At 71.2% G+C, this 97,077-nt stretch carries 74 protein-coding genes, 1 tRNA gene and 1 pseudogene; 52 read left to right on the forward strand and 24 right to left on the reverse strand.

The features are described from left to right. Positions 1 to 152 precede the first annotated feature (152 nt). Together IE206_RS34605 and IE206_RS34610 are read left to right on the forward strand one after the other, a co-directional pair. Positions 153 to 830: a DegT/DnrJ/EryC1/StrS family aminotransferase gene (locus tag IE206_RS34605; protein WP_189969335.1), complete on the forward strand. Its 678-nt coding sequence runs from the start codon at positions 153 to 155 to the stop codon at positions 828 to 830. An 89-nt stretch (positions 831 to 919) separates the two neighbouring features. Further along, positions 920 to 992, forward strand: a tRNA-Thr gene (locus IE206_RS34610). A 56-nt stretch (positions 993 to 1,048) separates the two neighbouring features. Here the strand turns inward: IE206_RS34610 and IE206_RS34615 are convergent. Then, positions 1,049 to 3,751, reverse strand: coding sequence for a SpoIIE family protein phosphatase (locus IE206_RS34615; protein WP_189969337.1), 2,703 nt, complete (start codon positions 3,749 to 3,751; stop codon positions 1,049 to 1,051). Between the two features lie 305 nt (positions 3,752 to 4,056). Here IE206_RS34615 and IE206_RS34620 point away from each other — a divergent pair, with 305 nt between their 5' ends. The 10 genes from IE206_RS34620 (at position 4,057) to IE206_RS42775 (ending at position 18,749) form a co-directional block, all read left to right on the forward strand. Next, a complete protein-coding gene (locus tag IE206_RS34620) occupies positions 4,057 to 9,555 on the forward strand; it encodes a hybrid sensor histidine kinase/response regulator (RefSeq protein WP_373301031.1) in 5,499 nt (1,832 codons plus the stop codon). 244 nt (positions 9,556 to 9,799) lie between these two features. After that, the gene (locus tag IE206_RS34625) at positions 9,800 to 10,474 is read left to right on the forward strand and encodes a response regulator (protein ID WP_189969342.1); all 675 of its coding nucleotides are present in this window, start codon (positions 9,800 to 9,802) and stop codon (positions 10,472 to 10,474) included. Positions 10,475 to 10,599: 125 nt separating this feature from the next. Continuing rightward, positions 10,600 to 13,365, forward strand: coding sequence for a DNA translocase FtsK (locus tag IE206_RS34630; protein WP_189969344.1), 2,766 nt, complete (start codon positions 10,600 to 10,602; stop codon positions 13,363 to 13,365). Between the two features lie 289 nt (positions 13,366 to 13,654). Continuing rightward, on the forward strand, positions 13,655 to 14,485 hold the full coding sequence (locus IE206_RS34635; RefSeq protein ID WP_189969345.1) for a helix-turn-helix domain-containing protein: 831 nt from the start codon (positions 13,655 to 13,657) through the stop codon (positions 14,483 to 14,485). 60 nt (positions 14,486 to 14,545) lie between these two features. Next, entirely contained in the window at positions 14,546 to 16,015 is a 1,470-nt protein-coding gene (gene rimO / locus IE206_RS34640) for a 30S ribosomal protein S12 methylthiotransferase RimO (protein WP_189969347.1), read from the forward strand. After that, positions 16,012 to 16,680, forward strand: a complete 669-nt coding sequence (pgsA, locus tag IE206_RS34645; RefSeq protein WP_189969349.1) for a CDP-diacylglycerol--glycerol-3-phosphate 3-phosphatidyltransferase — start codon at positions 16,012 to 16,014, stop codon at positions 16,678 to 16,680. Before rimO ends, pgsA begins: the two co-directional genes overlap by 4 nt. Then, on the forward strand, positions 16,677 to 17,186 hold the full coding sequence (locus IE206_RS34650; protein WP_189969351.1) for a CinA family protein: 510 nt from the start codon (positions 16,677 to 16,679) through the stop codon (positions 17,184 to 17,186). The genes pgsA and IE206_RS34650 overlap by 4 nt, the downstream gene beginning before the upstream one ends. A gap of 109 nt (positions 17,187 to 17,295) precedes the next feature. Beyond that, positions 17,296 to 17,685 (forward strand): helix-turn-helix domain-containing protein, encoded by a 390-nt coding sequence (locus IE206_RS34655; RefSeq protein ID WP_053726410.1) that lies wholly within the window; start codon positions 17,296 to 17,298, stop codon positions 17,683 to 17,685. A gap of 196 nt (positions 17,686 to 17,881) precedes the next feature. Next, entirely contained in the window at positions 17,882 to 18,352 is a 471-nt protein-coding gene (locus tag IE206_RS34660) for a Dps family protein (protein ID WP_189969353.1), read from the forward strand. 160 nt (positions 18,353 to 18,512) lie between these two features. Next, positions 18,513 to 18,749, forward strand: coding sequence for a hypothetical protein (locus IE206_RS42775; RefSeq protein ID WP_373301032.1), 237 nt, complete (start codon positions 18,513 to 18,515; stop codon positions 18,747 to 18,749). Here the strand turns inward: IE206_RS42775 and IE206_RS34665 are convergent. The 3 genes from IE206_RS34665 to IE206_RS34675 form a co-directional block, all read right to left on the reverse strand. After that, complete coding sequence (locus tag IE206_RS34665) at positions 18,697 to 19,461, reverse strand: SDR family NAD(P)-dependent oxidoreductase (protein ID WP_189969355.1); 765 nt, start codon at positions 19,459 to 19,461, stop codon at positions 18,697 to 18,699. The two genes, IE206_RS42775 and IE206_RS34665, sit on opposite strands and share 53 nt — an antisense overlap. A gap of 63 nt (positions 19,462 to 19,524) precedes the next feature. Continuing rightward, a complete protein-coding gene (locus IE206_RS34670; protein WP_189969357.1) occupies positions 19,525 to 20,292 on the reverse strand; it encodes a DNA-formamidopyrimidine glycosylase family protein in 768 nt (255 codons plus the stop codon). 86 nt (positions 20,293 to 20,378) lie between these two features. Next, complete coding sequence (locus IE206_RS34675) at positions 20,379 to 25,004, reverse strand: ATP-dependent helicase (protein WP_189969360.1); 4,626 nt, start codon at positions 25,002 to 25,004, stop codon at positions 20,379 to 20,381. 56 nt (positions 25,005 to 25,060) lie between these two features. Between IE206_RS34675 and IE206_RS34680 the strand changes: the two genes are divergently transcribed. The 3 genes from IE206_RS34680 to IE206_RS34690 all read left to right on the forward strand — a co-directional run bounded on the left by IE206_RS34680 (position 25,061) and on the right by IE206_RS34690 (position 27,184). After that, entirely contained in the window at positions 25,061 to 25,888 is an 828-nt protein-coding gene (locus IE206_RS34680) for a helix-turn-helix transcriptional regulator (protein ID WP_189969362.1), read from the forward strand. 178 nt (positions 25,889 to 26,066) lie between these two features. After that, a complete protein-coding gene (locus tag IE206_RS34685; protein WP_189969364.1) occupies positions 26,067 to 26,879 on the forward strand; it encodes an AzlC family ABC transporter permease in 813 nt (270 codons plus the stop codon). Then, complete coding sequence (locus tag IE206_RS34690) at positions 26,876 to 27,184, forward strand: AzlD domain-containing protein (protein ID WP_189969366.1); 309 nt, start codon at positions 26,876 to 26,878, stop codon at positions 27,182 to 27,184. The genes IE206_RS34685 and IE206_RS34690 overlap by 4 nt, the downstream gene beginning before the upstream one ends. Positions 27,185 to 27,292: 108 nt before the next feature. On the opposite strand, the gene IE206_RS34695 is transcribed toward IE206_RS34690, so the two are convergent. After that, positions 27,293 to 28,225 (reverse strand): hypothetical protein, encoded by a 933-nt coding sequence (locus IE206_RS34695; protein ID WP_189969368.1) that lies wholly within the window; start codon positions 28,223 to 28,225, stop codon positions 27,293 to 27,295. A gap of 80 nt (positions 28,226 to 28,305) precedes the next feature. Between IE206_RS34695 and IE206_RS34700 the strand changes: the two genes are divergently transcribed. From IE206_RS34700 to recX, 4 genes and pseudogenes are all read left to right on the forward strand, one after another. Further along, positions 28,306 to 28,500, forward strand: a complete 195-nt coding sequence (locus tag IE206_RS34700) for a DUF3046 domain-containing protein (RefSeq protein WP_053726402.1) — start codon at positions 28,306 to 28,308, stop codon at positions 28,498 to 28,500. A gap of 284 nt (positions 28,501 to 28,784) precedes the next feature. Next, positions 28,785 to 29,885 (forward strand): AI-2E family transporter, encoded by a 1,101-nt coding sequence (locus IE206_RS34705; RefSeq protein ID WP_189969471.1) that lies wholly within the window; start codon positions 28,785 to 28,787, stop codon positions 29,883 to 29,885. A 246-nt stretch (positions 29,886 to 30,131) separates the two neighbouring features. Then, complete coding sequence (gene recA / locus IE206_RS34710; protein WP_189969370.1) at positions 30,132 to 31,253, forward strand: recombinase RecA; 1,122 nt, start codon at positions 30,132 to 30,134, stop codon at positions 31,251 to 31,253. Further along, a pseudogene (gene recX, locus IE206_RS34715) lies at positions 31,190 to 31,879 on the forward strand (recombination regulator RecX); the annotation flags it as partial. The gene recA and the pseudogene recX, both read left to right, overlap by 64 nt. An 8-nt stretch (positions 31,880 to 31,887) precedes the next feature. On the opposite strand, the gene IE206_RS34720 reads toward recX, so the two are convergent. From IE206_RS34720 to IE206_RS34750, 8 genes are all read right to left on the reverse strand, one after another. Continuing rightward, positions 31,888 to 32,295, reverse strand: a complete 408-nt coding sequence (locus tag IE206_RS34720) for a rhodanese-like domain-containing protein (protein WP_189969374.1) — start codon at positions 32,293 to 32,295, stop codon at positions 31,888 to 31,890. Beyond that, positions 32,292 to 32,855, reverse strand: a complete 564-nt coding sequence (locus IE206_RS34725; protein WP_189969376.1) for a cupin domain-containing protein — start codon at positions 32,853 to 32,855, stop codon at positions 32,292 to 32,294. The genes IE206_RS34720 and IE206_RS34725 overlap by 4 nt, the downstream gene beginning before the upstream one ends. Before the next feature lie 90 nt (positions 32,856 to 32,945). Continuing rightward, positions 32,946 to 33,032, reverse strand: a complete 87-nt coding sequence (locus tag IE206_RS43675; RefSeq protein WP_311605579.1) for a putative leader peptide — start codon at positions 33,030 to 33,032, stop codon at positions 32,946 to 32,948. Between the two features lie 232 nt (positions 33,033 to 33,264). Beyond that, on the reverse strand, positions 33,265 to 34,929 hold the full coding sequence (locus IE206_RS34730; protein ID WP_189969378.1) for an FAD-dependent monooxygenase: 1,665 nt from the start codon (positions 34,927 to 34,929) through the stop codon (positions 33,265 to 33,267). Between the two features lie 143 nt (positions 34,930 to 35,072). Continuing rightward, positions 35,073 to 35,987, reverse strand: coding sequence for an amino acid ABC transporter permease (locus tag IE206_RS34735; RefSeq protein WP_189969380.1), 915 nt, complete (start codon positions 35,985 to 35,987; stop codon positions 35,073 to 35,075). Continuing rightward, positions 35,984 to 36,631, reverse strand: coding sequence for an amino acid ABC transporter permease (locus IE206_RS34740; protein ID WP_053726397.1), 648 nt, complete (start codon positions 36,629 to 36,631; stop codon positions 35,984 to 35,986). The genes IE206_RS34735 and IE206_RS34740 overlap by 4 nt, the downstream gene beginning before the upstream one ends. A gap of 93 nt (positions 36,632 to 36,724) precedes the next feature. Beyond that, positions 36,725 to 37,645 (reverse strand): glutamate ABC transporter substrate-binding protein, encoded by a 921-nt coding sequence (locus IE206_RS34745; protein WP_189969382.1) that lies wholly within the window; start codon positions 37,643 to 37,645, stop codon positions 36,725 to 36,727. Between the two features lie 113 nt (positions 37,646 to 37,758). Next, positions 37,759 to 38,544 carry an amino acid ABC transporter ATP-binding protein gene (locus IE206_RS34750; protein WP_189969384.1) on the reverse strand — a complete coding sequence of 262 codons (786 nt, stop codon included), beginning with the start codon at positions 38,542 to 38,544 and terminating at the stop codon, positions 37,759 to 37,761. Between the two features lie 294 nt (positions 38,545 to 38,838). On the opposite strand from IE206_RS34750, the gene IE206_RS34755 reads away from it, so the two are divergent. After that, positions 38,839 to 39,540, forward strand: a complete 702-nt coding sequence (locus IE206_RS34755; RefSeq protein ID WP_189969386.1) for a response regulator transcription factor — start codon at positions 38,839 to 38,841, stop codon at positions 39,538 to 39,540. Between the two features lie 15 nt (positions 39,541 to 39,555). Further along, complete coding sequence (locus IE206_RS34760) at positions 39,556 to 40,953, forward strand: sensor histidine kinase (protein WP_189969388.1); 1,398 nt, start codon at positions 39,556 to 39,558, stop codon at positions 40,951 to 40,953. An 8-nt stretch (positions 40,954 to 40,961) separates the two neighbouring features. On the opposite strand, the gene IE206_RS34765 is transcribed toward IE206_RS34760, so the two are convergent. Then, a complete protein-coding gene (locus IE206_RS34765; protein ID WP_189969390.1) occupies positions 40,962 to 41,957 on the reverse strand; it encodes a TAXI family TRAP transporter solute-binding subunit in 996 nt (331 codons plus the stop codon). A gap of 69 nt (positions 41,958 to 42,026) precedes the next feature. On the opposite strand from IE206_RS34765, the gene miaB reads away from it, so the two are divergent. Together miaB and IE206_RS34775 are read left to right on the forward strand one after the other, a co-directional pair. Further along, positions 42,027 to 43,514, forward strand: coding sequence for a tRNA (N6-isopentenyl adenosine(37)-C2)-methylthiotransferase MiaB (gene miaB, locus IE206_RS34770; protein WP_189969392.1), 1,488 nt, complete (start codon positions 42,027 to 42,029; stop codon positions 43,512 to 43,514). Between the two features lie 71 nt (positions 43,515 to 43,585). Then, positions 43,586 to 44,287, forward strand: a complete 702-nt coding sequence (locus IE206_RS34775) for a class III extradiol dioxygenase subunit B-like domain-containing protein (RefSeq protein ID WP_189969395.1) — start codon at positions 43,586 to 43,588, stop codon at positions 44,285 to 44,287. Between the two features lie 142 nt (positions 44,288 to 44,429). Here IE206_RS34775 and IE206_RS34780 read toward each other — a convergent pair whose 3' ends face one another. Together IE206_RS34780 and IE206_RS34785 are read right to left on the reverse strand one after the other, a co-directional pair. After that, on the reverse strand, positions 44,430 to 44,672 hold the full coding sequence (locus tag IE206_RS34780) for an antitoxin (protein WP_189969398.1): 243 nt from the start codon (positions 44,670 to 44,672) through the stop codon (positions 44,430 to 44,432). A 21-nt stretch (positions 44,673 to 44,693) separates the two neighbouring features. After that, on the reverse strand, positions 44,694 to 44,978 hold the full coding sequence (locus IE206_RS34785) for a hypothetical protein (RefSeq protein ID WP_189969400.1): 285 nt from the start codon (positions 44,976 to 44,978) through the stop codon (positions 44,694 to 44,696). A gap of 182 nt (positions 44,979 to 45,160) precedes the next feature. Between IE206_RS34785 and miaA the strand changes: the two genes are divergently transcribed. The 6 genes from miaA to hflX all read left to right on the forward strand — a co-directional run bounded on the left by miaA (position 45,161) and on the right by hflX (position 53,280). Beyond that, on the forward strand, positions 45,161 to 46,099 hold the full coding sequence (miaA, locus tag IE206_RS34790; RefSeq protein WP_189969402.1) for a tRNA (adenosine(37)-N6)-dimethylallyltransferase MiaA: 939 nt from the start codon (positions 45,161 to 45,163) through the stop codon (positions 46,097 to 46,099). A gap of 107 nt (positions 46,100 to 46,206) precedes the next feature. Next, complete coding sequence (locus IE206_RS34795) at positions 46,207 to 46,785, forward strand: hypothetical protein (protein ID WP_373301033.1); 579 nt, start codon at positions 46,207 to 46,209, stop codon at positions 46,783 to 46,785. 77 nt (positions 46,786 to 46,862) lie between these two features. Next, a complete protein-coding gene (dapF, locus tag IE206_RS34800; RefSeq protein WP_189969405.1) occupies positions 46,863 to 47,726 on the forward strand; it encodes a diaminopimelate epimerase in 864 nt (287 codons plus the stop codon). 206 nt (positions 47,727 to 47,932) lie between these two features. Continuing rightward, a complete protein-coding gene (locus IE206_RS34805) occupies positions 47,933 to 50,017 on the forward strand; it encodes a RelA/SpoT family protein (RefSeq protein WP_189969407.1) in 2,085 nt (694 codons plus the stop codon). A 75-nt stretch (positions 50,018 to 50,092) separates the two neighbouring features. Continuing rightward, on the forward strand, positions 50,093 to 51,562 hold the full coding sequence (locus IE206_RS34810; protein ID WP_189969409.1) for a M1 family metallopeptidase: 1,470 nt from the start codon (positions 50,093 to 50,095) through the stop codon (positions 51,560 to 51,562). Positions 51,563 to 51,777: 215 nt separating this feature from the next. Then, positions 51,778 to 53,280, forward strand: a complete 1,503-nt coding sequence (gene hflX, locus IE206_RS34815; protein WP_189969411.1) for a GTPase HflX — start codon at positions 51,778 to 51,780, stop codon at positions 53,278 to 53,280. Positions 53,281 to 53,410: 130 nt separating this feature from the next. Here the strand turns inward: hflX and IE206_RS34820 are convergent, their stop codons facing one another. Both IE206_RS34820 and IE206_RS34825 read right to left on the reverse strand, forming a co-directional pair. Beyond that, positions 53,411 to 54,580 carry a trypsin-like serine peptidase gene (locus IE206_RS34820; RefSeq protein WP_189969414.1) on the reverse strand — a complete coding sequence of 390 codons (1,170 nt, stop codon included), beginning with the start codon at positions 54,578 to 54,580 and terminating at the stop codon, positions 53,411 to 53,413. 173 nt (positions 54,581 to 54,753) lie between these two features. Continuing rightward, positions 54,754 to 55,977 (reverse strand): trypsin-like serine peptidase, encoded by a 1,224-nt coding sequence (locus tag IE206_RS34825; RefSeq protein WP_189969416.1) that lies wholly within the window; start codon positions 55,975 to 55,977, stop codon positions 54,754 to 54,756. A 356-nt stretch (positions 55,978 to 56,333) separates the two neighbouring features. Here IE206_RS34825 and IE206_RS34830 point away from each other — a divergent pair, with 356 nt between their 5' ends. From IE206_RS34830 to IE206_RS34850, 5 genes are read left to right on the forward strand one after another with little or no spacing between them, the layout of a single operon-like run. Continuing rightward, positions 56,334 to 57,743, forward strand: coding sequence for a diaminobutyrate--2-oxoglutarate transaminase family protein (locus IE206_RS34830; RefSeq protein ID WP_189969418.1), 1,410 nt, complete (start codon positions 56,334 to 56,336; stop codon positions 57,741 to 57,743). Positions 57,744 to 57,780: 37 nt separating this feature from the next. Beyond that, positions 57,781 to 59,649, forward strand: coding sequence for an IucA/IucC family protein (locus IE206_RS34835; protein WP_189969420.1), 1,869 nt, complete (start codon positions 57,781 to 57,783; stop codon positions 59,647 to 59,649). A gap of 29 nt (positions 59,650 to 59,678) precedes the next feature. Continuing rightward, positions 59,679 to 60,584, forward strand: coding sequence for a GNAT family N-acetyltransferase (locus IE206_RS34840; protein ID WP_189969422.1), 906 nt, complete (start codon positions 59,679 to 59,681; stop codon positions 60,582 to 60,584). Positions 60,585 to 60,644: 60 nt separating this feature from the next. After that, entirely contained in the window at positions 60,645 to 62,570 is a 1,926-nt protein-coding gene (locus IE206_RS34845; protein WP_189969424.1) for an IucA/IucC family protein, read from the forward strand. Positions 62,571 to 62,607: 37 nt separating this feature from the next. Beyond that, positions 62,608 to 64,578 carry an ATP-dependent DNA helicase gene (locus IE206_RS34850; protein WP_189969426.1) on the forward strand — a complete coding sequence of 657 codons (1,971 nt, stop codon included), beginning with the start codon at positions 62,608 to 62,610 and terminating at the stop codon, positions 64,576 to 64,578. 141 nt (positions 64,579 to 64,719) lie between these two features. Here IE206_RS34850 and lexA read toward each other — a convergent pair whose 3' ends face one another. After that, the gene (gene lexA, locus IE206_RS34855; RefSeq protein WP_189969428.1) at positions 64,720 to 65,508 is read right to left on the reverse strand and encodes a transcriptional repressor LexA; all 789 of its coding nucleotides are present in this window, start codon (positions 65,506 to 65,508) and stop codon (positions 64,720 to 64,722) included. A 555-nt stretch (positions 65,509 to 66,063) separates the two neighbouring features. Between lexA and nrdR the strand changes: the two genes are divergently transcribed. Then, complete coding sequence (nrdR, locus tag IE206_RS34860; protein ID WP_189969430.1) at positions 66,064 to 66,585, forward strand: transcriptional regulator NrdR; 522 nt, start codon at positions 66,064 to 66,066, stop codon at positions 66,583 to 66,585. A gap of 156 nt (positions 66,586 to 66,741) precedes the next feature. Next, on the forward strand, positions 66,742 to 69,636 hold the full coding sequence (locus tag IE206_RS34865) for a vitamin B12-dependent ribonucleotide reductase (protein ID WP_189969432.1): 2,895 nt from the start codon (positions 66,742 to 66,744) through the stop codon (positions 69,634 to 69,636). A gap of 111 nt (positions 69,637 to 69,747) precedes the next feature. Here the strand turns inward: IE206_RS34865 and IE206_RS34870 are convergent, their stop codons facing one another. Continuing rightward, positions 69,748 to 70,272: a TerD family protein gene (locus IE206_RS34870; RefSeq protein WP_189969434.1), complete on the reverse strand. Its 525-nt coding sequence runs from the start codon at positions 70,270 to 70,272 to the stop codon at positions 69,748 to 69,750. A gap of 166 nt (positions 70,273 to 70,438) precedes the next feature. Between IE206_RS34870 and IE206_RS34875 the strand changes: the two genes are divergently transcribed. The 4 genes from IE206_RS34875 to IE206_RS34890 all read left to right on the forward strand — a co-directional run bounded on the left by IE206_RS34875 (position 70,439) and on the right by IE206_RS34890 (position 73,652). Then, positions 70,439 to 71,263, forward strand: coding sequence for an arylamine N-acetyltransferase family protein (locus IE206_RS34875; protein WP_189969436.1), 825 nt, complete (start codon positions 70,439 to 70,441; stop codon positions 71,261 to 71,263). 112 nt (positions 71,264 to 71,375) lie between these two features. Next, the gene (locus IE206_RS34880; RefSeq protein ID WP_189969438.1) at positions 71,376 to 71,981 is read left to right on the forward strand and encodes a YdbC family protein; all 606 of its coding nucleotides are present in this window, start codon (positions 71,376 to 71,378) and stop codon (positions 71,979 to 71,981) included. Positions 71,982 to 72,059: 78 nt separating this feature from the next. Continuing rightward, a complete protein-coding gene (locus IE206_RS34885) occupies positions 72,060 to 72,719 on the forward strand; it encodes a histidine phosphatase family protein (protein WP_189969439.1) in 660 nt (219 codons plus the stop codon). Positions 72,720 to 72,731: 12 nt separating this feature from the next. Beyond that, positions 72,732 to 73,652 (forward strand): ADP-ribosylglycohydrolase family protein, encoded by a 921-nt coding sequence (locus tag IE206_RS34890; protein WP_189969441.1) that lies wholly within the window; start codon positions 72,732 to 72,734, stop codon positions 73,650 to 73,652. Positions 73,653 to 73,713: 61 nt separating this feature from the next. Here IE206_RS34890 and IE206_RS34895 read toward each other — a convergent pair whose 3' ends face one another. Continuing rightward, positions 73,714 to 75,258, reverse strand: a complete 1,545-nt coding sequence (locus IE206_RS34895) for an MFS transporter (protein WP_189969473.1) — start codon at positions 75,256 to 75,258, stop codon at positions 73,714 to 73,716. 316 nt (positions 75,259 to 75,574) lie between these two features. Between IE206_RS34895 and IE206_RS34900 the strand changes: the two genes are divergently transcribed. The 3 genes from IE206_RS34900 to IE206_RS34910 all read left to right on the forward strand — a co-directional run bounded on the left by IE206_RS34900 (position 75,575) and on the right by IE206_RS34910 (position 77,821). Next, entirely contained in the window at positions 75,575 to 76,198 is a 624-nt protein-coding gene (locus tag IE206_RS34900; RefSeq protein ID WP_189969443.1) for a TetR/AcrR family transcriptional regulator, read from the forward strand. Positions 76,199 to 76,271: 73 nt separating this feature from the next. After that, positions 76,272 to 76,982, forward strand: coding sequence for a ribonuclease HII (gene rnhB, locus IE206_RS34905; RefSeq protein WP_189969445.1), 711 nt, complete (start codon positions 76,272 to 76,274; stop codon positions 76,980 to 76,982). Between the two features lie 221 nt (positions 76,983 to 77,203). Then, on the forward strand, positions 77,204 to 77,821 hold the full coding sequence (locus tag IE206_RS34910; RefSeq protein WP_189969447.1) for a hypothetical protein: 618 nt from the start codon (positions 77,204 to 77,206) through the stop codon (positions 77,819 to 77,821). Positions 77,822 to 78,016: 195 nt separating this feature from the next. Here IE206_RS34910 and IE206_RS34915 read toward each other — a convergent pair whose 3' ends face one another. After that, positions 78,017 to 78,658 (reverse strand): hypothetical protein, encoded by a 642-nt coding sequence (locus tag IE206_RS34915; RefSeq protein WP_189969449.1) that lies wholly within the window; start codon positions 78,656 to 78,658, stop codon positions 78,017 to 78,019. 217 nt (positions 78,659 to 78,875) lie between these two features. After that, a complete protein-coding gene (locus IE206_RS34920; RefSeq protein ID WP_189969451.1) occupies positions 78,876 to 81,047 on the reverse strand; it encodes a RecQ family ATP-dependent DNA helicase in 2,172 nt (723 codons plus the stop codon). Between the two features lie 241 nt (positions 81,048 to 81,288). Here IE206_RS34920 and IE206_RS34925 point away from each other — a divergent pair, with 241 nt between their 5' ends. The 5 genes from IE206_RS34925 to IE206_RS34945 all read left to right on the forward strand — a co-directional run bounded on the left by IE206_RS34925 (position 81,289) and on the right by IE206_RS34945 (position 91,279). Beyond that, on the forward strand, positions 81,289 to 83,205 hold the full coding sequence (locus tag IE206_RS34925) for an FAD-dependent monooxygenase (RefSeq protein ID WP_189969453.1): 1,917 nt from the start codon (positions 81,289 to 81,291) through the stop codon (positions 83,203 to 83,205). A 104-nt stretch (positions 83,206 to 83,309) separates the two neighbouring features. Further along, positions 83,310 to 88,574 (forward strand): type I polyketide synthase, encoded by a 5,265-nt coding sequence (locus tag IE206_RS34930; RefSeq protein WP_229853289.1) that lies wholly within the window; start codon positions 83,310 to 83,312, stop codon positions 88,572 to 88,574. Positions 88,575 to 88,659: 85 nt separating this feature from the next. Further along, positions 88,660 to 90,357, forward strand: a complete 1,698-nt coding sequence (locus IE206_RS34935) for a (2,3-dihydroxybenzoyl)adenylate synthase (RefSeq protein WP_189969456.1) — start codon at positions 88,660 to 88,662, stop codon at positions 90,355 to 90,357. Positions 90,358 to 90,410: 53 nt separating this feature from the next. Further along, on the forward strand, positions 90,411 to 91,040 hold the full coding sequence (locus IE206_RS34940) for a VOC family protein (protein ID WP_189969458.1): 630 nt from the start codon (positions 90,411 to 90,413) through the stop codon (positions 91,038 to 91,040). After that, a complete protein-coding gene (locus IE206_RS34945) occupies positions 91,037 to 91,279 on the forward strand; it encodes a hypothetical protein (protein ID WP_053726360.1) in 243 nt (80 codons plus the stop codon). The genes IE206_RS34940 and IE206_RS34945 overlap by 4 nt, the downstream gene beginning before the upstream one ends. Before the next feature lie 43 nt (positions 91,280 to 91,322). Here IE206_RS34945 and IE206_RS34950 read toward each other — a convergent pair whose 3' ends face one another. Next, entirely contained in the window at positions 91,323 to 92,222 is a 900-nt protein-coding gene (locus IE206_RS34950; RefSeq protein WP_189969460.1) for a LysR family transcriptional regulator, read from the reverse strand. Between the two features lie 160 nt (positions 92,223 to 92,382). Here IE206_RS34950 and IE206_RS34955 point away from each other — a divergent pair, with 160 nt between their 5' ends. The 4 genes from IE206_RS34955 (at position 92,383) to IE206_RS34970 (ending at position 96,868) form a co-directional block, all read left to right on the forward strand. Next, entirely contained in the window at positions 92,383 to 93,822 is a 1,440-nt protein-coding gene (locus IE206_RS34955) for an MFS transporter (RefSeq protein ID WP_189969463.1), read from the forward strand. Then, the gene (locus tag IE206_RS34960; protein WP_189969465.1) at positions 93,819 to 95,177 is read left to right on the forward strand and encodes a hypothetical protein; all 1,359 of its coding nucleotides are present in this window, start codon (positions 93,819 to 93,821) and stop codon (positions 95,175 to 95,177) included. Before IE206_RS34955 ends, IE206_RS34960 begins: the two co-directional genes overlap by 4 nt. Beyond that, positions 95,174 to 95,923 (forward strand): 4'-phosphopantetheinyl transferase family protein, encoded by a 750-nt coding sequence (locus tag IE206_RS34965; RefSeq protein WP_189969467.1) that lies wholly within the window; start codon positions 95,174 to 95,176, stop codon positions 95,921 to 95,923. The genes IE206_RS34960 and IE206_RS34965 overlap by 4 nt, the downstream gene beginning before the upstream one ends. 147 nt (positions 95,924 to 96,070) lie before the next feature. Further along, positions 96,071 to 96,868 carry an AfsR/SARP family transcriptional regulator gene (locus IE206_RS34970; protein ID WP_229853290.1) on the forward strand — a complete coding sequence of 266 codons (798 nt, stop codon included), beginning with the start codon at positions 96,071 to 96,073 and terminating at the stop codon, positions 96,866 to 96,868. Positions 96,869 to 97,077: the final 209 nt, after the last annotated feature.

Below are 97,077 nucleotides of genomic sequence, written 5' to 3' on the forward strand. Positions count from 1 at the left end.
AGCGCCGATGGTACTGCAGGGGGGACCCTGTGGGAGAGTAGGACGCCGCCGAACAAATCTTCAACGCTGGTCCCTGAACTTCGGTTCGGGGGCCAGCGTTTTTTTGTGCCCGCTTACCTGGCGTTCATGTGGCAAGAGGACGATCCGCTGTCATGAGGATGACAGGAGCGCTCGAGTCTGCCGGTGTCGCGACCGGTGACGAGGTGATCGTGCCGGCCTACGACACCGGCGAGCTGGCCAGGGCTGTCGTCGCCGCCGGGGCCGTGCCGGTGTTCGCCGACATCGATCCGCTGACCTACTGCCTGGCCCCGGACGCCGTCGGCCAGGTCGTCACGTCCAGGACTGCCGCTGTCATACTCGTACACCGCTTCGGGCATCCGGCCGATGTCCCGCGGTTTGCTCAACTGGCAGCCAGCCATGGGGTGTTGCTCCTTGAGGAGGAGGATCGCGAGGGTCTCGGTGGGGATGTCGCTCAACGGCGCGAGCGGGCCGGGTACTTGGGGCGGCGGCTTGCCGGCGTGGAGACGCCCACGCCGGCCGAAGGGCATCGCTATCAGCGGTACGTCGTGCGCGTGCCCGGCAATGGGCGGCCCGACCGGGATGCGTTCGCGCGGCTGCTGCGGCGGCGCGGGGTCGAGTGCGAGGTGCCCGTGCCCATTCCCGTACACCGGGTGCGGGAGTTCCGGCGGGACGGGTGGATGCTCGGTGAGACCGAGCGGGCTGCCGACGAGACGCTCGCGCTGCCCTCGCTCGACGGGCTTTCCGAGGCGGAATTGCGGCGGTTGGTGTCTGTCTGCAACGCGCTCGGCGGGCTGCTGCAACCCGCATAGCCGGAACCGGTGACCGTGGTTCGGAACACCGTCTGATTCGGGGTATGCTTTATCTCGTTGGTGAGGGGGAAACCCCGAAACAACAACCGGCCCCTATAGCTCAGTCGGTAGAGCGTCTCCATGGTAAGGAGAAGGTCTGCGGTTCGATTCCGCATGGGGGCTCAACAATCCGAAAGGCCCCGCCCAATGGGCGGGGCCTTTCGCGTACCCTCTCGCGGTTATCGCTTGGCCTGCTCCGGGATGCGCATGGTCAGGATCGCCATGTCGTCGGAGGCCGGTTCGGCGGCGAAGCGCTCGACCGCTCGGAGTACGCGGGCAGCGACCGCGCCCGCGGTCAGACCCGTACACGAGGCGAGGACGTCGGTGAGGCCGTCGTCGCCGAGCATGCGGGTGCCCTCGCGGCGCTCGGTGATGCCGTCGGTCACGCAGAGCAGGACGTCGCCCGGGTCGAGGGTGATCGTCTGCTCGTACAGCTCCAGGTCCTCCATCACGCCGAGCAGGGGCTGCGGGTCCGCGGCCGGTTCGACCGAGCCGTCCTGGCGCAGGCGCAGGGGGAGCGGGTGGCCGGCGCAGACGATCTTCAAGATGGCGCTGCCGTCCTCCTGGGGCCACAACTCCCCATAGAGGAGCGTCAGGAAGCGGCTGCGGGCTCCCTCGTCGAGGATCGCCGCGTTCAGGCGCTCCAGGACCGCGGGGCCGCCGAAGCCCTCGCGGGCGAGCAGGCGCAGGGCGTGCCGGGCGAGGCCGGTGACCGCGGCGGCCTCCGGGCCCGTCCCGCAGACGTCTCCGATGGCGAAGCCGTACGCGCCGTCCCGGATGGGGAAGAGGTCGTAGAAGTCGCCGCCGACCTCGTTGCCCTCGCCGGCCGCGCGGTAGATCACTTCGACCTCGACGCCCGGGATCTGCGGCAGGCCGGGCGGCAGCAGGGAGCGCTGGAGGGAGCGGCTGATGGCCATGCGCTCGGAGTACAGGCGCGCGTTGTCGAGGGCGAGCGCGGCCCGGCGCGAGAGGTCCTCGGCGAGTTCGAGGATCTCCTGGCGGAAGTGGTCGTCCGACGGTTTGCCGAGTGTCAGCATGCCGATGACGCGGTTGCGGGCCACGAGCGGCAGTACGACGGTCTCGCCGCCGACCGCGGCCGCCGTCGACAGGGTGGTGCCGAGGCCGCCGCCCGTGTGGGGGCTGCCGGAGCGGCCGAGATCGCGCATGGAGACGCGGAGGGCGGCATGGTGGGCGGCTTCCCCGGGGGCGGTCCAGACGCGGGCGCCGGGGGTGGGTACCGGCTCCGGCGGGTTGATCTTGGAGAGGAGGGCTTTGAGGCCGTCGATGCGCTCCTCGTCCTCGTGGAGCACGTAGGAGAGGTACGGGTCCGAGGCCTGGTCGGCGATCGTGTAGACGGCGCACCAGGTGGCCAGGGTGGGGACGGTCATCTGGGCCATGAGGGCCAGTGTCTGGTCGCGGTCCAGGGTGCCGGCCAGGAGGTCGGAGGCCTCGACGAGGAAGCTCAGCGAGCCTCTGCGCAGCCGTTCCAGCTCGCCCAGGCGGGCCGATTCGACGGCGAGCGCGATGCGGTCGGCGGCGAACTGGAGGCGCAGGGCCTCCTCGTTGGAGTAGCGGCCCGGGGATTCCGCGGCGACGCCGAGCGATCCGGTGAGGCGGCCCTCGACCTTGAGCGGGACGGTGACGACCGAGCGCATGCCGGTGCTTTCGAGCAGCGGAACGGCGCCGGGCACGGCCGCGAGGTCCTCGTGGACGGCGGGCATCCGGGCCGAGCCGTACCGTCCGGTGCCGGCCTCGACGGGGACCCGGGCGAAGCGCTGGCGGGCCGAGGGGAGGCCGGTGGTGGCCCGTACTTCCAGCTCGGTCTCGTCGTCGGTGGCGAGCAGCAGGAAGGCGGAATCGCCGTCGAGCATGTCGCGGGCGCGCTCCACGGTGCGCTGGAGCAGGCCGTCGAGGTCGTCGGGGGCGGGGGAGCCGATGAAGACCTCGAACGGGTCGACGTTGCGGCTCTCGCCCAGGGCGACCGGGTCGGTCGCGGGCTGGCGGACCGGGGACTGCAGGACCGCGCGCTCGTCGTCGCGCACGAGCAGGCAGACCGTGGACGGCTCGCCCTCGGTGTCTCGGACCCGCAGGTGCGAGGCGTAGACCGGGACGACGCGGCCGTCGGCGCCCCTTATCCCGTAGGTGCCTTCCCAGCGCGACAGTTGGAGGGCCTCGACGATGCCGGTCGAGGTGCCGGGGGTGTGCGGCCAGGCCGCGAAGTCGGTGAGCGCCTTGCCGGTGACCTGCTCGGCGGGGTAGCCGAAGAGTTCCTCGGCGTCTTCGTTCCAGGCGCGGACGGCGCCGGCGCGGTCGATCTGGACGACCGCGACGCGGACTCTGCCGTCGGTGACGGGGAGCAGCGCGGTCGGCAGGGCCGGTCCGGCGGAGCGGGTGCCCACGGGGCGGTTGGGAAGATCGAGTTGGAACCAGACATTTTTTCTGGTTGGCGTGTACTCGACACCCCAACGGGAGGCGAGGGCGGCGCAGAGCAGCAGGCCGCGGCCGTTCTCGCGGTCGGGTCCGGCGACGTCGGCGGGGGAGCCGAGGAGCGGAACCTCACGTTCGGGGTAGCGGTCGGCCACTTCGACGCGTACGCCGTCGTCGGAGCGCAGGCACAGGACGTCCGCCTTGGTGCCGGCGTGGACGACCGCGTTGGTGACGAGTTCGCTGGTCAGGACCACAGCGTCGTCCACGACGTCCGCATAGCCCCACCCCTGGAGGGTGTCCCGGACGAAGGCGCGGGCGGTCGCGACCGACCGCCCGACAGGGTCGAAGCTGGCTGCCGCCCGCGCGGTGATCACAGAACTCCTCGTACGCGTCTCGTCGCCCGGATTTCCTTGCCGGGGCTCCGGAACGTGCTCTCCGGGAATCAACAGTCCCATGTCGGCCCGCCCCCTCCGGTGTCCCGTGGTCGTCCTTTGTGCCGCCCTCCCCCAAGCTTTACCGAGCAGAAGGGTACGAACCGCCCCCATGCCGGGCGGACCGGGGCGGTTGGACAGCCGGAAGCCAGGTTACTTACCTTCGCTGTCCGAGCGGATGCCGGTCACCAGTGTTTCCGCCCTCCGTGGGCGGGGACGGATATGCGAAGCTGCCGAACTGTTATGGCCTGGTTCGGCCATGGTGAAACACTGGGCATGCTTCCGGAGACAGCCCGGGCAGTGCGGTCAACCCTTGCGGGAGGGACACGGTGGAGTCTGGCGCAGCAGCGCGGGGCGTAAGCACGCGCGCGAAAGACGATCAGTCCCGGACTCAACAGGCCCGGAGTCACAAGCGTGGGAGTAACGGTACGACCGAGGTGGACACGGCGGCGCTGCAGCGGCTGCTCGCGGCCCTCGCGTCGATGCGGGACGGGAACTTCCGCAAGCGCCTGACGGTGTCCGGCGACGGGGTGATGACAGAGATCGCGGCCGTCTTCAACGAGGTCGCGGACCGCAATCTGCATCTGACCGGCGAGATCGCCCGGGTGCGCAGGATGGTCGGGCGTGAGGGAAAGCTGACCGAGCGGCTCGAGAACGGGGCCTGTGAGGGCTCCTGGGCGGCCGCGATCGACGCTTCCAACGCGCTGGTGGACGATCTCGCGAGGCCGGTCTCGGAGGTGGGGAGGGTGCTCTCGGCGGTGGCCGAGGGTGATCTGGAACAGCGGATGGATCTGCGGTCGCACGGCAGTGACGGTGCGGAGCGGCCGCTGCGCGGAGAGTTCCTCAAGGTCGGGCGGACCGTCAACAACCTGGTCGACCAGCTGTCCGCCTTCACCGATGAGGTGACGCGGGTCGCCCTTGAGGTCGGCACGGAGGGCAAGCTCGGCGGCCAGGCCCAGGTGCGCGGTATGTCCGGTTCCTGGAAGGATCTGACGGATTCCGTCAACACGATGGCGTACCGGCTGACGGCACAGGTACGTGACATTGCTCTCGTCACCACCGCTGTCGCCAAGGGCGATCTGTCGCGCAAGGTCACGGTGCATGTGGCCGGCGAGATGCTCCAGCTGAAGAACACCGTCAACACGATGGTCGACCAGCTGTCCTCCTTCTCTTCGGAGGTGACCCGCGTCGCGCGCGAGGTGGGCACTGAGGGCGAGCTCGGCGGGCAGGCGCAGGTGCCGGGCGTGGCCGGGGTGTGGAAGGACCTCACCGACTCCGTCAACGTGATGGCGACGAACCTCACCGCCCAGGTGCGCGGCATCGCCCAGGTGACCACGGCCGTGGCGAGCGGTGACCTGTCGCAGAAGGTCACGGTCAACGCACGCGGCGAGGTCGCGCAGCTCGCCGAGACCATCAATCAGATGACCGAGACGCTGCGTACCTTCGCGGACGAGGTCACCCGCGTCGCCAACGAGGTCGGCGCCGAAGGACTCCTCGGCGGGCAGGCGCAGGTGCCCGGCGCCGCGGGGACGTGGAAGGACCTGACGGACTCGGTCAACACCGTGTTCCGCAACCTGACGACCCAGGTGCGGGACATCGCGCAGGTGACGACGGCGGTCGCCAGTGGTGACATGACCCAGAAGGTCACCGTCGATGTGGCCGGCGAGATGCTGGAGCTGAAGAACACCGTCAACACGATGGTGGACCAGCTCCAGTCGTTCGGCTCCGAAGTGACCCGCGTCGCCCGCGAGGTCGGCATCGAGGGCCGGCTCGGCGGTCAGGCGGAGGTGCCGGGTGCTGCCGGGACGTGGAAGGACCTGACGGACTCCGTCAACACCGCGTTCCGCAACCTCACCGGGCAGGTGCGGGACATCGCGCAGGTGACGACGGCGGTCGCCAACGGCGACCTGTCGCAGAAGGTCACCGTCGATGTCGCGGGCGAGATGCTGGAGCTGAAGAACACCGTCAACACGATGGTGGCGCAGCTGTCGTCGTTCGCCGACCAGGTCACGCGAATGGCACGGGACGTGGGCACCGAGGGCCGGCTCGGCGGCCAGGCGCGCGTCGACGGCGTTTCGGGCACCTGGAAGGAACTCACCGACTCCGTCAACTTCATGGCGGGAAACCTGACTTCACAGGTGCGTCAGATCGCCCAAGTGACCACGGCGGTCGCCCGGGGCGACCTGTCGCAGAAGATCGACGTGGACGCCCGCGGCGAGATGCTGGAGCTGAAGAACACCATCAACACGATGGTCGACCAGCTCTCCGCCTTCGCCGAGCAGGTCACCCGAGTCGCCCGCGAGGTCGGCACCGACGGCCGTCTCGGCGGCCAGGCCCAGGTGCCCGGCGTCGCCGGGGTGTGGCGCGACCTGACCGACTCCGTGAACGGCATGGCCGGCAACCTCACGGCCCAGGTGCGCAACATCGCCCAGGTCGCCACGGCGGTCGCCCGGGGCGACCTCTCCAAGAAGATCGACGTGGACGCCCGCGGCGAGATCCTGGAGCTGAAGAACACCCTCAACACGATGGTCGACCAGCTCTCCAACTTCGCCGAGCAGGTCACCCGGGTGGCCCGCGAGGTGGGCACCGAGGGCATTCTGGGCGGTCAGGCCGAGGTGCAGGGCGTGTCCGGCACCTGGAAGGACCTCACCCAGTCCGTCAACTTCATGGCCAACAACCTGACTTCACAGGTGCGCAACATCGCCGAGGTGACGACGGCGGTCGCCGAGGGCGACCTCTCCAAGAAGATCACCGTCGACTCCAAGGGCGAGATCCTGGAGCTGGTGACGACCGTCAACACGATGGTCGACCAGCTGTCCAACTTCGCCGACGAGGTCACCCGGGTGGCTCGTGAGGTGGGTACGGAGGGCATCCTGGGCGGTCAGGCCCGGGTGCGCGGGGTCACCGGCATCTGGAAGGACCTCAGCGACAACGTCAACCTGATGGCCGCGAACCTGACGACCCAGGTGCGCAACATCTCCCGGGTCTCGGCGGCGGTCGCCAACGGTGACCTCACCAAGAAGGTGACGGTCGAGGCGCGCGGCGAGGTCGCCGAACTCGCCGACACCGTCAACACGATGGTGACGACCCTGTCCTCGTTCGCCGAGCAGGTCACCAAGGTGGCCCGCGAGGTGGGCACGGACGGCATCCTGGGCGGCCAGGCCCGGGTGCCCGGCGTCTCCGGTACGTGGAAGGACCTCACCGAGTCGGTGAACTCCATGGCCGACAACCTGACCGGACAGGTGCGGCAGATCGCCACCGTCACCACCGCCATCGCCCAGGGCGATCTCACCAAGAAGATCGACATCGATGCGCGCGGCGAGATCCAGGAGCTGAAGAACACCATCAACACGATGGTCGACCAGCTGTCCTCGTTCGGCCAGGAGGTCACCCGGGTGGCCCGTGAGGTGGGCACCGAGGGTCAGCTGGGCGGTCACGCCCGGGTGCGCGACGTCGACGGGACCTGGCGCGATCTGACCGAATCGGTGAACGAGATGGCCGGGAACCTGACCCGGCAGGTCCGCGCGATCGCGGCCGTGGCGACCGCGGTGACCCGAGGCGACCTCAACCTGAAGATCGACGTGGACGCGGCGGGCGAGATCCAGGCCCTCCAGGACAACATCAACACCATGATCGCCAACCTGCGCGACACCACCGTCGCCAACAAGGAGCAGGACTGGCTCAAGGGCAACCTGGCCCGCATCTCCGGCCTGATGCAGGGCCGCCGCGACCTCGACGACGTCGCCTCGCTGATCATGACCGAGCTGACGCCGGTCGTCTCCGCGCAGCACGGCGCGTTCTTCCTGGCGATGCCCACGGGCAGCGCCTCGGACGTCAGCGCGGAGGGCGACGGCTCGTACGAGCTGCGGATGCGCGGGAGTTACGGGTACTCGGCCGGCTCCATGCCGACCTCCTTCCGGCCCGGTGAGACGCTGATCGGCACGGCTGCCGAGGAGAAGCGGACGATCCTGGTGGAGAACGTGCCGCCGGGCTACCTCAAGATCTCCTCCGGGCTCGGCGAGGCGCCGCCCGCGCATGTGATCGTGCTGCCGGTGCTGTTCGAGGGGAAGGTCCTCGGGGTGATCGAGCTGGCCTCGTTCCAGCCGTTCACACACATTCAGAAGGACTTCCTCAACCAGATCGCCGAGATGATCGCGACCAGCGTCAACACCATCTCGGTGAACTCCAAGACCGAGGTGCTGCTCAAGCAGTCGCAGGAGCTCACCGAGCAACTCCGAGAGCGGTCGGCCGAGTTGGAGAACCGGCAGCGGGCCCTTCAGGCCTCCAACGCCGAACTTGAGGAGAAGGCCGAGCTGCTCGCCCAGCAGAACCGCGACATCGAGGTGAAGAACACCGAGATCGAGGAGGCCCGGCAGGTCCTGGAGGAGCGCGCCGAACAGCTCGCCGTCTCCATGCGCTACAAGTCCGAGTTCCTCGCGAACATGTCGCACGAGCTGCGCACGCCGCTCAACTCGCTGCTCATCCTCGCCAAGTTGCTCGCGGACAACGCCGAGGGCAACCTCTCGCCCAAGCAGGTCGAGTTCGCCGAGACGATCCACGGGGCCGGCTCCGACCTGCTTCAGCTGATCAACGACATCCTCGACCTCTCCAAGGTCGAGGCGGGCAAGATGGACGTCTCGCCGACCCGGATCGCCCTTGTCCAGCTGGTCGACTACGTGGAGGCGACGTTCCGCCCGCTCACCGCGGAGAAGGGCCTCGACTTCTCGGTACGGGTCTCGCCCGAGCTGCCCGCGACGCTGCACACGGACGAGCAGCGGCTGCTGCAGGTGCTCCGCAACCTGCTGTCCAACGCGGTGAAGTTCACCGACAGCGGCGCCGTCGAGCTCGTCATCCGCCCGGCCGGCTCCGACGTACCGCACGCCATCCGGGAGCAGCTCCTGGAGGCGGGCTCGCTGCGCGACGCCGACTCCGACCTGATCGCGTTCTCGGTCACCGACACCGGCATCGGAATCGCGGCCGGCAAGATGCGGGTCATCTTCGAGGCGTTCAAGCAGGCGGACGGCACGACCAGCCGCAAGTACGGCGGCACCGGCCTCGGCCTCTCCATCAGCCGCGAGATCGCGCGGCTGCTCGGCGGCGAGATCCACGCGGCGAGCGAGCCGGGCCGCGGCTCCACCTTCACGCTCTATCTCCCGCTGCACCTGAGCGAGTTGCCCCCCCAGGGCTATCCGCAGCTCGCCCCCGGCGGCATGGAGGGCGCGGCCGGCCTCGCCATCGAGGCCGCCCGCCCCGAGCTCGCGCAGCACAACGGCGGGGCGCAGACCGGGCAGGGAGTCTCCCAGCCGGGCACGGCCGGCCTCTTCCGGCGGCGCCGCAAGGTGCTCGGCGCGGAGGGGCAGAAGGAGGCCGCGATGCCCGGGCAGTCCGTCGCCACCGGCGAGAGCTGGGAGGCGGCCGAGCCGGAGCGGGCCCCCGCGCGGACGTTCCAGTTCGCCGGCGAGAAGGTCCTGATCGTCGACGACGACGTACGCAATGTCTTCGCGCTGACCAGCGTCCTTGAGCAGCACGGGCTTTCGGTGCTGTACGCGGAGAACGGGCGGGAGGGCATCGAGGTCCTCGAACAGCACGAGGACACCGCGGTCGTCCTGATGGACATCATGATGCCCGAGATGGACGGCTATGCCACGACCTCGGCGATTCGCCGGATGCCGCAGTTCGCCGGTCTGCCGATCGTCGCGCTCACCGCGAAGGCGATGAAGGGGGACCGCGAGAAGGCCATCGAGTCCGGCGCCTCCGACTATGTGACGAAGCCGGTCGATCCGGACCATCTGCTTTCCGTCATGGAGCAGTGGATGCGAGGGAAGTGATCGTCTGCTGTACGAATGACTGGGCGTTGCTGACTGACTGTGGCCGAAGGCGTGTGAGGCGGCGGTATTCGGGGAACCTTCTGGTCTCCCACTGCGTTTCTGCTACGTGCACAGTGACATCGCGGTGACAGGGTGTGGCGACAGGCGGGGTGCGGCTACCATGACCGGCACAAGGACGGGCGACGCAAGGGAGTCGTCCCCTGGGGCGGCGCCCGGTGCACTGCCGGGGCGAGGAGGACGGGCCATGGTGCAGAAGGCCAAGATCCTCCTGGTCGATGACCGGCCGGAGAATCTGCTGGCGCTGGAGGCCATCCTCTCTGCGCTCGATCAGACACTGGTGCGGGCATCGTCAGGGGAGGAAGCGCTCAAAGCGCTGCTTACGGACGATTTCGCGGTCATTCTGCTGGACGTCCAAATGCCCGGAATGGACGGGTTCGAAACCGCCGCGCACATCAAGAGGCGTGAGCGGACGCGGGACATCCCGATCATCTTCCTCACGGCCATCAACCACGGCCCCCATCACACCTTCCGTGGCTACGCGGCGGGCGCGGTGGACTACATCTCGAAGCCGTTCGACCCCTGGGTGCTGCGCGCCAAGGTCTCGGTGTTCGTCGAGCTGTACATGAAGAACTGCCAGCTGCGCGAGCAGGCGGCCCTGCTGCGGCTCCAGTTGGAGGGTGGCGCCCACGGCGGCGCGGCCAAGGAGTCGGCGGGCCTGCTCGCCGAACTGTCCGCGCGGCTCGCGGCAGTTGAGGAGCAGGCCGAGGCGCTCTCCAAGCAGCTCGACGACGACTCCGCGGACGCCGCGGCGGTCGCCACGGCCGCCCACCTGGAACGCAAGCTCACCGGTCTGCGGCGGGCGTTGGACGCCCTTGAGCCCGGCACCGGCGGCGCGCCCACGCTCCCGTCGCAGAACTGACGGCCACGGAATCTGACGCCGCGTCCAACTGACGTGACGCCAGATTCCTTTGGGGCGTACGACACGGACGGGTGAAGCCGTAGGCACACGTGTCCACCGCCGCCGACCCAGGTAACCTCAAGCCCATGGCCTCACGTACGTCCGGCAAGGGTTCCCAGGGCACGGCGGGCACCGCGAAGCGCACCGGCCGTACCCCGGCGAAGAAGGCTGCGCCCGCGAAGAAAGCCGCGGCCCCCCAAGCGCCCGCGAAGAAGACCGCCGCCAAGAAGGCGCCCGCGAAGAAGGCGGCGGCGCCCAAGCCCGCCCCCAAAGCGGCGCCCTCCCCGACCGGCGGCGTGTACAGGCTCGTGCGCGCCGTCTGGCTCGGCGCGGCCCACGGCGTCGGCGCGATGTTCCGCGGAATAGGACGCGGCGCCAAGGGACTCGACCCGGCCCACCGCAAGGACGGCGTCGCGCTGCTGCTCCTCGGCCTCGCGCTGATCGTCGCCGCCGGCACCTGGTCGAACCTGCGCGGCCCGGTCGGCGACCTCGTGCAAATGCTGGTGACCGGCGCGTTCGGCCGGCTCGACGTCGTGGTGCCGCTGCTGCTCGGGGCCATCGCGATCCGGCTCATCCTCTACCCCGAGAAGCCCGAGGCCAACGGGCGCATCGTCATCGGCCTGTCCGCGCTCGTCCTCGGCGTCCTCGGCCAGGTCCACATCGCGTGCGGCTCGCCCGGCCGCAACGACGGCACCGACGCCATGCAGGACGCGGGCGGCCTGATCGGCTGGGCCTCGTCCAAGCCACTCGAATTCACGCTGGGCGACGTGCTCGCCGTGCCGATGCTCGTGCTGCTCACCGTCTTCGGGCTGCTCGTGGTCACCGCGACCCCGGTCAACGCCATCCCGCAGCGGCTGCGGCTTCTCGGCGTCAAGCTCGGCGTCATCGAGGCGCTCCCGGGCGAGGAGGGCGACGAGGAGCTGTACGACGACGAGTGGCGCGAGGCCGAGCCCGCGCCGCGCACCCGGCGACGCTCCGCCGCCCCCGTCGAGCAGGTCCCCGAGCGGGCCGAGGAGGAGGCGCTCTCGCGGCGCCGCAAGCCCCGGCGCGCCTCGGTGCAACCGGCGTTCGAGAACGGCGGCCTCGACCCGGTCGACGTGGCAGCCGCCGCGGCCGCTGCGCTGGACGGCGCCGTGCTGAACGGCCTTCCCCCCTCGCCCGTCGTCGCGGACCTCACGCAGGGCGTCTCCGTCGAGCGGGAGCGCGAACAGGCCACCTCGCTGCCGGTCGCCCGGCCGGCCGAGCCCGAAGCCCCGGCCGAGCCCAGGGCGCCGAAGGCCACGCCGGGCGCCCTTCCCGTCGTACCGGATCTCACGAAGTCCGCGCCCTCGGCCACCGAGCCGCTGCCGCCGCGCGCCGAGCAGCTCCAGCTCGCCGGGGACATCACCTACGCGCTGCCCTCCCTGGAGCTCCTGGAGAAGGGCGGGCCCGGCAAGACCCGCAGCGCCGCCAACGATGCCGTCGTCGCCTCGCTGCAGAACGTCTTCATGGAGTTCAAGGTCGACGCCACCGTCACCGGGTTCACCCGCGGCCCGACGGTCACGCGGTACGAGGTCGAGCTCGGGCCGGCCGTGAAGGTCGAGCGCATCACCGCCCTGGCCAAGAACATCGCGTACGCCGTCGCCAGCCCCGACGTGCGGATCATCTCGCCGATTCCGGGGAAATCGGCCGTCGGCATCGAAATCCCCAATACCGACCGCGAGATGGTCAACCTCGGCGATGTGCTGCGCCTCGCGGACGCGGCCGAGGACGACCATCCGATGCTGGTGGCGCTCGGCAAGGACGTCGAGGGCGGCTACGTCATGGCCAACCTCGCCAAGATGCCGCACGTCCTGGTCGCCGGAGCCACCGGTTCCGGAAAGTCCTCCTGCATCAACTGCCTCATCACCTCGGTGATGGTGCGGGCCACGCCCGAGGACGTGCGCATGGTGCTCGTCGACCCCAAGCGCGTGGAGCTGACGGCGTACGAGGGCATTCCGCACCTCATCACGCCGATCATCACCAACCCGAAGCGGGCCGCCGAGGCGCTCCAGTGGGTCGTGCGCGAGATGGACCTGCGCTACGACGACCTCGCGGCGTTCGGTTTCCGCCACATCGACGACTTCAACGAGGCGATCCGCAACGGCAAGGTGAAGCTGCCCGAGGGCAGCGAGCGCGAGCTGACGCCGTATCCGTACCTCCTGGTGATCGTCGACGAGCTCGCCGACCTGATGATGGTCGCGCCGCGCGACGTGGAGGACGCGATCGTCCGCATCACTCAGCTGGCCCGCGCCGCCGGCATCCACCTCGTGCTCGCCACCCAGCGTCCCTCGGTCGACGTCGTCACCGGCCTGATCAAGGCGAACGTGCCCTCGCGGCTCGCGTTCGCGACCTCCTCGCTCGCCGACAGCCGGGTCATCCTCGACCAGCCGGGCGCCGAGAAGCTGATCGGCAAGGGCGACGGTCTGTTCCTGCCGATGGGCGCGAACAAGCCGACCCGGCTGCAGGGCGCCTTCGTCACCGAGGACGAGATCGCGGCCGTCGTCCAGCACTGCAAGGACCAGATGGCCCCGGTCTTCCGGGACGATGTCACCGTCGGCACCAAGCAGAAGAAGGAGATCGACGAGGAGATCGGCGACGACCTGGACCTGCTCTGCCAGGCGGCCGAACTCGTGGTCTCCACCCAGTTCGGCTCGACGTCGATGCTCCAGCGCAAGCTCCGCGTCGGCTTCGCCAAGGCGGGCCGGCTGATGGACCTGATGGAGTCCCGCAACATCGTCGGGCCCAGCGAGGGCTCCAAGGCGCGGGATGTCCTGGTCAAGCCGGACGAACTCGACGGCGTGCTGGCGGTGATCCGGGGAGAGGCCCCCTGAGTTTGTCGGGGGGCGAATTGGGGTAGATAGATGGGCTATCAGCGGACACCACCTGTCGGCTGACAGCCGACCGGCCCAAACAGCACTCGTACGGGATGGCCGAGCAACCGTTTCCCTTGGCTGTACGTCAAGTTGAGGGGGACGGGAAAGCAAGTGTGGTCACTGTTCCGCAGTCAGGGGCGTGGCCATACCGATGGCGTACAAAGTCCGCTCTCCCGGTTGCCCCACTCTTTCGTACCCCCCCTAGACTGAACACCCAGCAGGTGGCTCACGCTCGAAAGGCGCCCCCGTGTCCATCGGCAACTCTCCCGAAGACGACCGGCCTCCGATCGAAGACGACGGGCCTTCGATCGGCCGCGCACTTCAGCAGGCCCGTATCGCCGCCGGACTGACGGTCGACGAGGTCAGTTCCACCACGCGGGTGCGCATCCCCATCGTGCACGCGATCGAGCAGGACGACTTCTCCCGGTGCGGCGGTGATGTGTACGCGCGCGGCCACATCCGCACGTTCGCCCAGGCCGTCCACCTCGACCCCGACCCGCTGGTCGCGCGGTACGACGCCGATCACGGCGGCCGTCCCGCGCCCACCCCCGCGGCCCCCCTGTTCGAGGCGGAGCGGATCCGGCCCGAGCCGCGCCGGCCCAACTGGACCGCCGCCATGGTCGCCGCGATCGTCGTGGTCGTCGGCTTCGTCGGATTCACCATGTTCAGCGGCGGCGACAAGGGCAAGGGCGGCACCTCCGTCGCCGAGGGCCCCGCGCAGCAGAAGCTGCCGTCGGCCAGCGCCCTCCCGCCCAAGCCCCCCGCCCCCAGGCCGACCCCCACCCCGTCCGACAGCGCCATCGCCGCGGTGCCGGGCGACAAGGTCACCGTCAAGGTCACCGCGACCAACGACAAGAGCTGGATCTCGGCCAAGGACCACAACGGCAAGATGCTCTTCGACGGCCTGCTCCAGAAGGGCGAGGCCCAGACGTTCCAGGACGGCCAGCAGGTCGACCTCGTCCTCGGCAACGCCGGGGCGATCGAGCTCTACGTCAACGGCAAGAAGATCGACAGCAAGTTCGAGGACGGCCAGGTCGAGCGCCTGAGCTACACCAAGGGCGACCCCCAGGCCGGCTGACTCCCGGGCCCACGACCCTCGCGGCGGGGGCGTGGGCCAGGACAAAGTAGTCTTGAGTCCATGCCCGAACGCCGCACCGTCGCCCTTGTCACTCTTGGCTGCGCCCGTAACGAGGTGGACTCGGAGGAGCTCGCAGGCCGCTTGGCAGCGGACGGCTGGGAGCTCGTCGAGGACGCATCGGACGCGGACGTCGCCGTCGTCAACACCTGCGGGTTCGTCGAAGCCGCCAAGAAGGACTCCGTCGACGCCCTCCTCGAAGCCAACGATCTCAAGGATCACGGCAAGACCCAGGCCGTCGTCGCCGTCGGCTGCATGGCCGAGCGGTACGGCAAGGACCTCGCCGAGGCGCTGCCCGAGGCCGACGGCGTGCTCGGCTTCGACGACTACGCCGACATCTCCGACCGCCTCCAGACCATCCTCAACGGCGGCATCCACGCCTCACACACCCCGCGCGACCGGCGCAAGCTGCTGCCGATCAGCCCCGCCGAGCGGCAGGCGGCGCCCGACGTGGCGCTGCCCGGGCACGCGCAGGACACCGCCCCCGAGGACCTCCCCGACGGTCTCGCGCCCGCCTCCGGGCCGCGCGCCCCGCTGCGCCGCCGCCTCGACACCAGCCCGGTCGCCTCCGTGAAGCTGGCCTCCGGCTGCGACCGGCGCTGCTCGTTCTGCGCCATCCCGTCCTTCCGCGGCTCGTTCATCTCCCGCCGCCCCAGCGACGTGCTCGGCGAGACCCGCTGGCTGGCCGAGCAGGGCGTCAAGGAGGTCATGCTGGTCTCCGAGAACAACACCTCGTACGGCAAGGACCTCGGCGACATCCGGCTGCTCGAAACGCTGCTCCCGGAGCTCGCCGCGGTCGACGGCATCGAGCGGGTACGGGTCAGCTACCTGCAGCCCGCCGAGATGCGGCCGGGCCTCATCGACGTACTGACGTCGACCGAGAACGTCGTGCCGTACTTCGACCTCTCCTTCCAGCACTCGGCGCCCGGCGTGCTGCGCGCGATGCGCCGCTTCGGCGACACCGAGCGGTTCCTCGAACTGCTCGACACGATCCGTGCCAAGGCGCCGACGGCCGGTGTGCGGTCCAACTTCATCGTCGGCTTCCCCGGTGAGACCGAGGAGGACTTCAAGGAGCTGGAACGCTTCCTCACGGCCGCCCGCCTCGACGCCATCGGCGTCTTCGGCTACTCCGACGAGGAGGGCACCGAAGCGGTCGGCTACGAGGGCAAGCTGGACGCGGACACCATCGCCGGGCGGCTCGCGCACCTGTCGAGGCTCGCCGAGGAGCTCACCGCGCAGCGTGCCGAGGAGCGCATCGGCGACACCGTGCGCGTCCTGGTCGAGACCGTCGACGACGAGGACGGCGCGGTCGGCCGCGCCGAGCACCAGGCGCCCGAGACCGACGGCCAGGTGATCTTCACCGAGAGCGCCGGTCTTGCGCCCGGCCGTATCGTCGAGGCCAAGGTGGTCGGTACCGAAGGTGTCGACCTGGTGGTCGAACTGCTTGACGGGGTTGAGGAGGCGGGCAGATGACCGGAGTCCCGGCATCGGCGGCGGGCGGAACCGGCCGGGCGCCGGCGCCCGGCGGCAAGCTGGGCGCTGCGGCCGTCAACCAGGCCAGCCTCTGGAACATCGCCAACATCCTCACGATGATCCGGCTGGTGCTCGTGCCGGGCTTCGTCGTGCTGCTGTTCGCGGACGGCGGGTACGACCCGGCGATGCGCGCGTGGGCCTGGGTGGCCTTCGCCGTCGCCATGATCACCGACATCTTCGACGGGCATCTGGCGCGCACGTACAACCTGGTCACCGACTTCGGGAAGATCGCCGACCCGATCGCCGACAAGGCGATCATGGGAGCCGGGCTGATCGGCCTCTCGCTGCTCGGCGATCTGCCGTGGTGGGTCACCTCGGTCATCCTGTTCCGGGAACTCGGGATCACGCTCATGCGTTTCTGGGTCATCAGGCACGGAGTGATTCCGGCCAGCCGCGGTGGAAAGCTCAAGACGCTCGCCCAGGGCACCGCGACCGGAATGTACGTGCTCGCGCTGACGGGTCCGCTGGCCACCCTGCGCTTCTGGGTGATGGCCGTCGCGGTGGTGCTCACGGTCGTCACGGGGCTCGACTACGTGCGTCAGGCGATTGTGCTGAGGCGCAAGGGACTTGCCGCGCAGCGCGCCGCCGGGGGATCCGCGTTGTGAGCGAAGCGGCCCGGGTTCTGCGTCTGCTTACGGATCGTGACCAGACGCTTGCGGTGGCGGAGTCCCTGACGGGCGGCCTGGTGGCGGCCGAGCTCACCTCGGTGCCCGGTGCCTCGCGCGTTTTCCGCGGTTCGGTGACGGCCTACGCGACCGAGCTGAAGCGGGACGTCCTGGGTGTGGACGGGACCCTTCTGGCCGAGCGCGGGGCGGTCGATCCCGACGTCGCGCTGCAGATGGCGGCGGGGGTGCGCGAGGTGCTCGGGTCGAGCTGGGGGATCGCGACCACGGGCGTCGCGGGCCCCGAACCACAGGACGGCCAACCGGTCGGGACGGTATACGTTTCGGCCGTTGGTCCGGCGGGAGCCAAGAAAACCGTCGCATTGCGGTTGAACGGCGACCGGGCGGAAATTCGTATGGAGAGTGTACGCAGCGTGCTCGAACTGCTCTCCAGTGAACTCCGCAAGGATGGGCGGGCACAGGATACGGAACAGAACGGGGGGATTTGATGTTTGCAGCCCTGAGTGAACACGACATCGCTCCCCGCACGGCCGCGGCGCGAGGCGGTACGGTGGGGCGTGAAGGATGCGGCTACGCGGTCCGAGGAGGGAGCCACCGATGATTCTGCTCCGTCGCCTGCTGGGTGACGTGCTGCGTCGGCAGCGCCAGCGCCAGGGCCGTACTCTGCGCGAAGTCTCCTCGTCCGCCCGAGTCTCACTCGGCTATCTCTCCGAGGTGGAGCGGGGGCAGAAGGAGGCTTCCTCCGAGCTGCTCTCCGCGATCTGCGACGCGCTTGACGTACGGATGTCCGAGCTCATGCGGGAAGTGAGCGACGAGCTGGCACTCGCCGAGCTCGCTGCCTCTGCGGCAGCGAGTGACCCGGTGCCGGTGCGTGCGCCGGTACGTCCGATGCTCAATTCGATCTCCGTGACGTCGGTGACTGGTGTGCCGACGGAGCGGGTGACGATCAAGGCGCCCGCGGAAGCGGTGGACGTCGTCGCGGCCTGATTGTCAGGCTCGCACCCAGGCTTGTACTGAGCCCCGGTTGGTCACCAGGTGACCAACCGGGGCTCAGCCCTTTCCGCTGTGACCGTTTTGGGGCTTCTGTGGCAGGGTGGTAGGAGATCGCGCAAACGTCCGCATAGTTCGTGCGAGCGTTCCCCTCGTGCGTGCGCGGACGTTCCGTCCGGAGTGGAGGAAATGCATGTCCTACATCAAGAGCCCGCTGTCCGACGCCGACCTCAAGGTGGTCGGCGACGCGCTGCAGGGTGCGCTTGTGGATCTCGTGGACCTCTCGCTGGTGTCCAAGCAGGTGCACTGGAACGTGGTCGGTCCGCGATTCCGGTCCGTGCACCTCCAGCTCGACGAGGTCGTCGACACCGCGCGGCTGCACTCGGACACGGTGGCCGAGCGGGCTTCCGCCGTCGGCGTCAGCCCGGACGGGCGCTCCGCCACGGTGGCGAAGTCGAGTGCGATCGACACCGTTCCGGACGGCTGGATCAAGGACGCAGAGGCCGTGAAGGTCCTGGTCGACGCGCTCGGCATCGTGATCGGCCGGATGCGCGAGCGCATCGAGGCGACCGCCGACCCCGACCCGATCAGCCAGGACATCCTCATCGGGCTCACGGCCGACCTCGAGAAGCACGCGTGGATGTTCCAGGCGGAGACCGTCTGAACCGCCGTACGCAACCATGCGCCGCCGCGCACGGATACACGATGAACGGACCCGGTCGTGCGCGGTGAACCGCGGGGGGCCGGGAGGGCGCCGGGCTTGCGCCCGTGCGCCCTCCCCGCGGGATTTCCGACGGTCTAGCGTCGGCCCGGGGAGGCGGCCCATGGCGGTGGCGGTGCGTTGGGTGCCCGCGCTGGTTGTTGCGGCGCTGTGGTGGTGGGCCGTGCTGCGCATGGCGCTGGTGCCCGGTCGGACGGGGTTCGTCGAGGGCGCGATGGTTGCGGGCGGCTGGGGGCTGAGCCTGCTGCCGGTCCATGTGACACCTGGGCCGAGCGCGCGGTCCGGCTCTACCAGGGCATCGAGACGCCGCCGTTGGGACGGAGGATCTGGCCCGTCGTGAACGCCGAGGCATCCGCGGCGAGATGCAGTACCGCGTGCGCGATGTCCTCGGGTTCGCCGAGCCGGGCGAGCGGGGAGAGCCGCAGCATCATGGACTCGATCTGCTCCTGCTGCTCGGCGGCGTGCCGGCCGGTCATGGGGGTGCGGACCCAGCCGGGGGCGATGGCGTTCACACGGATCCCGTGCGGGCCGAGCTCCGCGGCGAGCGTCCTGGTGAGCTGGACGACCGCGACCTTCGAGACGCTGTAGCAGAACAGGCCGGGCCGCGAGGAGTCCACGGCGCCCGAGGCCATGGTGACGATGGAGCCCCGGATGCCGCGCGCGATCATCGTGCGGGCCGCCTCCTGGCAGGCGTGGAGCACGCCCCGGAAGTTGACGGACAGCACCCGGTCGAGGTCGGCGTCCTCGGTCTCCAGGACCGAGCTGGTGTGCATGATGCCCGCGATCGCCACCACGATGTGGACGGGGCCCGCGGCTTCCAGGGCCGCCTTCACCTGCGCGCGGTCCGAGACGTCCAGCGGGTGGGCATGGGCGGTGCCGCCCGCCTTGGTGATCAGCGCCCGGGTCTCGGCCAGGCCCACCTCGTCGCGGTCCGCGCAGTGCACCGCGGCACCGGCCTCCGCGAGCATCAGGGCACTGGCGCGGCCGATCCCGCTCGCTGCGCCGGTGACGAAGGCCGTGCGGTCGCTGAGGTCGTACGCCGTGAGAGGCATGCCGGGACGGTACGACTGGATCTGACGGTCCGTCAATAAGTGGGAGTGATGTTCGGCGGGGCGTCAAAGGGTGGGCGCGGGCTGGCACTTGGGGCACCAGTAGGTGGGGCGCTCGCGGCCCGAGGGGTCGCGCTGGGTGGCGGTGCGGATGGGGGACCGGCAGCGCGGGCACGGACGGCCGGCCCGGCCGTAGACGTATGCCTGGCGGACCGGGCGGTCCTTGTTGGCCTCCAGGAGCTGCTTCGCGACGGCCACGAGGCGCTCGGGAGAGGGAAGTTCGCCGATCGGCAGCCAGGGGACGGCCCTGATCGCGAAGCAGATCTCCGACTTGTACACGTTGCCCACCCCGGCAAGGTTGCGCTGGTCGAGCAGGGCGTCGCCGATGGTGCGGGCCGGGTCCTGGAGGAGGTTGCGCAGGGCGGAATCGGCGTCCCAGCCGGGGCCGAGGAGATCGGGGCCCAGGTGGCCGACCGCCTTGGGCTCGTCCTGGGTGCGGAGCAGTTCCAGCACGGGCAGCCGGTAGCCGACGGCCGTGTGCCCGGCGTTCCCGAGGATCGCCCGGATCTGATGGGCGGGCCCGCCGCCCCAGCGCTCGCCGGGCCCGTAGATCCGCCAGGACCCGTCCATCCGCAGGTGGGAGTGCAGGGTGAGCCCGCCTTCGATCCGGGTCAGCAGATGCTTGCCGCGCGGGGTCACATCAAGGACGGCCCGCCCGGTGAGATCCGCCGTGGCGAACCGTGGCACCCGCAGATCGGACCGGGTCAGGACCTGCCCGGCCAGCGCCGCGTGCAGCCGCCGCGCGGCCTGGTAGACGGTGTCACCTTCGGGCATGAGTCCATTCTGCCGGGGGCGGGGACGGTTGGCCTCGCCCGGGCGGTGAGGGCAGGACGGCTGCCGTGTCTTAGCTCGGAGGCGCGTCAGGGTCTCAGGCGCAGCCCCCTCGGGGTCGGAACGAAGCCCGCCGTCTCCAGCGAGCGGGCCAGCGGGGACGTCAGGGCGGCGTCGCCATTGGCCCGCTCCACGGTGATCGTGCCGAGCCGGCCCGCCCGCGCCGCACCCGCCAGGGCCCCGCAGGCCGCGGTCAGCACTGGATCGTCCGGCTCGGTCGCCCAGGCGAGCAGGGACTTGCCGCCGCGCTCCAGATACAGCACGAGCTCGCCGTCGACCAGCACGACCATGGAGCCCGCCTTGCGGCCCGGTTTGTGGCCGGCCCCGCCCGGTGCCTCGGGCCACGGCAGTGCCGCACCGTACGCATTGGCCGGGTCGGCGGCCGCCAGGACGACCGCCTGCGGGGCGGTGTGCGCGTCGGCGCCCCGGTCCCGGGCGGTGGCGGCCGCCCGCAGCCGGTCCACCGCGCCGTCCATCGCGAACTGGGCCGCGCCGAGCCCCTCGACCACATAGCCGCGCCGGGCCTGCCCGCTGTCCTCGAACGCCGCCAGGATCCGGTACGTCGCCGAGAAGCCGCCCTCGACGCCCTCGGCCTGCACCGCGCCCCGGGTGACCACGCCGTGCCGGTCCAGGAGGGTGCGGGCCAGGGCGTGGGCGCGGTGGGTCGGGTCGGGCTCGCGGGGCGGGAGCAGGGACCAGCGGCCCGAGACCGTCGGCGGCCCGGTGCGCGAGGCCGGGCGGGCCGCGGCGGTCAGGGTGCCGTAGCGGCCGCGCGGGACGGGCCGCTTGGCGCGGTGGGCGGTGGAACCCGCGGTGCGCCCGGAGCCGAGCAGGGAGCGCAGCGGCGCCAGCGTGTCGTTGGTGAGCCGCCCGGACCAGGCCAAGTCCCACACGGCGTCGGCCAGTTGGGGGTCGGTTGCCTCCGGGTGGGTGGTGGCGCGGACCTGGTCGGCGAGCTGGCGGAAGAACAGGCCGTAGCCGGGGGCCAGCGCGGTGAGCACCGACTCGTGGAGCGCGGTCAGTTCGAGCGGGTGCGGGGGCGGCAGGAGCAGCGGGGCCGCGTCGGCCACGTACAGGGAGATCCAGCCGTCCTTGCCGGGCAGCGCGCCGGCCCCGGCCCAGACGACCTCGCCGGTCGTGGTGAGCTCGTCGAGGAGGCCCGTGCTGTAGTCGGCGACCCGGGACGGCAGGATCAGCTTCTCCAGGGCGGAGGCCGGGACGGCGGCGCCCTGCAACTGCTCCACGGCGCGGGCCAGCCCGTCGATGCCGCGCAGGCCGTTGCTGCCCAGATGCTGCCACTGGGGGAGGAAGGTGGCGAGCGCGGCGGGTGGCACCGGCTCCAGCTCCTGGCGCAGCGCGGCCAGGGAGCGGCGGCGCAGCCTGCGCAGGATCGTCGCGTCGCACCACTCCTGACCGATGCCTGCCGGATGGAACTCGCCCTGGACGACCCGGCCCGAGGTCGCGAGGCGTTGCAGCGCGCCGTCCGTGACCGCCGTGCCGAGGCCGAACCGGGCCGCGGCCGTGGCCGAGGTGAACGGGCCGTGGGTGCGCGCGTACCGGGACAGCAGGTCGCCGAGGGGGTCCTTCACCGGCTCGGTGAAGGCCTCGGGGACGCCGACCGGCAGCGCTGTGCCGAGCGCGTCGCGCAGCCGTCCCGCGTCCTCGATCGCCGCCCAGTGGTCGGTGCCGGAGATGCGGACCCGGATGGCCCGGCGCGCGGCGCCCAGCTCCGGGGCCCAGCCGGGCTCGGCGCCCCGGGCTGCCAGCTCGGCGTCGGTGAGCGGCCCGAGGACCCGCAGCAGGTCGGCGACGCCCTCGGCGTCCTTGATGCGGCGGTCCTCGGTGAGCCACTGGAGCTCCCGCTCCAGCTCGGTCAGGACCTCGGCGTCCAGCAGCTCGCGCAGCTCGGCCTGGCCGAGCAGCTCGGCGAGCAGGCGCGAGTCGAGGGAGAGCGCGGCGGCCCGCCGTTCGGCGAGCGGGGAGTCGCCCTCGTACAGGAACTGCGCGACATAGCCGAACAGGAGGGAGCGGGCGAACGGGGACGGCTCCGGTGTGGTGACCTCGACCAGACGCACCCTGCGGGCTTCGAGATCCCCCATCAGCTCGGTCAGGCCGGGGACGTCGAAAACGTCCTGGAGGCATTCGCGGACCGCTTCGAGGACGATCGGGAACGACCCGAACTCACTTGCCACCTGCAGCAGTTGAGCCGCCCGCTGGCGCTGCTGCCACAGCGGGGTGCGCTTGCCCGGGTTGCGCCGCGGCAACAGCAGGGCGCGGGCGGCGCACTCGCGGAAGCGGGAGGCGAACAGCGCGGAACTGCCGACCTGATCGGTGACGATCTGCTCGATCTCGCCCTTGTCGAACACCGTGTCCGCGGCCCCTACGGGGGCCTGTTCGCTGTCGTAGGTCGAGTCGAGGTGCGCCGGGTCCTGGTCGAGGAGATCCAGGCCCATCAGGTCGGCGTCGGGCAGCCGCAGCACGATGCCGTCGTCGGCGTGCATGACCTGGGCGTCCATGCCGTAGCGCTCGGCCAGGCGGGCGCCGAGCGCGAGCGCCCAGGGGGCGTGCACCTGGGCGCCGAAGGGGGAGTGGATGACCACGCGCCAGTCGCCGAGCTCGTCCCGGAAACGCTCGACCAGGATCGTCCGGTCGTCCGGGATGTGGCCGCAGGCGCGGCGCTGCTCGTCGAGATAGCCGATCACATTGTCCGCGGCCCAGGCGTCGAGACCCGCGCTCAGCAGGCGCAGCCGGGCGTCGTCGGGAGTGAGCGAGCCGACCTCGCGCAGGAACGCGCCGAGCGCGCGGCCCAGTTCGAGCGGACGGCCCAGCTGGTCGCCCTTCCAGAACGGCAGTCGGCCGGGCACCCCGGGCGCGGGCGAGACCAGGACCCGGTCGCGCGTGATGTCCTCGATCCGCCAGGAGGTGGTGCCCAGGGTGAACACATCGCCCACCCGTGACTCGTACACCATCTCCTCGTCGAGCTCGCCGACCCGGCCGCCGCCCTTCTTCGGGTCGGCCCCGGCCAGGAAGACGCCGAACAGGCCGCGGTCGGGGATGGTGCCGCCCGAGGTGACCGCGAGCCGCTGGGCGCCGGGGCGGCCGGTGACTGTGCCCGCCACCCGGTCCCACACCACGCGCGGCCGCAGCTCCGCGAAGGCGTCGGACGGATAGCGGCCCGCCAGCATGTCCAGGACCGCCGTGAACGCCGACTCGGGAAGCGCGGCAAACGGCGCGGCCCGGCGCACCAGCGCCATCAGGTCGTCCACCTGCCAGGTGTCGAGCGCGGTCATCGCGACCAACTGCTGGGCCAGCACATCCAGCGGATTGGACGGAATGCGCAGCGACTCGATCGCCCCGGTGCGCATCCGCTCGGTGACCACCGCCGACTGGACCAGGTCGCCGCGGTACTTGGGGAAGACCACCCCCGTGGAGACCGCGCCCACCTGGTGGCCCGCCCGGCCCACGCGCTGCAGCCCGGAGGCCACCGACGGCGGCGACTCGACCTGGACGACCAGATCCACCGCGCCCATGTCGATGCCCAGCTCAAGACTGGACGTGGCCACCACCGCCGGAAGGCGGCCCGCCTTCAGGTCCTCCTCCACGAGCGCCCGCTGCTCCTTGGAGACCGAACCGTGGTGCGCCTTGGCGAGCAGCGCGGGGGCGCCCGCGGCGGCGCCCGAACCGCCCATCAGATCCGCCGGGGAGTGCGCCTCGGGAAGCGGTGCGCCCATGGCGCGCTCGTACGCGATCTCGTTGAGCCGGTTGCACAACCGCTCCGCCAGGCGGCGGGAGTTGGCGAACACGATGGTCGAGCGGTGGGCCTGCACCAGGTCGACGATGCGCTCCTCGACATGGGGCCAGATCGACGGCTTCTCGGCCCCCTCCTGGGCATCGGCCGCCGGGGAGCCGGCCAGCTCGCCCAGGTCCTCCACCGGCACGACCACCGACAGGTCGAACTCCTTGGCGGAGGGCGGCTGGACGATCTCCACCTTGCGCTGCGGGGACAGATAGCGCGCCACCTCGTCCACCGGACGCACCGTCGCCGACAGACCGATCCGGCGGGCCGGCTTCGGGAGCAGCTCGTCCAACCGCTCCAGGGACAGCGCCAGATGGGCACCCCGCTTGGTGCCCGCGACCGCGTGCACCTCGTCCAGGATCACCGTCTCGATGCTCGCGAGCGCCTCGCGCGCGGCGGACGTGAGCATCAGGAACAGCGACTCCGGCGTGGTGATCAGGATGTCCGGAGGACGAGTGGTGAGAGCCCGGCGTTCGGCGGGCGGGGTGTCCCCGGACCGGATGCCGACCCGCACCTCCGGCTCGGGCAGCCCGAGCCGCACCGACTCCTGGCGGATGCCGGTCAGCGGCGAGCGCAGATTGCGCTCCACATCGACCGCGAGGGCCTTGAGGGGAGACACGTACAGCACCCGGCAGCGCTTCTTCGGCTCGGCGGGAGCGGGCGTGGCCGCCAGCCGGTCGAGGGCGGCGAGGAACGCGGCGAGGGTCTTGCCGGACCCGGTCGGGGCGACGACCAGGACGTCCGAACCCTCCGCGATCGCCCGCCAGGCGCCCTCCTGCGCCGCGGTGGGCGCGGTGAAGGCCCCCGTGAACCAGCCGCGCGTCGCGGGGGAGAAGGAGTCCAGCGCTGTCCTTGCCATGGTCCCCATCGTGCACCCACCCACTGACAACGGCCCGGACCTGCGAGAATGAACGTGTGGACGGGGTCGAGGAATGGGCGCGGCACTGGCAGTACTCCGAGCTGCCCGGCCTCGATCTGCTCCGGGCCCGCTATGTGAGCCACTCCTTCCCGCGCCACGCTCACGAGGGGTTCGTCTTCGGAGCGGTACGCAGCGGCATCGAGAACGTGATCATGCCCGGCGGGACGATCCCGGCCCGCCCCGGCACCGTCGTCATGATCAACCCCGAGGTCCCGCACGCCGCTCACGCCGGAGTCCCTGAAGGCTGGACGTACGCCACGCTCTACCCCTCGGCGCAGCTGGTCGCCGACATCGCCGCGGAAACCACCACCCTGCGCGGCACCGCCGGATTCGCCGAGACCATCGTCGAGGACCCGGACACCGCACTGCTCATCCAGGACGTGCACCGGGCGGCGGAGCAGGGCAACGCCCTCGCCGCCGACAGCGTGTTCCGCATCGCCGTCGCCCGGCTGCTGCGCCGCCACGGCCACGCTCTGCCCGAGCGGACTGCCCGTTCGGCGGGAGCGCGCGCCGCGGCTGCGGCGCGATTCCTCCTGGTGGAGCGGCTCGCCGCCCCACCGTCCCTGGAACAGCTGGCCAAGGAGCTCGACACCAGCCCGTTCGCGCTGCTGCGCGCCTTCAAGGCGGAGTACGGCCTGCCGCCCCACGCCTGGCTGACGGGCGAGCGCGTACGCCGGGCCGCCCGCCTCCTGGACGGCGGAACTCCGCCCGCCGAGGCCGCCGTCGCCGTGGGCTTCACCGACCAGCCGCACCTCAACCGCCACTTCACCCGGATCGTCGGCGTCACGCCAGGCGCATATCGCCGCGAGCGCGCCAGGACGTAGGCGCGGGCGTGCGTCGGGGCAGGCGTGAGCATGCGCGAAGAGGCGTGCGAGACCGTCGACGTGCAGGAACACCGGGCGTGCGAGACCGTCGGTGTGCAAGAACGCCAGGCGTGCGAGAACGCCAGGCGTGCAAGAACGTACAAGAACCGAAGCACCACTTTCTTCTAACGTCCACGGCGTGGCAGCAGAACAGACAGCATCCCCAGAGATACGCCCCGAGGCCGGGGGCAAACCCGATGCGGCCGTCGTCCGCGACGCCCTGGGCGTCGGCGTCGCCGTCGGGCTCTCCGGCTTCGCCTTCGGAGTGACCTCGGCCGGATCGGGACTCGGCCTCCTGCAGACATGCGCGCTCAGCCTGCTCGTCTTCACCGGAGCCTCTCAGTTCGCGCTCGTCGGCGCGCTCGCGGCCGGCGGAAACCCGTTCACCGCGGCGGCCGGCGCCTTCTTCCTCGGCACCCGTAACGCCTTCTACGGCTTGCGCCTTTCCCAACTGCTCGCGCTGCCAAGGGCATTGCGCCCTCTGGCCGCCCAGTGGGTGATCGACGAGACCACCGCGGTCACCCTCGCCCAGCCCACCCGGCGGGCCGCGCGGATCGGCTTCACCGTCACCGGCCTCACCCTCTACGTGCTGTGCAACCTGACCACGCTCGCCGGAGCGCTTGGCGCGCAGGCCCTGGGCGACACCGACGCCTGGGGGCTCGACGCCGCGAGCCCCGCCGTCTTCCTCGCGCTGCTCGCGCCGATGCTCAAGACCTCCACCGAGCGCATCACGGCCTCCCTCGCCGTCGTGCTCGTCCTGGCCATGCTGCCGGTGCTGCCCGCGGGCGCGCCCGTCCTGGTCGCAGCCCTCGCCGCGCCCGTCGTGCTCTTCCTGAAGGGGCGGAGCACGCCGGGGGAGACAGGGGCGGACGCGGGGGCTCGCACCCACGACGCCACCGCCCCGGGTCCGTCCGAAGGAATCGGGAACTCCCCGAAGGGACAAGCGCGTTGAACGTCTGGATCGCCATCGCCGCCACCGCCGTCGGCTGCTACCTCGTCAAGCTCCTCGGGCTGCTGGTCCCGGCGGGCGCCCTGGAGCGGCCGCTGGTCAAGCGGCTTGCCGCGCTGCTGCCGGTGGCACTGCTGGCCGCGCTCACCGCCCAGCAGACCTTCAGCACCGGCCACCAGGTGCTGCTCGACGCCCGGGCGGCCGGGCTCGCGGCGGCGGCCGTCGCGCTGGTGCTGCGCGCCCCGTTCCTGGTGATCGTCGGCGCCGCCGTCCTCGTCACGGCGGGCGTACGGGCCCTGGGCGGCTGAGCAGCAGGCGCCGGGGCGGACCGTACGCCGCCGCGCCCCGGCGACCGGCCTCGTCCGTCAGGTCGTCCCGGAGCCCACCCGGTCCGTCCGGACAGGCAGCCGCCAGGGTCACCCGATCGTGCGGCCGTGGGAGCGCAGTGTGCGCAGCGCCTCGATCGTCACCATGGGGCGGCACTCCAGGGCCGTGCCGGGCGCCCACGCACGCCAGTGGATCGGCCATCCGCCGTCCTCCTGCTGCTCCGCCTCCAGATGGTCGAGGGAGCGCTTCATCTCCTCGTCGGTGAACCACCGGCGGGCCAGCGATTCCGGCACGGCCGCGTAGTGGTGCGGGAAGTGCCGCTCGCCGGGGGCGTATCCCTCGGAGACCGGGTAGTCGGCGATCCGTGCCGGATCGAGCACCGCGAGGCCCTGCTCCCTGACGAGCCGGCCCAGCCGGTCCGCGGCCGCCTCGGCCCGGGAACGGTCGGGGGCGCCGTCCAGGAAGGCAACCGCCGCCTCGACCTCGTACGGATGCGACGTCTCCAGCGAGTCGACCGTGGCCCAGCAGAAGTCGGTCGCCCGGAAGAGCCACGCGTGCCACACCTGGTTGCGGTGCAGAAGCCCGACCACGGGGCCGGTGGTCAACAGGGCGCTGGGCGGATCGTCGACGATCGGGACGAACGGCGCCGCCGGATAGCCGCGCTGCGAGGGGTGCAGCGCGGGCAGGGCGCCGTCCTTGGTGGAGACGTCCGTCAGATAGCGGCACATCCGCTCCACGCGCTGACCGCCGAGCCGACCGACCGAGTCCAGGACCCGCAGCGCGTGCGCGGTGTGCAGGGGCTGGCTGACGGGCCCGCGCAGATCGGGTTCGAGTGCGTGGCCGTAGCCGCCGTCGTCACCCTGATAGGCGGAGAGTGCCGCCTCGACGGCATCGGCGTCCTTGCCGAGGAAGTGGTAGGCGAACCGGCGCTGTTCGAGCACCCTGGCCGTCAGCCAGATGAAGTGCGCGGCGCGCGCCAGTGGTGAGTCGGGGGAGTGGGGGGATGCTCCGGAACCAGCCATGTTTCAGACGGTAGGGCCCACAGAGCCGCGGGCAGGCCCGACCGCCGGGGCTGCACTCTCAGGGGCGGGATACTTGAGTCATGCGGTTGACGATTTTCTGGGAGCGGATGGCCGACCACTTCGGCGCCGGGTACGCGGACTCCTTCGCGCGTGACCATGTGATGACGGAACTGGGCGGGCGCACCGTGCACGAGGCCCTCGACGCGGGCTGGGAGGCGAAGGACGTCTGGCGGGCGGTCTGCGCCGCCATGGACGTGCCCGCGGACAGGCGGTGACGGCGGCCCCTTCGGGGGCGCACGGGTGGCCGCCTTCGGGTGAAGGGCGGGGTTCCGGGTGACGGGGCGGCCCGGCCAGGCAGCCGGAACAGATGTGGCGGCCCGCTGTCGGACACATGGGCGAGACTTGCTCCGTGGCACCGACTGATGAGATCAACACCGACGACAGCGCAGCCGACCGGGCGGGCGACCGCGAAGTCGGCCCCGCGGGCGCCCCGCGCGGCGAATCGCCCGCCTCCGGCGAAACCCCGGCGCGCCCCCTGGGGCTCGCCTCCGCCGCACGCATGCCCCGCTGGCTGCCGCGTGCCGTAGTGCTCGCGCTCGCCCTGTACGCCTGTTTCCAGCTGGGCAGCTGGGCCTTCCACCAGCTCATCGGTCTGCTGATCAACATCCTGATCGCGTTCTTCATCGCGCTCGCCATGGAGCCCGCCGTCGGCCGGATGGCGGCCCGCGGAATGCGCCGGGGCATGGCCACGTTCCTGGTGTTCCTCGCCCTGACGATCGCGACGGTCGGCTTCGTCGTGCTCCTCGGCTCGATGCTGGCGGGACAGATCGTCGACATGGTCGAGCAGTTCCCCAAGTACCTCGACTCGGTGATCAACTGGGTCAACCACACGTTCCACACGGAGCTCTCGCGGGTCGAGGTGCGCGACAGCCTGCTGCACTCCGACTGGCTGCAGAAGTACGTCCAGAACAGCGCGACCGGCGTGCTCGACGTCTCCGCGACCGTACTCGGCGGCCTCTTCCGGCTGCTGACGATCTTCCTGTTCTCGTTCTACTTCGCCGCCGACGGGCCCCGGCTGCGCCGGGCGATCTGCTCCGTGCTCCCGCCGGCCCGGCAGGCGGAGGTGCTGCGGGCCTGGGAGATCGCGGTCGACAAGACCGGCGGCTACCTCTACTCGCGCGGCCTCATGGCGCTCGTCTCCGGCATCGCGCACTACATCCTGCTCCAGATCCTCGGCGTTCCGTACGCCCCGGCGCTGGCGGTCTGGGTGGGCCTGGTCTCCCAGTTCATCCCCACCATCGGCACCTACCTGGCGGGCGCTCTCCCCATGCTGATCGCCTTCACCGTGGACCCCTGGTACGCGGTGTGGGTGCTCGGATTCGTCGTGATCTACCAGCAGTTCGAGAACTACATGCTGCAGCCCAAGCTCACCGCGAGGACCGTGGACATCCATCCCGCCGTCGCCTTCGGCTCGGTGATCGCCGGCACCGCCCTCATGGGCGCGGTCGGCGCACTCATCGCCATCCCGGCGGTCGCGACCCTGCAGGCGTTCCTCGGCGCCTACGTGAAGCGGTACGACGTGACGGACGACCCGCGCGTGCTCGGCAGGCACCAGCCGCGCGGCCAGGGCTCGGCAGTGGCGCCAGAGGCGACGCCGTAGGCTGGAATTTCCTATTTGTCGGGATTGGCGGGCGGGTGGGAACGAAGCGCTTCGCCGTGCGCGGTGCGCTTGACAGTAAAATCGAACATCCATTCTCATGGGAGTCCGGCCCTGTGTTTGCACGGGTTCCACCGCGTTTCCGGTGGAGTTATCCACAGGCTGGAAGGACGTCGGGGCCCATTGTCAGTGGCAGGGGTTAGCGTCTTTGACGTGAAGCGATCGACTCAAGCAAATCGGGTGGAACCCATGGCAGGAACTGACCGCGAGAAGGCGCTCGACGCCGCACTCGCACAGATTGAACGGCAATTCGGCAAGGGCGCGGTGATGCGCCTGGGCGAGCGGCCGAATGAGCCCATCGAGGTCATCCCCACCGGGTCGACCGCGCTCGACGTGGCGCTCGGCGTCGGCGGCCTGCCGCGCGGCCGTGTGGTGGAGGTGTACGGCCCGGAGTCCTCCGGCAAGACGACCCTGACGCTGCACGCGGTGGCCAACGCCCAGAAGGCCGGCGGCGCGGTGGCCTTCGTGGACGCCGAGCACGCCCTGGACCCCGAGTACGCGAAGAAGCTCGGCGTCGACATCGACAACCTGATCCTGTCGCAGCCGGACAACGGCGAGCAGGCTCTGGAGATCGTCGACATGCTGGTCCGCTCCGGCGCGCTCGACCTCATCGTCATCGACTCCGTGGCGGCCCTGGTGCCGCGCGCGGAAATCGAGGGCGAGATGGGCGACTCGCACGTGGGCCTGCAGGCCCGTCTGATGAGCCAGGCGCTCCGGAAGATCACCAGCGCGCTCAACCAGTCGAAGACCACCGCGATCTTCATCAACCAGCTCCGCGAGAAGATCGGCGTGATGTTCGGCTCGCCGGAGACCACGACCGGTGGCCGGGCGCTGAAGTTCTACGCCTCGGTACGTCTCGACATCCGCCGGATCGAGACGCTCAAGGACGGCACGGACGCGGTCGGCAACCGCACCCGCGTCAAGGTCGTCAAGAACAAGGTCGCGCCGCCCTTCAAGCAGGCCGAGTTCGACATCCTGTACGGCCAGGGCATCAGCCGCGAGGGCGGCCTGATCGACATGGGCGTCGAGCACGGCTTCGTCCGCAAGGCGGGCGCCTGGTACACGTACGAGGGCGACCAGCTCGGCCAGGGCAAGGAGAACGCCCGCAACTTCCTGAAGGACAACCCCGACCTCGCCAACGAGATCGAGAAGAAGATCAAGGAGAAGCTGGGCGTCGGTGTCCGTCCGGAGGAGCCGACGGCCGAGCCCGGCAAGGACGCCGCCGAGACCGCCCCGGCGGCTGACGCGGCCGCGGTTCCGGCCCCGGCCACCAAGGCCAAGACGGCCAAGGCCGCCGCTGCCAAGAGCTAGCGGTGACCCGCAGGACCGAATGGGCCGACCCCGCGGAGCCGGGCCCCGAGCGGGCCCGCTCCCGGCGGGGCGGCCCCAATGGAGCGGGCGACGGCACCGACTCGTCGAGGGCCGAGAAGGAGCCGCCGCCGCAGGACCCGGCTGAGCGGGCGCGGGCCATCTGCCTGCGCCTGCTCACCGGGACGCCCCGGACCCGCAGACAGCTCGCCGACGCCCTCAAGAAGCGGGAGATCCCCGACGAGGTCTCCGAAGAGGTCCTCTCCCGCTTCGAGGAAGTCGGACTGATCAACGACGCGGCGTTCGCCGACGCATGGGTGGAGTCCCGCCACCACGGGCGCGGGCTCGCCCGCCGCGCGCTGGCACGCGAACTGCGCACCAAGGGCGTGGACTCCACGGTCATCGACGAGGCCGTCGGCCAGCTCGACTCCGACCAGGAGGAGGAGACCGCGCGCGAACTCGTGGCGCGCAAACTCCGCTCCACCCGCGGCCTCGACCGCGACCGCCGGATCCGCCGCCTCGCCGGCATGCTCGCCCGCAAGGGCTACCCGGAGGGCATGGCTCTCAGAGTGGTCCGCCAGGCACTGGAGCAGGAGGGCGAAAACGCGGACGACCTGTACGAGATGTGAGCCGCCGGTCAGTCGGCGGGGGCCGTGACCGGCAGCCCCGCCGTGCGCCACGCCTGGAAGCCGCCGACCAGGTCGGTCGCCCGGTGGAGCCCCAACTGCCGCAGCGACACTGCCGCGAGGGACGAGGCGTACCCCTCGTTGCAGATCACCACCACCCGCAGATCGTGACCGGTCGCCTCGGCGGCGCGGTGGCTGCCCTGTGGATCGAGCCGCCACTCCAGCTCGTTGCGCTCGACGACCAGGGCGCCAGGAATCAGCCCGTCCCTGTCACGCAGCGCCGCATACCGGATGTCCACCAGAAGCGCCCCGTCGGCGGCCTCGGCGAAGGCCTCCTCGGCCGTCACTCGATCCAGACCGGCCCTGACCCGGTCGAGGAGCTCGTCGATCCCCACCGGTCGCGTACGTTCCGCGCTCACTGCCAGTCCTCCGGACGCTCGACCTGCTCGATACGGAGCACCGCGCCTGTCCGGCTGTAACGCCGGATCAGAGGCAGCGGCGGATAGTAGGCATGCACCGAGATCGCATGCTCGGCCCCGGACTCGTTCCGTACCTCATGCACATGGTGCGGCCCGAAGGCCCGGCCGCTTCCCGGCCCCAACTGCCTTGAACGGTCGATGCCTTCGGCGAGTTCCAGGGTCCTCCAGCCCTCGGTGGGCAGGCGGGCCGCCAGCGAGTCCTCACGCAGCGCGCCGGCCGCGGTGGCGAAGGCGCCGTGGGAGCCGCCGTGATCGTGCCAGCCCGTACCGGTGCCGGGCGGCCAGCCGATCAGCCAGGCCTCGCTGCCGCCCGGGCCGTCGAGCCGAATCCAGGTGCGCCCCTCGTCGTCGAGGGGCAGCGAGGCAACCAGCGCGGCGTCCGCGGCGGTACGGAGGGCGAAGTCGAGCAGGTCCGCCTCGGTCGGCGCGGAGCCGGATCCGGGCGCGGAGGCGGGAGCGGGCACGGAGGGAGTGACAGATGTGCTTACGGAGCGAGACACGGGGGACCGTCCTGAGAGAGTTCGCGAATGCGCGCGTACGGCAGATGGCGCCTCAAGGGCGCGGCGGTACGGCGCGAAGGGAAAGGCGAATCAGCAGGACGGACGACACACGCAGCCCGCATAGCGGACGAGGTCCATATGGACCCTCCGCCACAGGCGCACATCGGTGTCGGTCACGTTCCGGAGTAGACCATGTGCGCCTGCGTCGGTCAATCGGTGTTCGGATGGCGGATCACGGATGGCGGATCATGGCTGGCGGCCGGTAGGTCGCCGACAACGCGTGGACACCCGGTGTCAGCCATCGGTCGACGGATCACGGCTGACAGATATCAGCTGACGGATTCCAGACGGGCAACGCCAGACAACAACAGCCGACAGACATCACAGAGATCACAGACATCAGTTGATGTCAGCCGTCCGCCCCTCGGCCCCCCGCAACCCCCGCCCCCGCGACCCCCGCATCCGCTCCTCCGGCACCCGTACTCCCCGCCCCCACACCCGGCTCACTCCCGCCGGCCTCTCCCCGCACCGCCTCGGCCGCGGCGTACAACTGCGCGGGCTGCACCCCGTTGAACGCGGCGGCCAGGTGCCCGTCGGGGCGTACGAGGAGGACGGCGTGGGCGGGAGCGCCGGGGTAGTCCTCGGCGACCAGGAGTTCCGCGTCCAACGGCAGCGCCGACACCGCGGCGGCCAGGCGGGGCATGACCCCGGCCGTGAGCCAGTGGCGCCGGTCCCAGACGCCGGTGCCCGGGGCGACCAGGACGACCAGGAGCCTGCCCTTGCCGAGCCGGTCCCGCAGCGACGCGGTCGCGCCGTCGGGGGCTGTGACGCAGATGTCGGCGGCCGGTGCGCCCAGCCCCGTGCCCACCGGGATGTGCGACTCGGTGTACGGAGGCGTGAGGGGGGAGTGCGGGTACGCGGGGGGCGCGCCGAGCGGTCCGCGACCCAAGTGGCCGTCGGTCACCAGGGCGTCGTGGCCGCGCGCGGTCCCCGGGATCCAGCCGCGCGGCCCCGCACCGCCGCGCAGGACGGGCAACGACTGGTCGGCCGTGCGCAGCCGGGCCGCCACCGCCGACCGGCGTTCCGTCTGGTAGCTGTCCAGGAGCACCTCGGACGCCCCGTGGTGCCAGGCCTGGGCCAGCTTCCAGGCGAGGTTCTGTGCGTCCCGCAGACCCTCGTCCAGGGCCTGCGTGCCGAGCGCGCCCAGCAGATGCGCCGCGTCCCCCGCGAGGAACGCGCGGCGCACCCGCCAGCGCCGGGCCAGGCGGTGGTGCACGGTGTGGACGCCGGTGTCGAGGAGTTCGTACGGAGGAGTCGAACCGCACCAGCCCGCGAGGGTGTCCCGGATGCGGCCCAACAGGGCGTCGGGCGTGACCAGTTCGGCGCGCGGCGGAAGCAGCCAGTCGAGCCGCCAGACGCCGTCCTGGAGGGGACGGGCCATCGCCTCGTCGCCGCTGGCCCGCCAGGGCGGAAGCCGGTGCAGCAACGCCTCGCCCGGCCACGGGAGTTCGGTACGCAGGGCCACGACCGCCTGGCGCTCCACCGCCGTACGGCCGGCGAAACGGATGTCGAGCAGCTTGCGGACGGTGGAGCGGGCGCCGTCGCAGCCCACCGCGTAGCTGCCGCGCCACCAGGTCCCGCCGGGCCCCGAGGTGTGCACGGAGACACCCTCCGCGTCCTGCTCCAGCATGTCCAGGCGGCTGTCCGGGACCACCCGTACGAGACCGGACGCGGCAAGGGCGTCGCGCAGCCCTCGGGTCAGGGCGTGCTGCGGGATGTGCACCGGCGAGGGGACGTCCGCGGGCGACTCGCCGAACCCGACGCGGCTCACCAGCCGACCGCGCCTCATGGACCGCCAGGCCACCCAGCGCGCCCCCTCGTCGCGCACCGTCGTACAGCCGAGGCCCGTCACGAACGAGGCGATGTCCGGGCGCAGTACGGCCGTGCGGACCGGGCGGGGCTCGTCCTTGCCCGGGCCCTCGTCGAGGACGACGGACGGCACGCCCTGGGCTGCGAGCGAGAGGGCCAGCGCCAGTCCCACCGGACCGGCGCCGACGACGATCACCGGGTCCACGGCGCGGCTCCCGAGGCGGGTCGGGACGGCTTGCAGGTGGCGCGGGGAACCCGGTGCACGATCACAGAACGTATGCAACCCACTGCGCGTGCTTGCGTCAAGTGACGGAGGCAGCGACGCGAACGTCACCGCCTCCCGTGCCGTCAGTTCGTCGTAGCAGGCGCCACGTCGGAACCGTCGGTCCCTTCGGCAGCGAGCACGGCGCCCGGGCCGGCGGCCGTGACCGGGGCGGCGGCCGACCCCATGGTGATGCCGGTCTTCGCCCGGCGCCCGCGCTTCTCGATCCAGGTCGCGAGCGCCGAGAGCAGCAGACACATCGCCACATAGATGGAGCCGATGACCACAATGGTCGAGACGTACGGGTACTGGCCGTTGACCTGGGTGTTGCTCGCGATCAGACGTGCCGTCTGGAGCAGCTCCGGGTACAGGATGATGAAGCCGAGCGACGTGTCCTTGAGGGTGACGACGAGCTGGCTGATGATCGTCGGCAGCATCGCCCGGACGGCCTGCGGCATGAGCACGCTCATCATGACCTGCGACTTGCTCATGCCCAGCGCGTACGCCGCCTCGCGCTGTCCCTTGGGCACGGAGTTGACGCCCGCGCGGAGCACCTCCGCCTGCACACAGCCGTTGTAGATCGACAGGCCGAGGGCCAGCGCCCACATCGAGTAGTCGGCGAGGAAGCCGACCCAGACCGCGTAGATCGTGATGAGCAGCGGGATGGAACGGAAAACCTCGATGAAGGCGGTGGCCGCCCAGCGGACCGGCTTGTGGTCGGAGAGCCGGGCCACGGCCAGCAGCAGCCCGAGCACCAGCGAGCCGACGGCGGCGAGGCCGAACGCCTTGAGGGTGGCGAGCACCGCGTCGGCGATGTTCTGCCGGATGCCCGCGTAGTTGAAGATGTCCCACATCGCGTAGTCGAGGTTGCCCTTGTCCGCGAGGCGGACGATCGCGAGGGCGATCAGCGCGATCAGCGCGAGGGAACCGACGACGGCGTAGATCCGGTTGCGTACGACGGCCTTGGGGCCGGGGGCGTCGTAGAGAACGCTGGCACTCATCGGGCGACCTCCATGCGGCGCTCAAGAAGGCGGAAGAGACCGCTCATCGCGAAGGTGACGATCAGATAGCCGAGCGCGACCCAGATGAAGACGGGAACGATGTCGTAGCCGTCCTCGCTCAGCAGCTTCTGCCAGCCGAACAGTTCGGTGACGCTGAAGGCGCCGGCGATCGCCGAGTTCTTGGTGAGCGCGATGAAGATCGAGCTCAGCGGCGGGATGACCGTCCGGGTGGCCTGCGGCAGCACGATCAGGCGCAGCGTCTGCGTGAAGCTCATGCCGATCGAACGGGCCGCCTCGGCCTGCCCCAGCGGCACCGTGCTGATGCCGGACCTCACGGCCTCGCAGACGAACGACGCCGTGTAGAAGCCGAGCGCGAGCGAACCGAGCAGGAACGGGCTCATGCCGGGGAAGAAGATCTCCGGCACGACGAAGAAGAAGACCAGGAAGAGCAGCGTCAGCGGGGTGTTGCGCAGCAGCGTCACCCAGGCGGTGCCGAAGAAGCGCAGCGGCGGCACGGGGGAGACCCGGAAACCGGCGAGCAGCAGTCCGAGGACCAGGGCGATGACCGAACTGACGGCGGTGATCTCCACAGTGCCTATGAAGCCGTCGCGGAACTCCGCGAAATGGTCGAGCAGTACGTTCATGAGGTCTCCGCGTCGGCGGGCAGCGGCTGGGGGATCGGGCGGGGCGGGGCCGTGGCGCCCCGTACGAAGTACGGGGCGCGTCAGCGGCGTCGATCAGTAGCGGACGACGGCCGGCGGGGCCTGGTAGTTGGAGCCGGACAGGCCGAGCGTGGCGTCGTAGATCTTCTTGTAGGTGCCGTCCTGCTCGTGCTTCTCGATCGAGGCGTTGATGAAGTCGCGCAGCGCCTTGTCGTCCTTGTTCATGCCGATGCCGTACGGCTCCTCGGTGAACGGCTTGCCGACGACGCGGAGCTTGCCGGAGTTCTTGGCGGCGTAGCCCTTGAGGATCGCGTCATCGGTGGTGACGGCGTCGACCTGCTTGGACAGGAGCTGCTGCACGCAGTCCGAGTACTTCGACAGCTCGACGACGGACGCGCCGTACTCGGGCTTCTTGATCTCCTGGAGCGGCGTGGAGCCGACGATCGAGCAGACCTTCTTGCCCTTGACGGAGTCCTTGCCGTTGATCGAGGTGTCGTCCTTGCGGACGAGCAGGTCGGCGCCGGCCTTGTAGTACGGACCCGCGAAGCCGACCTGCTTCTTGCGCTTGTCGTTGATCGTGTAGGTGCCGACGTAGTAGTCGACCTGGCCCTTGGAGATCGCGGTCTCGCGGACACCGGAGTCGACGGTCTTCCACTCGATCTGGTCGGGCTTGAAGCCCAGGTCGGCGGCGAGCATCTTGGCGATCTCGACGTCGAAGCCGGAGCGCTCCTTGGTCGACTGGTCCTCGAAGCCGAGATAGGGCTGGTCGGCCTTGGAACCGATGATCAGCTTGCCGCGCGCCTTGGCCGCCTTGAAGGTCGGCGAGTCAAGGGTGACGTTCGAGGCGACGGTGTACGTCGGCAGCTGCGGCGCGCCGCTGGAGCCCGGCTGGGCGGACTGCTTGTCACCGGCGGAGCCGGACTTGCCGCCACAGGCGGTCGCGGTCAGGGCGAGCGCGGCGATCGCCGCGACGGCGGCGTACTTGCGGAGCATCATGGCGAACATTCCTTGCGTCGTTGGTCGTTGGTCGTCGTCGGTCGGCCGACAGGTGCCCCGCCCGATGCCAACCATCGGGCGGGGCAGGACAGTTGATTGTCGGCCGACTCTCGTCAGTGGTGCAGGATCTTCGACAGGAAGTCCTTGGCCCGGTCGCTGCGCGGGTTGCTGAAGAACTGGTCCGGCGTGGCCTCTTCGACGATCCTGCCGTCGGCCATGAAGACGACCCGGTTCGCGGCGGAGCGGGCGAAGCCCATCTCGTGGGTGACGACGACCATCGTCATCCCGTCCCGCGCCAGCTGCTGCATGACTTCGAGGACCTCGTTGATCATCTCCGGGTCGAGCGCCGACGTGGGCTCGTCGAAGAGCATCACCTTCGGGTCCATCGCCAACGCCCGTGCGATCGCGACGCGTTGCTGCTGACCGCCCGAGAGCTGCGCCGGGTACTTGTCGGCCTGGGTGCCCACGCCGACCCGGTCGAGCAGGGCGCGGGCCTTCTGCTCGGCGGCCTGCTTGTCGGCCTTGCGGACCTTCACCTGGCCCAGCATGACGTTCTCGAGCACCGTCTTGTGCGCGAAGAGGTTGAACGACTGGAAGACCATGCCGACATCGGCACGCAGCCGCGCCAGCTCCCTGCCCTCCTGGGGCAGCGGCCTGCCGTCGATCGAGATCGCCCCGGAGTCGATCGTCTCCAGGCGGTTGATGGTGCGGCACAGCGTGGACTTCCCGGACCCTGAGGGCCCGATGACGACGACGACCTCGCCACGGGCGATGGTCAGGTCGATGTCCTGGAGCACATGCAGCGCGCCGAAGTGCTTGTTGACGTTGCTCAGCACGACCAGGTCACCCGACGCGGGTACGGCGTCCTCGGTCCCCTTGGCCACTGATACTCCGCTCATCGGCTTCTTGCTCCGTCCTCCTCGGTTGGGGAGGACCGTAGTGGTGAGTTGTGACCAGCGTCATTACATCTGAGCGGAACTTGAGCATAACGATCCGGTTGCGTGGAAGCACTCTGGGTGAGCGCGCACCCCGGCCCAATACCGGCTCCGTAACGGATGGTGCGCAGGGGCGGGCGCCCCCTTGACCGGAGTGGCGACCATGGGCGTGGATTCGGGGGTACATGCCGTGATGCGGCCGATGAACATCGCGTGCCGACGGCTCGAAGGGGCCGGGCACATCCAGGGAGGGGGGCCATGAGACTGCTGCTCGTCGAGGACGACGACCACGTCGCCGCCGCCCTGTCCGCCGTGCTGTCCAAGCACGGTTTCGAGGTGAAGCACGCGCGCAACGGCGAAGAGGCGCTGCAGGCGCTTCTTCCTGACGACCGCTGTGCCAAACCACCCTTCGGAGTGGTCCTGCTCGACCTCGGGCTGCCCGACCAGGACGGCTACGAGGTCTGCGGCAAGATCCGCAAGCGCACCTCCATCCCGGTGATCATGGTGACGGCGCGCGCCGACGTGCGTTCGCGCATCCACGGGCTGAACCTGGGCGCCGACGACTACGTGGTCAAGCCGTACGACACCGGCGAACTCATCGCCCGTATCCACGCGGTCATCCGGCGCCCGCCGCCGGGCGCGCGGCCCGAATCGGCCGAGGCCGAACTGAGCCTCGGCCGCGTACAGATCGAGCTTCCCACCCGCCGGGTCAGCGTCGACGGCGAGAGCGTGCAGCTGACCCGCAAGGAGTTCGACCTGCTCGCACTCCTCGCCCAGCGCCCGGGCGTCGTCTTCCGCCGGGAACAGATCATCAGCGAGGTGTGGCGCACCAGTTGGGAAGGGACCGGCCGCACCCTCGAAGTGCACGTCGCCTCCCTGCGCTCCAAGCTGCGCATGCCGGCACTGATCGAGACCGTGCGCGGCGTCGGCTACCGGCTCGTCGCGCCGGCCGCCCTCTGAGACCCGAGAAGCCCGGTGCGCACCCGACTTCTCCCGCTGCTCATCTTCCTGCTCGCGCTCGTCCTGGTCGCGTTCGGCTTCCCGCTCGCGCTGAGCGTGGCCCGCGCCCAGCAGCAGCGGGTGGTCGTCGACCGCATCGACGACACCGCGCGCTTCGCGGCCCTTGCCCAGTTCGTCACGGCCACCGACGGCAACGACACCAACAGCGCGGAACGGCTGACCACCCTGGAGGAGGAACTCACCCGCTATTCGACCCTGTACGGGATCAAGGCGGGCGTCTTCTTCCGCAACGGCACCGCCATGGCCGGCGCCCCCACGGGCTGGACCGTGCCCGCCAAGGGCGAGGGGTACATGGCCTTCCACGAGGCCCTGGCAGGCCGCCGCAGCCACGATCCGGCCCAGGTGTGGCCGTGGCAGCGCGGCCGCCTGGTGGTGGCCTCACCGGTCGTGCGCGAGGGCGACGTGATCGCGGTCGTGGTCACCGACTCGCCCACCGGGAGCATGCGTTCGGGCACCCTGCACGGCTGGCTCCTCATCGCGGCCGGCGAACTGGCGGCCATGCTGCTCGCGGTCGGCGCCGCGTTCCGGCTGACCGGCTGGGTGCTCAGGCCCGTACGCGTCCTGGACGCCGTCACCCACGACATCGCGACCGGCCGCATGAACTCACGCGTCGCCGCCGCCGGCGGGCCCCCGGAACTCAGAAGGCTGGCCCACTCGTTCAACGAGATGGCCGACAACGTCGAAGAAGTGCTCGAGCAGCAGCGCGCCTTTGTCGCCGACGCCTCGCACCAGCTGCGCAACCCGCTGTCCGCCCTGCTGCTGCGCATCGAGCTCCTCGCGCTCGAACTCCCCGAGGGGAACGAGGAGATCGCCTCGGTACGCACCGAGGGCAAGCGCCTCGCCCAGGTGCTCGACGACCTCCTGGGCCTGGCGCTGGCCGAGCATGCCGCCGCCGACCTCCAGCTCACCGACGTGGGGGCGCTCGTGGCGGAGCGGGTCGCCGCGTGGCGGCCGCTCGCCGAGGACAAGGGCGTACGGCTGATCGCGGACGGCTCGACCGCCGCCACCGGCTGGGCGGACCCGGTGGCGCTGTCCAGCGCGCTGGATGCCGTGATCGACAACGCGCTGAAGTTCACCCCCGAAGGCGAGGAGGTGCGGGTCACCGTCGCCACCGACGGCCCCCGGGCCACCGTGACGGTGACCGACCGGGGCCCGGGCCTCACCGACGAGGAACTGAGCCGCATCGGCGACCGCTTCTGGCGCGCGGGCCGCCACCAGAACATCAAGGGCTCCGGCCTCGGCCTCTCCATCTCCCGCGCCCTGCTCGCGGCCGGCGGCGGAACCATCGCCTACGCCCACCACGCCCCGCACGGCCTGTGCGTCACTGTGACGGTGCCGCGCACGCAGCCTTGACCGACTCGTCAGGGTTTGACCGACCGGTAGTAGTCCCGTGCCCCGTCGTGCAACGGCAGCGGATCCGTGTAGATCGCCGTCCGCAGATCCACCAGCTGCGCCGCGTGCACCTCACGGCCGATGCGGTCGCGGCTGTTTATCACCGTGCGGGTGAAGCCCTCGGTCAGTGCCGCGTTCGTGCGGTCGGTGGTGACCAGCAGGTTCGCCACGGCGATCGTCGGCACCGGAACACCCCGCTGTGCCTTCGGATAGGCGTCGGCCGGCATGGTCGCCGCCCGGTAGTAGCCGGTGCTGCCGTCCGCCTTGTGCAGGGCCGACACCAGGTCGGCGAGCGGGACCAGGCGGATCGGGTACGCCTCGGACAGCTTCAGGACGGCGTTGGTCGGCAGCCCTCCGGACCAGAAGAACGCGTCGATCTGCTTGTTCCGCAGCAGGTCGGGCATGGTGTCGATGCCCGCGGGGATGGGCGTGATGTCCTTCTGCGGGTTCAGCCCGGCGGCCGGCAGGAGCCGGTCGGCGAGCAGCCGGACGCCGGAACCGTCCTGCCCGACGGCGACGCGCTTGCCGCGCAGATCCGCGACCGAGCGCACGGGCGAGTCCTGGGGCACCACCAGCTGCACGTAGTCGTCGTACAGCCGCGCGCACCCGCGCAGTCGGCCCGCGCCGGGTCTGTTGTCCTTGCGGAACTTGTCGACGGAGTCCGCCGTGGCGATGGTGAAGTCGGAGATGCCGTCGGCCAGGCGCTGGAGGTTCTGCTGCGACCCCTGGCTGGTGCGGAGATTGACGTGGACGTCCGGGAGATCACTGGTCAGCGCCTGCTGGAGCAGCTCGCCGTAGCGCTGGTAGACCCCGGTGCGTACGCCCGTACTGAAGTCGATGTTCCCCGCGGGCGACCGGCTGCCGAACGGCACCAGCCACCACAGGAGCAGCCCGACGGCCACGACGGCGGCCGCGGACCCTTGCAGGACGCGGCGGCGGCCGGGCCGGGACAGAGCGGGGAGCATGGCTGGATCCTGCCAGTTCATCGCCCGCGAGGACCAGGGGGTGGCGGGCCCCGTACCCTGGTGTACGAGATGAGTGCGAAGACCTACGAGGTGCGCACCTACGGGTGCCAGATGAACGTCCACGACTCCGAGCGGCTGTCCGGCCTCCTTGAGGGGGCCGGTTATGTCCGCGCGCCCGAGGGCGCCGACGGTGATGCCGATGTCGTCGTCTTCAACACCTGCGCGGTGCGGGAGAACGCCGACAACAAGCTGTACGGCAATCTCGGCAGGCTCGCCCCGATGAAGACGAAGCGGCCCGGCATGCAGATCGCCGTGGGTGGCTGCCTCGCCCAGAAGGACCGCGACACCATCGTGCAGCGGGCCCCCTGGGTCGATGTCGTCTTCGGCACGCACAACATCGGCAAGCTGCCGGTGCTCCTGGAGCGTGCCCGCATCCAGGAGGAGGCGCAGGTCGAGATCGCCGAATCCCTGGAGGCGTTCCCGTCCACGCTGCCGACCCGCCGCGAGTCCGCGTACGCGGCCTGGGTGTCCATCTCGGTGGGCTGCAACAACACGTGCACCTTCTGCATCGTCCCGGCGCTGCGCGGCAAGGAGAAGGACCGCCGTCCCGGCGACATCCTGGCCGAGATCGAGGCGCTGGTCGGCGAGGGAGTCTCCGAGATCACGCTGCTCGGGCAGAACGTCAACGCCTACGGTTCGGACATCGGCGACCGCGAGGCCTTCAGCAAGCTGCTGCGGGCCTGCGGGAACATCGAGGGCCTGGAGCGGGTCCGCTTCACCTCGCCGCACCCCCGTGACTTCACGGACGACGTGATCGCCGCCATGGCCGAGACCCCGAACGTGATGCCGCAGCTCCACATGCCGCTGCAGTCCGGCTCGGACACGGTGCTCAAGGCGATGCGCCGCTCGTACCGGCAGGAGCGTTTCCTCGGGATCATCGAGAAGGTGCGCGCCGCCATTCCGCACGCCGCCATCTCCACCGACATCATCGTGGGCTTCCCCGGCGAGACCGAGGAGGACTTCGAGCAGACCATGCACACGGTCCGCGAAGCCCGCTTCGCGAACGCGTTCACCTTCCAGTACTCCAAGCGCCCCGGAACTCCGGCGGCGACCATGGACGGACAGATCCCCAAGGATGTCGTTCAGGACCGCTACATGCGCCTGTCCGCCCTCCAGGAGGAGATCTCCTGGGAGGAGAACAAGAAGCAGGTCGGCCGTGTCCTGGAGGTCATGGTCGCCGAGGGCGAGGGCCGCAAGGACGGCTCCACCCAGCGCCTGTCCGGCCGCGCACCCGACAACCGCCTGGTCCACTTCACCAAGCCGGACCAGGACGTGCGTCCGGGCGATGTGGTGACGGTCGAGATCACCTACGCGGCCCCGCACCACCTGCTCGCCGAGGGCCCGACGACCTCGGTGCGCCGCACCCGCGCGGGCGACGCCTGGGAGAAGCGCAACGCGGCGCCCGCCGCCAAGCCGGCCGGCGTGATGCTCGGCCTGCCGTCGATCGGCGCCCCGGCACCGCTCCCGGAGCCCACGGGCGGCTGCTCGGTCCTCTGAGCCCGCGCGGTCCCTGTCGCCGAGTCCGGGCGGCAGGGCCGGGCCGCCGGAACGGGACTAGGCTGCGGATCATGCTCGTAGCCGCCGCTGTCTGCCCCTGCCCGCCCCTCCTGGTACCCGAGGTCGCCGCCGGCGCCGCGCCGGAACTGGACGCGGCACGCGACGCCTGTGCCGACGCCGTCGGCGTGCTCGCCGCGTCCCGGCCGGACCTCCTGGTCGTGGTCGGTTCGGCGGAGCACGGGGGAACCTTCCGGCAAGGGGCAGCCGGCTCGTTCGCCGGATACGGCGTGGACGTCTCCGTACGCCTCGGGCCGGGCGAACCCGGGGGACAGCAGCTCCCGTTGTCGCTCACGGTCGGCGCCTGGCTCCTGGAGCGGGCCGGCTGGGCGGACGCCCCCGTCGAGGGGCTCGCCGTCGCCGAGCAGCTGGAACCGGGGGCCTGCATCGGCACCGGAGAGGACCTCGCGGCCAGGGCCGCCCGGGTCGCTCTGCTCGTCATGGGCGACGGCAGCGCCTGCCGCACCCTCAAGGCGCCCGGTTACCTGGACGAGCGCGCCACGAGCTTCGACGAGGTCGCGTCCGCCGCTCTCGGCGCCGCCGACACCGCCACCCTGATGGGCCTGGACGACCGGCTGGCGTACGAGCTGAAGGTGGCCGGACGCGCGCCCTGGCAGGTGCTCGCCGGCGCGGGCAGCGACGCCGGTCTCGCCGGGCGGCTCCTCTACGAGGACGCGCCTTACGGAGTCGGCTACTTCGTCGGCGTCTGGTCCTGAAACCCGGGCTTCTCCCGAACTCCGGAGTTCTTCCGAAATCCGGAGTTCTCCTGAGACCCGGAGTTCAAAAACCCAGAGTCCGAAAGAGGCACGGCGGAGGGCCGTGGAGCAGGCAGCCCCACGGCCCTCCGGCGCGCGTGGTTCAGGAAGTGGACGCGGGCGGCGTGCCGCCACCGTCCTTGTGGGAGATGCGGTCCAGGGCTTCCTTGGCCTTTCCCGTACCCGACTGGATCTTGTCGCTGTACTTGCCCTTGGTCTTTTCGTCGACCAGCTTGGCGGCCTTGTCCAGGCCGTGGTCGATCTTGTCCCCGTGCTGCTGCGCGAGGTCCGAGACCTTGTCCTTGGCCGGGGCCAGCTTGGCTTTCAAAGTGTCCAGGAAACCCATGGGGCACCTTCCCTCGGGTGACTACTTGCGGGCGCCTTCGCCGGCCTCGCTGTCCGCCGCTTCCTCGGCCGACTGCTGCTTGGGGATCTCGACCCCCTCCGCGGCAGCGGACTCGGCGGGCTCCGCCGCCCCGGTCTCCTCGGCGGTCTCGGACACCTCGGAAGCCTCGGCGGCGGGGCAGTCCGCCGAAGTACCGGTGTCGCCCTCGGCCTCCGGCTCCGCCGTCGGCGTGGCAGCCTTCACTTCCTCGGTCGACTCCGCGACAGCCACATCGGCCTTACGGCGAAACCTTGAAAAAACGCCCATATCTACTCCATAGCGTACTCGTGTGGGCGAAATCCCGCGCCAGGCGGAGCGCCTCATTGCGTCGCCCGGCGGCACCGGTCAACAAACCGGCGCTCGGAACCTCGCAACAGGCAACGAACCCAGCCGCGCCCCGTCACGTAGCTCGTTCGAGGAGGGCCGAGGAGGTTTGCGAGACTGTGACCGTGAGAAGTGCAGCTCCCGCACCGCGGGTCATCGCCGTCGTCGGCCCGACAGCGGCCGGAAAGTCCGATCTGGGCGTCTTCCTCGCCCAGCAACTGGGCGGCGAGGTCGTCAACGCCGACTCCATGCAGCTCTACCGGGGGATGGACATCGGTACCGCCAAGCTGACGCTCCACGAGCGCGGCGGCATCCCGCACCACCTTCTGGACATCTGGGACGTGACGGAACCGGCCAACGTCGCCACGTACCAAACGCTCGCCCGGGCCGAGATCGACCGGCTGCTCGCCGAGGGGCGCACCCCCGTCCTCGTCGGCGGATCGGGACTCTATGTGCGCGGAGCGATCGACGTGCTCGACTTCCCGGGCACCGACCCCGAGGTGCGGGCCCGTCTGGAGGGCGAGCTGGAGGCACAGGGCCCCGGCGCCCTCCACGTCCGGCTGGCGGCCGCCGACCCCGAAGCGGCCCGCGTGATCCTGCCCAGCAACGGCCGCCGGATCGTCCGGGCCCTCGAAGTGATCGAGATCACCGGCCGGCCGTTCACGGCCAATCTGCCCACCCACGAGTCGGTGTACGACACCGTGCAGATCGGTGTCGACGTCGGCCGCCCCGAGCTCGACGAGCGGATCGCCGTGCGCGTCGACCGGATGTGGGAAGCGGGGCTGATCGACGAAGTGCGGGCCCTGGAGGAAAGCGGACTGCGTGAGGGGCGCACCGCCTCACGGGCGCTCGGCTACCAGCAGGTTCTCGCGGCGTTCGCCGGCGAGTGCACCGAGGACGAGGCGCGCGCCGAAACCGTGCGCGCCACCAAGCGCTTCGCGCGCCGCCAGGACTCCTGGTTTCGACGCGACCCGCGCGTCCACTGGTTGAGCGGCGCCATGGAGCACCGTGCGGAACTCCCGCACCTGGCGCTGGCGTTGGTCGAACGAGCGGTTACAGCCTGATCACGTGATGGCATCGGGACGCTCCGCCGGTCATTGCGGCACTCTTGCGCGTGCCATCATCAATCGTCGATCGACCAGTGGAGTCCGAGTTGGGAGGGCGCGTGGCGATGGAGGCCGGCCCTCGAGACAGAGAGCAAGGATCGCGGGACGACACCGCGCGCCAGGGCTCGACGGACCACGGTTCAGCGGCACCGAACAGCGCGCAAGCGGAATCCGCCGAAGGGGCGGACGGCACCGCGCGCGCAGCGGAGGCGACATCGTCCGCGCTGGGTTCCGCGGTGCTCGGCGCCTCGGGACTGAGCCCCGACGGGCCGGAGGACGGCTCCGTGGGAGCGGTCTCCGACGGTGGTGAGGTCGAGGTCGAACTGCGCCCCCAGCGCCGGTTGAGGATCTGGCAGCTCGCCCCGATCGTGATGCTCGCGGCGCTCGGCTCGCTCATGTTCGCCTTCCCCCTGGCCTTCGAGTTCGGCGACGGCGGACCGGTCGTGGCCATGCTCGGATTGCTCATCAGCTGCTGCGCCGCGGGCTGGGGCATGATGGCCGCGCGCCGCGTCGGCCACACCTGGCCGGGGCTGCCCACCCGGGGCTCCAAGGAGCGCCCGGACTGGCGGGTCCTCGCCCTGTACGTGGGTGTCGCCGGTGTACTCGTCGCGCTCGCGGTCTGGCGCGTGGCCCGGCTCCGCTGAGCCCGCCTCGGATCAGGAACCGCAGTTCAGGACCACCGTCCCGGCCCGCTGTCGGTGCGTCCCCGTACGATTGACGCGTGAACACTTCGCCGATCGCCTTCCTCAAGGGCCACGGGACCGAGAACGACTTCGTGATCGTCCCCGACCCGGACAACGCCCTCGACCTGCCCGCGTCCGCCGTTGCCAGGCTCTGCGACCGCCGGGCCGGAATCGGCGGCGACGGCCTGCTCCACGTGGTGCGCAGTGCGGCCCACCCCGAGGCGAAGGCCATGGCCGGCGAAGCCGAATGGTTCATGGACTACCGCAACGGCGACGGCTCGATCGCCGAGATGTGCGGCAACGGAGTGCGCGTCTTCGCCGGCTACCTGGAGCGTGCGGGCCTCGTCGAGGAGGGCGACCTGGCCGTCGCCACCCGCGGCGGGATCAAGAAGGTGCACATCGCCAAGGGCGGTGAGATCACCGTCTCCATGGGGCGCGCCCTGCTCCCCGAGGCCGGAGTCACGGTCAGCGTGGACGGCCGAAGCTGGCCCGCGCGCAACGTGAACATGGGCAACCCGCACGCGGTCGCGTTCGTTGCCGACCTGGAGCACGCGGGAGAGCTGCGCTCGGTGCCCCCGTTCAGCCCGGCGGAGGTCTACCCGGACGGTGTGAACATCGAGTTCGTCGTGGACCGCGGCCCCGCGCACGTCGCGATGCGGGTGCACGAGCGGGGCGCGGGCGAGACCCGCTCCTGCGGCACCGGCGCCTGCGCGGTCGCCGTCGCCGCCGCGCGCAGGGACGGGGTGGACCCGGCGGTCACCGGCACCCCGGCGACGTACACCGTCGACCTTCCCGGCGGCACCCTGGTCATCACCGAGTACCCGGACGGTGAGATCGAGATGACCGGGCCCGCGGTGATCGTCGCCGAGGGCGTCATCGACCCCTCGCTGCTGACCGTCTGACCCGCCCTCCGCAGCGGTTGGCCGACCATGATCGGCCCGGTCGGGCTCGAAACAGCTGTGTCCTGAACCTTCGCTCGAATGGGTGATCCGTTTCACGCTGAGCGAGAGCGGGACTGCGCCACGTGGTGGGGTCGGTAGCATCAAGCACCGGTCCGGAGGGGCACGCCGGTCCCTCCACCACCGGTCGATGCTGCCGGAGGTGCCCCATGAGTGCAGAGGCCACAAATCCTGGTGCTCAGAGCCGCCGACGCGGCCGCCCCCGGATCGACCTCCGTCGGCTCGGCCGAGCGGCACTGCTCGGCCCGGTCTCCCGGGACCGGCTGCCCGACGCCATCGGCCATGTGGCCGACGCACACCGGGCCCACTACCCCGACGCCGATCTGGCCGTGCTGCACCGGGCTTACGTCCTCGCCGAAACGTCCCATCGCGGCCAGTTCCGCAAGAGCGGCGAGCCCTACATCACGCATCCGCTCGCCGTGACGCTGATCCTCGCCGAACTGGGCGCCGAGACCACCACCTTGACCGCGTCCCTCCTCCACGACACCGTCGAGGACACCGAAGTGACGCTCGATCAGGTGCGGGCCGAATTCGGCGAGGAAGTCACCTATCTGGTGGACGGCGTGACCAAACTGGAAAAGGTCGACTACGGAGCCGCGGCCGAACCGGAGACCTTCCGCAAGATGCTGGTCGCCACCGGCGACGACGTACGCGTGATGTCGATCAAACTGGCCGACCGGCTGCACAACATGCGCACCCTCGGCGTGATGCGGCCCGAGAAACAGGCCCGGATCGCCAAGGTCACCAGGGACGTCCTGATCCCGCTTGCCGAACGCCTCGGCGTGCAGGCCCTCAAGTCCGAGCTGGAGGACCTGGTCTTCGCGATCCTGCACCCCGAGGAGTACGAGCGCACCCGGATCCTCATCGCGGCCAACTCCGGCACCGTCGACCCGCTCACCGGCATCGCCGAAAGCGTGCGCGGGGTGCTGCGCGAGGCCGGCATCAGCGCCGAAGTCCTCATTCGGCCGCGCCACTTCGTCTCCGTGCACCGGGTGCAGCTCAAGCGCGGCGAACTGCGCGGAAGCGACTTCGGCCGGCTGCTCGTGCTGGTCGCCGAGGACGCCGACTGCTATGCGGTCCTGGGCGAACTGCACACCTGTTTCACGCCGGTCGTCTCCGAGTTCAAGGACTTCATCGCCTCGCCCAAGTTCAACCTGTACCAGTCGCTGCACACGGCGGTCGTCGGCCCGGGCGGCGAGGTCGCCGAAGTCCTCATCCGTACGCACCAGATGCACAAGGTCGCCGAGGCCGGGGTCATCGCACTCGGCAACCCCTATGCGGGCGGACCCGGCGACGGGGCGCAGCAGGCGGGCGACGAACGCGAGGACCCCACCAGGCCCGGCTGGCTCTCCCGGCTCCTCGACTGGCAGCAGAACGCCCCCGACCCCGACACCTTCTGGTCCTCCCTGCGCGAGGAACTGGCGGGGGACAGCGAGATCACGGTCTTCTGCGCCGACGGCCACACCCTGGTCCTGCCGGCCGGTGCGAGCTGCGTGGACGCCGCGTACGCGCAGTACGGCGACGACGCCCACAGCTGCATCGGCGCGCGCGTCAACGGCCGCCTGGCGACGCTCAGTACGGTCCTGAACGACGGCGACACCGTGCAGCCCCTACTGGCCCAGGACGCCACCTCAGGCCCCGCCTCCGACTGGCTCGACCACGCCAGGACCCCGGCCGCGCGGATCGCGATCAGCGGCTGGCTCGCGGTCAACCCGGAGGGCGTCAAGCTGCCGGCCGCGGCGCCCCGGCCGCAGGTCAACGTCCCGGCCGACCGGCGGGCCGCCGCCAACGCGGTGACCGACCTGCCCGATGTGACGGTACGTCTCGCCGGGTGCTGCACCCCCGTTCCGCCCGATGTGGTCACCGGGTTCTCGGTGCGCGGGGCGGCGGTGACCGTACACCGCCAGGAGTGTCCGGCCGTCGCCCGGATGAAGGCCGTGGGGCGCGCACCGGTGGAGGTGCGCTGGGGGGACGCCGCGGAGTGCAGGGTCACCCTGGTCGCCGAGGCCTTCGGCCGGCCCCGCCTGCTCGCCGACCTCACGGAAGCCATCGCCACCGCCGACGCGGCCATCGTCTCGGCCACCGTGGAACCCCCCAGCGAACAGCGCGTCCGCCACACCTACACGCTCCAACTCCCGGACGCCGCAGGGCTGCCCGCCCTCATGCGGGCCATGCGCGATGTGCCAGGGGTGTACGACGTGAGCCGGGCGCAGCATCCGGCCGCCGCGGGGTGAGCAACACACCCTCGTTCGAGTGGCCCCCATGCGAGTCGGCTGACCCGGAGCCGATCACGCTGGTAGCCGTAGGACATGCCGCTCACCCCCCGCCGCCCCCGTTCCCGCCGACTGCGTGCCGTGCTAATTGCCGCGGCCGCGGCATCCGTGGTCGCCGCGGCCCTGCCCGCCCCGGTGCCGCTGGGGATCGGGGATCCCTTGTTCCCGCATCTGGGGAACCCCGGGTACGACGTGCTCTCGTACGACATCGGGTTCACCTACCTGGGTGACAACAGCAAGCCGATGGAGGCCGTCACCACCATCGACGCCATGGTCACCGACAGTCTGGACCGGATCAATCTCGACTTCGCCCGGGGCACGGTGCACGCGGTCGAGGTCAACGGGCGGCCGGCGGAGTTCGCCACCGCCGACGAGGACCTGGTGATCACTCCGCAGAGCCCGGTCCACGCAGGTGAGCCCGTGCGGATCACCGTGCGGCACACCAGCGACCCGAAGGCGGCGCTCGACGGCGGCTGGGTCCGTACCGCCGACGGCCTGGTGATGGCCAACCAGGCCGATGCCGCCCACCGGGTCTTCCCCTGCAACGACCACCCCTCCGACAAGGCGTTCTTCACCTTCCACGTGTCCGCCCCGGCGGATGTGACGGTGGTCGCCAACGGACTGCCGGCCGCGCGGGAGCGCGACGGCACACGCGTCGTCTCGACGTACCGCACCAGGCACCCCATGGCGACCGAACTGGCCCAGGTGTCCATCGGGCACTCCGCGGTGCTGCACCGGGAGGGGCCGCACGGGCTGCCCATCCGTGACGTGGTCCCGGCCGCCGACAAGGCCGTGCTGGAGCCCTGGCTGAAGAGGACGCCCGGGCACATCGCGTGGATGGAGCAGCAGGTCGGGCGGTACCCGTTCGAGACGTACGGGGTGCTGATCGCGAGCGCCGACACCGGTTTCGAGCTGGAGACGCAGACCCTGACCCTGTTCGAGCGGTCGCTGTTCGTGCGGCCGGAGTTCACCGACTGGTACGTGGACTCGGTCATGGTGCACGAGCTGGCGCACCACTGGTTCGGCGACAGCGTGTCGCCCCGCGGCTGGGCGGACCTCTGGCTGAACGAGGGGCACGCCACCTGGTACGAGGCGAAGTACGCCGACGAAGTGGGCAAGAAGCGGTCCATGGAGCAGCGGATGAAGACCGCCTACGCCCTGTCCGACGGCTGGCGCGCCGCCGGCGGGCCGCCCGCCGCACCCAGGGCGTCCGCGCCCGGACAGAAGATCGGGATCTTCCGGCCGATCGTCTACGACGGCAGCGCGCTCGTCCTGTACGCCCTCCGCGAGGAGATCGGCCCGAGGGCCTTCGACCGCCTGGAGCGACGCTGGGTGCGCGAACACCGGGACTCCACCGCCACGACCGCCGACTTCTCCGCGCTGGCCTCCCGGATCGCGGGACGTGACCTGTCCGGCTTCTTCAAGGCGTGGCTGTACGGGGAGAAGACGCCGCCGATGCCCGGCCACCCGGACTGGCACACCCAGAAACCGAAGACGCACGCCTGACCGGCCACCGCGGCCCGGGCCCGCCGGGGCGGGCCCGGGGCCGGAAAACCGGGGTGACGGCCCTGGAGGCACCGTGCGACCATCGTTCACGTCGGCGGCGCCGCCGGGGCCGGATTCCGTCCGGGAATCATTGGGGCCCATTACGCGTTGTGACCGACACAGCCGGAACTCCCTCGGGGAATCCGGTCCGGAATTCCAACGACGTAAAGGATCCAATGACCTCCTCTTCATCCCCTTCCCAGGACGAGCAGAGCTTCGCGGACACGCACCGCACCGAGAGCCTTCGGGCCGATGCCCTGATGGAAGAGGACGTCGCCTGGAGCCACGAGATCGACGGAGCGCGGGACGGCGACCAGCTGGACCGCTCCGAGCGTGCCGCGCTGCGGCGCGTGGCGGGCCTCTCCACCGAGCTCGAGGACGTCACCGAGGTCGAGTACCGGCAGCTGCGCCTGGAGCGCGTGGTGCTGGTCGGCGTATGGACCACGGGGACGCTGCAGGACGCGGAGAACTCGCTCGCGGAGCTCGCGGCCCTCGCCGAGACGGCGGGCGCCCTGGTGCTCGACGGCGTCTACCAGCGCCGTGACAAGCCCGATCCGGCCACCTACATCGGCTCCGGCAAGGCGCAGGAGCTGCGGGACATCGTCCTGGAGACCGGCGCGGACACGGTCGTCTGCGACGGTGAGCTCAGCCCGGGCCAGCTCATCCACCTCGAAGACGTCGTCAAGGTCAAGGTGGTCGACCGGACCGCGCTGATCCTCGACATCTTCGCCCAGCACGCCAAGTCCCGTGAGGGCAAGGCCCAGGTCTCGCTGGCGCAGATGCAGTACATGCTGCCGCGCCTGCGCGGCTGGGGTCAGTCGCTGTCGCGTCAGATGGGCGGCGGCGGGTCCAGCGGTGGCGGCGGCATGGCCACCCGTGGTCCCGGTGAGACCAAGATCGAGACGGACCGGCGGCGGATCCGCGAGAAGATGGCGAAGATGCGCCGTGAGATCGCGGAGATGAAGACCGGCCGCGAGATCAAGCGCCAGGAGCGGCGCCGCAACAAGGTGCCTTCGGTCGCCATCGCGGGTTACACCAACGCCGGAAAGTCCTCGCTGCTCAACCGCCTCACGGGCGCGGGCGTGCTGGTGGAGAACTCGCTGTTCGCCACCCTCGACCCGACCGTGCGGCGGGCCGAGACGCCCACCGGGCGGCTGTACACGCTGGCCGACACCGTCGGGTTCGTCCGGCATCTGCCGCACCACCTCGTCGAGGCGTTCCGCTCCACCATGGAGGAGGTCGGCGACTCCGATCTCATCCTGCACGTGGTGGACGGGTCGCACCCCGCGCCGGAGGAGCAGCTCGCCGCCGTGCGCGAGGTCATCCGCGATGTGGGCGCGGTCGACGTGCCCGAGATCGTGGTGATCAACAAGGCGGACGCGGCGGACCCGCTCGTGCTGCAGCGCCTGCTGCGGATCGAGCGGCACTCCATCGCGGTCTCGGCCCGCACCGGCGAAGGCATCGAGGAGCTGCTCGCGCTCATCGACACCGAACTGCCGCGCCCCTCGATCGAGATCGAGGCGCTGGTGCCCTACACGCACGGCCAGCTGGTCGCCCGGGCGCACGCCGAGGGCGAGGTGATCTCCGAGGAGCACGTCGCGGAGGGCACCGTGCTCAAGGCCCGGGTGCACGAGGTGCTCGCAGCCGAGCTGGCTCCGTACGTGCCGGCCGCGCACTGAGCGTACGGACCGTGAACTGCCGCTCGGCAGACGGTAGTTCACGAGTCTGAAAGACGTAAGGCCCGCCCCCTCGAAGGAGGGGACGGGCCTTACGTCGTATCCGGTGCTCAGGCGTCGCGGTGTTCCGGGGTCACTGGCCGCCGTACTTCGCGCTCATCGAGTCGAAGAGGGCCTTCGCGCCGGCGCCGAGCTGCGGGCCGGCCAGCCAGCCCGAAGTGACCGGGCCGATCGAGGTGTTGGAGACCAGCTGCGCCTTGCCGTCGGGGCCGTTCATGAACCAGCCGCCGCCGGAGGAGCCGCCCGTCATGGTGCAGCCGATGCGGTACATCGGGGGCGTGCCGGGGCTGATGGAGAGCTGGCCGGGACGGTCGAGGCACTTGAACATCTGCAGACCGTCGTACGGCGGCGCCGCCGGGTAGCCCCAGGCGCCCATCGTGGCGACGGACTTGGCCTGCGGGGCGGAGAAGTTGACCGTCAGCGCGTTGCCGACCGTCTCCTCGAGGGACTTGCTGCCCTTCTCCGGCTTCACGTGCAGCACCGCGTAGTCGTACGGGGCGCCGGTGCCGCCGGTCGGGCCGCCGTCCTTGATCCACTCGCCGGAGGTCGAGGCCCAGTCGGCCCAGTACACGCCGTAGGGCGCGATCTCCTGAGGCTGCGCGTTGTTGAGGGCCGCCTCCGACTTGCCCTTGTCGTTGTACGACGGGACGAAGGCGATGTTGCGGTACCAGCCGCCGGAGCCGCCCTGGTGGACGCAGTGGCCCGCGGTCCACACCATGTTGGACTTGCCGGGGTGGGCCGGGTCCTTCACGACGGTGCCCGAGCAGACCATGGCGCCCTCGGGTGAGTCGAAGAACACCTTGCCGACCGGGGCGGCGAAGTTGTGGTACGGCAGCTTCTCCTGGACGGCCTTGACCGGCGCGGGCTCGGGGTCCGAGATGCCCGTACCGCCGTTGACGTCACCGGCGGCCATGGTCTTCTGCGGGTCCTTGGCGGACTTCATCCGGTCCGGCTTCCACAAGCCGTCGATCACCGGGTTGACGAAGTCCTTGGCGTCACGGAGCCACTTGTCCTTGTCCCAGTTCTTCCATCCGCCGTTCTTCCACTTGTCGAGGTCGACCCCGTGCTTCTTGAGGGTGTCGGCCAGGTCGGCGGGGCCGGCGGAGTCGCCCTTGGCCTGGGCCGAGCCGGAGGCCGACGGCTTGCTGTCCGCGTCACTGCCGCCCGGGCCGCACGCGGTGGCGGTCAGCGCGAGAGCCGCGGCGAGGCCGGAAGCGGCCAGCAACGGACGTATGGATCGCATGAAAACGATTCCCCCTGATGAGACTGCCCGTCGAGAGCAGGTTTTGCCATGTACTTGTCAGTAAGGTGGGCAGGCGTCTGCCTGGTGGCCCACCGTGCAGCCCCCTACTATGCCTGCTCGGCACGGGGGGTACGAACGGGGGTCCCGGCGTTCACAGGACCCCCGCAAAGCGCTTACTGGCCCGCGTACTTGGTGCTCACCGAGTCGTAGACACCCTTGGCCTCCTTGCCGAGCCGCGGACCGGCAAGCCAGCCCGCCGTGACCGGGCCGATGGAGGTGTTGGAGACGAGCGACGGCTTGCCGTCCGAGCCCGTGGCGATCCAGCCGCCGCCGGAGGAGCCGCCGGTCATGGTGCAGCCGATGCGGTACATCGTCGGCAGGTTCGCCTCGAGGGACAGCCGGCCCGGCTTGTCCTTGCACTGGTACAGCTTCTGGCCGTCATAGGGCGGCGCGGCCGGGTAGCCGTTGGCCGTCATGGCGCTGATCTTCGGCACGGCCGGCGCGTCGAAGTCCACCGGAAGCGCGCCGCCGACGGTCTCCTCCAGGGACTTGCCGTTCGAGCCCTTCTCCGGCGTCACGTGCAGCACCGCGAAGTCGTACGGGGCGCCGGTGCCACCGGTCGGGCCGCCGCCCTCGATCCACTGCTGCGACGTCTGCGCCCAGTCGGCCCAGTAGACGCCGTACGGAGCGATCTGCGCCTTGGTGGCCTTCTGCAGCTGGGCCGTCGGCAGGTTGGAGTTGTTGTACGAGGGGACGAAGGCGATGTTGCGGTACCAGCCGCCCTTGGCGCCCGCGTGCACACAGTGGCCCGCGGTCCACACCATGTTGGACTTGCCGGGGTGGGCCGGGTCCTTCACGACGGTCGCGGAGCACACCATCGAACCCTCGGGGCTGTCGAAGAACAGTTTGCCCAGCTCCGGCAGGCTCTGGTGGTACGGAGCCTTCGCCGCGGCGGCCTTCACGGGCGCGGGCGTCGGGTCCGTCACGCCCTTGTCGCCGGAGATGTCATTGGGGACGGCCTTCTCCGGGGGCTTGTCGGCCTTGCGCATCCGGTCCGGGTCCCACAGGTCCTGGATGATCGGGTTGACGTAGTCCTTGGCCTCACGCAGCCACGTGGCCTTGTCCCAGTTCTTCCACTCGCCGTTCTTCCACTTGTCCAGGTCGATGCCGTGCTTCTTGAGCTGGTTCTTGACGTCGTCCGGGATCTGGAGCTTGTCGGCGTCGCCCGTGGCCGCCGACGCCGTCGGCTTGCTGTCGGCGCTGGAATCGCCGGGTCCGCAGGCGGTGGCGGTCAGCGCCAGAGCGGCCGTGAGGCCGAGCGCGGCCAGCACGGGGGAGACCCCGCGACGAGCCCTCCTTCCCGTGCGCTCGGCGCTGGACGGGCGTATGGGTCGCATGTCGGATTCCCCCTGGAACTTCGTCATCAAAGCGTCTTCGTCTTCTTCGTCTTCTGAACTCGTGAACAAACGCGTGAACAGCGGCACCGCGAGCCGGTGCCCGAGTGCGGCCCCCACTATGCCGGTGCCGTGGGGGACGGCACGCGGCAGGGCCGCGGTTCCCGCCCGCCAGGGCCGTACGGCCATGCCGGTAAGGCGAACCTTGCCTGGAGGCAAGGAAGTTCCGGTCAGGCCGTGCTCCCGCGGTGCCGGCGTCGTTGGTACGTACGGGGGACATCAGGACAGCGTTCAGCGTGGGAGTACGTGCCACGCAACGGACGCGATACGGAACCGTCACAGCGGGAGGACCAGCAGTCGTGGCCGTGACCGAACCAGCCCCTACGGCGCTGCTCAGCACTCATGAGGGCATCCTGCGACGGCAGTCCCTGAGGGAGTCGGCGGCCCGCACCTACGCCCGCTCGCTGCCCATCGTGCCCGTCCGGGCGCGCGGCCTGACGATCGAGGGCGCGGACGGGCGGCGCTATCTGGACTGCCTCTCGGGGGCGGGCACACTGGCGCTCGGGCACAACCACCCCGTCGTGCTCGAAGCGATCCGCAAGGTCCTCGACTCGGGGGCGCCGCTTCACATCCTGGACCTCGCGACGCCGGTCAAGGACGCCTTCACCACGGAACTGTTCGCCACCCTGCCGCGCCAACTCGCCGAGCACGGAAGGATCCAGTTCTGCGGGCCGGCCGGCACGGACGCGGTCGAGGCCGCGCTGAAGCTGGTGCGCACCGCCACCGGACGCACCGGAATGCTCGCCTTCACCGGCGCCTACCACGGCATGACCGCGGGCGCGCTCGCCGCCTCCGGCGGAGCCCGGGACGCCGGGGTGACCCGGCTGCCCTACCCCCAGAACTACCGCTGCCCGTACGGAATCGGCGGCGAACGCGGGGCCGAGACCGCCGCCCGCTGGACCGAGAACCTCCTCGACGATCCCAAGGGCGGCATCCCCGCCCCGGCCGGGATGATCCTCGAACCAGTGCAGGGAGAGGGCGGCGTGATCCCGGCGCCCGACGCCTGGATGCGCCGGATGCGCGAGATCACCGCGAGCCGCTCCATCCCGCTGATCGCCGACGAGGTGCAGACGGGCGTCGGCCGCACCGGCACGTTCTGGGCTGTCGAGCACAGCGGGGTGGTGCCCGACGTGATGGTGCTCTCCAAGGCCATCGGAGGCTCTCTGCCGCTCGCCGTGATCGTGTACCGGGACGGCCTCGACGCCTGGGAGCCGGGCGCGCACGCCGGAACGTTCCGCGGCAACCAGCTGGCCATGGCGGCCGGCGCGGCCACCCTCGCGTACGTCCGCGAGAACCGGCTCGCCGACCGCGCGGCCGTCCTCGGCGCCCGCATGCTCGGCCAGTTGCAGGGCCTCGCCGCCGACCACCCCTGCATCGGCGACGTGCGCGGCCGGGGCCTGATGATCGGCGTCGAACTCGTCGACCCGGAGCGCGAGGACCTCAGCTCCGGCAACCCACCGCCGCCCGCACCCGCCCTGGCCGCCGCCGTGCAGCAGGAGTGCCTGCGGCGCGGGCTCATCGTCGAGCTCGGCGGCCGCCACTCCGGCGTCGTACGGCTGCTGCCCCCGCTCACCCTCACCGACGAACAGGCCGTCGCCGTCCTCGACCGGCTCGCCGACGCCCTGGCCGCCGCCGCACGCTCCCCGCACCTGCGCCCCGACTCGGGGGCAGGCGTGCACCACCGGACCGAGACCGGACCGTCCCACTGATCCCGGACCACCCCACGAGCTCCCAAGGAAGACCTCCGTGAATCCCACCCCCGCACCTGATGCGCCTGAGGCCGACGGCCCTGTCACCGCCCACCGCGGCCCGCTGGTGGCCGAGCCGACGACGGTGCCGCGCCAGAAGGCCGGGATCCACGGCGAACGACTGACCGCCCGCAGCGAACCGGACCCGCTGGACGCCGCCGACCCCGAGGCCGCCGCCGAGGCGGCCGCCGTCGAGAACCTGCTGCGCTGCTGGGTACGGGAGAACGACCTGGCCCCGCCCGACGGTCCTGTCCTGCGCATCCCGCTCCCGGCCAGCGGCACCGCGCTGCTCGTGCCCGTGCCCTACTGGTCGGCCACCGGCTGGCACCGGTTCGCCAGGCCCGCCCTGGAAGGCGGCTCCGGCGGCGCCCCGCCCGCCGACGCCGTCACGGTCGCCGCCCTGCTCGGCCGCGAGGCAGGCCGGAGCGAAGGCGCCGACCTGGTGGGCCGCGTCGCCGACTCCGTGCGCCGCACCGCGGACTTCATCGCCGACCGGCGCACCAGCCCCGGCCCCCGCGACACGGCCGATCTCTTCCTCACCGCCGAACAGTCACTCCTCCTGGGCCACCCGCTGCACCCCACCCCGAAGAGCCGCGAGGGCCTCTCCGAGACGGAAGTGCGCCGCTACTCACCCGAGTTGTGCGGCTCCTTCCCCCTGCACTGGATGGCCGTCGACCCCTCCGTCCTCGCTGCCGACTCGGCGTGGACCGAGGGCGGCCGCACCATCGACGCCGCCCAGCTGGCGCGCCGGTTCGCGGGCGACCTCCAACTCCCGCCCGGTACCGTTCCGTTGCCCCTGCACCCCTGGCAGGCCCGCGACGTCGCCCAGCGCCCGGCCGTCGCCGCGCTGCTCGACGCCGGGCTCCTGCACGACCTGGGCCCGCACGGCGACGACTGGCACCCGACGTCCTCGGTCCGCACCGTCCACCGCCCCGGCGCCGACGCCATGCTCAAGCTGTCGCTCGGCGTACGCATCACCAACTCCCGCCGCGAGAACCTCCGCAAGGAACTCCACCGGGGCGTGGAGGTCCACCGCCTGCTGCGGGCGGGCCTCGGCGAGGAGTGGCAGTCCGCCCACCCCTGCTTCGACATCGTCCGCGACCCCGCCTGGCTCGCCGTCGACACCCCGGACGGCGAACCCCTGCCGGGCCTCGACGTCATGGTCCGCCACAACCCGTTCGCGCCCGGCGATGACGCCGTCTGCATCGCCGCGCTCACCGCCCCGCGCCCCATGCCGGGCCGTGCGGGGATGCACTCGCGCCTCGCCGACCTGGTGGGCCGGCTCGCCGCCCGCACCGGCCGGCCCACCGCGGCCGTCTCCGCCGAGTGGTTCCTGCGCTACCTCGACCAGGTCGTACGCCCGCTGCTCTGGCTGGACGGCACGGCAGGCATCGCCCTGGAGGCCCACCAGCAGAACACGCTGGTCCTGCTCGACCCCGACGGCTGGCCTGTGGGCGGCCGATACCGCGACAACCAGGGTTACTACTTCCGCGAGTCGCACCGCGCCGCCCTGGAGCGGCGGCTGCCCGGCATCGGCGCCACCAGCGACACCTTCGTCCCCGACGCAGTGACCGACGAGCGCTTCGCCTACTACCTCGGCATCAACAACATCCTCGGCCTCATCGGGGCCTTCGGCGCCCAGCACCTCGCCGACGAACGCGTCCTGCTCGCCGCCCTGCGCCAGTTCCTCACCAAGGCCACCGGCCTCGGCTCGCCCCTGCCCGCCCAGTTGCTGGACAGCGCGACGCTGCGCTGCAAGGCCAACCTGCTGACCCGGCTGCACGGCCTCGACGAACTCGTCGGCCCGGTCGACACCCAGTCCGTCTACGTCACCATCACCAACCCCCTTCACATCAACGGAACTTGACCCGTACGAACTGCGAGAGGAACGTCGCCGTGCCTCCCACCGATGCGAGCACCGACGCCGACGCCGATCCGGCCCCCCACCAGGGGGCGGAGGCCGACGACACCCTGGATCTGGAGCTGCCCGGCGAACTGATCGCCCTGTTCGGCGACAGCGCCGCCCGGCCGGACGGTCCGGGCCCGGAGCGGCCCGGGTCCGGTGGGCCCGCCGGGGCCGAGCTCGGCGGGCCCGGCACCGCTGCCGCCCCCTCGGGCTCGGGGACCGGCGGCGCGGAACCTCTCACCGGCGACGTCGCCCAGCAGTGGCCCGGCAGCGACGTGCTGCCGCAGTCAGGCAGTGCTGCCCGGCCGACTTACCCCGTCGTCGAGGACCTGCTCGATTCCCCCGGCGACTGGGCGCCGGTCACCACCCCGCTCGGAGTGTTCCAGCTCGTACCCGTACGTCTCGAACGCGACCTCGCCCTCCTTGCCCGGTGGATGAACGACCCCGCCGTGGCGGCCTTCTGGGACCTGGAGGGACCCGCGTCCGTCACCGCCGACCATCTGCGCAATCAGCTCGACGGCGACGGCCGCAGCGTGCCCTGTGTGGGCGTCCTCGGCGGAACCCCCATGAGCTACTGGGAGATCTACCGCGCGGACCTGGACCCGCTGGCCCGCCACTATCCGGCCCGCCCGCACGACACCGGTCTCCATCTGCTCATCGGCGGCGTCGCCGACCGCGGCCGGGGCGTCGGGACCACCCTGCTCAGGGCCGCCGCCGACCTGGTCATCGACAACCGTCCGCACTGCTCCCGTGTGATCGCCGAACCCGATCTGCGCAACACCCCTTCCGTCTCCGCGTTCCTCAGCGCCGGCTTCCGCTTCCACGCGGAGGTCGACCTGCCCGACAAGCGAGCCGCCCTGATGGTCCGCGACCGCGCGCTCAGGAACCTGCTGTGAACGCCCCGTCGCTCCGCATACACCTCTAGCCCCGAATCGGTTCGACCCCGAGGAGTCCCCATGCCGAACCCTCCTTCCCCCGATGAATCCCGCGGCCTCCTCGACCCCGAAGCCCCGCCCGGGCTGCTGGCCCCTCCCGAGCTGAACCGCGAGGCCTGGGACCGTGCGGGACGCCTCCTCCTGGCGAAGATGATCGGTGCCTTCGCCTACGAGGAAATCGTGCAACCAACGGTAGAGCCCACCACTGACAATGCTGGGTCGGACGGGAAAAGCACAGGTCAGTACGGGTTCTCGCTGGACGACGGCAGCACTTTGACCTACCTGGCCCGGCGCGGTGCCTACGGCGGCTGGCAGGTGGATCCCGACTCCGTCCGCCGTACCGGGCAGGGCGCGCCGAGCGCGGGGGAGCCGGACGACCGGAACACTCCAGGACACCCGCTCCCGTCCGCCGAGCCCTTCGGCGATCCCATCCGCTTCCTCGGGCTTGCCCGCCGGACCCTCGGCGTCGACGGGGCCACCTTCGGACACCTCGTACGGGAACTCACCGCCACCCTGGCCGCGGACGCCCGCCTGCACTCCACCGCACTGTCCGCGGCCCAGCTCGCCGACCTGGGCTACGCCGAGCTGGAGGGCCACCAGACCGGCCACCCCTGGCTCGTGCTCAACAAGGGCCGGCTCGGGTTCTCCGCCGACGACGCGGCGCGCTGGAGCCCGGAAGCCCGCACCGAGGCCAGGCTGCCCTGGATCGCGGTCCGCACGGACCTCGCCAGCTACCGGGGCGTCGGGCCGCTGGCCACGCCGGACCGGCTCTACGACCGCGAGCTCGACGCCCCCGTCCGCGAGGCGTTCGCCGCCACGCTCCGGGCCAGGGGCCTCGACCCGGAGGCCTACCTCTACCTGCCCGTCCACCCCTGGCAGTGGACGGAGATGATCCTTCCGCTCTTCGCCCCGGCCGTCGCCGACAACGCCATCGTGCCGCTGCCCACCGACGGGGACGTACGGCTGCCGCAGCAGTCCATCCGCACCTTCCTGAACCTGTCGCGGCCCGAACGTCACACGGTGAAACTGCCGCTGTCCATCCTCAACACCCTGGTCTGGCGGGGCCTGCCGACCGAGCGCACCGTGGCCGCGCCCGCCGTCACGGCCTGGGTGCAGGGCCTGTGCGAGCGGGACGCCTTCCTGCGGGACGAATGCCGGGTGATCCTGCTCGGCGAGGTCGCCTCGGTCGCCGTGGAGCACCCGCTGTACGACCGCATCGCCGAAGTCCCCTACCAGTACAAGGAGTTGCTCGGTGCGATCTGGCGCGAGCCCCTGCCGCAGCGGCTCGCGGCGGGCGAACGGGCCCGCACCTTGGCCGCGCTGCTCCACACCGACCCCGAAGGGCGCGCCTTCACGGCCGAGCTCGTCGCCCGCTCGGGGCTCCCGCCCCAGGTGTGGCTGCGCCGGCTGTTCAGTGCCCTGCTGCCGCCGCTGCTGCACTTCCTCTACCGCTACGGAACCGTCTTCTCCCCGCACGGGGAGAACGCCATCGTCGTCTTCGACGACCAGGACGTGCCCGTACGCCTGGCGATCAAGGACTTCGTCGACGACATCAATGTGAGCGCCGAGCACCTTCCCGAGCACGACTCGATGCCCGAGGACGTGCGGAACATCCTCCTTACAGAAGCGCCCTCCTTCCTCACGCAATTCATTCATTCGGGGCTCTTCGTGGGCGTCTTCCGCTTTCTGGCCCCGCTCTGCGAGGACCAACTGGGCGTACCCGAGGCCGACTTCTGGGCCCTGGTGCGCGACGAGATCCTGCGCCACCAGGCGCGTTTCCCGCACGAGAAGGACCGCCACGAAACGTTCGACCTGCTCACGCCCCGGATCGACCGGCTCTGCCTCAACCGGAACCGGCTGCACACGGACGGCTACCGGGACCGCCCCGAGCGGCCGCACGCCACCGTGCACGGCACCGTGGCGAACCCTCTCGCAGCGGCTGAGTGATCGGATTGTCAGTGACGAGCCGTAGGGTGGTCTGGCTATGACAAAGCCTTCACTCCCCGAGCTCCTGCACGCCGCCGTCACCGCCGTCGGCGGCGTGGAGCGGCCTGGCCAGGTCACCATGGCCACGGCTGTCGCCGATGCCGTCGACGACAGCTCCCACCTGCTGGTCCAGGCCGGGACGGGCACCGGAAAGTCCCTCGGCTACCTGGTGCCGGCCCTCGCGCACGGGGAGCGCGTCGTGATCGCCACGGCCACCCTGGCGCTCCAGCGCCAGCTCGTGGAGCGCGACCTGCCGCGCACCGTGGACGCGCTGCACCCGCTGCTGCGGCGCCGTCCGCAGTTCGCGATGCTGAAGGGCCGCTCGAATTACCTGTGCCTGCACCGCCTCCATGAGGGCGCGCCGCAGGACGAGGACGAGGGGCTCTTCGACCAGTTCGAGTCGGCCGCCCCCACCAGCAAGCTGGGCCAGGACCTGCTGAGGATGCGGGACTGGGCGGACGAGACCGAGACCGGCGACCGTGACGACCTGACGCCGGGCGTCTCGGACAAGGCGTGGGGACAGGTCTCCGTCTCCTCCCGCGAGTGTCTGGGCGCCACGAAGTGCGCCTATGGGGCGGAGTGCTTCGCGGAGATGGCCCGGGAGCGCGCCAAGCTCTCCGATGTCGTCGTCACCAACCACGCCCTCCTCGCCATCGACGCGATCGAGGGCGCCCCGGTGCTTCCGCAGCACGAGGTGCTGATCGTCGACGAGGCCCATGAGCTGGTCTCCCGGGTCACCGGCGTCGCGACCGGCGAGCTCACCCCCGGTCAGGTCAACCGGGCCGTGCGGCGCAGCGCCAAGCTGGTCAACGAGAAGGTGGCCGATCAGCTGCAGACCGCCTCCGAGGGCTTCGAGCGGGTGATGGAGCTGGCGCTGCCGGGCCGCCTGGAGGAGGTCCCGGAGGACCTCGGCTATGCGCTGATGGCGCTGCGCGACGCCGCCCGCGAGGTGATCTCGGCGCTCGGCTCCACCCGCGACAAGTCCGTCCAGGACGAGGACGCCGTGCGCAAGCAGGCCGTCGCCATGCTGGAGACGGTGCACGGCGTGGCGGAGCGAATCACCAACGGCTCCGAGTGGGACGTCGTCTGGTACGAGCGCCATGACCGCTTCGGCGCCTCGCTGCGGGTCGCCCCGCTCTCGGTGTCGGGCCTGCTCAGGGAGAAGCTCTTCACGGACCGCTCGGTCGTCCTGACCTCCGCGACGCTCAAGCTGGGCGGGGACTTCAACGGGGTGGGCGCCTCGCTCGGCCTCTCTCCGGAGGGCACCGGCGGCGAGGACGTTCCGCAGTGGAAGGGTCTCGATGTCGGCTCGCCCTTCGACTACCCCAAGCAGGGCATCCTCTACGTCGCCAAGCACCTGGCCACCCCGGGCCGGGAGGGTTCGCGCGGCGACATGATGGACGAGCTGGCCGAGCTGGTGGAGGCCGCCGGCGGCCGCACCCTCGGCCTGTTCTCCTCGATGCGGGCCGCCCAGGCCGCCGCCGAGGAGCTGCGCGGCCGCCTGGAGAATCCGATTCTGCTCCAGGGCGAGGAGACGCTGGGCGAGCTGATCAAGTCGTTCGCGGCCGACCCGAAGACCTGTCTGTTCGGCACGCTGTCCCTGTGGCAGGGCGTGGATGTGCCCGGCCCGAGCTGCCAGCTGGTGGTCATGGACCGGATCCCGTTCCCGCGTCCCGACGACCCGCTGATGAGCGCCCGCCAGAAGGCGGTGGAGGAGGGCGGCGGCAACGGCTTCATGGCCGTGGCAGCCACGCATGCGGCGCTTCTGATGGCGCAGGGCGCGGGCCGGCTCGTACGGGCGACGGGTGACCGGGGCGTGGTCGCGGTGCTCGATCCGCGACTGGCCAACGCCCGCTACGGCAGCTATCTGCGGGCTTCGCTGCCCGACTTCTGGTACACCACGGACCGTAACCAGGCGCGTCGCTCGCTCGCCGCCATCGACGCGGCGGCCCAGGCCGACGGCAAGTAGAACGGGTGCCGCTCCCGCCCGCAGCACGCGGGCGGGAGCACCTCCTTTTCGCGCTGCGGACACAGCGTGCTGCTGCGGACACAGCAGGGCCCCGGGACCGGCGCAGGGGGTCCCGGGGCCCGGTCAGAGCCGGCGGAGGGGTCAGACCCGCCGGAGCACCGCCACGACCTTGCCCAGAATGGTCGCGTCGTCGCCGGGAATCGGCTGGTAGGCGGCGTTGTGCGGGAGCAGCCAGATGTGGTTGTCCTCGCGCTTGAAGCGCTTGACGGTGGCCTCGCCGTCCAGCATCGCGGCGACGATGTCGCCGTTCTCGGCGACGGGCTGGCGGCGCACCGTGACCCAGTCGCCGTCACAGATCGCGGCTTCGATCATCGAGTCGCCGACGACCTTCAGGACGAACAGTTCACCGTCGCCGACGAGCTGGCGGGGGAGAGGGAAGACGTCCTCGACCGACTCCTCGGCGAGGATCGGGCCACCGGCGGCGATCCGGCCCACCAGCGGGACGTAGGAGGCGGCGGGCTTGCCCGCGGTGTCGGTGGGCTGGCTGCTCGGCTGGTCGGAGCCCCGGACCTCGTACGCGCGGGGCCGGTGCGGGTCGCGGCGCAGGAACCCCTTGCGCTCCAGGGCCATCAGCTGGTGGGCGACGGACGAGGTGCTGGAGAGGCCGACAGCCTGGCCGATCTCCCGCATCGACGGCGGGTAGCCACGCCGTTGCACGGAGTCCCGGATGACCTCGATGACCCGCCGCTGCCGGTCGGTGAGCCCCGAGCTGTCCGCCCTGATCCCTGGAGGTCGGCCGGGCAGCGAGCGGGCACGCCCGGAGTCCGCCCCCTGGTTCGTGACTGCGTCATTCATGGCATGCACCGGCTCAAGTCGGGTCTGGGAGCGGTCCTGGGCAGTGATGGTGGCACTGTCTGCGGTGGTGGTCACGTCGGCCCCTCTCGAAATGGTCTCCCTAGCTGGACAACGGTAGTTGCTTTCGAAAGGTTGCGCCAAACACACGTTCGAGTGAAAAATCGCAGAACGCGCTACGCAGCTCTGCGGGTGGGTGTATGTGCGAGTCCCGATTGGGGGCCCGTCGAACGGCAATTCGGCCCATTACGGTACCCTTCACCGCCGGGGCCGGACGCTTGGCGACCGCCCCTCGGGGACCGTTCCGGTGGCAGCCGTGTGTCGCTCACGACGACGGCGTACCGGCGCACAGTCTGTCATCCGGCACCCTGCAAACCAGCGCTGCGACGCGCTTCCCGTAACCTCTTGGGCGGCCGGAAATCGCCGGGCCTCAGCTGGGGTTTCGCGACACGCGGTAGGGCTGGATAACCGGAGAAACCCTAGATCTAGTGGTTGGATTGGTGCAGCCACCCAGAAGTTGTGGTCCATGGTCCTTCAAGACCCTGGCCATCGCCTATGCTTGTGGTCGCTTCGCGGGAGGTTTCCAGGCCCGCCGAGGCTATTCAGTCGTGCTGTGAAGGAGGGTTGGGAACCATGCACTGCCCCTTCTGCAGGCACCCCGACAGCCGTGTCGTCGACAGTCGTACGACCGACGACGGCACGTCGATCCGCCGGCGCCGCCAGTGCCCCGACTGCTCCCGTCGCTTCACGACGGTGGAGACGGCCTCGCTGATGGTCATCAAGCGTTCCGGCGTGACCGAGCCCTTCAGCCGCACCAAGGTCATCTCCGGCGTCCGCAAGGCATGCCAGGGGCGGCCCGTCACCGAGGACGCCCTCGCCAAGCTCGGCCAGCGAGTCGAAGAGGCGGTGCGCGCCACCGGCAGCGCCGAGCTGACCACCCACGACGTGGGGCTCGCCATACTCGGCCCCCTGCAGGAGCTCGACCTCGTCGCGTTCCTGCGCTTCGCGTCCGTCTACCGGGCTTTCGACACGCTCGAAGACTTCGAGGCCGCCATCGTGGAACTCCGCGAGCGGCGTCCTCCCGCAGACCAATCAGACGAGTGCGTGGCCGGCGTGACCCCCGAGGTCCCCGTGCCCGCCACCGCTGCCGACTGACCGAGGGGCCCGGACCGGGCCCGAGGTCGCCGATCGGCGGCAATCCAGGACCTGCCAGGGGTGAGCTTCCGCTGCGCCCGTGGCAACAGACAAACACCGTGCCTTGGGAACATTCAGGCACTTTTGGGCGTTTTTGCCCGCGTATGGGAGGCGGCAATGACAGAGACGGCGAGCGGCCCGGCACGAGGCTCCCGAGCCAAGGGATCCAAGGCCACCAAGGGGCTGCGCATCGAGCGCATCCACACCACCCCCGGCGTGCATCCGTACGACGAGGTGGCCTGGGAGCGCCGTGACGTCGTCATGACCAACTGGCGCGACGGCTCGGTCAACTTCGAGCAGCGTGGCGTCGAGTTCCCCGACTTCTGGTCGGTGAACGCGGTCAACATCGTCACCAGCAAGTACTTCCGCGGGGCCGTCGGCACCCCGCAGCGCGAGACCGGTCTCAAGCAGCTCATCGACCGGATCGTGAAGACCTACACGAAGGCCGGCGAGGACTACGGCTACTTCGCCTCGCCCGCCGACGCCGAGATCTTCGAGCACGAGCTGGCGTACGCACTCCTGCACCAGATCTTCAGCTTCAACTCGCCGGTGTGGTTCAACGTCGGCACGCCCCAGCCGCAGCAGGTCTCGGCCTGCTTCATCCTGGCCGTCGACGACTCCATGGAGTCGATCCTCGACTGGTACAAGGAAGAGGGCATGATCTTCAAGGGCGGCTCCGGCGCCGGCCTGAACCTCTCCCGCATCCGCTCCTCCAAGGAGCTCCTCTCCTCCGGCGGCAACGCGTCCGGCCCGGTCTCGTTCATGCGCGGTGCCGACGCCTCGGCCGGAACGATCAAGTCCGGCGGCGCGACCCGCCGCGCGGCGAAGATGGTCATCCTCGACGTCGACCACCCCGACATCGAGAACTTCATCGAGACCAAGGTGAAGGAAGAGGAGAAGATCCGCGCGCTGCGTGACGCGGGCTTCGACATGGACCTGGGCGGCGACGACATCACGTCCGTCCAGTACCAGAACGCCAACAACTCGGTCCGCGTGAACGACGAGTTCATGAAGGCCGTCGAGACCGGCGGCAAGTTCGGCCTGCGGGCCCGCATGACCGGTGACGTCATCGAGGAGGTCGACGCCAAGTCGCTCTTCCGCAAGATGGCCGAGGCCGCCTGGGCCTGCGCCGACCCGGGCATCCAGTACGACGACACCATCAACCACTGGCACACCTGCCCCGAGTCCGGCCGCATCAACGGCTCGAACCCGTGCAGCGAGTACATGCACCTGGACAACACGTCCTGCAACCTCGCGTCCCTGAACCTGATGAAGTTCCTCAAGGACGACGGCAAGGGCCACCAGTCCTTCGAGGTCGAGCGCTTCGCCAAGGTCGTCGAGCTGGTCATCACCGCGATGGACATCTCCATCTGCTTCGCGGACTTCCCGACCCAGAAGATCGGCGAGAACACCCGCGCCTACCGCCAGCTCGGTATCGGCTACGCCAACCTCGGCGCCCTCCTGATGGCGACGGGCCACGCGTACGACTCCGACGGCGGCCGCGCGCTGGCCGGTGCCATCACCTCCCTGATGACCGGCACCTCGTACAAGCGCTCCGCCGAGCTCGCCGCGGTCGTCGGCGCGTACGACGGCTACGCCCGCAACGCCGAGCCGCACCAGCGCGTCATGAAGCAGCACGCCGACGCCAACGCGGTGGCCGTCCACGTGGACGACCTGGACAACCCAATCTGGGCCGCGGCCACCGAGGCCTGGCAGGACGTGATCCGGCTCGGCGCGAAGAACGGTTTCCGCAACGCGCAGGCCTCGGTCATCGCGCCCACCGGCACCATCGGTCTCGCCATGTCGTGCGACACCACCGGCCTGGAGCCCGACCTCGCCCTGGTCAAGTTCAAGAAGCTGGTCGGCGGCGGCTCGATGCAGATCGTCAACGGCACGGTGCCGCAGGCGCTGCGCCGCCTCGGCTACCAGGAGGAGGCGATCGAGGCGATCGTCGCCCACATCGCCGAGAACGGGAACGTCATCGACGCCCCGGGCCTGAAGACCGAGCACTACGAGGTCTTCGACTGCGCCATGGGCGAGCGTTCCATCTCCGCGATGGGCCACGTCCGCATGATGGCGGCCATCCAGCCGTGGATCTCTGGCGCGCTCTCCAAGACGGTCAACCTGCCGGAGACGGCGACCGTCGAGGACGTGGAAGAGGTCTACTTCGAGGCGTGGAAGATGGGCGTCAAGGCGCTCGCCATCTACCGCGACAACTGCAAGGTCGGCCAGCCCCTCTCCGCCAAGACCAAGGAGAAGGAGAAGGAGGCGGTCACCGCCAAGGCCGAGGAGACCATCCGTACCGCGGTCGAGAAGGTCGTCGAGTACCGCCCGGTCCGCAAGCGCCTCCCCAAGGGCCGCCCGGGGATCACCACCTCCTTCACGGTCGGTGGCGCCGAGGGCTACATGACGGCCAACTCCTACCCGGACGACGGTCTCGGTGAGGTCTTCCTGAAGATGTCCAAGCAGGGCTCGACCCTCGCGGGCATGATGGACGCCTTCTCCATCGCGGTCTCGGTCGGCCTCCAGTACGGCGTGCCGCTGGAGACCTACGTCTCGAAGTTCACCAATATGCGCTTCGAGCCGGCCGGCATGACGGACGACCCCGACGTGCGGATGGCGCAGTCGATCGTCGACTACATCTTCCGCCGCCTGGCGCTCGACTTCCTGCCGTTCGAGACCCGCTCCGCCCTCGGCATCCACTCCGCCGAGGAGCGTCAGCGTCACCTGGACACCGGCTCGTACGAGCCGACCCTGGAGGACGAGGAGCTGGACGTCGAGAGCCTGGCCCAGTCGGCCCCGCGCCAGACGGAGACCCTGAAGGCCGTCGCCGCACCGAAGCCGGTCGCGGTCGAGACCCCCAAGGTCGCGCACAACTCGGCCGAGCTCGTCGAGATGCAGCTCGGCGTCAGCGCGGACGCCCCGCTGTGCTTCTCCTGCGGTACGAAGATGCAGCGGGCCGGCTCCTGCTACATCTGCGAGGGCTGCGGCTCGACCAGCGGCTGCAGCTGATCACGGGCGCGCCACGTCGGGCGGATCGTCCGACGTAGTGCGCAGGTTGAGCTGAGAAGAAGTGCACTGAGGGGACCGGCAATCGCCGGTCCCCTCAGTCGTGCGCACACGTCAGCCCGTCCCCATGGCGGCGATGAACGCGTCCGGGTCAAGGGCGAAGCCGCGGATGTCCTCGCGGAATACCCACGCGCCGGACTCGGCCCGGGTGAACTCCGCGACCGTCGCCGCCCGGGAGTCCGCCACCTGCGCGAAGCCGTGGTTCGACAGCTCCGTGTAGCCGTCCCGGATACGGATGCCGGGGTTCGCCACCTCGCCGAAGACGAGGCGTCCCGCGCGCTGTTGGATGATCACGCCGACCACCACGCGGGCGTGCTCTGCGGGCATGCGGCCGAGGTCCAGGGTCATGACCTCGTCGTAGCCGAGGCCCTGGCCGGTGCGGCTGTCGCGGTTCAGGTCGATCGTGCCGTCGGGGGAGCGGCTGTCGAAGTACACCCAGTAGTCGGGTGGTCCGTACGGGGCGGCCGCCGGATAGACCCCCGCGACCACATCCAGGTCGTGGGCGGGCGAGCCGAGCGGGGCGGGGTCCCATCGCAGTGCCACCTCGACCGTGCCGAGCCCTTTGCTGATGCCGCTCATTCGAACCCCTCCCCGTGCCTGACCCGCCGCCCCCGCGCGCCTCTCATGCTGTCACGCCCGTCGTTGCGAAGTCGTTCGAAGAATGGTGTTGGTGCGCGGCCCCCGGGCGGTGATCATTGTGTGCGGCGGGGGCCACGGGGCCCTCGGGTTTTCCGGGGGGATCACGATGTGGAACGGCCAAGACGTCGATCTGGGCGCCTACTTCGCGCGGATCGGCTACGACGGTGATGCGTCGCCCACGCTCCAGACCTTGCGGGAGCTGCACCGGGCACACGTGGCGGCGATTCCCTTCGAGAACCTGGACGTGGCCCTCGGCCGGACCGTCCCGCTGGAGGTGAAGAGCCTCGTCGGCAAGCTCGTCGGGCAGGCCCGCGGAGGCTACTGCTACGAGCAGAACTCGCTGTTCGCCGCCGTGCTCGAGCGCCTGGGCTTCGAGTTCGGCGGGCGCGGGGCCCGCAACCGGACCCGGGGGACGTGGCTTCCGCCGGTCACCCACGCGCTGCTCGCGGTCACCGTCGAGGGCCAACTCTGGCTGTGCGACACGGGGTTCGGGGGCCAGGGACCGCTGGAACCGGTGCCGCTGCGGGACGGCGCGGTCGTGGAGCAGGGAGGGTGGACCTTCGGCGTCGGCATCGAGGACGACGGCACCCACGTACTGCGCTCGCTGCGACCCGGGGGATGGCTCGACCTCTACGCCTTCGCCCCGCAGACGCTCTACCCGGCCGACTTCACGGTCATGAACCACTACAGCTCCTCGCACCCCCAATCCCGTTTCGTGGGCCAGGTCGTGGCGCAGCGGACGGCGCCCGGAGTGCGCCGGGCGCTGGTCCGGGACGAGCTCACCACCGTTCGTACCGATGGCACCGAGGAGCGGATCAGGGTGCCCGCCGACGAGCTCGGAGGGGTGTTGTCAGAGGTCTTCGATATCGTGATGGAGCGTGAAGAACTCGCACAACTGGGCGCATTGGGAGGTGGGTTGCATGGCCGGTGATATCGGTCCGGTGTTCGGTGGTGGACTGGGGTTCGGGGCGTGCGGCATATTCCCGCGGAAGTACTCCGCCGGAGCCTGACCGGGGCATGGCGGTGCGCCGTACGATGGCGCGGTGCTGGTCAAGTGGATTCGCTGCACCGTGGTGGACCGCCGCGGTTTCGAGCGGGGGCAGCGGAAATGGGCGGGGTTGCTGGGTGAGCCCGGTTTCCGGGGGCAGGGCGGCGGCTGGAGCCGGAGGCGGCCGGAAGTGGCCCATGTCTTCGGCTTCTGGGAGAGCCGCGCGTTCTACGACTCCTTCATGGCGCGGGCGCACGACCGGCTCGCCGCCGCGCAGTCCGGCACGTACAAGGACATCGAGGTGAAGCTCTTCGACCACCGCTTCGATGTGAAGACCGGCTTCGAGCCGCGCTTCACCGACGCGGACGTGGTCCGCGTCGCGCACTGCCGGGTGCACGAGGAGCGGGTCGACCACTTCGCGCTGATGCAGGAGAAGGTCTGGAACCCGGCGATGGCCGGCTCCCCGGGCATGCTGCGCGGGGTGTTCGCCGAGGCGCCCGGCCATGAGTTCCTGGTGCTTTCCATGTGGCAGTCGGCCGCCGAGCACGGCAAGTACCGGGCCGACCGGGTGGAGCGGCTCTCGCTGCGCGCGCAGACCGAGACCGATGTCGCAGCCCTGACCGGCGATGTGGTTCAGCTCGACGTGGACTGGACGGTCTGAGGCCGCTCCCGGAGCGCCTACGCCGGATGGAGGCCGGACAAGTGCTCGATCGCCGCGCGGGCGATCTAGGGTTTGCGCATGGCAAGACCGCGACGCATCGTCCTCGTCCGGCACGGCGAGTCGGAGGGCAACGCCGACGACACCGTGTACGAGCGCGAGCCCGACCATGCGCTGAGGCTCACCGATGCCGGGCTGCGCCAGGCCGAGGCGACGGGGGAGCGGCTGCGGGCGATGTTCGGGAACGAGAAGGTCAGCGTCTACGTCTCGCCCTACCGGCGCACCCACGAGACGTTCCGGGCGTTCGGCCTCGACCCGGAGCAGGTACGGATCCGTGAGGAGCCCCGGCTGCGCGAGCAGGACTGGGGGAACTGGCAGGACCGGGACGACGTCAAGCTGCAGAAGGCGTACCGGGACGCGTACGGGCACTTCTTCTACCGGTTCGCGCAGGGCGAGTCCGGGGCCGACGTCTACGACCGGGTGGGGGCGTTCCTGGAGAGCCTCTACCGGAGTTTCGAGGCGCCCGACCATCCGCCCAACGTGCTGCTCGTGACGCACGGGCTCACGATGAGGCTGTTCTGCATGCGCTGGTTCCACTGGAGCGTGGCCGACTTCGAGTCGCTGTCCAATCCGGGGAACGCCGAGACCAGGACGCTGCTGCTCGGCGCCGACGGGCGGTACTCGCTCGACCGGCCGTTCCAGCGGTGGCGTGCCCCGGAACCGTACGGGATCACCGGATAGAGTGGCTCCGAGATGACCGCTGACTCCTCCACCGAATCACTCGACCCGCGTTTCGTACGCGCGCTGGGCAGCCTGCGCGGGCTGTCCGTCGGCGACGCACTGGGCTCCCAGTTCTTCGTCCCCGCCAACCTTCCCCGCCTCAAGCGCCGGGAACTGCCCGAAGGCCCCTGGCAGTGGACCGACGACACCGAGATGGCCTGCTCGGTCCTCGCCGTGCTCGCCTCGCACGACCGCATCGATCAGGACGCCCTCGCGCAGTCCTTCGCGCACCACCACGACTTCGACCGGGGCTACGGTCCCGCCGTCAACCGGATGCTCCGCCTGGTCAGGGAGGGCGGGGACTGGCGCGAGCTGGCCTCCGCGCTGTTCAAGGGCCAGGGCTCGTGGGGCAACGGCTCCGCCATGCGGATCGCGCCGCTCGGCGCCTGGTACGCGGACGATCCCGAGCAGGCCACCCACCAGGCCGAGATCTCCTCGTACACCACTCACCAGCACCGCGAGGCCGTCGTCGGCGCCATGGCCGTCGCGGCGGCCGCGGCCCTGGTCGCCGCGCCTGCCGGGCCTCCCGGGCCGGGTGAGCTGCTCGATGCGGTGATCGCGCTCGTGCCGCGCAGCGCGGTCGGCGCCGGGCTGCGGCGGGCGCGGGACATGCTCGACTACGACGACGCGGCGACGGTGGCCGCGGTGCTCGGTTCCGGGCGGCGCACCAGCGCGCACGACACCGTGCCGTTCGCCCTCTGGTCGGCGGCGCGCGGGCTCGGCGACTACGCGTCGGCGTTCTGGACGACCGCGCAGGTGGGCGGCGATGTCGACACGACCTGCGCGATCGTGGGCGGGGTGGTCGCGGCCACCCCGGCCGGGGCGCCTCCGGCCGAGTGGCTTGAGCACACCGAGCGGTTGCCGGACTGGGTCCCGGCCGCCCCGGCCGGCTGACGCGCCCGACTCGTACCGGAGCCGCCCCGCCCGCGCTGCGGACAGGGCGGCTCCTTCATGGTCAGAGCGCGGCGCCGGCGCTCTTGCCGCTCAGGGCCTCCAGGTCGCTCTTGCGGACCTGGATGACGAAGACGGCGGTCAGGATCGCCAGGGCGACCAGCGCGACGGCCGCGATGAACGCGACGCCGATGCCGTGGGCGAGGACCGCGTCGCTCCAAGGGGCGGGCAGCTGACGGGACTTGAGGAACGCGGCCTTCTGCTCGGGCGAGCCGTTCGCCAGGAAGTCCTTGACCTGGGCGGTGGCCTCGTGGCGGCTCGCGGTGCCGAACACGGTGGTCAGGATGGACAGGCCGAGCGCGCCGCCGACCTGCTGGGTGGTGTTCAACAGGCCCGAGGCGGCGCCCGATTCCTGGTCCGCGACACCGGAGACGGCGGTCAGGGTCAGCGTGACGAAGTTGAGCCCCATGCCGAAGCCGAACATCAGCATCGGGCCGAGGATCCCGCCCGCGTACGAGCTGTCCGGGTCGATCTGGGTCAGCCAGGCCATGCCCAGGCCGGTGAGCGCGGTTCCGGTCACCATGAAGGGTTTGGGACCGAGCTTCGGCAGAAGGTTGGAGGAGATCCCGGCGCCCGTGACGATCGCGACCGTCACCGGAAGGAAGGCCAGGCCCGCCTTGATCGGGCTGTAGTGCAGCACGTTCTGCACGAAGAGCACGATGAAGAAGAACATGCCGAACATCGCGGCGGCCAGGCTGAGCATCATCACGTACGTACCGGACCGGTTGCGGTCGGCGAACATGCGCAGGGGCGTGATGGGCTGGGCCGAGCGGCGCTCCACCGCGATGAACGCGAAGAGCAGCAGAACGGCCGCGGCGAACGAGCCAAGGGTCAGCGAGTCGCTCCAGCCGTCCGTGGACGCCCGGATGAATCCGTAGACCAGCGCCGCCATGCCCAGCGTGGACGTGAGCGCGCCCGTGAGGTCGAAGCGGCCCGGATGGCGCTGAGACTCCTTGATGAAGCGGGGCGCGAGGAAGGCGATGAAGACGCCGATGGGTACGTTGACGAACAGCACCCAGCGCCAGTTCAGCCAGTCGGTGAGCATGCCGCCCGCGAGCAGACCGATGGCGCCGCCACCGGCCGAGACGGCGGCGAACACGCCGAACGCGCGGTTGCGTTCGGGGCCTTCGGGGAACGTCGTCGCGATCAGTGCGAGCGAGGTCGGCGAGGCGATGGCGCCGCCGATGCCCTGAAGGGCGCGCGCCGCGAGCAACTGCCAGGGCTCCTGGGCGAATCCGCCGAGCAGCGAGGCGAGCGTGAAGGCCAGGATTCCGGTGATGAACATCCGGCGCCGGCCGAGCAGGTCACCGGCCCGGCCGCCGAGCAGCAGCAGCCCGCCGAAGGTGAGCGCGTAGGCGTTGATGACCCAGGTGAGGTCGTTGGTGGAGAAGCCGAGAGCGGTCTGGATGTGGGGCAGAGCGATGTTGACGATGGTGGCGTCGAGCACCACCATCAGCTGGCATGCCGCGATGACGGTCAGGGCTATGCCGGGCCGGGCCGGCCGGTCCTCGGGGCCGGGGCGGGCTTCTGTGGTCTTGACCGTGCTTATTCGATCGGGCGTCACTGGAGTCCCCCTGAAGACTGTAGTGAACGCTTCCGTTCACTAATGGCTGACGATAGTGAGTGGCCGGGGACCAACACAAGCCCCTTCCGGGGGAGTTGGACCCGGATCGCCCGGGTCCCGGGGTCGGTCCGGGTGCCGGTGAAGCCGGGCGGCGTCTGGAACATCCGGTGACGCGAGGTCACCATGAAAGGCGGGGCGCCGCTGCCCACGTACGCTTCAACACCCCGTCCCCATCGGTGGAACACCCGTCCCCAACAGGGGATATCCGTCCCCGCGGAGCATCCCCAACGGAGAGAAGAAGATGGCTACTTCGCGCTGGACCGACGCCGGGGCGCAGCCCGTCTCACTGCGCCGCCGGGGCCCCGTCCTGGAGCGGGCGATCCTGGATGCCGCTCTCGAACAGCTCAGTACGGTCGGCTGGAGCGGCCTCACCATGGAGGGGGTGGCCGCCGGGGCGCAGACCGGGAAGGCCGCGGTCTACCGTCGCTGGCCCTCCAAGGCGGAGCTGGTCGCGGACGCGCTGCGGTCCGGCTTCCCCGGCCTCGACGACGCGCCGGACCACGGCTCCGTGCGCGAGGACCTCTACCAGCTGTGCCGAAGGGTCCGCGGGACGATGTATTCGCGGTCCGGCTACGCACTGCGTTCGGTCCTTTACGAATGCGACAGCGCCTCGGCGGACCGGTTCCACGAGCTGATCCTGCACCGGGTGATCGAGCCCGCCAACCGGCTCTTCCGTGAGGTGGTGCGCCGCGGAATCGAGCGGGGGGACGTGCGTCCCGACGCCACCGGCGATCTCGTCTTCGATGTGATCCCAGGGCTGATGATGTACCGGCAGAAGGTGTGCGGAAGCGAATGGAGCGACGAGGACATCGCCGCGATGATCGACCAGGTCATGGTGCCGCTGCTGCGTCCCCACCGGGGCTGACCGAAGCCTTCGGGCGGTCGGCGCGGACCTGGGTGTCGCGGGCGGCCCCCGGCGGCGTAACCTTGCAAGCGCCATGCCGTACGAACCACCCACCCACACCGTCGAGCGCTCGATTCGCGCCACGACCGGGGCCAAGATCGTCGCCGGTGTCGACGAAGTCGGACGCGGGGCGTGGGCCGGTCCCGTCACGGTGTGTGCCGCCGTCACCGGGCTGCGCCGCCCGCCCCCCGGGCTCACCGACTCCAAGCTGATCACCCCCAAGCGTCGCACCGAGCTCGCCGCGGTCCTCGAAGGCTGGGTCACCGCCTACGCCCTCGGCGACGCCTCGCCCGAGGAGATCGACGAGCTGGGCATGACCGCGGCCCTGCGGCTCGCCGCGGTGCGCGCCCTGGAGGCGCTGCCGGTGCGGCCGGACGCGGTGATCCTGGACGGGAAGCACGACTACCTCGGCCTGCCCTGGCGGGTCCGTACGGTGATCAAGGGCGACCAGTCCTGCATCGCGGTCTCGGCCGCCTCGGTGATCGCCAAGGTGCGCAGGGACGCGATGATGGCCCAACTCGTGGGCGCCCGGGGCCAGTACGCCGGATTCGGCTTCGCCGAGAACGCCGGCTACCCCTCGCCCGTGCACAAGGCGGCGCTCGAGGAACTCGGGCCGACGCCCTACCACCGGCTGTCCTGGTCGTACCTGGACGCGCTGCCCCAGTGGCGGCACCTCAAGAAGACGCGGCTGTCCGCCGAGGCGGCCGCACTCGAAAGCGGGGGACAGCTCGGCTTCGACTTCTGACCCGATCGCCCCGGATCTCCGGAGGTTCTCGGTCCGTATTCCGTACGGTGCGACGCCGTTCCCGGAGTCTTCCGGTCCGCTTCGCGGACGTCCGAAACCCCGGGGCCGCATCCCGAAATCCCTGGACTTTCCCGCCCAGTTGCGGGGAGACTCCGCCCCGATCGCACCTTTGTGCCCACCCGCCGGTGACGCCTTCACCGGCATTTGATAGACATCAACTCATGCCTCTCAGCCCCGAGGAGCCTCAGATTCACGAGAGTGCCCAGGGTCCCCGCGTCACCCCGGCCGCCGGCCGCACCGCGCAGACCCCTCGCCCCGTACCCGGTCCGCGTCCCGCGGCCGCACCGCGTCCCGGACGTCCGGGCCCCGGCCCGGCCCGGCCCACGCCCCCCGTGCAGCGGTCGCACAGCGCCGCCGCGCAGACCCCGCCGACTCGGCCACCGAGCCCTGCCGGTCCGCAGATCCAGCTGATCCCGGCTCCGGCCGACGGCGCGCTCGACGCCGCGGGCGAAGCCGTGGACCTGCTGCTCGACACCGGCCGCGCGCCGGGCGACATCCTGGTCCTCACCACCGGTGAGGCGCACCCGTGGGCGGCGCACGAGCTGTCCTTCGGCGAGGACGCCTACTGGGCCCAGCACGACGCCCGCGACGACGTCTTCTACGCCGGTGCGGCCGCCGTGGAACGGGCCTCGGCCCGGCCCGTGGTCGTCGTCGCCGTCAACGCGGCCGATGACACCGCCGCCCGCACGCTGCCGCTCGCCCTGGCCCGTGCCGAGGCGCTGCTCATCGTGTGCGGCGACCCGCAGCGGATCAACGCGGCGCTGGGCGCCGGAGTCTGAGCTCCCGCTCAGGCGCTCCGGCCCTCGCGCGCGATGGTCCGGGCGCCGCGGGCCGGAGTCGGGAATCCGGGGCCGGCGCTCCGGAGCCCGAGGACCGGAGGCCGTGCCGCCGTGCCCCTGGCCGGATCCGTCCGGCGGGGCGGCGGCCGGACCCGCGAGAGGGCACGCAAGTGCTCCCGGACGGGCCGGGGCCGTTCAGCGTGCGGCGGTGCGCCGCAGCATCTCCACCGCGCCGGTGCCCGAGCGCAGTGGCAGCGGCGCTGCCAGCTCGTTCTCGGCGTCGGCCAGCGAGCCCGGCCCGGATATCGAACTCGGGCGGCGGCCGCCCCGGCCCTCGCCGAGCACCTGCCAGCCGCCGCGCGTCAGCGTGATGTACGCGCCACAGCGCAGCCCGTGCAGGGTGCAGGCGTCGCGCAGGCCCCACATCCAGGCGCCGTCCTCCTCCGTCCAGCGCTCGTCGCCGTCACGGCAGTAGAGCAGCACGGCGGTGCGCACCGGAGCCCGGCGGCGCAGATCGTGTGGGATCACTCTGCGCAGGTGCGCGAGCAGCGCGTTGCGGAACTCCCAGCCGTCGGCCGGAGCCGCGCGGCGGGTGAACGACGCGCTGGCCGCGAGCCGTTCCTCGTGGTCGAGGACCGCGACGACGGCGGTCGTGGGCGTCGGCCGGTGCCGGGCGTGCAGCCCGCTGACGACCTCGCGGGGATTGCGCAGCAGAGGAATTCCGGCGGCGGCCCACTCGGCGGGCTCCAGGATCCGGCCGAACCGGTTCGCGGAGTCGGCCGACATCGGGGCGGACGCTGCTGCCGAGGCTGCGGACGGAGCGAATCCGAAGGTCACGGTCCTCCCTTCCGGATACGCGCCCACAGTGCGGGCAGGGTCGGGTGAGGGCGCACCACGGCACAGCCCTTCCGGACCACAGGGGGACCGTGCGGGGGCGGCTCCAATTCTTGCCGCCGGGAGGTCAGGCGGCAACGAGCAATTGACGCCGCTGACCTGAATCGACGGGTATGGCACTCATATCCCTGCCCAGCGGCACCCCCGGTCACCCCTGCCGTCACGACTGGACCGCGAGGACCAGCGGGAACACCCCCTTGGCTCCGGAGCGGCGCAGCAGCCGGGCGGCCACCGCCAGCGTCCAGCCCGTGTCGGACGCGTCGTCGATCAGCAGCACCGGGCCCTGGGCCTCGGCGAGCGCGGCCGCGAGGGCCTCCGGCACGACGAAGGCGTGGTGCAGCGCGCGCACCCGCTGGGCGCTGTTGGACTGGGCGATCCGCTCGCCCGCCGGGCCCTCGGCGTACTCGAGCGAGCCGAGCAGGGGCATCCGGCCGATCTCGGAGATCCGTGCGCCCAGCGACCCGACGAGCGCGGGCCGGGTGCGCGAGGGCACCGTCACCACACCGGCCGGCCGCTGCGGTGCGTCGGGACGGCCCGAGGCCCAGCCGCCCGGGCCCTTCGCCCAGTCGGCGAGCACGCTCACCACCGCCTGCACCACATCGTCCGGCACCGGCCCGTCCGCAGTGCCCGGCGCGAGCATCGGGCGCAGCCGGTTGCCCCAGCCGATGTCCGAAAGTCGCCCCAACGCCCTTCCGGAGAAGGCCAGTTCGCCCGCCGGAATGCGTCCCTTCAGATCGATGCCGATCGCGGCGAGACCGGTGGGCCACATCTTGCGGGGCTCCACCTCCACGCCGGGCCGGGTCAGCTCGCCGCGCGCCTCGTCCAGGGCCGTGCCGGACACGTCCGCGGTGAAGCGGGCGCCCGCGCAGTTGTCGCAGCGCCCGCACGGCGCCGCCTGCTCGTCGTCGAGCTGGCGGCGCAGGAACTCCATGCGGCAGCCCGTCGTCGACGCGTAGTCGCGCATCGCCTGCTGCTCGGCGGAGCGCTGCCGGGCGACCCACGCGTACCGCTCGGTGTCGTACACCCAGGGCTCGCCCGTGCTCGTCCAGCCGCCCTTGACCCGGTGCACCGCGCCGTCCACGTCGAGCACCTTGAGCATCGTCTCCAGGCGTGTGCGGCGCAGCTCCACCAGAGGTTCCAGGGCGGGCAGCGACAGCGGGCGGCCGGCCTGCGCGAGGACGTCGAGGGTGCGCCGCACCTGCTCCTCGGGCGGGAAGGCCACCGACGCGAAGTACTTCCAGATCGCCTCGTCCTCGCGGCCCGGGAGCAGCAGCACCTCCGCGTGAGCCACGCCGCGGCCCGCGCGGCCGACCTGCTGGTAGTAGGCGATGGGGGAGGAGGGCGAGCCCAGGTGGACCACGAATCCCAGGTCCGGCTTGTCGAAGCCCATGCCGAGCGCCGAGGTGGCGACCAGGGCCTTGACCCGGTTGGCGAGCAGATCGTCCTCGGCCTGCTGGCGGTCGGCGTTCTCCGTCTTGCCGGTGTACGAGGCGACAGTGTGCCCGCGCCGGCGCAGATACGTGGTGATCTCCTCGGCCGCCGCGACGGTCAGCGTGTAGATGATCCCCGAGCCCGGCAGCTCGTCGAGATGGTCGGCGAGCCAGCCGAGGCGGTGGGCCGCGTCCGGCAGCGCCAGCACGTTGAGGCTGAGGCTCTCGCGGTCCAGGGGGCCGCGCAGCACCAGCGCGTCCGAGCCGCCGCCGGTGCCGAGCTGCTCGGCCACGTCCGCCGTCACCCGTGCGTTCGCGGTGGCGGTGGTGGCCAGCACGGGGACGCCGGGCGGCAGTTCGGCCAGCATGGTGCGAAGACGGCGGTAGTCGGGCCGGAAGTCGTGGCCCCAGTCGGAGATGCAGTGCGCCTCGTCCACCACGAGCAGGCCCGTGGCCGCGGACAGCTTCGGCAGCACGTTGTCCCGGAAATCCGGGTTGTTCAGGCGCTCCGGAGACACCAGCAGCACGTCCACAGCGCCCGCCGCGACCTCCTCCTGGACGGTGTCCCACTCCTCGGGGTTGGCCGAGTTGATCGTCCGGGCCGTGATGCCCGCCCGGGCCGCGGCCTCGACCTGGTTGCGCATCAGGGCGAGCAGCGGGGAGACGATCACGGTGGGACCCGCGCCCCGGGCCCGCAGCAGCGCGGTCGCCACGAAGTACACCGCGGACTTGCCCCAGCCGGTGCGCTGCACGACGAGCGCCCGCCGTTTGTCGGCGACCAGCGCCTCGATCGCCCGCCACTGGTCCCCGCGCAGCCGCGCGGTGCCGGTGGCGTCCCCGACCAGGCGGGCGAGGACCGCATCGGCTTCGGTGCGCAGTTCCGCGTTGCTCGTGTGCTCCATGCCCCCATACAACAGGACACCTCTGACAATCGTGGAACGAACCGTTCCTGATCGGCCATTCCCGCTGGTCATCGAGGCGCGCGCCAGCCCGCCACGGCTGGGCGCGGCCGGCTTGAACCCGCCTTGAAAGCACCTTGAAGACGCCTTGAAGACGGCTTGAGCGGGTCGGGCGAAGCTCCCTCACGTCGCCCGGAGAACACCCCGGGCAGATGCCGCCGAGCAGGGAAAGAGGGTGCTGGCCGTGCTGAATGCCGCTGTCGTCGGGGGAGGGCCCGGAGGGCTGTTCCTCGCCAGGCTGCTGATGCTGCGGGGAACCGCCCGGCAGGTCACCGTCCACGAGCGCAACGCCCCGGACGCCACCTTCGGATTCGGGGTCGTCTTCTCGGACCGTACGATGTCCGCCTTCGAGCGGGCCGACCCCGACACGCACCGCCGGATCGTCGAGGCCAGCGTCGCCTGGACCGACATGGAACTGCGGTACGGCGGACGGTCGTTGCGCTACGGCGGGTACGGATTCACCGCCATCGCCCGCAAGACGCTGCTCGCCATCCTCCAGGAGCAGGCCGCCGAGGTCGGGGCCGAGCTCCACTTCGAGGACCCGGCCGACGCCCTGGAGCTCGCCTCCGCACACGATGTGGTGGTGGCGGCCGACGGCGTCAACTCGGCCACCCGCAACGCCCTTGCGGACCGCTTCGGCACGCTGGCCCGGCCCGGCGCGGGCAAGTACGTCTGGTTCGGCACCCGGGCCCCCTTCGAGGTGGTGACCTTCCCGTTCGTGCAGACCGCGTTCGGCGCCTTCGCCGCGCACGCCTATCCGTACGGAGAGGGGCTGCACACCTTCATCGTCGAGACCGACGAGACCACTTGGCGGGCGGCGGGACTCGAAACCTCGACCGAGCGGTCCGCCGCCCCCGGGGTCAGCGACACCTACGCCCAGGAGCTCATGGAGCAGGTCTTCGCCGAACAGCTCCAGGGCCACCCGCTCCTGGTGAACAACAGCAAGTGGGCCAACTTCCTGCACGTGAGCAACCGCTCCTGGTCGCACCACAATCTCGTCCTCCTGGGGGACGCGGCGCACACCGCGCACTTCTCCGTGGGCTCGGGCACCAAGATGGCGATGGAGGACGCCATAGGGCTCGCCGCCGAACTGGCGTCAAGAGGCGCACAAGAGCCCGTCGAGGGCGCGCTCCACCGATACGAGGCGCGCCGCCGCCCGGAGACCGAGCGCACCCAGCGCTGGGCGCTGCCCAGCATGCGCTGGTGGGAGACGTTCGGCTCGCGCATGGACCGGGACCCCGACCGCTTCGGGTTCCACTTCCTGACCAGGACCAGCGCGATCGGCCTCGCCGGCCTGCGCCGCCGCCACCCCGAACGCATCGCCGCCGCCGAGGAGGCCTACGCCCACGAGGCGCCGCGCACCGCGGCACCCGTCCCCGGGGGGCACGCGCTCGGCGCGCCGCTGCGGCTCGGCGGCACGCTCCTGCGCAACCGGCTCGTGGTCGTCGCCGCGGACCGGGCCGAGCGTCAGATCCGCGCGTGCGAGGCGTACTCGGTGGCCGGCAGCTCCCTGGTGCTCGCCGACTGGCGGCGCCCGGTCGGCGCCGGTGAGAGCGACGCCTGGCGCGCCGCCCTGGAGCGCGTCTCCTTCGACGGCACCGCGCTCGGCGTGGTCCTGCGCGCCCTCGACACGGCGGCGGCCGACCGGGCCGAAGCCGTCGGCTTCCCGGTCGTCGAGGTCGTCCTCGACGACATCGGCCACTACAGCGAGGCCGAGACCGCCGAACACGGGCTCCTGGAGCGGAAGTTCCTCGGCTCGCTGCCCGCGGGCGCCGCGCTGATCGCCGGTCTCGGCTGCCCCGAGACCGGCGCCTACGAGAACGATTGCCTGGTCGAGCGGGCCCTCGGGGCGGCCGAGGCGGGCGCCTGCGCCCTGCATCTGCGGGCCCCGGACGGCACCGGCCTCGCGCACGCCCTGGAACACGCCGACCGGATCCGTACCGCCACCGGGCTGCCCGTGGTGCTCGCGTGCACGGACGGCTGGGCGCTGGAAACACCCGCCGGCCGCGCCGAGGGACGGCACGCCCTGCTGCACACGGCCCTGGTCGCCGGACGGATCGACGCCGTCTCCGGCTGGCCGCTCACCGGCTCCGGCCGCTGACCCGGCCACCCCCTGACTTTCTCTCTTCCCCCGCACGGCACTTCTTTTCACCCGCACGGCACATCACCCGTCAACCGCAGAAAGCTGCCCCCATGGAGGAGCACGTGAACACCCCGATCGAAGGTCCCCGCGACATCCGGTCCGGTTCCGAGCCCATTGCCGTCATCGGCATGGGCTGCCGATTCGCCGGCGGCGTGGATTCACCCGAGTCGTTCTGGAAGCTGCTCACCGCCGGCACGGACGCGATCACCGAGGTGCCGCCGGAGCGCTGGGCCGCCTACGAGGCCGCCTCGCCGCAGAACGCTGCGGCTCTGCGCCGCACCACCCGCAACGGCGGATTCCTCGACGACATCGAGGGGTTCGACGCGGAGTTCTTCGGGATCACCCCGCGCGAGGCCGAACTCATGGACCCGCAGCAGCGGATCGTCCTCGAAGTGTCCTGGGAGGCTCTTGAGCACGCGGGCATCGCCCCGCAGTCCCTGGCCGGCACCGACGCCGGGGTGTTCATCGGCGTCGGCTCCGACGACTACGGCCGCCGCATGCTGGAGGACCTCCCGCGCATCGAGGCCTGGACCGGGATCGGCGCCGCGTTCTGCGCGGTGGCCAACCGCGTCTCCTACACCCTGGACCTGCGCGGCTCCAGCCTCGCGGTCGACACCGCGTGCTCGGCCTCCCTGGTCGCCTTCCACCTCGCCGTCCAGGCGCTGCGCGACGGCGACGTGCCGGTGGCGCTCGCCGGTGGCGTCAACATCATGGCGGGCCCGGGCCTGACCATGGTCCTGGACGCGGCGGGCGCCGTCTCGCCGGACGGGCGCAGCAAGTCCTTCGACGCGGCCGCCGACGGCTACGGACGCGGTGAGGGCGCCGGTGTCGTGGTGCTCAAGCGGCTCGCCGACGCCCGCCGCGACGGCGACCGCGTGCTCGCCGTCATCAAGGGCACCGCCGTCAACCAGGACGGCCGCACCAACGGCATCATGGCGCCGAGCTCCGAGGCCCAGGCCCACCTCCTGCGCCAGGCCTACCGCAGCGCCGGAGTCGACCCGCTCACCGTCGACTACATCGAGGCGCACGGCACCGGAACGCGGGCCGGCGACCCCATCGAGACCACCGCCATGGCCGAGGTGTTCGGCGCCGGACGCCCCGCCGACCGGCCCGTCCTGATCGGTTCGGTGAAGCCCAACATCGGCCACCTGGAGGCCGGGGCCGGCGTCGCGGGCCTGATCAAGGCGGTGCTCGCGCTGCACCACGCCCACATCCCGCCGCAGGCCAACTTCGACACCCCCAACCCGGCCATCGACTGGGAGGCGTCCCGCCTCAAGGTCGTCGCCGAACCGACGCCCTGGCCGGTGACGGGCCGCCCGCGCCGCGCCGGTGTCTCCGGCTACGGCTACGGCGGCACCATCGGCCACATCGTCCTGGAGCAGGCCCCCGAAGATGAGGGCGCTGCCCTTGCCGGGGCCCCGGCCGCCGAGGACGGCGTACGGCTGTTCCCGCTGTCCGGCGCGACCGAGGCCGGCACCCGCGCCCAGGCCGCGGCCCTCGCCGACTGGCTGGATGCCGAAGGCGGCGAGACCCCGCTCGACGACATCGCCCGCACCCTGGCCGTGCACCGCGGGCACGCCGCGAGCCGGGCCGTGGCCGCCGCGTCCGACACCGCCCAGCTCTCCACCCGCCTGCGGGCGTTCGCCGACGAGGAGAGCGAGGAGGGCATCGAGACGGGCACCGTCCTGTCCGCCGCGTCCCGCGGCGCCGTCTGGGTGTTCTCCGGCCACGGCTCGCAGTGGGCCGGCATGGGCCGCGAACTCCTCGCCGAGGAGGCCGAGTTCGCCAAGGTCCTCGACGAGATCGACCCCGTATTCCTCGACGAGATCGGCTTCTCGCCACGCCAGGTGCTGCTCGACGGCGATCTGGGCGACGTCGACAAGATCCAGCCGATGATCTTCGCCATGCAGGTCGGCCTCGCCGCCGTCTGGCGCGAGCGCGGCCTTTCGCCCGCCGCCGTCATCGGTCACTCCGTGGGCGAGATCGCCGCCGCCGTGGTCTCCGGCATCCTCTCGCTGAGCGACGGCGCCCGCCTCATCTGCCGCCGCTCGGCGCTGCTCAGCCGGGTCGCGGGCAAGGGCGCCATGATCATGGTGGCGCTCCCCTTCGACGAGGTCGCCCACCGCCTCCAGGGCCGCACCGACGTGACCGCGGCCATCTCCGCCTCGCCCGGCTCCACCGTCGTCGCCGGTGACACCGACGCCGTCGAGGAGCTCGCCGCGGCCTGGGAGGCCGAGCCGCTCGTGGTGCGCCGCGTCGCCTCCGACGTCGCCTTCCACAGCGCCCACATGGACCCGCTCCTCGCCGAACTGAGCGCCGCCGCCGACGACTTGACGATCGGCGAGCCCTCGCTGCCCGTCTACAGCACCATGCTCGCCGACCCGCGCGGCGACACCCCGCGCGACGGCATCTACTGGGCCGGGAACCTGCGCAACCCGGTCCGCTTCACCCAGGCCGTCACCGCCGCCGCCGAAGACGGCTTCCGCGCCTTCGTCGAGATATCCGGTCACCCCGTCGTCGCCCACTCCATCGGCGAGATCCTGGACGGCCTCGGCATCGAGGACGCCGTCGTCGCGCACAGCCTGCGCCGCAACAAGCCCGAGCGGGACATCCTGCTCGCCAACGTCGCGGCCCTGCACTGCCACGGCGTGTCCCTCGACTGGGACGCGGCGACGCCGGGCCGGTTCGCCGACCTGCCGCACACCGTCTGGCAGCACCGGCGCTACTGGTACGAGTCGGCGGGCGCGGTCGGCGGCGGCACCCAGCACGACGTCGAGAGCCACACCCTGCTCGGCGGCCAGACCGTCGTCAACGGCAGTACCCCCGCCCGCCTCTGGCAGACCTACCTCGACGAGTCGTGCCGCCCCTACCCGGGCGACCACCCGGTCCAGGGCGTCGAGATCATCCCGGCCACGGTGCTGCTCAACACCTTCTTCACGGCCGCGGCCCACGAAGGCGAGCGCCCCGGCCTCGCCGACGTCACCCTCAAGGTGCCGGTCGCCGTCTCCACCCCGCGCGAACTCCAGGTCGTCCACCAGGAGGGCACGGTCCGCCTCGCCTCGCGCATCATCGGCGACGGCACTGCGGACGACACCGACGCGTCCTGGCTGACCCACACCACCGCCGTCGTCTCACCCGGCACCGCGGTCGGCGAACGCACCCTGGACGCCGACCAGTTGCGTACGACCTGCGCCGAAGTGCTCGACAACAGGTTCACCATCGACCGGCTCGCCGGCATCGGCGTTGCTGCCATGGGCTTCCCGTGGGAGGTCAAGGAGATGCGGCGCGCCCAGGGCGAGATCTTCGCCGTCGTCGCGGCCCAGCCGGACGGCGAACTGCCCGGCTCCTGGGGCTCGGTGCTGGATGCGGCGCTCTCCATCGCCTCCGTCGTCTTCCCGGGCGAACCGATCCTGCGGATGCCCGCCCACATCCGTGAGGCCGTCGTCTCGGGCGACTGCCCCGCCGAGGTGCTGCTGCACGTCTCGACCGTCGAGGGCGCGGCCGCCGTGGACACCGTCGACGTCTGGATCGCCGGCGCCGACGGCCGCCTCCTGGCCCGCCTCACCGGCCTGCGCTACGGCGTCCTGGACGGCGACCCCGGCGCCACCGCCAGCCCCCGGCGCCTGGTGAGCGAGGTGGCCTGGCGGCCGCTCGAACTGCCCGCCGAGCCCGCCCGCGAGCGCGCCGCGGTGACCGCCGCCGTGATCGTCGGCGACCGCAAGACCGGCCTGCGCATCGGCGAGGCGCTGTCCGCCGCCGGCCTGCCCTGGACGGCCATCGACACCCCGGACGACCTGACCGCGCTCGCCGAGCCGCTCACCTCCTCCACCGCCGTGCTCGTGGTGCCCGAGCGGGCCGGCGCCGCCGACAGCGTCAGCGGCGCCGCCGTGGACGCCGCCTGGCTGGTCACCCGCACCGCGCAGCAGCTCGCCGCGGCAGGGCCCGACGCGCACCCCGGCCTGTGGTGCGTCACCCGGGGCGTGCGCGAGTCCCTCGCCACCGAGTCGCTGGGCGACGCCCCGCTGTGGGGCCTGGGCCGGGTCATCGGCGGCGAGCACCCCGAACTGTGGGGCGGCACCGTCGACCTGGCCGACGACACCGACCCGGAGACCCTGGCCGCCCTCGTCGACGTCGTCCGCGCGCAGCCCGGCGAGGACCTCGTCTCGGTGCGCGGCGCCGCGATCGAGACCACCCGCCTGGTGGCCGTCGAGCGCGAGCCCGTCCGGGCCGCCCTGGAATGCCGGCCCGACGGCACGTACCTGATCACCGGCGGACTCGGGGTGCTCGGCCTGGAGGTCGCCACCTGGCTCGCCGGACGCGGCGCCCGGCGCCTGGTCCTGGCCGGCCGGCGCGGCCTGCCGCCGCGCTCCGCGTGGGACGAGATGACCGACACGACGACCCGCCGCCAGATCGAGGCGGTGCGCGCCCTGGAGGGGCTCGGCGTCAGCGTCCGCGTCGTCTCCGTCGACATCACCGACGCCGAGGCCGTGGCCGGAGCACTCTCGCCGCAGGCCCTCGACCTGCCGCCGATCCGCGGTGTCGTGCACGCGGCCGGTGTCCTCGACAACCGGATGGCCGTCAACGTCGACGAGGAGTCGCTCGACCGGGTCATGGGCCCCAAGGTGGCCGGAGCGATGGTCCTGCACGAGCTGTTCGCCCCCGGCAGCCTGGACTTCTTCACCCTGTTCTCCTCCTGCGGCCTGCTCCTCGGCCTGCCCGGCCAGGCCAGCTACGCCTCCGGCAACGCCTTCCTGGACGCGCTCGCCGCCCACCGCGCGGCCCTCGGCGACACCAGTACCGTCAGCTACGCCTGGACCTCGTGGCGCGGGCTCGGCATGTCGACCTCCTCGGAACTCATCGACGCCGAACTCGCCGCCCGCGGCACCGCCGACATCTCCGCCGCCGAGGCGTTCCGCAGCTGGGAGTTCGCCTCCCGCTACGACGCCCCCTACTACGCGGTGCTCCGCACCATCGAACTGGAGCCGTCCGCGGTCCGCCCGGCGCTGCTCGACGAACTGGCCGTGGAGGTCACCGAGTCCGGCGCCGACCAGGGCGAGGCCGCCTGGGCGACGCTGGAGCCCGAGGAGCTGCACGCCCACCTCGTGGACGCGGTACGCGGCCTGGTCGCGGCCGAGATGAAGTGGGCGCCCGACTCCTTCGACGTGCGGCGCCCGCTCATGGAGATGGGCCTCGACTCGGTGATGACGCTGGTCATCCGGCGCCGCCTGGAGAAGCTCTTCCGGCTCGCGCTTCCGGCCACGCTCCTGTGGGACCGGCCCACCGTGACCGCCATCGCCGACTTCCTCGCCGAGCGGCTCGCCGCCTGAGACCGCGGCCCGGCCCCGTCCGAAAGAGGTCGGGGCCGGGCCGCCCCCCTGCACGGATCCACCCGATCGAGCGAAGGAGGAGAAGATGAAGCGCGCCGGGACCGTCCCGTGGCCCGAGCACGAGGCCGAGCGCTACACCGCGGCCGGCCACTGGCGCGGCCGTCCGCTGGGCGACTGGATGTGGAGCTGGAGCGAGAGCTACGGATCCCGTACGGCACTGGTGGACGGCGCGACCAGGATCGGCTACCGCGAACTGGCCGTACGCGCCGACGCGCTGGCGGAGCGGCTCGTGTCGCTGGGGCTCGGCGACGGGGACAACCTGCTGGTCCAGCTCCCCAACTGCTGGGAGTTCGTGGCCCTGTTCCTGGCCTGCCAGCGCATCGGCGTGGCGCCGGTCCTCGCCCTCATGCCGCATCGCGAGCACGAGCTGGAGTACCTCGCCGAACTCGCCGACGTCGCGGCCATCGCCGTCCCCGACACCTGCCGCGACTTCGACCACCAGACGCTCGCCGCCAAGATCGCCGGAACCCGGCCGCGGCCGGTCCCCGTCCTGGTCGTCGGCGACCGCGTCGAGCCCGGTCACGTCGACCTGCGGGCTGCCCTGCGCATCGAGGGCGACGCCGAGGAGCGCCGCGGTCGCCTCGACGAACGGGCCCCGGACGCCGGGGAGGTAGCGCTGTTCCTGCTCTCGGGCGGCACCACCGGACTCCCCAAGATCATCGCCCGGACGCACAACGACTACGAGTACAACTTCCGCCGCAGCGGCGAGGTCTGCGGCTTCACCGCCGAAACCACCTATCTGGCCGTACTTCCCCTCGCACACAATTTCCCGCTCGGCTGCCCGGGCGTGCTCGGCACCCTCGCGGTGGGGGGCCTGGCCGTCCTCTCGCCCTCGCCGCACCCCAGGACCGCCTTCGCCGAGATCGCCCGCGAGCGGGTCACCATCACCTCGGTGGTGCCCGCCGTGGCCCACCGCTGGCTGGAGCACGCGGGCGACCGGACGTACGACCTGACCAGCCTCGAACTCGTCCAGGTCGGCGGATCCGTCCTGCCCGCCGAGCTCGCCCGCGAGCTCGGTCCGGGCCTTGGCTGCACCCTCCAGCAGGTGTACGGAATGGCCGAGGGCCTGCTCAACTACACGCGGCCGGACGACCCTTCGCAGGTCCTCCGCGAGACCCAGGGCCGGCCGATCTCCGAGGCCGACGAGATCCTCGTGGTGGACGCCGAGGGCCGGCCCGTGCCCGACGGCGCCACCGGCGAACTGCTCACCCGCGGCCCGTACACGCCCCGCGGCTACTACCGGGCCCCGCAGCACAACCAGCGGGCCTTCACCGCCGACGGCTGGTACCGCACGGGCGATCTCGTGCGGTGGCACCCCAGCGGCAATCTCGTCGTCGAGGGGCGGCTCAAGGACCTGGTCAACCGGGGCGGCGAAAAGGTCTCCATCGACGAGGTCGAGGACCTGGTGCGGGCGGTGCCCGGCGTCGCGGACGCGGCGGCCCTGGCCCTGCCCGACCCGGCGCTCGGCGAACGCGTCGGCATCTGCGTGATCCCCGGGGACGGGCCGCGGCCCACCCTGGAAACCGTCCACGCCTTCTTCGCGGCACGCGGCGTAGCGGCCTTCAAAACCCCCGAACTCCTCTATCTGGTCGAGGAGTTCCCGCTCACCCCGGTCGGCAAGGTGGACCGCCGCACCCTGCGCGAGCGGATCCTGGCGCTCGCCGAGGTGAGCGTGCCCGCCCAGCCGAAGGCCCAGCCGAGCGAAGCCCCCGCCCCGGCTTGACCGGCCAACGACCCCGCACTCTTTCCCCCGCTCCACAGCGAAAGGAACAAGCCATGTCGCAGATCCCGGCGGCCGGTGCGCCGCTCGACACCGGATCGCTGCGCCTCAAGGGCGTCGACCACCTCGCGCACGTCACCTGGAAGCCCGAGGAGACCCTGCACTTCTACCGCGACGTGCTCGGCCTGCCGCTGGTCCATGCCATCACCGCGACCGGCTGGGTCACCGAGGACTTCCCCGACTTCGTGCACTTCTTCTTCGCCCTCGGCAAGGGCAACCACCTCGCCTTCTTCTACTACTTCGGGCTCCCCGAGGAGGAGGACCCGGGTGACCTCATGCACCGCTCGCGCCACCTGGCGCTGCACGTCGACACGGAGGAGGAGCTGACCGCCTGGCGCGTCCGCCTCAAGGAGCACGGCGTACGGGTCACCCCGCCGCTCGCCCACGAGCTCCTGGAATCCCTCTACTTCGACGACCCCAACGGAATCCAGCTGGAGATCACCCGCCCGCTGCGCGCCTTCGCCGACGTCGACGCGCGCGACGCCGAGCTGACGCTCCGGGCCCTGAGCGACATCGCGAAGGGCGAGCGCCCCACCGTCGAGGACATGTGGCGCCGCAAGGGCGAACTCGCCCGCGACCACGCCGAGCAGGCCGCTGCGGCCGAGGAGAAGGCGAGCATCCGATGACCACGCTGTACGTACTGGACATCCCCGAATTCGACGACCTGGTACGCGTCGCCCGCGACACCGGGTACGGCATCCGCTCCGCGGGCGACTACGTCGAGGTGACCGCCGACGGGCCCCTGGTGCTCGCCCGGGACGCGGTCGGCGCCCGCCCCGCGATCTGGTTCGCCGCGCTGACCGGCGGCTACAGCGGCCGGCTCGTCCACCTCGACGAGGACGAACTCTGCCTGGACGAGGGCTGAGACCGCCCCGGTGCGGCAGCAATCGCCGCACCGGGGAGGGCGGCTACAGGGCCGGGGTGCCGAGCAGTTCGCGCGCGGTGTCCAGGAACGGGCGAAGACCCGGCGACTCGGCGCCCTGCGCACGCCAGGAGACCTGCACCTCCGTCTCCCGGCGGGCGTTGGTCCACGGCACCGTCTCCAGGGCGCCCCGCGCCAGATCGGCCGCCACCGCGATCTGCGGGAGCAGCGCACAGCCCATCCCCTCGGCGACGCAACTGCGCAGGGCTCCGATGCTGGTCAGCTCGGCCACCACGTTCGGCCGGGGGCCCCGCACGGAGCCCAGCGTCTCGTCGTACATCCGGCGGTAGCTGCAACCGGGCTCGGTCACCAGGAAGTCCACGCCGGCGAGTTCGGCCGTGGTCACTTCGTCCATCCTGGTCAGCGGGTGCCCGGGGGGCGCCACCACGACGACGGTCTCGGGAGCCAGCGCCATGCTCTCGAACTCCGGCTCCGTGGGCGGCGGTCCGAACGTGAAGCACAGATCCAGGGTCCCCTCGCGCACCCCGCCGCGGGACTCCGACCGGTTGCCCGGGCGAAGCACGACCCGGACCTTCGGATGGGTTTCCCGGAACCGCGTCAGCAAGGAAGGCAATCGGTAGACGCAGAGTGTTTCCGGTGCGCCGATGGTGAGTTCGCCGGCCGGGTCCGCCATTTTGGACACCGCGGCCCTCGCCTCCTCGGCGAGCTGGAGCATGCGCTCGGCGTATTCGACCAGGCGATTACCCGCGTCGGTGAGCCGTATCCGGCGGCCCGAACGGTCGAAGAGCGCCACCCCCAGATCCGCTTCGAGCGACTGGATCTGCTCGGTGACACTCGACTGGGCATAATTCAGGCGCTCGGCCGCCCGTGTGATATTGAGGGTTTCGGCAACGGTGCGGAACGTGTTCAACTGACGGAGCTGCATCTCTCGGCCTCCCCCGATCCATCGGCGCTTCCGATGGTGCAATCGGAATTTCCCGTTTCTCTTTCGCCCGGGTCCCCGCCAGGCTGTAACAGCCGCAGGTTCTCGACCCCGGCCGCCTCGAATTCGCTTTTCCGCATCAGTAATTGAGAAGGGAACAACTATGTCCTCGCAGTCATCGACGGTGACGGCCGCACAAGGAGGGAGCGCTACGGCGGGCGTCAAGCCCGAGGCCGGCGTCCGGCGCAAGGGGCTTCTGCTTCTGGGCCTTTCGCTCGGCTACTTCATGGTGCTGCTCGACACCAGCGTGGTGAACGTGGCACTGCCCGCCATCCGCGATGATATCGGCGGCGGCCTCTCCGGGCTCCAGTGGGTGGTCAACGGATACACCCTCACCTTCGCCGCGCTGCTGCTCACCATGGGTGCGCTCTCGGACCGCTTCGGCGCCCGCAAGGTGTTCCTCACCGGCACCTGGGCCTTCCTCATCGCCTCCGGACTCACCGCCGCATCCCCGAACCTGGGCGTTCTGATCGGCATGCGCGGTGTCCTCGGCATCGCGGGCGCCGCCCTGCTTCCGGCCTCGATGGCCGTCATCGCGACCGCTTACACCGACCCCGCCCAGCGGGCCCGCGCCCTCGGTTCGTGGGCTGCCATCACCGGTGTCGCGCTCGCCGCGGGCCCGGTCGTCGGCGGCGTCCTCACGGACACGCTGGGATGGCGCTTCATCTTCGTCATCAACGTGCCGGTCGCCCTGCTCAGCGTGCTGATCACCCGCGCCTTCGCGCCGCAGGTGCCCCGCAACCCGGACCGCGCCATCGACCTGCCCGGCCAGCTGCTGGCCGTACTCGCCCTGGCGGGCCTGACGTTCGGAGTCATCCAGAGCGAGCCCGAGGGCTGGACGTCCGCACCGGTGCTCATCGCGCTGGCCGTCGGTGTCGCCGCCGCGATCGGCTTCGTCATGGTGGAGCGCCGTGAGCCCGGCGTGCGCGGCCCGATGCTGCCGCTCCAGCTCTTCCGCAAGGCCACCTTCTCGGTCGGCCTGCTCAACGGTCTGCTCGTCAACTTCGGCCTCTCCGGCGTCCTGTTCGTCATGTCGCTCCACTTCCAGCAGGGCCTCGGCTACACCGCCATGGCCGCCGGCCTCGCCTTCCTGCCGCTGACCCTGCCCACCGCGTTCAACCCGATCTACACCGGGCGCCTGGTCGCCAGGAAGGGTCCGCGCATCCCCTCGATCCTCGGCTTCTCGCTGATGACGGTGGGCGCGCTCATCCAGCTGCTCTTCGTGGGCGGCGACGGCGCGGGCCAGTACGCACTGACCGCGGTCGGCCTGCTGGTCTTCGGGTTCGGTGTCTCCTTCGCCATCCCGTCCCTGGTCACCACCCTTGTCTCGTCGGTGCCCAAGGAGCAGGCGGGCATCGCGTCCGGCGCCCTCAACTCGGCCCGCCAGACCGGCGCCGTGGTCGGAGTCGCCGTACTGGGCTCCGTACTCCAGGCATCTCCCGGCGACAGCGGCACCAAGGTCGCCCTGTCGGTCGCGGCGGCGGCCCTCGCGGTGGGCGCCCTGCTCGCCGTCGGGTACATCGGCCGGCGCACCGCCCAGTGAGCGAGCGGCGGGCGAGCCGGTTCAACGGCGCCGGGCTGCCCCAGGGCGGCACCGGCGCGGGCTCCCCGCCCGTCCTGCGGGGCGATCCGCACCGCAGCGACGAGACCATCCACCGGGTGCGGGCGGTCATCCGCTCCCACGGGGTACCCACCGTGGAGCGCGGCTGGCCGCCACCCCCGGCGCCGCACCCGCCGACGGCCGCCCAACTGGCCGCCTCCTTCAAGGAGAACGGACGGCTGGTCCTGGCCGTTCCCGGCCCGGACACAGACCGGCAGCCGTACGAAGACGGCAGGGATGCGATGACCCCCCGGGCCGGCGCACACCAGCCGTACGCGGACGGCGCGGACCAGGGCACCCGGGTCGGCACCTGGCAGTCCCACGGGGCGGCCACGGAGCCCGACACCCGGGTCTGGGTCACCGTCCCGAGCTGCGCGGCAGCCGATCACGAAGCGGGCTGCCGCTGCGTCCCGGAGCTGACGCAGACGTTCCTGCACACCGTGCTCCCCGGATGGCTCGTGGCCGCCGCCGACACCCGGCTGCGCACCGCGATGCGGGCCTACCAGGAGCACTACGCGCCCGTGGACGACCTGACCGCGGTCGGCGCGCTCACCGGGGCCTTCGCCGACGTACTGCTCGCCGACTGCGTGGTCGGCGCCGCGAGCGACTCCCTGAGCGCCGGAACCGGGAGCCGGGCCCTGCCCGCAGTCTGCGGACACCTGGTGCCGCGGCTGCTGCGAGAGAGCGCGGAAGAGCTGATTCCGCTGAACGCGCGGCGCCGGGACGGCAGCCTCGCCCGGTCCGCCTACGACTTCTCGGCCGCCCGCGAGGGCGAGGCCCTGATGGCGGCGGCCGGCCCGGCCGGGGCCCGGCTGTCCCAGCTCCTCGCCGAGTTCCAGCCCGGATCCGCCGACCGCGAACTGCGCCTTTTGGGCAGGGAGTTCCGCGACTTCTCCGGTCTGCCGGACGGGCGCGACCCGGCCGGCCGAAGCTTCCGGGAACTCATCCGGATGCTCAACCGGGAACTGCGGGGCCTGGAACGGCGCCGCTCCTACCTCGGTGGCCCCACGCCCGGCAGTCCCGACCCGGCGGCCCTCGCGGTCGCCGACCGGCTCGCTCTGCTCGCCGCGGCCGCCTGCGGACTCGGCAGACTGCGGCTCACCGGCAACGACACCGAGCGCGCCTGGCTGCTGCTGGCCCTCACCAGGGTGCTGCGGCGCCTGGGCCACTCGACGCCGCGGCTGCCCAGGGGCCAAGTGGGGCTCGTCCTCAAGGAAGTGATCGTCCGTGACCGTGAGGCACTGGCCTACGACCTGTCCCGGGAACGGATCGACCTGGAGATCGGGAGCACGGCTTGACACAAGGGCCGACACCCGCGCTCTATGCGGCGCGGGGCCCGGACGACCTGGAAGTGGCAAGGATCAGGAAGGAGTTGGAGGAGAGCCGGTGCATCGTCGTCGCGGGCCGGACCGAGGACTGGTGGCCGCACGGGACCGGGCCCGACGCGGAGGACGTCCGGGTGCTGCTCGGCGCGGACCGTGCCCGGGCCGACCGGCAGCCCACGCCGGAGCGACGCATCCGCTTCATCGTGTCCCGGCTGATGCTCAGAGCCACCGCCGGCGCCCTGCTGGGCGCCGACCCCGCCCTCTTCGAGGTCGCCTACACCGTGACCGGGCGCCCTTATTTAAGAGGCTGTGACGAGCTGGACATCAGTGTCGGCGACTGTGAAGGCCTGGTCGCCGTGGGCCTGATGGACGGCGGCCGGGTCGGCGTGGACGTGGCACCGCTGCAACCGCCGCCGCTGCGGCTGCCGTCCGTGGAACACCTGCTCACCCGGCACGAGCTGGACCGTCTGCACGCGGCCCGGCCGTCCGCGCGCCACCCGCTGCTGCTCCGCTTCCTGACCCTGAAGAATTCCTATGCCAAGGCGATGGGGAGCGGGCGAAGGATTCCGTACGCCGATTTCGGAGTGGCGACGGACCGTGATGGATGTCATCTCATGGGGAAGGACGGGCGCTTTTACGTGCCCGGCTTCGGGGCGGCCTCCAATAATTTCGGTTCCACTCATCTGATTTCCGCGACAGGCGTTGCCAAATCTGGGTAGCCTGCACCCCGTCCGTGCAGGTCGGAAGCGGGATGGGGTACCCGGAAACTAAACCGATCGGTACGTTCGGAAAATGGACGAGACAGAGCAATCAATAGCTCAGGGGGAGTTGTCTTGGATATCGGAGTGCTCGGTGACGTCCAGATAATGGACGGAGAACTGGGCTGGGGGCCGACGGCGCCGAAGCAGCAGCAGCTGCTCGCCACCCTGGCCCTCGCCGTCGGTCACGTGGTGACCATGTCGAGCCTGATCGACGAGCTCTGGTTCGGAGTGGTGCCCCCGCGCAGCGCGGTCACCGCGGTCCAGACGTACGTCATGAACCTGCGTGCGCTGATGACCTCGCGGTTCTCGCACGGGCGGCTCGACCCGAAGGACGTCCTGATTACCTCGCGCGGCGGCTACCGGCTCGACCTGGGCACCGGCACCGTGGACGCCGACCTCTTCGAGGAGGCCGTCGACGAGGGCTGCCAGTCGCTCAGCGAGGGCGACAACACCGAGGCGGCCCAGGCCTTCCAGCGCGGTCTCGCCCTATGGCGCGGCTCGGCACCGCTGGACGGCGTCCCGCTCGGCCCGCGCCTCTCCCTGGAGGTCTCGCGCCTCGAAGAGCTCCGGCTCACCGCCCTCGAAGGCCGCATCGAGGCGGACATCCGCATCGGCCGCCATCGCCAAGTCCTGGGCGAGCTCCGTTACTTAACCGAGAACCACCCCCTGCACGAGGGATTCCACGCCCAGCTGATGCTCGTCCTGCACCGGACCGGCCGCCGTGGCCAGGCCCTGGAGGCCTTCACCCGGCTCCGCACCGCCCTGCGCGAAGAGCTCGGCATCGACCCGATGCCCGAACTGCAGGACCTGCAACGGGAGATCCTCCACGGCGCCAGCGAGAAGCGCTGGGCGGCACAGGGCGCCGGCTGGGGCGGCATGGCCGTCGTCGGGCAGGCGGGCTGATGAGCGCGGTACGTGATCTGTGCGCCGTACGTGACCAATGTGCTGTCCGTGAAGAGAGGGATCCGGTATGAACACACCGCAGCCGACGGCGACCCGCAACCGGGTCACCGAGCTACTTGCGTTGCGTGAGGAGGCCCGTCGTGGGCCGAGTGAGCGTGCGACCGAGGCGCAGCATGCGAAGGGCAAGCTGACTGCGCGTGAGCGGATCG

Origin of the sequence: Streptomyces violascens (assembly GCF_014649955.1) — a bacterium.
Lineage (GTDB): Bacteria > Actinomycetota > Actinomycetes > Streptomycetales > Streptomycetaceae > Streptomyces > Streptomyces violascens.

Coding starts and splice junctions, on each gene's coding strand:
- nrdR (WP_189969430.1), top strand. CDS start 66,064: ATGCACTGCCCCTTCTGCAGGCACCCCGACAGCCGTGTCGTCGACAGT.
- IE206_RS34865 (WP_189969432.1), top strand. CDS start 66,742: ATGACAGAGACGGCGAGCGGCCCGGCACGAGGCTCCCGAGCCAAGGGA.
- IE206_RS34900 (WP_189969443.1), top strand. CDS start 75,575: ATGGCTACTTCGCGCTGGACCGACGCCGGGGCGCAGCCCGTCTCACTG.
- IE206_RS34625 (WP_189969342.1), top strand. CDS start 9,800: ATGGTGCAGAAGGCCAAGATCCTCCTGGTCGATGACCGGCCGGAGAAT.
- IE206_RS34705 (WP_189969471.1), top strand. CDS start 28,785: ATGCCCCGCTGGCTGCCGCGTGCCGTAGTGCTCGCGCTCGCCCTGTAC.
- pgsA (WP_189969349.1), top strand. CDS start 16,012: ATGACCGGAGTCCCGGCATCGGCGGCGGGCGGAACCGGCCGGGCGCCG.
- IE206_RS34955 (WP_189969463.1), top strand. CDS start 92,383: ATGTCCTCGCAGTCATCGACGGTGACGGCCGCACAAGGAGGGAGCGCT.
- IE206_RS34740 (WP_053726397.1), bottom strand. CDS start 36,631: ATGAACGTACTGCTCGACCATTTCGCGGAGTTCCGCGACGGCTTCATA.
- IE206_RS34825 (WP_189969416.1), bottom strand. CDS start 55,977: ATGCGACCCATACGCCCGTCCAGCGCCGAGCGCACGGGAAGGAGGGCT.
- IE206_RS34935 (WP_189969456.1), top strand. CDS start 88,660: ATGAAGCGCGCCGGGACCGTCCCGTGGCCCGAGCACGAGGCCGAGCGC.
- IE206_RS34670 (WP_189969357.1), bottom strand. CDS start 20,292: ATGCCCGAAGGTGACACCGTCTACCAGGCCGCGCGGCGGCTGCACGCG.
- IE206_RS34780 (WP_189969398.1), bottom strand. CDS start 44,672: ATGGGTTTCCTGGACACTTTGAAAGCCAAGCTGGCCCCGGCCAAGGAC.
- miaB (WP_189969392.1), top strand. CDS start 42,027: ATGAGTGCGAAGACCTACGAGGTGCGCACCTACGGGTGCCAGATGAAC.
- IE206_RS34745 (WP_189969382.1), bottom strand. CDS start 37,645: ATGATGCTCCGCAAGTACGCCGCCGTCGCGGCGATCGCCGCGCTCGCC.
- recA (WP_189969370.1), top strand. CDS start 30,132: ATGGCAGGAACTGACCGCGAGAAGGCGCTCGACGCCGCACTCGCACAG.
- IE206_RS34870 (WP_189969434.1), bottom strand. CDS start 70,272: ATGAGCGGCATCAGCAAAGGGCTCGGCACGGTCGAGGTGGCACTGCGA.
- IE206_RS34785 (WP_189969400.1), bottom strand. CDS start 44,978: ATGGGCGTTTTTTCAAGGTTTCGCCGTAAGGCCGATGTGGCTGTCGCG.
- IE206_RS34765 (WP_189969390.1), bottom strand. CDS start 41,957: ATGCTCCCCGCTCTGTCCCGGCCCGGCCGCCGCCGCGTCCTGCAAGGG.
- rimO (WP_189969347.1), top strand. CDS start 14,546: ATGCCCGAACGCCGCACCGTCGCCCTTGTCACTCTTGGCTGCGCCCGT.
- IE206_RS34630 (WP_189969344.1), top strand. CDS start 10,600: ATGGCCTCACGTACGTCCGGCAAGGGTTCCCAGGGCACGGCGGGCACC.
- IE206_RS34875 (WP_189969436.1), top strand. CDS start 70,439: ATGTGGAACGGCCAAGACGTCGATCTGGGCGCCTACTTCGCGCGGATC.
- IE206_RS34970 (WP_229853290.1), top strand. CDS start 96,071: ATGGACGGAGAACTGGGCTGGGGGCCGACGGCGCCGAAGCAGCAGCAG.
- IE206_RS34675 (WP_189969360.1), bottom strand. CDS start 25,004: ATGGCAAGGACAGCGCTGGACTCCTTCTCCCCCGCGACGCGCGGCTGG.
- IE206_RS34605 (WP_189969335.1), top strand. CDS start 153: ATGAGGATGACAGGAGCGCTCGAGTCTGCCGGTGTCGCGACCGGTGAC.
- IE206_RS34850 (WP_189969426.1), top strand. CDS start 62,608: ATGACAAAGCCTTCACTCCCCGAGCTCCTGCACGCCGCCGTCACCGCC.
- IE206_RS34945 (WP_053726360.1), top strand. CDS start 91,037: ATGACCACGCTGTACGTACTGGACATCCCCGAATTCGACGACCTGGTA.
- IE206_RS34920 (WP_189969451.1), bottom strand. CDS start 81,047: ATGGAGCACACGAGCAACGCGGAACTGCGCACCGAAGCCGATGCGGTC.
- hflX (WP_189969411.1), top strand. CDS start 51,778: ATGACCTCCTCTTCATCCCCTTCCCAGGACGAGCAGAGCTTCGCGGAC.
- IE206_RS34660 (WP_189969353.1), top strand. CDS start 17,882: ATGTCCTACATCAAGAGCCCGCTGTCCGACGCCGACCTCAAGGTGGTC.
- IE206_RS34700 (WP_053726402.1), top strand. CDS start 28,306: ATGCGGTTGACGATTTTCTGGGAGCGGATGGCCGACCACTTCGGCGCC.
- IE206_RS34655 (WP_053726410.1), top strand. CDS start 17,296: ATGATTCTGCTCCGTCGCCTGCTGGGTGACGTGCTGCGTCGGCAGCGC.
- IE206_RS34735 (WP_189969380.1), bottom strand. CDS start 35,987: ATGAGTGCCAGCGTTCTCTACGACGCCCCCGGCCCCAAGGCCGTCGTA.
- IE206_RS34950 (WP_189969460.1), bottom strand. CDS start 92,222: ATGCAGCTCCGTCAGTTGAACACGTTCCGCACCGTTGCCGAAACCCTC.
- IE206_RS34775 (WP_189969395.1), top strand. CDS start 43,586: ATGCTCGTAGCCGCCGCTGTCTGCCCCTGCCCGCCCCTCCTGGTACCC.
- IE206_RS34695 (WP_189969368.1), bottom strand. CDS start 28,225: ATGGCTGGTTCCGGAGCATCCCCCCACTCCCCCGACTCACCACTGGCG.
- rnhB (WP_189969445.1), top strand. CDS start 76,272: ATGCCGTACGAACCACCCACCCACACCGTCGAGCGCTCGATTCGCGCC.
- IE206_RS34885 (WP_189969439.1), top strand. CDS start 72,060: ATGGCAAGACCGCGACGCATCGTCCTCGTCCGGCACGGCGAGTCGGAG.
- IE206_RS34940 (WP_189969458.1), top strand. CDS start 90,411: ATGTCGCAGATCCCGGCGGCCGGTGCGCCGCTCGACACCGGATCGCTG.
- IE206_RS34810 (WP_189969409.1), top strand. CDS start 50,093: ATGCCGCTCACCCCCCGCCGCCCCCGTTCCCGCCGACTGCGTGCCGTG.
- IE206_RS34820 (WP_189969414.1), bottom strand. CDS start 54,580: ATGCGATCCATACGTCCGTTGCTGGCCGCTTCCGGCCTCGCCGCGGCT.
- IE206_RS34805 (WP_189969407.1), top strand. CDS start 47,933: ATGAGTGCAGAGGCCACAAATCCTGGTGCTCAGAGCCGCCGACGCGGC.
- IE206_RS34750 (WP_189969384.1), bottom strand. CDS start 38,544: ATGAGCGGAGTATCAGTGGCCAAGGGGACCGAGGACGCCGTACCCGCG.
- IE206_RS34755 (WP_189969386.1), top strand. CDS start 38,839: ATGAGACTGCTGCTCGTCGAGGACGACGACCACGTCGCCGCCGCCCTG.
- IE206_RS34845 (WP_189969424.1), top strand. CDS start 60,645: ATGCCGAACCCTCCTTCCCCCGATGAATCCCGCGGCCTCCTCGACCCC.
- IE206_RS34910 (WP_189969447.1), top strand. CDS start 77,204: ATGCCTCTCAGCCCCGAGGAGCCTCAGATTCACGAGAGTGCCCAGGGT.
- IE206_RS34615 (WP_189969337.1), bottom strand. CDS start 3,751: ATGGGACTGTTGATTCCCGGAGAGCACGTTCCGGAGCCCCGGCAAGGA.
- IE206_RS34665 (WP_189969355.1), bottom strand. CDS start 19,461: ATGCCTCTCACGGCGTACGACCTCAGCGACCGCACGGCCTTCGTCACC.
- IE206_RS34795 (WP_373301033.1), top strand. CDS start 46,207: ATGGAGGCCGGCCCTCGAGACAGAGAGCAAGGATCGCGGGACGACACC.
- IE206_RS34890 (WP_189969441.1), top strand. CDS start 72,732: ATGACCGCTGACTCCTCCACCGAATCACTCGACCCGCGTTTCGTACGC.
- IE206_RS42775 (WP_373301032.1), top strand. CDS start 18,513: ATGGCGGTGGCGGTGCGTTGGGTGCCCGCGCTGGTTGTTGCGGCGCTG.